Below are 111477 nucleotides of genomic sequence, written 5' to 3'. Positions count from 1 at the left end.
CGCGCACCTGCGTGCGGTTGCGCACGATCAGCGCGTCGGCGTTCCCGGCTTCTTTCGCGAGGCGTTCCGGCTGGTCGACGAGGTCGGGGTCATAGACGACTTCGAAAGCGCCGAGATGCTCCGCGATCGCGGCTTCGTCGATGAATTCGCTGATGACGATCTTGGGCAAGGGGACCTCTGCGGAAACGTCAAACGCATCCCTCCCCTGGGACAGGGGAGGGTAAGGGTGGGGTGCGTTTCAGGGCATGGCGAAGAACTCAGGACTGCGCTCTACGCCCAAGACCCCACCCGTCACGTCGCCTGACGGCGACGCGCCACCCTCCCCACGCCTTCGGCGCGAGGAGGGAGAAGCGCGCTCTACGCGCTGCGGTACAGCTTCGTCATCACGAACTCGCGGTGACCGAGCGCCTCCGCGGCGGTGAGGCGGCCGTTGGCGGTGCGGATGATCATGTCGATCAGCGCGTCGCCGGCCTCCGGGATCGTCATCTCGCGACGCAGCACGCCGGAGACGTCGACGTCGACATGCTCGCCCATGGTGCGCACGGTTCGCGGGTTGCCCGTGATCTTGATCACCGGGACGATCGGGTTGCCGATCACGTTGCCCTGGCCGTCGGGAAGGTGTGGACCACGTAGCCCGCCGCCGCCATCAGGGTCACGCATTCGGCGGCCGCCGAGCTCGTGTCCATGAAGTAGAGGCCTGGGCCCTTGGCCGGGGCTTCAGCCGGCTGCAGGGCGTCGATGTATCTGCACTCGTGGCCGATCTTCTCGAGATTCCCGAGCGCCTTCTCCTCGATGGTGGTGAGCCCGCCCTCGATGTTGCCCTTGGTCGGCTGGCTGTCCGAGAGGTCGTCGGTCTTGTGGGCCTCGATGACGTCGTCCTGTAGGACTTCCACATACGGAACCACTTCTCGGAGATCTCGGAGACGCCGCGCGCTCCTTGCAGAGATGCTCGGCTCCGGTGATCTCGGAGGTTTCGCCGAACACGCCGTAGATCCCGTGCGGGATCAGCTTGTCGTACATGTTGCCGACGGTCGGGCAGGAGGAGAGGCCGGTCGTCGTGTCGGACTCGCCGCATTTGGTCGAGATCCAGAGGTCGGTGATGGGGCATTCTTCCTTCGGAAGCTCGGTCGCCCACTGCACGTATTTCTTCGCCACATAGCTCGCGCGGGCGATGGTGGCGATGTCGCCATGCTGCTCGATGCCGAAGCCGACGACCGGCTTGCCGGTCTTGGCGATGCCGTCGACGACGCGCTTGGTCCACTGCTCCTCGATGCCGATGACCACGACCGCCGCGACGTTCGGGTTCGAGCCGACGCCGATCAGCGTGCGAAAGTGGATCTCGAGATCCTCGCCGAACTGCAGCCGCCCATAGGCGTGGGGCAGGGCCATCACGCCCTTGATGTTGTTCGCCACCGCCTCGCAGGCGGCGTTCGACAGGTCGTCGAGCGGCAGGATCACGACGTGGTTGCGCACGCCGACGCGGCCGTTCTCGCGGCGCCAGCCGGTGAAGGTCGCGTTGACGAAGTCCTCAGAGGCGCGCTTCTGCGCGATCTGCGAGGTGAAGTGCTGGTCCGGAGCGCCGCCGACGAAGGGCGTCTCCCCCTGGGGCAGGACGTCAGCCATGGTCGTGTCTCCTCACCAGCGCTTCGTCTTCATGTTCTGCGTATGGACGTGTTCGCCCTTGGCGATGTCCGCGACGATCCTGCCGACGTCCTGGCCGTACTTGATCACCGTGTCGCCGGCCTTGAGATCGGTGAGCGCGACCTTGTGGCCGATCGGGATGTCGTTCTTCACGTAGATCCCGAAGCTCTCGTTGTTCTCGGTCACGACGCCGAAAGCGTCGGTCTCGGCCTTCAGTCCCTCGATCACCGCGACGGCGACATTGTCCTTCGGGCTGTGGGCGAGAACGTGCGGGACGCGGCCGTCCCCGTTGGTCTTGTCGCTCATCGTCAGGCGATCCTCCTCGCGTGATCCGGCGGCGCGTCGTCGGTTCATCCGTGCGCTCTTACTCTTGTATAAGACACAAGACATTTCGTGCGTCAACGGGCCCTCGTCTGATCTTTCCGAGTATCTTGACTCAAGTCGTAGAAAAACTGGAATGTGGCGTCCCAAACCTCTCGATCGGCGCTAGTCTTATATAAGATATGATACCGTATTCGGGTCGCAGCCGATCGGCTGCACGTCGGCGCGAGGGTGAAACGCCCCGCGCCGGGCGGGCAGGCGGACGAGAAAGATCCGCCGCCGCGCCAGAGGAAACGAAACCCGCCGGGAGGCTCCGCATGACGTCGAAGACGCGCTTTCTCGCACTTTTCAGATCCGTGGCCGCCGCGGCCGGCGTCGCGGTCGCGCTCACGGCCGCCGCTTCGCCGGCGCGCGCCGCTTATCCCGACCGCGTGGTCACGCTGATCGTGCCCTTCGCGGCTGGCGGTCCGAGCGACATCATCGCGCGCCTCGTCGGCGACTCGATGTCGAAGACGATCGGCCAGCAGATCGTGATCGAGAACGTGACCGGCGCCGGCGGCACGCTTGCGGCCGCGCGCGTCGCCCGCGCCGAGCCGGACGGCTACACGCTGCTGATCCACCACGTGGCGCTCGCCGCCTCGGCCTCGCTCTACGACAATCTCGGTTACGACGCGGGAACCGCCTTCCAGCCGCTCGGGCTCGTCAACGGCGGCCCGATGATCCTGACGTCCAAGACCGCCTTTCCGGCCGCCGACGCAAAGGCGATGTTCGCGAAGTTGAAGTCCGACGGGCCGTCGGTGTCGGTGGCGCATGCCGGGATCGGGTCGAACTCGCATCTCTGCGCGCTGCTGCTGCAGCGGGCGCTCGGCTCAAAGTTCAATCTCATCAGCTATCGCGGCAACGCGCCGGCGCTGAACGACATGATGGGCGGTCAGGTCGACGTGCTCTGCGACCAGTCGACCACCGGCGTGCCGCCGTTCCTCGCCGGCAAGGTGAAGGCGTATGCGGTTTCGTCCAAGCAGCGCCTCGACGTCGTCAAGGATCTGCCGACCTTCGAGGAGGCGGGCCTGAAGGGATTTGAGTTCCAGATCTGGCACGCGCTCTACGCGCCGAAGGGCGCGCCCGCCGAAGTCGTGACGAAGCTTCATGACGCGCTTCAGGTCGCGCTGAAGGATCCCAAGATCGTCGCCCGCTTCAAGGAGGTGGGCACGTCGGTGTTCCCCGAGGCGGAGCTCAGCGTCGAGGCCCACAAGGCCAAGTTCGAGCGGGAGATCGCGACCTGGAAGAAGGTCTTCGCCGAAAGCGGGGAGCAGAAGGTCCAGAACTGAACCGCGCCGCACCGGCCCTTCGGGGCCGGGCTTTCAGCGGAGCTCCGACAGATAGTGGAAGCGCTCGGTGAGGCACACCGAGACGCGCCATTCGACCGGCTGGCGCTCGATCGACAGCGCCAGCCGGTCGATCTTGAGCGCGGGCGTTCCGGCCGGAACGCCGAGCGTCTCGGCGTCCTGCGCGCATGTCGCGACCGCCTTGATGCGCTCGCGCGTGCTCGCGACGGTCACGCCGAAATGCATGGCGTAGAGCCCATAGAGATTGTTCGGAATCTCCATCGCCGACAGGCCGGGAAAAATCGTCTCCGGCAGAGTCAGCGTCTCGACGATCGCCGGCGTCTCGCCGAAGGAGCGCAGCCGCCGGATGCGCACGACCTTGGCGTCCCGCTCGAGCTTCAGCGCGTCTCGCTCGCCGGCGTTGGCGCGCGCGGCCGAAACCGACAGCACCCGGCTTTGCGGGAAGGTGCGGGCCCCGTCGTCGCCGACCAGCTTGAAGAACTGGAACATGATCCGTTCTTCGTCATGCCGCGCGACGAAGGTGCCGCGCCCCTGCCGGCGCACCACCAGGTTCTCCGCCGCCATGGCGTCCAGCGCCTTGCGCACCGTGCCCTGGCTGACGCCGAGCTCGGCGGCGAGCTGCATCTCGCTCGGCAGGGGCTCGCCGGGCGCCCAGACGCCGTCCACGAGCCGCCGGATCAGCCGATCGCGCACTTGCGCGTAGAGCGGGCGGAAGCCGAGCCCTTCCTCCGCGGCGGCGCCTGTTTCGGTCGTGGCGGGCGCGGTCATGTGGAAAGGCGGTCCTCGAAACGCGGCAGAAGGCGTCCCGGCGCGCGGGACGTCTTCTATTTTATAGCAGTTCGCAGGACCGCAGCGAGCGCCGTCACGTGGGAGGCTTCAGCTTCCTGGGGATTTCAGCACCGCGATCGCGACCACCATCGCGACGAGCGCGATCGCATAGAGCACGATCACGATCCGCAAGGTCGTGGGCGGGTTGCGCAACGCCTCGGCTCCGGCCTTGTCGGCGGGATGAGGAGGATGAGGCTCGATGTTGGTGGACAGGAAGGGTTCGGGCGGAGTCCTGACGTCGCTCATCTCGGGGGTCCTCTCCTCTCGCGGTCGGCCGCGGCGGAGCCGCCTGGCCCGGTTTGTCCCGGGCGCTTGTTCGGCTCCTGAGAACCATGATGGCGCGCAAGGCGCCCGAGCGGAAGGCGCGGAGGGTCGTTTTCCGGGACCGCAGTCGTCAAAGCCGAGATGACAAGCCGCCCCGCTTCGGCGTATCCCTGCCGCGGGGGCCTGTAGCTCAATGGTTAGAGCCGACCGCTCATAACGGTCTGGTTGTCGGTTCAAGTCCGGCCAGGCCTACCAGCCGAAAACCCTCATGCCCGCAAGGCGAGAGGCGCGACTTTCACCCGTCCCCCCATTCGATCCCGGCCCGAAGCCCGCGCGAAGGCGCGGCCGACAGGCGCAGGCGTGCGCCCGTCGAGGCGGCGAGGTCGCGCGTGATCGCAAGCCCGAAACCGGTGCCCGGCGTCGCCTCGTCCCAGCGTCGTCCCCGGTCGATCGCGGCCATCTCAGCCGCGGCCATTCCCGGCCCGTCGTCCTCGACTGAAATCGCCCCGCCGCCGGACTTCGCCACGACGGAGATCGTCACGCTCGTCCGGGCCCATTTGCGCGCGTTGTCCACAAGGTTGCCGAGCATCTCGAGAAGCTCGCCCTCGGATGCTGGGTACAGAGCGTGCCCGGACGTCTCGACGCGCCACGAGATCCGGTCCGAACCGGGCAGGCTCTTCATCGCCGCGACCAGTTGCCCCAGCACCGGCGCGACGGGGGTCGATCTCTTCTGGAGTCCGGCGGCCGTCGCGCTCCGCGCCCGGGCGATCGTTCGCGACACCTGCTCCTGCATGGCGAGCGACTGCTCGTCGATCTCGGCGCTCAGCGCGGGGTGGCGCTCCTCTATCCTGCGCGCGAGAGCGTCGAGCACCGCAAGCGGGGTCTTCAGTCCGTGAGCCATGTCCGCCGCTTGCGTCCGCGCGCGTCCAAGCGCTGACTCCTGTTGGGCCACGAGCCGGTTCAGATCGTCGACCAGCGGCTGGACCTCGCTTGGATAGCTGCCGCGGAGGCGCTCGTCGCGTCCGTCATGCACGCGCTGCAATTCTCCGCGAAGCGTCCTGAACGGGCTGAGCGCGCGGCGCACGAAGGCCGCCATGGCGAGGGCGAGAAGAAGTCCGAGCGCCGCGAGCGAGGCGGGAAGCAGCCAGAGCACCATGCCGCGACTCGCCGCGAGCTGGCCGCGGTCCATAGCGACGGTGATCACGACAAGCGGCTTGTTCGGCGCGGACGCGATCCGGACGGTGCGGAACACCACAATGAGCGGCCTCCCGTCGAAGCCTTCGAGATCGATCGTGGCGTGATGAGCCATGTCGGCGTCGGGCGAACGGGGCAGGGCGATGGTCTGGTCCCACAGCGAGCGCGAGCGCAGCGGCTCCTTTTCTGCGCTTTCGATTTGCCAGTAGAGGCCGCCATAGGGCGTCGCATAGCGTGGGTCTGCAGGCGGCCGGTCGACCGTTATTCCGCCGGAAGCGTCGAAGCCGACGCCGCCGGCGAGGAGCCGGGCGGTGTGGTTCAGTTCGTCAGCGGTGCGCCGGTCGAGCGCCGCTTCGAAGAGCAGGAACAGCCCGACGCCGCCGAGCGCGAGCGCGAGCGCCACAAGCGCCGCGGCCGCGATGCTGAGGCGAAGACGGAGCGAGCCGCGCGTCACCGCGCGTTGGCCGGCACGACATAGCCGTGGCCGCGACGCGTCTTGATCAGCGACGGTCCGAGCTTGCGGCGCAGCCGCGCGATCAGCGCCTCGATGGCGTTGGCCTCTCTGTCCGTTCCGCTCTCATACACATGGTCGAGCAGGTCGCCGGCCGAGACCACGTCGCCGCACCGGTGGAGGAGATAGGCCAGCAGACGATATTCGAGCGGCGTCAGCGACAGCGCCTTGCCTGAGACCGTAACGATCTTCGTGCGCGGGTCGAGCTCGAGTTCGCCGACGCGCATCAGCGGAGAGGCTTGGCCGACCGTCCGCCGCAGCACCGCATGCAGCCGTGCGACGAGTTCCTCCATCCGGAACGGCTTCGTCAGATAGTCGTCGGCCCCGGCGTTGATGCCGTCGACGCGTTCGCGCCAGCCGTCGCGGGCGGTCAGGATGACGATCGGCACGGCGTTGTCGGCGGCGCGGAGCTTTCTGAGGACGCTCAGGCCGTCGAGCTTCGGCAGGCCGAGGTCCAGCACCAGGGCGTCATATGTCTCGACGTCGGCCTGGAACCAGGCGCTTTCGCCGTCGTCCGCGAGGTCGACCGCAAAGCCCGCGCGCTCGAGCCCGCGCTTCACGTCGGCGGCGATCCGAGGCTCGTCTTCGACCACCAGCACACGCATTCCTAGTCAATCTCCAGCACACGCAGCGACTTCGCGTCGATCTCGACTTCGCGCCGCTCGCCGCTGGGCGTCAGGATCTTGATCTCGTAGGTCCAGCGTCCGTCGTCTTCGTCGAGCTCCACCTTGACGACGTCTCCCGGCAGCGCCTTGCGTGCGGCGTCGAGCACCTGGTCGAGCGGGCGGATCTCGCCGCGCTCGAGCGCCCGGCGCGCCCGGTCCTGGTCGCTCTCGTCGCCGAAAGCGGCGTGAGCGGACAGAGAGACGAGCAGGGCGGTCGCGAGCGCAAGAAGAGGTTTCGGCATGGTCGGAGGCTAAGGCGGCGAAGCTGATAAACGGCTGACAAAGCCTATCAGGGAAATATGGGGGCGCGCCGCCAAAAGGGCTCCACAGGTTCACACCAAGGAGCTTTGGACATGACCACCGCCAAGATCGCCCTCGCCGCCGCTCTCGCGCTCGGCTTCATCAGCCCCGCGCTCGCTGACCGTCCTGGCGCGGATTGGATGACCATCGAGCAAGCGACCCAGAAGGCCAGGGACGCCGGCTACGCGCAGGTGACCGAGATCGAGGCCGACGACGGCCGCTGGGAGGCCAAGGGCGTGAAGAACGGCCAGATCTACGAATTCCACATCGACCCGCGCACCGGCTCGATCTCGAACGAGCATCTGGACGACTGAGCGGCGCCAACGGCCCCGTCGCAGCAAGGCGGGGCCGATCGCCGGACGACGCCCGGGATTGGCTGAACGCATTCGCCGCCGCCCGCCGCAGGAAATCGAGGCTCCGGCTGAACGAAGCTCCGGTTGATCGCAACCGACTGGTTTTCGATTATCTTCAGCCATGAACCCGGTTCTGATCCGGGGAGCGGAACCGCGACCGGTCAGCAGGATCAAGACGCGTCGTCGATGACCCGGCGACGCCTTGCGGGCGCGTCGCGTTCGCGGAAAGGCCATCGGATCCTCATGAGCCTTCGCATCGACCGTCGCAGGCTCATTCAGGCGCTGGGAGCGGCGGCGTCTCTGCCCGGCCTCCCTACTCTGGCGCGCGCCGACGACGCTGAGGGGCGGTCTGCTCAACGGGTGGACGTGGCGGATCTGGGCCTGTTCAGGTCCGTGTCGGACGACGATCCGGACCTTCTGGCCAAGGCGAAGAAAAACGCGGCTTTGCTGACAGAGGCCGCGCGCGAGCTTTCGCGACGCGGGGGCGGCGAGATCGTTTTTCCGCGACAGGAGACCTTCAGGGTCGCGGCCTCGCCTTACGAGGGCGGTCAGCGGGGAGGATTTGGGTGGGGGCAGGTCGCCTGGGCGCTCGACGACGTCCACAATGTCGCCATCCGCGGAAACGGATCGACGTTGGAAAGATGCGAGGCCGAAGCGACCGGCGCGGCCGGTGACCCGCGCAATGCCACGGTCGGAGTGTATCGGTCGAGCGCGATCCTGTTCGAACGACTGATCCTGAAGGGCAAGTCGCGCACCGAGGTGCAAAAATACACCACCGGAAACAACTGGGACATCAGCTTCGCGAGCCGCGACGTCACCTTGCGGGAGTGCGAGGGCGGCGAGGGCACAAATGCGCTCGCCGCCCTCGGCCTCAACATCGACAAGCCGCGCCACGCGCGGGGCTACGCGATCGATCAGCCGGTCAGCGGGATAAAGATCGAAAGGTGTCTCGCCTACAACGGAGAGCACGGTCTGCTGCTAAACTGCTGCGAGGACGTCGAGATCGACGGATTCCGGCATCAGGCGCGCGACCACCGTTTCGGAGGGGCCCTGCAGGAGCCGTTCATTCAGCGCGGCCTCTTTTTTCTCGCGTGCCGGAAGGTGTCGGCGCGGAACATCCTGCTTGAAGGCGCGCACAAGACTTCGATCTTCTTCGTCGTCGCCGCGAAGTCGCGGGCGCCGTTCGATCTGACGGACGTTCGGATCTCGAACTTCGAGATCAGGTCGCCGGGCGGCTTAGACGACGACGGGGTCCGACAGGACGAAAATCGATACGAAGCGGTCGTGTTTCACGACCAGACCGGCGCCGACCTGTCGCTGTCTCGAACCGCGTCCCGGATCGCGTTGGTGGACGGGATCATCGAGAATTCGAAGACGGCCGTGCGGTTCCGGGACAGGAAGGCCGACGCCCGCGCTGCGCCGGCTTATTCGGACGTCAGGTTTCGAAACGTCCAAGCCCGCACGCTGGCTCGCGGGGTCTATGCGACCACGTTCAAGCCGCTTGGCGGCGCGTCTTTCGAGAACTGCGGCTTCTCGGTGTTTTCGGATCCGTCCGTCGGCGACGCGGCGCCGGTGGCCGGCTTCAGGGTCACGCGCGCGGATCGGAAGTCCGACGTCCGGCACGCCGATGTCCGGCTGCAGAACGTCATGGTCCGCGCAGGCGCGATCGCGTCGGAGTTCGAGGGCGTAGATGGCCTGGTGCTGCGCGACCTCGACACCGGCTATGTGCGCGACAAGGCCGCGAGCGCCAAGGCGTCCTTTTCGCCCGAGGCCGTCGATCTGCGCATCGTCGCGTGTCGCGCCGCCGAGGCGCCTCGGTTCACTGCGCTGAACCAGAAGGTCGAGATCCGCGACAGCGTCATTCCCTGACGTCGCGACCGACGGCGCCGCCGGTCACGGCTCAGCGTCACAGCCCGTCGATCGGGATCTTCAGGTAACGCCTGCCGTCGCTTTCGGGCTTGGGCAGTTCGCCGGCCTTCATGTTCACCTGCAGCGAGGGGATGATGAGCCGCGGCATGGCGAGCGTCGCGTCGCGCTCGGTGCGCAGCTTCACGAAGTCGTCCTCGCTCACGCCCTCGCGCACATGAATGTTGGCCGCGCGCTCGGCCGCGACGGTCGTCTCGTTGTGGATCACGCGGCCGTTCGGGCCGTAGTCGTGGCACATGAACAGCCTCGTCTCGGGCGGCAGCGCCAGCACGCGCTGCGCCGAGCGGAACAGCGTGCGGGCGCAGCCGCCGGGAAAGTCCGCGCGCGCGGTGCCGCTGTCGGGCATGAACAGCGTGTCGCCCACAAAGGCGGCGTCCCCGATCACATAGGTGACGCAGGCCGGGGTGTGGCCCGGCGTGTGCAGCACGCGCGCCGGGAGGCCGCCGATCGAGAACGCGTCGCCGTCCTCGAACAGGCGGTCGAACTGCGAGCCGTCGCGCTGAAAGTCCGTGCCCTCGTTGAAGACCTTTCCGAAGGTCTCCTGCACCTCGCGGATGCCGGCGCCGATCGCGACACGGCCGCCGAGCGCCTGCTGGATGTAGGGCGCGGCCGACAGATGGTCGGCGTGCACATGGGTCTCGAGCAGCCATTCGACCACGAGGCCGCGCTCGCGCACATGCGCGACGATCAGGTCCGCGGAGCGATGGCTGACGCGTCCCGAGGCGTAGTCGAAGTCCAGCACGCTGTCGACGACGGCGCAGGCCGGCCCGTCCGGGTCCTTCACCACATAGGAGAAGGTGTTGGTGGCGGGATCGAAGAACGTCGAGACGTCGGGCTCGCCGGTCATGCGCGTCACCTCCGGCCGCAGCGGGCGGATCGCCTGTTCGGACGAGAATAGCGCCTCCCCGCAGGAGCGCGATCACGATCGCGGGCGGCGGGTCGTCGCGGCCTCAGGCGACGCCGGTCGTGATCGCCGCAAGAGCGAGGTAGCGGCCGGTTTTGGCGACGGTGACGAGCAGCAGGAACGACCAGAGCGGCTCGCGCAGCGCGCCGGCCACGAGCGTCAGCGGGTCGCCCACGATTGGCGCCCAGCTGAGCAGCAGCGACCAGCGCCCGTAGCGGGCGTACCAGTTCTTGGCGCGTTCGAGGCCGGCTTCGCTCGCCGGAAACCAGCGCCGATCCTTGAACCGGTCGATCTGCCGGCCGATCAGCCAGTTGGTCAGCGACCCCAGCACGTTGCCGAGGCTCGCGACCGCGACCAGCGTCCAGATCGGCTGGGTCTCCGACAGGATCAGCGCGACGAGCAGCGCCTCGGACTGGGCGGGAAGCAGCGTCGCGGCCAGAAAGGCGGCGCTGAACAGGCCGAATGAGGCCGCAGGATCCATGTCGGGGAGGCTGAAAGCGAAAAGCGGGAGCCGGTCGGGCCGGCCCCCGCTTCTTCATCGTTGGCGCAGCGCCCGTCAAGCGATGCGGAAATCGTCCTCGCTGAGGTCGAGGCCGGCGGTGATTTTCGCGAACTCGACAGCCTCGAACTTATCGCCCGAACCGTCGCGGTCGTAGAACAGCGAGCCGGTCGCCGCGTCGTAGATGATGCGGTGGTCGCCGTCGGTCGCCGCGGTCCCGATCGTGAATGCGTCGGCGTCGAGCCCGCCTTCGCCGATCTTGCGGAACACGCCGGCGTCGAGCTCGATCGTGTCGTCGGCGACCGCGAAGTCGAGGATCGCGTCGACGTTCCCGCCGCCAAGCGGGCTTGAGAACGCGAACACGTCCGCGCCCGCGCCGCCGATCATGCTGTCAGCGCCGGAGCCGCCGTTCAGCGTGTCGTCGCCGACGCCGCCGACGAGGAAGTCGTCGGCGTTTCCGCCCACCACCTGTCGTTCCCGGCGCCGGCGTTGATGTAGGTCGCCCGCGACGGGTCGTCGAAGAACATCGTGTTGTCGCCGTCGGTCCCGAGCTTCACCACCTCGAACTCGTTCCCGCGCGCGACGCCCGAGACGAGGTCGCGGACGTCGAAGGTGACGCCGGTCCCGGCCGTGAAGGTGATGCCCTCGTCGTCGACGGGTGATCGGGCCAGTCAGGCCGTCCGCGCCGTCCTCGGCCTGCATGCGCACGGCGAGGCCGCCGTCCTGGTTCGGCATGGTCCCGGAGTCGAAGCCCGAGCCGTTGCCGACTTCGGTGGAGGTGAAGGTCAGGCGCACCTCCGTCGGGGTCGTGGCGTTCACCACCACTTCGTCTCCGCCGCGGTCGAGCTGGATCTGGTCGGCGCCGTCGGTGGTGATGTTGTGGATTACCGTGTCGGCTCCGCGCCCGCCCTTGATGACGTCGTCGCCGCCGCCGCCGATGAAGCTGTCGTCGCCGAGGCGGCCGAGCAGCGTGTCGTTGCCTGCGCCGCCGACCAGGAAGTCGTCGACGTCGCCGCCCACGATCTTGTCGTTCCCCATGCCGCCGTTGATGTAGTAGGCGCGGTCCTTGTCGACTGCGTTCAGGAAGTCGTCGCCCGAGGTGCCGAGCCGCACCACCTCGAACCCGTCGCCGCGCGCGACGCCGGAGACGAGGTCGCGGACGTCGAAGGTCACGCCCTCGCCGGCGATGAAGGTGACGCCCTCGTCGTCGACGCGGGTGATCGGGCCGGTCAGGCCGTCCGAGCCGTCCTCGGCCTGCATGCGGACAGCGAGGCCGCCGTCCTGGTTGGGCATGGTCCCGCTGTCGTTGGCGTTCCCGTTGCCGACCTCGGACGAGGTGAAGGTGAGGCGGACCTGGGTCTCGGCGGCGGCGGTCACGTTCACCGTGTCGTCGTCGGCCCCGAGATTGACCTGGTCGGCGCCGTCCGTGGTGATGTTGTGGAACACGACGTCGTCGCCGCGGCCGCCGAAGATCGAGTCGTCGCCGGAACCGCCGATGAAGCTGTCGGCGCCGAGGCGTCCGTTCAGCACGTCCGCGCCGGCTCCGCCGACCAGAAAGTCGCGCCCGACGCCGCCGAGGATGCCGTCGTCGCCGGCGCCGCCGTTGATGTAGTGGTTGCGCTGGTTGTCGTCGGCGCGCAGCGCGTCGTCTTTCGAGGTTCCGAGCGTGACGACGTCGAATTCGTCGCCGCGCGCCGCGCCGGAGACAAGATCGCGGACGTCGAACTTCACGCCGTCGCCGGCCACGAAGGTGATGCCCTCGTCGTCGGTGCGGGTGATCGGACCGGTGAGGCCGTCGGAGCCGTCCTCGGCCTGAAGCCGCACCGCAAGGCCGCCGTCCTGGTTCGGAAGCGTCCCGCTGTCGTTCGTGTCGCCGTTGCCGACTTCCGCCGAAGTGAAGGTGAGCCGCACCTGCGTCTCGCCGGTCCCGCTTCCCTCGACCTCGACCCGGTCGAAGCCCTGGCCGAGATTGATCTCGTCCGCCCCGTCGGTCAGCACGTTGAGGAAGGCGGCGTCGCCGCCGCGCCCGCCGAAGATGGTGTCGTCGCCAAGGCCCGCGTCGATGCTGTCGCGGCCGTCGGTGGTCTGCGGAATGTCGTTCGCGCCGTCCGGCGGCGTCTTGCCGTCGTCCGCGCGGTGAATGAAGTCGCTGCCGGCCGTTCCCGTGACATTCGCCATGCGTCGTCCTCCCAGTCGTGTCGACTCGCTAAGACGCCCACTCGGGTGCGTCCGAGGGGGCTACCCGCGGCGCGGGAGGCGGGATGCAGATCGGGTGATCACTTAACCGTGTCGTAACCATGCGGGTCGTCGCGCCCATCCGAGGCCGCGGCTTGGTCGTGGCCGACGGCGCGCCATAACGGCAGAGCCGGAAGGGAGGCGGCGAGCCGCGATGGGACGTCTGGGACTGGGATTCATCTGCGTGGCCGGCGCGCTCGCCGCGGGCGTCGCGGGGCTCGTCGCCATGGGGGCCGGCCGCGCCGCGATCCCGCCGGACACGCTCGTCATCGGCCAGCTCGCGGAGCCGAAATCGCTTGATCCGGCGACGGTGACGGCCGTCAACGACTTCCGCATCCTGGTCAACGTCTTCGAGGGGCTGACGCGCTACCGGCCCGGGACGCTCGAGGTCGGCCCGGGCCTCGCGGAGCGCTGGGAAATCCTCGACGGCGGAAAGACCTACGTCTTCCACCTGAAGCCGGGTGTTCGCTTCCATGACGGAACGCCCTTCGACGCCGACGCCGTGAAGTTCAATCTCGACCGGATGCTCGACCCGAAGCATCCGGCGGCCGGAACCGGCCCGTTCCCGCTCTCCTTCTTCTTCAAGCCGGTGCGCGAAGTCATTGTTGTCGATCCGTTAACCATAAAGCTGCGGCTCGAGGCGCCTTACGCCCCGCTGCTTTCGAACCTCGCTTATCCGGCCGGGCTGATGGTCTCGCCGACGGCCGTCACGAAGCTCGGCCGGGGGTTTGCACGCGCGCCGGTCGGCACCGGACCGTTCCGCTTCGCGGGCTGGGAGAGCGAGCGGCAGGTCAGGCTGGAGGCGAACCGCGAGCACCGGGACGGTGCGCCGAAAATCGACGCGCTCGTGTTCCGGCCGATCGCCGACGCCAACGCACGGCTGAGCGAGATGCTCGCCGGCGGCCTCGACGTGATGCCGGAGCTTCCGGCCGACAGCGTCGCGGCCTTTCGCGGCGACCCGCGTTTTCGTCTCGCGGAGGCCGCAGGGCCGCATCTGTGGTTCCTGATCCTCAACGTCCGCGAAGGGCCGACCAAGGACGTCCGGGTGCGCCGGGCGATCAGTCTCGCGATCGACAGGGAAACGCTCGTCCACGACGTGCTGCAGGGAACCGCGACCGCGCCTGCAGGTCCGATCTCCGAGGCGTTCGGCCCCGCGAGCGACCCGGCGGTGACGCCTTATCCGCACGATCCCGAGAAGGCGCGCGCGCTCATTCGCGAGGCCGGAGCCGAGGGCGCGCGCGTCACCCTGCTCGCGGCCGAGGGCGGCTCCGGCATGCTGGAGCCGATCGCGATGGCGACGGCGATCCAGTCGGACCTGCGTCGCGTCGGCCTCGACGCGCGCGTCGAGACCTTCGAGTGGAACGCCTATCTCGCCCGCGTCAACGGCGGCCTGAAGGACGCCGCCATGGCCGAGATGGCGTGGATGACGAACGACCCCGACACGCTGCCCTCGCTCGCGCTCAAGGGTTCGGCGACGCCCGACAAAGGAGGCTTCAACGCCGGATACTACGAGAACCCCGAGCTCGACCGGCTGCTCGACGAGGCCCGCGCCGAGCAGGACCCGAAGGCGCGCGCCGCGCTCTACCGGCGCGTCGACCGGCTCGTCCATGACGACGCGCCTTGGGCGTTCGTGGCGAGCTGGAAGCAGGACGCCGCCGTCTCCGCGAGCGTTCAGGGGTTCGAGCTTCAGCCGTCATTTTTGATGGATCTGCGTATGGTTAACAAGAAGTGAGCATGCGGAGAGGAAAGCACGCAGTCCGCCTCAGCCGCTGCGGCGCCCGATGATCGCCTATGCGCTCCGCCGGATCGCGCTCGCCGTGCCCGTGCTGTTCGGCGTGTCGGTGGTCGTGTTTCTCGTCATGGCGCTGATCCCGGGCGATCCCGCGCTCGCCATTCTCGGCGCCTTCGCGACGCCCGAGACGGTGGCGCGGCTGAACGCCGACCTCGGCCTCGACCAGCCTCTGCCGGTTCGCTACCTGATCTGGCTGAAGGGCGTGCTCACCGGCGATCTCGGCCGCTCCTACGCGCTCGACCGGCCGGTGCTCGACGAGGTGCGCGACCGTATCGGCCCGACGCTGATCCTCGCCTCCGCCGCGCTCTCGCTCAGCGTGTTCTTCGGGCTTGCGGCGGGCGTCGTCTCGGCGGTCCGCCAGAACACCGCCTTCGACGGCGCGGTGCGGCTGCTGCTCCTCGTCGGGATCTCCACCCCGTCGTTCTTCTTCGGCATCCTCGCCGCGCAGTGGCTGGGGGTGGAGCTCGGCTGGTTTCCCACCGGCGGAATGGTCTCGCTGTTCGGCGGGCGGGGGCTTTTCGACCTGCTGCACCACCTCGTCCTGCCGGCCGTCACGCTTGCGGTCGTCGCGACCGCGATCGTCGGCCGGCTCACCCGCGCCGCGATGCTCGACGTGCTGCGGCAGGACCATGTCCGCACCGCCCGCGCCAAGGGCGTCGCCGAGGACCGGGTGATCGGCGTCCATGCCCTGAAGCCCGCGCTTGTCGCGGTGGTCCCGGTCATCGGCCTGCAAGCCGGATACGTGCTGGGCGGCGCTGTCTATGTCGAGACCGTGTTCCAGTGGCCGGGCATCGGCCGGATGCTGGTCGAGGCGATCGGCCGCCGCGACGTGCTGCTCGTGCAGGGCGGCGTGCTGGTCGTGGCGACGCTCTACGTCGCGATCAACGTCGCGACCGACCTGCTGCAGGCCGCGCTTGATCCGAGGATCAAGACGTGACGGCGACGGCGATCGAAGCGCCCCGAAGCCAAGGCCGCGCCGGAGCGCTGTCGCGGCTCGTCCGCCAGCCGCTCGCGGCGGTCGGGCTCGGGATCGTCGGCATGTTCGTCGCGGCCGCGGTCCTGGCGCCGCTCCTTCCGCTCGCTGACCCCGATCTCGCCGAGCCCGCGCGACGCCTCATGCCGCCGCTCTCGGGCCATGGCCTTCTCGGGACCGACCAGCTCGGCCGCGACGTGCTCGCGCGCGTCGTCTGGGGTCTGCGCGTCAGCCTCGCGGTCGGGGCCCTGGCGACGCTCGCGGCGGCGTTCGTCGGCTCGGCGATCGGGCTTCTGGCCGCCTTCTACGGTCGTTTCGTCGACGGCGCGCTGATGCGGCTGGTCGACGTGCTGATGGCGTTTCCCTACCTGCTGCTCGCGCTCGGCGTGGTGGCGACGCTCGGGCCCGGCCTCATGAACGCCGCCATCGCGATCGCGATCGCCAACGTGCCGTTCTTCGCCCGCGCGGTCCGCGGTTCGGCGCTCGTGGTCGTGGGCCGCGACTATGTCGAGGCCGCGCGGATGGCCGGCCTCTCGGACCTGCGCATTCTCCTCGCGGAAGTGCTGCCGAACGTTTTGCCGCTGATCGTGGTGACGGCCGCCACCACCATCGGCTGGATGATCCTGGAGACCGCCGGCCTGTCGTTTCTCGGCCTCGGCGCGCAGCCGCCGCAGGCCGATCTCGGCTCGATGCTCGGCGACGGCCGCAAGACGCTCGCGGTCGCGCCGCATGTCGCGGCGGTCCCGGGCGTCGTCACCTTCCTGCTGGTCGTCGGCTTGAATCTCTTGGGCGACGGCCTGCGGGACCTGCTCGACCCGCGCATGGCCGACGGGCGGGGCGGGGCGCCGGCGGCCGCCACGGCGGTCGAGCGACCCGCCGACCGCTGCCCGTCGACGGCGACGCAGGACGCCGACCCGCTGCTTGCGGTCGAGGCTCTCACCACGGCGTTCGATCTCCCGTCGGGGCGTCACGCGGCGGTCCGCGAGGTCTCCTTCGCGCTCGAACCCGGCGGTTCTCTTGGGATCGTGGGCGAGTCCGGGTCGGGCAAGTCGGTCACGGCGCTGTCGCTCGCCCGGCTCGTCGCCTCGCCGCCGGGCGCGATCGTCGGCGGCCGCGCGGCGCTGCGGGGCGAGGACATTTTCGCGTTGTCTTTCGAAGACTTGCGGGCGGTCCGCGGGGCCCGGATCGCCTATGTGTTCCAGGATCCCTCGACCACGCTGAACCCCGTCATGGCCGTCGGCCGGCAGATCGCCGAGGCGGTCGCGGCGCATGGCGGCGTCGCCGCGAAGGCTGCGGAAGCGCGCGCGCGCGAGCTGATCGTCGAGGTCGAACTTCCTGATCCCGAACGCATTTTCTCGGCCTATCCGCACGAGCTTTCGGGCGGCCAGCGCCAGCGCGTCGGCGTCGCGATGGCGGTGGCGGCTGATCCGGAGGTTCTGATCGCCGACGAGCCGACGACCGCGCTCGACGCCACCACGCAGGCTACGGCGCTGAGATTGTTCAAGAAACTGCGGACGGAACGCGGCGCGGCGCTCGTCTTCGTCAGCCATGATTTCTCGGTGATCGAGGCGCTCTGCGAGCGGGTCGCGGTGATGTACGCCGGCGAGATCGTCGAGGAAGGGCCGACCCGCGAGGTGCTCCAAAGCCCGCGCCATCCCTACAGCGCGAGGCTTCTCGCCTGCGCGCCGAAGCTCGGCAAGCCGGACCGGGCGCTCGAGGCGATCGAGGGCGGGCCGCCGCCGATCGACGGCCGGCCGCAGGGCTGTTCGTTCGCGCCGCGCTGCCGGATCGGCGTGGCCGATTGCGCGGCCGGGCCGATCGCGCTCTCCGACCTCGGCGGCGGCCGAAAAGCCCGTTGCATCCGCGTGTTGGAGGTGGCGGATGGCCGGTATTGAGGTGGCCGCGCTGGCGGCGCAAGACGTGGCGAAGCGCTATGGCGGCCGCGCCGCGCTCGACGGCGTCTCGGTTTCGGTCGCGCGCGGCGAGGCGCTCGGCGTCGTGGGCGAGTCCGGATCCGGGAAATCGACGCTCGCCCGCGTCATGGTCGGGCTGCTGGCGCCCGACGAGGGCGCGGTCGCGGCCTCGGGCGAGACGTTCGATCCGAAGACGGCGCGCGGCCGGGCGGCCTTGCGCCGACGCGCCCAGTTCGTGTTCCAGGACGCCGCGAGCGCCTTCAACCCGCGCCGCACCATCGGCCAGAGCCTCGAGGCGCCGCTGATCGGCCTGACGAGGCTCGGCCGGGCCGACCGGCGCCGGCGGACGGCCGAGACGCTCGAGCTCGTCGGCCTTCGCGCGGAGCACGCCGAGCGTCATCCGCACGAATTTTCGGGCGGCCAGCTCCAGCGCGCCGGGATCGCCCGCGCGCTCATCGCCGAACCCGACGTCGTCGCGCTCGACGAGCCGGTCTCGGCGCTCGACGTCTCCGTGCAGGCGCAGATCCTCGCGCTGCTGAAGCGTCTTCGGGCCGAGCGCGGCCTCACCATGATCTTCGTCAGCCACGACCTCGCGGTGGTCGAAACGCTGTGCGACCGGATCGCGGTCATTAAGGCGGGACGGATCGTGGAGGAGGGCGCCTGCCGCGAGACGCTCGCCCGTCCGCGGGAGGATTACACCCGCGCGCTCGTCGCCGCGGCGGCCGGCGGCCATGGCTGAAGTCGTGGATACGCGGCTCCGCCGGGCATGACGGCGTCTCCCTTCTCGGCGGTCTTCGGCTTATAGGTCCGCCACCAGTCCACAGCACGGGAGACCGCCATGACGGCGTCGAGCGACAAGATCGAACAGGCCGCGGCGTTGCTGGCCTCCGCCCGCCCGCCCGGGGCGGCGCTGGAGATCCTGCCGGCCGAGCTCGCGCCCGCCGACGCGGCCGAGGCCTGGGCGGTCCATCAGGCGTTCGTCGCCAAAAGCGGCCCGGCGGTCGCGTGGAAGGTCGGCGCCTCCTCGCCGCAGGCCGAAATCGGCGTCGGCGAGATCGCGGCCGACACGCTTCATCAGAGCCCGGCCCGCATGCCCGCGGCCGCGCTGCGGCTCTGGGCCGTCGAGGCCGAGATCGCGGTCACGCTCGGCCGCGACCTCTGCCCGCGCGAAACGCCTTACGAGACCGAGGAGGTGCTCGCCGCCGTCGCGACATGGCATGCGGCGATCGAGGTGCTGGACACCGCCTTCGCCGAATGGCGCGGCGCGCCCTCGCTCTGGAAGGTGGCGGACCGCCAGAACCACGGCGCGCTGATCGTCGGTCCGGGAACCGAACGCCGGCCCGAGGGACCGCTCGGCGAACTGCCGGTACGCCTCAAGATCGACGGCGCGCCGGCGTTCGAACATCGCGGCGGCAACAACGCCGGCGACCCGACCTGGCTGCTGGTCGCGCTCGTCAACCGCCTCGCCAAGACCGACCGCTGGCTTAAGGCCGGCGACGTCGTCACCACCGGTTCGGCGACGCCGTTCCTTCAGGCCAAGACCGGTCAGCGCGTCGCGGCGGAGTTCGACGGCCTGGAGGCCGCGGAGCTCGTCGTCGAGGCCTGAGCGGCGCCCGCCTGCGGCCGGGCTGCGCCGCGGCGGCGGATGTCGGGCCTGAGCGAGGAGGCGGCGTCGTCGAAGCCGCCTCCGACCGTTCCCCACTGGTCGCCATAGCTGCGGCGCGTGCGCGGATCGATGATCGCGAGCGGCGTCGAGACGATCGCGCCGGCGGCCGCGCCCGCGCTCGAGGCGACGCCCGTGGTGAGTTGGCCGACGCGCTCGCCGAGGCTCAGGTCGCTGTCGGCGATCTGCTGGCCCTCGACGAGCCGCCCGCCGATCGCCTTCACCACCGCGGCGCTCGCGAACTTGCCGTGCCGCAGCTTGTCGGCGCTTTCGACGTCGGTGAGGTCGAAGGCGTCGATGTTGGCGTCGCGGAACTCCGAGGCGTAGGGCTCGGCCTTCGGGTCGATCGCCCCGAGCCGCGGCACCTTGCCGGCGAGGCGGCTCGAAACCATCAGCGCGCGGTCGTCGGTCGAGGTGAAGATCGTGAAGCGCGGCCGCGCGTTCGCAGGCCCCATCTCTCCGAGCTGCTGCTTGAACACGTCGACGTCGACGTCGGGCGCGGCCAGGATCACGTTGCTGATCTTCGGCGCGATGCGGCCGTTTCGGATCGACATCTGGCGCAGCGATTCAAGCGTCAGGAACGATCCCATCGAATGGGCGAGGATCGAGACGTCCTGGATCTCCGGGGCCTTGGCGAGCGTCTGGAGCGTCTCCTCCAGCGCGTCGCGCGAATAGTTCGTGCTCTCGCGATCGTACTGATAGGCGAAGACCGAGCCGCGCGACGGCCAGGTGAACAGCACCGGCACCGCGTCTGTCCCGCTGTCATGCACGATCTGCGCGAAGCGGTAGACCGCGTCCTCATAGGTGTTGTTGAAGCCGTGGATGAAGAGGAGGACGTGCTTGCGCCCCTTCGCCTCGCGCTTGAACCAGGCGCGGGCGCCGTCGCGCGTCACCTCGTTGGCCGCGAGTGTGGCGAACTCCTTCGACGGGTCGGGCGGCAGCTTCTTGGGCCACTGCACGTCGCCGATCTGGCGCGTCTGGTCCGGCGGGATCGAGATGCGGATGTCGGTGAGCGAGATCTTCGAGGCGCGCTCGCCCGAAAACAGCTTGCCGGGCTCGGCGGTCGCAAGCCGCGTCGTGACCGCCATCAGGTCGACGCTCGAGGCTCCCGGCGTCTGCGCGGTCACGGGCGTCAGCACGCCCTCGGGCCGCCCGCCGCAGGCGGCGAGAAACCCAGTCACGAGCAGAACTGCGCAGCGGCGACCGGTTCCTGGCAACGCCCCGATACTCCCCGACAAGCCGGCCCGCAGGGCGACGCCGACGGGGTTTCATAGCCCGGCGGGGCGGCGGCGTCGACCGTGCGAGGCTTGCGCCGGTATAGAGGTATTTCGCATCGGCAAGACGAAATGTTGCGTCGCAAAAGTCGAAGATGAACGTTAAATGAACGTCTCTACGATTTGCGGAACGAAATGTACCGCTCGCCTCAATAAGACCTGCGCTTCGTCATTGACGGATCAAATTCTGCGAATAGGTAGGATCCGGGGCTGACGAGGCGATCGTGGCTCGTAACCATCGAACTGCCTGAAACGCGACAAGGTTGATCATGAGAAAAACAAGGATCCTGCTGCTGGCGGGCACTGTGCTGCCGGCGTTCGCGATCGCCGCGCCGAGCTTCGCCGCTCCGCTCGCCTCCGATCGGCCGATGGTCGTCGCGCAGGCCGACGAGGGCGGCAAGGAGCAGCGCCGCGAGGAACGGCAGCAGCAGCGCCAGGAGCGTCAGGAGCAGCGCCAGCAGGAGCGCCAGGAGCGTCAGCAGACCCGCGAGGAGCGCCCGAGCCGCGAGGAGCGCCAGCAGGAGCGTCAGCAGACTCGCGAAGAGCGCCCGAGCCGCGAAGAACGCCAGCAGACCCGCGAGGATCGGCCGAGCCGCGAAGAGCGTCAGCAGGCCCAGGAGCGTCCGAGCCGCGAGGAGCGGCAGCAGGAGCGCCAGCAACAGCGCGAGGAGCGTCAGCAGACCCGCGAGGATCGGCCGAACCGCGAAGAACGTCAGCAGACCCGCGACGCCGAGCGCGAGCAGCGCAAGCGCGACCAGGCGGCGTCTCCCGACAAGCCCGCGTCTTCCGACAAGCCCGCGGCCGGCGGATCGCCGAGCGCGACCGGCGGCGGAGCCGGTTCGGGATCCGACGCCCGGTCCGAGGATCGCAAGGACCGCGCGCAGCAGATGCGTGAGGACCGCCAGCGCGACCGCGCCAACGACGCCAATCGCCCCAACGCCACGGGCGGCGGCGCCGGCTCCGGTCCTGGCTCCGACACGCGTTCGGAGGATCGCAAGGATCGCGCGCAGATGCGCGAGGACCGCGAGCGCGAGCGCGCCAATGACGGCGGCCGCCCGGGCGCTGACCGGCCGAGCAACGACCGTCCGGCCGCCGGCGACGACCGCCGCGAAGACGCGCGCGATCGTCGCGACGACCGTCAGGAGCGCCGCGAGGACGCTCGTCAGGACAACCGCGAGGAGCGCCTGCGCGAGCGTCTGCGCGACGAGCGCCGCGACAACGAGCGTCTCGAGGACCGCGTCGACCGCCTGAAGGACCAGCGCCGCGAGACCCGCGACGGCTCCCGCATCATCATCACGGAGCCGGGCGGGCGCCGGATCATCCGCGACGGCGACCGCGTCATCATCCGCCGCGACGAGGCCGCGCGCTTCCGCTTCGGCGTGAACCCGCGCGACATCCGCGAGGAGCGCCGCGGCGGCGAGATCCGCACGGTCGTCACCCGGCCGGACGGCTCGCGCGTCGTCACCGTGACGGACGAGGACGGCCGCCTGATCCGCCGCGTCCGCGAGTATCGCGGGCAGGAATACGTGCTGATCGACAACCGCCCGCGCGGCGGCCGCGACGGGCTGTTCATCAATCTCGACATCGCCCCGCCGCGGATCTCGGTGCCGCGCGAGCGCTACATCGTGGACGCCGACGTCGCGTCCGAGCGCGACATCTCCGAGGCCTTCGACGCTCCGCCGGTCGAGCGGCTGGAGCGCAGCTACTCGCTCGACGAGATCCGTCAGAGCGCGCCGCTGCGCCAGTACGTCCGCTCGGTCGATCTCGACTCGGTGACCTTCGACACAGGCTCCTGGTACGTCCGCGACGACCAGATCTCGAAGCTCGAGAAGGTCGGCCAGGCGATGGAGGCCGCGGTCAAGAAGAACCCGCGCACGGTCTTCATGGTCGAGGGCCACACCGACGCGGTCGGCTCGGACGAGGACAACCTGTCGCTCTCCGACCGGCGCGCCGAGGCGGTCGCCGAAGTGCTCACCAAGTACTTCGACATTCCGGCCGAGAACCTGACCACGCAGGGCTATGGCGAGCAGTATCTCAAGGTCCAGACCGACGGGGCCGAAGAGCGCAACCGCCGCGTGACGGTGCGCAACATCACGACGCTGCTCTCCAGCGAGAAATAAGCCTTCCGGGCCTGTCCCCGGAACCACGACAGACGGCGCGCGGCGCTACCGCGCGCCGTTTCTTTTTGAACGAATGGCGCCCAACCGGTTGGCGCGCCTCATTTTCGCCCTAACCTCCCTAGGGGGGCCGGTCATCGGTCCGTCACATGGAAAGAGGGGACAGGCGGATGACCGACGCGACAGGCGAACCTAAACTCGAACGGTCCGTCACTCTCTGGCAGATCACGCTCTACGGCCTCGGCTCGATGCTGGGGGCCGGCATCTACGGCCTCATCGGCCAGGCGGCCGGCCAGCTCGGCTCCGCGGTCTGGATGGCGTTCATCGTCTCGATGATCGCCGCGATGCTGACGGGCCTCTCCTACGCCAACATCGTCTCGCGCTATCCCAAGGCCGGCGGCGCGGCCTACGTCACCCAGCGCGCCTACATGATCCCGCTGCTGTCCTACGTGGTCGGCCTCACGGTCGTCTGCTCGGGCCTCACCTCGATCGCGACGCAGTCGAACGTGGTGGCGGAGTCGATCGCCAAGCTCCTCGGGCTCCAGATCCCGATCTGGATGCTGGCCATCGGCTTCCTGATCTTCATCGGCGGCATCCTGCTGCGCGGCATCAGGGAATGCATGTGGTTCAACGCGCTCTGCACGGTCATCGAGGCCTCGGGGCTTCTGATCGTGATCGCGTCGGGCGTCTCCTACTGGGGCTCGCAGAACCTGCTCGAATTCCCGCCCGAGGCCAGCCACAACGGCGAGCTCGGCACGATAGCGATCCTCATCATGCAGGGCGCGGTGCTGACCTTCTTCTCCTTCATCGGCTTCGAGGACATGCTCAACGTCGCCGAGGAGGTGAAGAACCCGAAGCGCAACATGCCGCTCGCCATCATCATCGCGATGGTGGCCGCGACCGTGATCTACATGGCGGTGGCGATCACCGCGGTCTCGGTGATGCATTATTCGGAGCTGCCGAAGGCGCTCGCGCTCGTCGCGGTCGTCGAGAAGGCCTGGCCCTGGTTCCCGCCGATCATCCTCAGCGTCATCACCATCTTCGCGGTCTCCAACACCGCTCTCGTCAACTGGGTGATGGGCTCGCGGCTGCTCTACGGCATGTCGCGCCAGGGCCTGATGCCGGAGGCGCTCGGCAAGGTGAACGCGTCGCGCAAGACGCCGCATGTCGCCATCGTCACGATCTTCGGCATCGTGGTGGTGCTGTCGCTCATCGGCGACATCAAGGCGCTCGCGGCCTCGACCGTGCTGTTGCTGCTCACCGTGTTCACCGTGGTGAACGTCGCGCTCGTGATCCTCAAACAGCGCGAGCCTGCGCCCGAAGGCACCTTCGAGGTTCCGGTGTTCATCCCGATGCTCGGCGCGCTCGTGTGCTCGGCGCTCATCGTGGTGCGGCTGTTCCAGGGCGGCGACTTCACCGCGCCCGCGATCGCCATCGGCCTTATCCTGCTCATCACCGCGCTCTATTTCGTCACGGGCGCCGGACGGGACCAGGCGCGGCTGCAGCGCTTCATCGAGCAGGAGGACGCGGCGGCGGAGGCCTGACCTGCTCTCTTCGAAAGGCGTGTGAAGCTTGAAGGTCGCTCTTGTCGTCAACTCCTCGTCCGGCTCGCTTCTCGGCAAGCCGGACGCGGCCGCCGAGCTCGAGGCCAAGCTCCGCGGAGCCGGCCTCGAGGTCGTCGCCGTGCTCGACGGCGACGCGTCCGACCTCGTTTCGCGGATGGCGCAGGCCCGCGACCTGTCCGTCGACGCGATCGTGACCGCGGGCGGCGACGGCACCATCGCCACCGCCGCCGAAGCGCTGCTCGGCTCCGACAAGGCGCTCGCGCCGCTGCCGCTCGGCACCATGAACCTTCTGGCGAAGGATCTCGGGATCCCGGTCGATCTCGACGCCGCGATCGCGGTCTTCGCGGACGCCGAGACGACCGAGATCGACGTCGGCGACGTCAACGGCCACAAGTTCCTGTGCAACTCGATGCTGGGCGTGCCGGCGCGCCTTGCGGAGCGCCGCGAGCGCAATCGACTTCACATGGGCGTCGTCGGCTGGTGGCGACATGTGATCGCCGGACTAAATCGATGTATCGCTATCCGGCGATGCGGATCGGCCTCGACCTCGGCGACGGGCCGGTGACGATCCGCTCCAAGGCCGTCGTGGTGGCCGACAACGCCTATGACGAAGGGTTCGGACACGTGCTGACCCGCTCGCGCCTCGACCGGGGCGAACTGACCCTCTACGCGACGCGTCGCCTCAGCGCCTGGCCGCTGGTGCGCCTGTCGATCCGCATGGCGCTCGGCCGCTGGACCGACGACGTCGATCTCGAGACCCACCCACGTGAAGGAGCTGACGGTGACGAGCCGCAGGCGACTGCTCAGGGTGATGAACGACGGCGAGACGCGCCTCATCGCACCGCCGCTGAAATATAGAATTCTCCCCAAGGCGCTGAAGGTGCTGCGGCCGAAATCCGCCGCGCCCGCGCCGGAGCTGGGAGAGCGCGGCGTGAGCGGGACGGAACATCCGGGGAGGGGAGCGCACGCCTCCTCCACCATCGCTGTCGCGATGGTCCCCCTTCTCCGCTCCGCGAAGGAGGATCAAGAGGGCGAGACGCGGCTCCAGCGGATCCTCCCCTGCCGCAGGCGGGGGAGGGGCGCCGCGAAGCGGCGAAGGGGGCCGGCGCCGCGCCTTTCCGATCGCGCGTCGATCGCCGGGGTTTCGGCGTGACCCGCCTCGTCCACCTCTCCGACCTGCATTTCGACCGCGTCGATCCCGTCATCGTCGAGGCGCTGAAGCAGGAGATCAACGACGATCCGCCGGATCTCGTGGTGGTCTCGGGCGATCTCACTCAGCGCGCCCATCGCAACGAATACCGACGCGGCGCGGAGTTCCTGCAGAGCCTCCACGCGCCGGTGCTCGCGGTGCCGGGCAATCACGACATCTCCTACATCCACCTGCTGCAGCGCTTCGTCGATCCGTTCCGGCGCTGGCGGCGCTATGTCAGCCGCGACCTCGAGCCGACCTGGACCGACGACACCGTGGCGGTGCTCGGCCTCAACACCGCGCGGCGCATGGCGTTCTCGCTCGACTGGTCGAACGGGCGTTCAGCCTGCCGCAGCTGATGCGCTTCAAGCGCCGCGTCGAGGCGCTGCCCAAGAACCTGTTCCGGATCGTGGTCGCGCATCACGCGCTGCATCCGCCCGACGCCGAGCCCGAGCTCGACATCGTGGGGCGCGCCACTCACGCGCTCGAGACCTTTCGCGGCCTCGGCGTCGGCCTCGTGCTCGCCGGCCATCACCACCGCGGCTACCTCACCAACCACGAGCCGCTGGGCGAGGACATGCCGGTGCTCACCGTGGCGCAGGTCTCCACCGCGACCTCGACGCGGCTTCGCGGCGAGCCCAACGCCTATCACCGCATCGAGGTCGACCGGTCGGGCCTCGTCGACATCCTGGTGCGGGCCTGGGACGGCCATGGCTGGCGCGACGTTCCGGCCCGCGAGCAGGGCTGCGCGCGCCGCAAGCCGCCGCTGCCCGAGCCGACGCTCGTGCGCGAGGCCTTCGTGCAGCCGCGCGTCGCCGAGCTCGCCCGCCGCAGCAACGCGCCCGCGGGGCTCGGCTGAACGGCCTGCGCCGTCAAAGAGGAGAACCGCCGCCCGTGATCTCGCGCCGAGCCGCCACGGTCCGCATCGCCGCCGCGGCGACGCTGGCGTTCCCCGCCACGAAGCTCGCCGCCGCGCCGGCGCCGATCCCGGTGCTCGAAGGCGCTGTGTCGGCGAAGAACGCTCAAGGCGTCTTCGAGCGGGTCGCAGGCTTTTCCGACAAGATCATCGGGCTGAAGGCGACGCTCGATCCCGCCGCCGGCCTCGTAGCCGACAGGCTGCCGGACGAGGCGCTCGTCGTGTTTCTGTCGAGCACGGCGACAGGCCGCTCGGACGCGCAGAAATACCAGCTGTCCTTTGCGGGCGGCTTCGTCGAGGGCCGCGGCTTCGTCCGGCTCAACGGGTTCTTTCTCGTCAAATACGCCGGCATGGGGCAGGGGATTCTGGCCTACCAGCTGGAGCCGGTGAAGGAGAGCGAGGTCCTGCTCTCCGGCGCCAGGCTGAAGACGGTCCGGCTGCGCTGAGGCCGTTGTCTCCGGTAGCAATCTTTCCTACTTTTCAGGAAGGAGGCCTCACCGATGGCGAATGTCGAGAAGCTCGTCGCTCTCACGCCCGAGATGGCCGCGATGCTGCGCGAGGCGGTGGCGTCTGGGGAATATGCGTCAGCCAGCGAGGTGATGCGGGAGGCGCTGCGAGACTGGAAGGCCCAGCGGGCTGAGCGCGAGAAGGCGATCGAAGAGATCGGCCGCCTGTGGGACGTCGGCGTTTCGAGCGGACCCACGACGGACGGCGACGAGGCTTTCGACCGTGTCAGACGCGCTTTGACCTTGAAGGCGTAGGACGCAGCCGCGCGATGACGCTTCGCCTTCGACCTGAGGCCGAGGCCGACATCCTGAGGATCGCTCGCCACATCGCCGCCGACGATCCGAGGGCCGCGCTGAACTGGATCGACGCGGTCCAGCACCGATGCCGGGCGCTCAGCCAAAATCCCGGGATGGGCGTCTCCAGGCCGGACGTGCGGCCTGAGCTGCGCATGTTTCCGTTGGGAAACTACCTGATCCTCTATCGCGGGATCGAGGGCGGCGCGGAGATCGTCCGCGTCGTCCATGGGGCGCGGCGATGGCAGGATCTGCTCTAACGGCTCAGCCGATCTTCGACATGCAGACTGCCGACGCCGCCCATGCCGATCGAGCGCGCCGCGCCCTTGGAGAGATCGAGGAACCGTCCGCGGATGAACGGGCCGCGGTCGTTGATGCGCACCACCACGCTCTTGCCGGTCCTCGAATTGCTGACGCGGATCTTGGTGCCGAACGGCAAGCTGCGATGGGCGGCGGTCAGCGCGTAGGGCTGCATGCGCTCGCCGCTCGCGGTCTTGGAATGCAGCGCGTACCAGGAGGCCTTGCCGCACTGGGCGGAGGCGGGCGCTGCGGCCGAAACGCAGGCGAGCGCGGTCACGCCGGCGAGCGCCAGCATGGCGGATTTACTCATAGGATCTAATTCCCCGTTGGAAAGTCTATGTCCGGAGGAGTAGCGGTCGAATGTGAGCCTCGCGTGAGCACTATGAGGCCATTGTGCGGCGCAGCGATTGGTTCCGCTCAGGCGAGATTTTTTGATCAGCCGCCGGAAGGCCGTTGTTCTGAGATGTCTGTCTTTATTGCTTGACCGTATACGAAATATTCATATTTCAGTCTCCGCAGGACGAAGGTCCGCAGTTCCGCGACGCGACAAAGCTTTCGGCGCCTGACGGCCGCAAGCCGTCCCGGCGTCCTGCGCGCCTTTCTGCGCTTCACTCAATGCATTCTATGTATTATGTATACATATTGACGGCGCTCGGGGCGCCGACAGTTCGAACGAGAGAGCCCAGATGCGCCGCGCCGCCGACGTCACCCGCCGTTTTGTCCTGCTGGCGGCGGGGGCCGCCTTCGTGGTTCCGGCGCTTCTTCACGCGCCCGAGGCGTTCGGCGAGGCCCCGAAGACCGTGCGGATCGGGTTTCAGCGCTCGTCGACGCTGATGAGCCTGCTCAAGGCCGACGGCTCGCTCGAAAAGGCGCTGGGCGAGCGCGGCGTCGCGGTCACCTGGCACGAATTCACCAGCGGCCTGCCGATGCTGGAGGCGCTCAACGTCGGCGCGATCGACTTCAGCGCGGACGTCGCCGACACGGTGCCGGTGTTCGCCCAGGCCGCCGGCGCGAAGATCGTCTATGTGGCCGAAGAGGCGGCCTCGCCGTCCGCGCAGGCGATCCTTGTGCCGGCCTCGTCGAGCGTCGCTTCGGTGGCTGACCTCAAGGGCAAGAAGATCGCGGTCACCAAGGGCGCAGGCAGCCATTACCTGCTGCTCGCGGCGCTCGCCAAGGCCGGCCTCTCGATCAAGGACGTGACGCCGGCCTATCTCACCCCCGCCGACGGGCGCGCGGCGCTCGTCGCCGGCAAGGTCGACGCGGTGGTGATCTGGGATCCGTTCATCGCCAGCATCCAGGCGCAGACCGACGCGCGCGTCCTCGCCGACGGGACCGGGCTTTCCGGCTACAAGCGCTATTATCTCGCGACCCGCGACTTCGCCGATCGCGGCGGCGAGGCGCTCGGCCTCATCGTCGGCCGCCTGAAGGCCGCGGGCGAGCAGCTCAAGGCCGATCCGCGCGCAGGCGCCGAGAAGCTCACCGGCCTCTGGGCCATGGACGCGGCCAGCATCGAGAAGGCGAACGGCCGGCGGTCCTACAAGATCGGCGCCGTGACGCGCGAGGGGCTCTCCGAGCAGCAGAAGATCGCCGACGCCTTCTTCGGCGAGGGCCTGTTCCCCCGCAAGGTCGTGACCTCTGAACTGGCGATCTGGACGCCGCCGAGCCAGTAGCTCGATCCTGCCGGCGCTTGCGCCCGGCGACGCGTCGTGCGAGCAACCCCGAACGCCTGACATCCCGCGCCGGCGCGGCCGAACGCGCGCGCAAGCGCGGCTCGGCGCAAGCGTCGCGACGGCCAGCTCTTCCGACGTCTCGCCGGGGCTGCGGAGACGGCGTCCTGAAAGCACGCAAGACCGTCGCCGCTGGCAGATCCCTCAGATGACCGAAGTCGCTTCCCCGTCCGCCCCGTCTCCGCTGTCGCGCGAGGTCGAACGCCGCCGCACCTTCGCGATCATCTCGCATCCTGACGCCGGCAAGACGACGCTGACCGAGAAGCTCCTGATGTTCGGCGGGGCGATCCAGCTCGCCGGCCAGGTGAAGGCCAAGGGCGAGCGCCGCCGCACGCGCTCCGACTGGATGGCGATCGAGCGCGACCGCGGCATCTCGGTCGTCACCTCGGTGATGACCTTCGAGTACCGCGACTGCGTGTTCAACCTGCTCGACACGCCGGGCCACGAGGACTTCTCGGAAGACACCTACCGCACCCTCACCGCGGTCGATTCCGCCGTGATGGTCATCGACGCCGCCAAGGGCATCGAGGAGCGCACCCGAAAGCTGTTCGAGGTCTGCCGCCTGCGCGACATCCCGATCGTGACCTTCGTCAACAAGATGGACCGCGAGAGCCGCGACCCGTTCGAGATTCTGGACGAGATCGAGCAGACGCTCGCGCTCGACGTCGCGCCGCTCACCTGGCCGATCGGCCGCGGCAAGGAGTTCGCCGGCACCTTCGAGCTGAAGACCGGCCGCATCCGCCTCGTCGACGGCGGCGACGAGAGCGCGGGCGAGGGCCTGGGCGCGCTGAAGGGGCTGGTGAACGAGCACCGGCTCGCGGAGGTCACCGACGAGCTCGAACTCGCGCAGGGCGCGCTGAAGGCCTTCGAGATGGCCTCGTTCCGCGAGGGCCACCTGACGCCGGTGCTGTTCGGCTCGGCGCTCCGGAACTTCGGCGTCCGCGACCTGCTGGACGCGCTCGCCGATCTCGCGCCGTCGCCGCAGGGTCTCGACGCCGACAAGCGAGCGGTCGCGCCGGAAGAGCCGCGCATGACCGCCTTCGTGTTCAAGGTCCAGGCCAACATGGACCCTAACCACCGCGACCGCATCGCCTTCGTGCGGCTCATTTCGGGCAAGCTCACGCGCGGCATGAAGGCCAGGCAGACCCGCACCCAGAAGATGATCGGCCTTCATGCGCCGCAGTTCTTCTTCGCGCAGGACCGCCAGCTCGCCGAGGAGGCCTACGCCGGCGACGTGGTCGGCATCCCGAACCACGGCGCGCTTCGCATCGGCGACACGCTGACCGAGGGCGAGGACATCAGCTTCCTCGGCGTGCCGAGCTTCGCGCCCGAGATCCTGCGCCGCGTGCGGCTCGAGGACGCGATGAAGGCCAAGAAGCTCAAGTCCGCGCTGCAGGAGCTCGCGGAGGAGGGGGTGGTGCAGGTGTTCCGCCCGTTCGACGGCTCGCCCGCCCTCGTCGCGTCGTCGGCGCGCTGCAGCTCGACGTGCTGACGGGGCGCCTCCTGGCGGAATACGGCCTCGAGGTCGGCTTCGAGCAGAGCCAGTACTCGATCGCGCGCTGGATTACGGCGCCGGACCGCAAGACGCTCGAGGATTTCCTCGCCGCCAACCGCTCGAGCCTCGCCGAGGACCTCGACGGCGATCCGGTGCTGCTGGCGGGCTCCGCGTTCCAGATGGGACGCGCCAAGGAGCGCTGGGAGACCGTCGAGTTCACCGACGTGAAGGACGTGCGCAAGCAGGCGGCCTGAGGGCGCTCTTTCTCGTCTCAGTCGTCTCGACGGTCCTCATGCTGAGGAACCCTCAAAGCGGGCGTCTCGAAGCACGCAGTCCGTCTCCGTCGCATCGCGGTTGAAGCGAACTGCGTGCTTCGAGACGGCTGCTTCGCAGCCTCCTCAGCATGAGGAAGGCTGGAGTCGGAGTTCTGATCGGTCGCCGCCTTTTCTCTTTCAGCAACAGCCGGTCGGCCTCTTTCCAATCGCCTCGACGGCCCTCATGCTGAGGAGCCCGCAAAGCGGGCGTCTCGAAGCACGCAGTCCGTCTCCGCTCATGGACGCCTGGATCTACATCCTCCGCTGCTCCGACGGCTCCTACTATGTGGGCTCCACCCGCGGCGCGCTTGAGAAGCGTCTCGCCGAGCACCAGAGCGGCGCTTTCGGCGGCTACACCGCCGCGCGGCTGCCGGTGGCGCTGGTCTTCTCCGAGCGTTTCGTCCGCGTCGAGGACGCGATCGCGGCCGAGCGCCAGATCAAGGGATGGTCGCGCGCCAAGAAGGAAGCTTTGATCGCCGGACGTCTGGATCTGTTGCCGAGGCTGGCCGCGCGAACGCGCAGCTGAGGCGCACTGCGCGCTTCGAGACGGTCCTTCGGACCTCCTCAGCATGAGGTTCGTCGAGATGCATTCTGCGACTACGGCCTCTCGACGATCCTCATGCTGAGGAGCCCGCCGCAAGGCGGGCGTCTCGAAGCACGCGATCCGTCTCAGCCCCGCCTCACGCCGGCTCGCGCTCGCGCTCCTTGATCCCCTCGAAGCAGGGGCGCCGCCTCGAGAGCTCCTGGCCGACATGGTCCATGAACGCCCGGATGCGCGCGCTCGAGCGCAGGTCGGGATGGGTGAGGATCCACAGGCCCGGCGGCTGCTGGCCGGGCGGATCGTAGAGCCGCACCCAGGCTCGGGAAGCGGTGGGCGATGTAGCAGGGCAGCGGCCCGACGCCGATGCCGGCCGCGATCGCCTCGGCCATGCCGAGCACCGTGTTCAGGCGGTAGACCATCTTGTGCTCGCCCACCACGTCGCGGAGCCAGCGCTGCAGCGCCGCCAGCATGTCGCCAGGGCCGATCCAGGGCAGGTGGTCGAGCGCCTCGATGCTGTCGACCTCCTTCAGCGGCGCGAGGCCGTAGACCGCCCAGTAGATCGAGGCGAGGCGCCGGCCAACCAGCGTCTCGGGCGGCGAGGAGGTGACGCGCAGCGCGATGTCGGCGTCGCGCTTGGAGAGGTTCAGCACCGCGTTGCCCACCACCACGTCGAGCGTGATCTCGGGATAGGCGCGGCGGAAGCTCGCGAACACGTCGGTCAGGCCGTGGATCAGCAGGCCGTCGTTGGTGGTGACGCGCAGCTCGCCGGTCGGCGCGAGGTCCTGGCCGAGCACCCGGCGCTCGAACGACACGATGTCGTTCGCCATCCGGTCGGCGATCGCCGACATCTCGTCGCCGGCCGGCGTCAGGCCGTAGCCGGCGCGGCCGCGCTCGAACAGGCGCGCGCCGAGCCGTTCCTCGAGCGCCCCGAGGCGCCGGAACACGGTCGAGGCGTTGACGCCGAGCATCTCGGCGGCCCCGGCGAGCGACCTCCGCTCGGAGATCGCCTTCACCAGCCGGAAATCATCCCATTGAAGCATCGAGCAAGCCGTTTTGTGAGAAGTCGTCTTGCGTCCCCGCAAGCCACATAGCCGATTGTTCGGCACAAGTCATGCAGAGGCGGCGGGCTTTGGAAACAACAATCGCTGATAGACGAGGCCGACCCCGATCAGCACGCCGCCGAGGCCGATGAAGGAGACCGCGCGCCAGACGCCGCCGAGGCCCGCGAGGTCGAGCAGGAATACCTTCAGCACGACCAGAACGGCGATGAGCGCCGAGGCGAGCCGCAGCGTCTGCGAGCGCCGCACGACGCCGACCGTCAGAAGCGCGAGCGCGAAGACGAGCCAGACGGCGGAATAGACGTACCATTCGGCGTCGCTCTCGAACGGGCCGTCGAGCTCGGGGCCCGCGAAGGCGCGGCGCACGAAGAGCGTGAGGAACGCGAAGGCGAGCGCGAGCGCCGCGCCGCCGAGCGCCCGCCGCAGCCAGACCGGGCGGCCCTCGCCGGCGAAGCGCGCCGCCGCGAAGGCTGCGAGCGCCGGCAGCAGGTAGCCGGATCAGCGCGTTGAAGACCGCGCCGCCCTCGACCGGCTCTCCGGTGAAGAACGGGTTCGAGACGAGCAGCAGGCCGACGACCGAGATGATGGCGCCGAGACCGCCCGCGATCACCGCGCCCCAGTTCAGCACGGGGGAAGCGCGGCCGAGCGACAGTTTTTCCGGCGGCCGCCGACAGCGCGAAGGCGACGGTCGCGTCGAGGCCCGCCTCCAGGATCCCGACGCCCGGCGTCGCGACCTCGCCGCCGGTGGCGAAATGGCGCGCCTGCATGAAGCTCAAGAGCAGCGCGAACACGAGGCTGAGGCCTTCGAGCGCCTGCGAGGGAAGGGGTTGGCCGGCCTTGGCGAAGGCGCGCGCGCCGATCCAGAACGCGACCATGGGCGCGCCGTAGCCCCAGAGCAGAGCGTTGAACAGCGGCGTCGTCCCCGAGGTCGTCGCCGACGATTCGCGGGTCGACGCCGATGCGGACCAGCACGATCGCGGCCGCGACGATCGCGAGCCAGCCGAGCGCGCGGATGTTCCGGCGCGCCGCCACGAGGCCGAGCGCCATGGCGAGGAACGACAGCGCGACGGTGAGCCCGCCGTCGCGCATCGCCATGGCGAGCGCAAGGCCAAGCGCGGCGGAGGCGCCCGTGGCGTAGGCCGCGGTCGCGGCGGGGCTCGCGGCGCCGGAGGGCTCGCGGCGGGCGGCGTCTTCGGTGAGCGCGGCGAGCGCGGCTGCGACCAGCACCGCGATCGCCGCGAAGCGCAGGTCCGGCGCGAATTCGGCGACACGCCAGTAGGCGCTCGCGATGAGGAGCAGCGGCGCGGCCGCGGCGGCGGCGGCCAGCAGGCCGCTTCGCCACGCCGGGCTTGCGGAGGCGATGCGGGCCGCGAACGCGCCGGCCGCGAGGAACGCCGCGCCGAGGACGCCGCAAAAGGCGAGGAAGCCGCCGAGCCCGTCGCTGCGCGGCGTCTCGCCGGGGCGGGAAGGCTCGTGGCCTCGGCCATGGCGGTGAGCGCGCCGTCGTCGAAGGAGAGCGTGACGAGCGCCGCGAGGACCGCGCCGACGGGGGCGAGCGGCGAAAGGCCCGGCGCCCAGGCCGCGAGGCCCAGCAGCGCCAGCATCACCGCGCCGGTCGCCGCGAGCGTGGCGGCGCCGAAGCCGTCGATCGCGGGCGCTGCGGTCGCGAGCAGCGCGAACAGGGCGATCAGGGGCCCGCTGATCCAGTCCGGCGCCGCGGCTTCGGGCGCCTTGGCGGAAAGGCCCGAATGCATCGCGGCGGCGAGCGCGATGAGCCCCACCACGTAAGCCAGCAGCGGCCCCGAACCGGCGGCGAGGCCGCCGAGAACCGCAAGCGCCCCCAGGCGAAGGCCGCGATCCCCGCCGCGAGCGCGAGCGGCGGCCAGTTCCGCATCCGCGCGACCGCGAAGGCGGCGGCCGTCGGCGCGAGGAGATAGGCGAAAAGCGCGATCGCGTTGGGCTCGTCGGAGGAGACCAGGAGAGGGGTGGCGTAGGCGCCGATGAGGCCCGCCGCGCCGAGCACCGGCCCGTGCAGCACGGCCGCGACGAGCGTCGCGACCGCCACGATCCCGAGCGCGAGGAAGGCGGCGGCCGGCGGCAGGAAGCCGTAGAGCGCATAGGCCGCGTAGACGGTCGCGAAGGCGCTGGTCGCGCCGGCCGAGGTGACGACGGCGGGAATGTCGATGGCCTTGCGGGGGCCGGAGCCTTCCGCGCGGCGAAGCCGTTCGCCAAGCGCCAGCAGCCCGGCCGAGAACAGCGCCCCGAGCGTGATCCGCGCCGCGGGGCCTATCAGCCCCTGTTCGATCGAATAGCGGACGAGGAAGATGCCGCCGAGCGCGAGCGCGAGCCCGCCGACGATCACGCTCCAGCGCGCGCCGACGAGCTCCTCCAGCGAGCGCCCGGGTTTTTGCGGCGCAGGTTTGGGAGGCGCAGGCTTGGGCGCCGGGGGCGTGGGACGGACATGCGCGGCGGCGACGCGGCGGCGGCGGCGCGGGCGGCGCCTGCGCGGTCGCCGGGGCCGGCTGCGGCGCCTGCGACGGGAGGGGTGACGGCTCGGCCGCGGCTTTGCGGGCGAAGGCGCTTTCGAGGGCTGCGAGGCGCCGTTCGAGCGTGTCGATCCGCCGGCGGGCCGAAAGGCCGAGCGTCAGCCCCGCGATCGCCATGACGGGCACGGCGAGCACCAGCAGGATCAGCAGCCCGAATTCGTCCAAAGCCGCCGCCCCCCGATGCCGCGAGGGCGCGACGTTAGGGCGCCGCGTTCGGGAGAGGAAGCCGACGAAGGAGTTGGAGCGGTCGAAAGGAACTGCGTGCTTCGAGACGCGGCCGAAAGGCCGCTCCTCAGCATGAGGACCGTCGTGAAAGTCTGCAAACCTTCCTCATGCTGAGGAGCCCGCCATCGGCGGGCGTCTCGAAGCACGCAGTCGGTCTCAGCCTCGCGGCAGGCGCCGCATGATCCTGTGCTTGGCGCGCTTCATCACGCCGGGCGGGCGCTCGGGATCGACGAAGTCGGTCTCGGCGAGCGCCTCCTCGACCTCGCCGAGCTCGCGCACCTCGAGCTCGATCAGCCGCCGGCCGTTGCGCCCGAGCGCCTCGATGGTCGCGATCAGCGAGCCGGTCTCCTCGAGCTTGGCCGCCACCACCTCCGTCGTGGCGCCGAGATGCTCGGCCAAAAGGTCGTCGCGCACCGCCGCGATCTTCTTCGAGAGCGCCTCGTCGTCGTGCGCGTCGATCGCGAGATCGCACTCGGTGTCGAAGCCCATCGAGCGATTGTTGAGGTTGGAGGAGCCGACGCGCAGCAGCCGGTCGTCCACGATCATCACCTTGGCGTGGACGTAGATCGGCGCGCCCGAGGCGGTGGCGGGATAATAGACGCGGAAGCGCTTCTGCTTGTCGGCGTAGCGCACATGGTCGATGAGCCGCGCCCGGGCCGCGCCCATGGTCGCCTCCTCGAGCCAGCCGTCCTGGCTCTCGGGATTGACGATGACGATCTCGGGCCCGTCCGGCTCGACGAGGCGCGCGATCACGGCCTCGGCGATGCGCCGGCTCGCGAAATACTGGCTCTCGATGTAGAGGCTGCGCTTCGCGGTCGCGATCGCCGCGAGATAGAGCGCCTCGATCTCGGCCACCTGCGGATGGTCGTCATAGGCTGCGACCGTGCGCGAGATCGCGACGTCGACGCCCTCGAAGGTGGGGGCGAGCGGCTCCGGCCACAGATCCTCGCCCGTCGGCCCTTCGGCGAGCTTTTCGCCGGTCGCGCGGAACCAGCGCTCGCGGGCGATTTCGCCGAGCGCCCTGGCGGCAGCTCCGTCCACGCAGGTCGTTGCGTCGTGCCAGGGCTGGAGCGAGCGGCCCCAGGGCGAGCGGCGGTTCGGGTCCTTCTCGCGGTGCTCTCGCGTGTCCCAGCGCCCGAGCGTCATGTCGATGCCGCCGCAGAAGGCGAGCCGGTCGTCGATCGCCACGATCTTCTGGTGGTGGGACGCCATCGGCGGATGCGCGCCGTCGAGCTTCAGGCGGATGTTCTTCTTGGCCATCCACTGCAGCAGGTAGAACGGCGTCTCGCCGCGCGAGAGCGTCTCGACGATGCCGAAGCGCCACTTGAGGAGATAGATCTCCACCTCCGGCCGCCGGTCGGCGATCCAGGTGAGGAACGGGCCGAGCCGGTTGGGGCCTTCGAGCGTCGCGCCTTCGGGCTCGAGCTCGATGCGGCTGTCGAAGTCCCAGCCGATCAGCATCACCGAATGGCGCGCGTTCAGGATCGCCTGCTTTGCGAAGCGGTAATAGTCGTTCGCGTCGACGATGAAGGCGAAGCGCTCCGCCCGCTCGATGCGCCAGCAGGTGTCGCCCGGAACGAGAATGCTATCGGATGTCATGAGGTCGTCCGGGGGAAAATCACGCAGCCCGGCCGGGTTATAGCGCGACTTTCGTCAGGGGCGAGGCGGGGCGAGGGCGTGCGCGGATCCTCGGGGAGGGGGACCATGGCGATAGCCATGGTGGAGGGGGCCGGCGCGCCGAAAAGAGTTCGCGCCTCACCCCCGCCCGAACCGCAGGCCGGGCGCCGGGCGCTCCTCGATCACCTCGCGGCGGAAGCGATAGAGCGCGGCGGGGCGCCCGCCCGTCTGGGTCTCGGACTGGCCCGTCGGCTCGACCAGCGCCGCGGCCTCGACGAGGCGGCGAAAATTCTGCTTGTGGAGCTTTCGGCCCGCTACCGCCTCGACGGCGAGCTGAAGCGCGGTCAGCGTGAAGCGCGGCGGCATCAGCTCGAACACCACGGGGCGATATTTCAGCTTCGATCGCAGCCGCCCCATCGCGGTGGCGAGGATGCGGCGATGGTCGTCGCGCATCGCCTCTCCGAGCCGCGGCGCGTCGGTCCTTGCGAGCGCCGCCGGGCGGCCGTCGCGGCAGGCCTCCTCTACGAGCCCGGCCTCGTAGAGCAGCTCGTAGCGGTCGAGCACCTTCTCCTCGTCCCAGGGCGCCTCGTCGAGGCCGAAACAGAAGCGCGCGCGGGCCAGGCGCGGCAGCGCGCGGCCGGTCTCGGCCTCGGGCGCCTCGGCGATCCAGTCGTTGAGCGCGGGCAGGATAGCGTGGTCGAGCACCTCGGGCCGGCGGCGGCGCCAGTCCTCCCAGGGGAAATAGGCGTACCACGGCCGGAACGCCGCGCCGGCCGCCTCGAGCGCCGCGCGGTCGCGCGGCCGGCGGGTGAGCGCGAGATAGCCGATCGACACCATGTGCCGGGCCTGGGGCACGAGCGCGCGGCCGCGGTCCCCGAAGGTGTAGAGCTGCTCCACATAGCCGACGTCGAGCGCGGTCTGGTCAAAGATCGAGGCGCGCAGCGCGATTTCGAGCGTGCGGTCGCGCGCCGGATCGAAGGCGCCGGAGGGAAGGCCCGCCGGCCCGCCGCCGCCGCGCGTGACGAGAATTTCCGGCGCCTCGTTCTCGACGGCGACCACCGCCGCCGACAGGCCGACGCCGACGGCCGCGGCGGCTTCGTTCATGAGCGGTCGGCGCGGTCGATCGCGAAGGGCGCGCCCTCGAAGGCGTCGCGCCCGCGGCCGATGGCGGCCACCGCCTCGACCATCCGTCCGCCGCGGCCGAGCGCGGCGTCCGCGAGGCTGACGATGAGGCGGTTGGGCGTCGCGGTGGGGCTGAGCTCGCGCATCGTGCGCGCGAGCTCGAATTCGTCGCGCGCCGGCTCGCGCGCGCAGGCGATGGCGAACGCCATGGCGGTGGAGCGGCTGACGCCCGCATAGCAGTGCACGAGGATCGGCCGGTCGTCGGCGGCCGCGAAATCCAGCGCGTCGGCCACGTGGCTTTCGCAGGGCGGCACATAGCCTTCGAGCGGCTCGACGATGTCGTGGAAGTAGAGCGTGAGGTGATCGTCCGGGGCGATCCGGGCCGGGCGCTCGATCTCGGTGCCCTCGGCCACCAGCGACAGCATGCGGTGGACGCCGAAGGCTTCGGCGCTCTCCTTCAGTCGGGTGATGGGGCAGACGGCGATCATCGGTCGAACGATAACAAACTTGAGGGCGTCGCGCATACCTCATACGGGGGATGCGTCATCCGCGCCGACCTCAGACCGCAAGCTCGGCGAAGCGGTCCAGAAACCGGCGCTTGGCGGTCTCGGCCGGCCAGGGCGTGAGGTCGGCGTCGTGCGGCGCGCCGACGGGGCGGCCGAAGACCGTCGTGGCCTCGGCGAGCGAGAAGCCCGCGAGCCGTGTCGCCTCCAGGAAGGCGGCGCTCTGGTCGGCGCGCTTCACGAGCTTGAGGCAGGCGGCGTCGGGCTCCGGCGAGAGGCCGAAGCGCAGGCGCACGGCTGCGGCGAGCCGCGCCTCGACCTCGCGGTAGCTGTCGCCGATCACCGCCTTGAACGGGCTGATCATGTCGCCGACGACATATTCGGGCCCGTCGTGCAGCAGCGCCCAGAGGAGGGACGCGCGCGGCGCCGCCGGTTCGATGCGGCGGGCGATCTGCTCCACCAGCAGCGAGTGCTGGGCGACGGAAAAAATGTGCTCGCCCGTGGTCTGTCCGTTCCAGCGCGCCACCCGGGCGAGGCCGTGGGCGACGTCCTCGATCTCGACGTCGAGCGGGGAGGGGGCGAGCAGGTCGAGCCGCCGTCCAGACAGCATGCGCTGCCACGCGCGCGGACCGGCGGCGCGTTTCGGGGCGCGGATGGGCGTGGTCGGGGGACGGTCGGGCATCGGGGCGCAAGGGCGGGACGGGCAGGGTCGCTTGGCCGCGATTCGGCTTTGACAGAGGCGCGGCGCGGGCCGAACCATGCGGCCCAAACGACAAAAACTCAAAAGGGACGGAAAAACCCCATGACGATCCTCTACGGCCACGAGCACCGCGCGCTTCAGGACGAGCACGATTCGCGCCGGCTCGCGGACCTCTGGCAGCAGATGCTGATCCACGGCGAGCTCGCGCCCGAAGAGCAGGGCTTCATCGCCTCGCGCGACTACTTCTTCCTCTCGACCGTCGACGCCAGCGGCTGGCCGACCGTCTCCTACAAGGGCGGCGCGCCCGGCTTCGTGCGCGTGCTCGACGCCCGGACGCTCGCCTTCCCGGGATACGACGGCAACGGCATGTTCCTGTCGGCCGGTAACATCGCCGAGAACGCCAAGGTCGGGCTGCTGTTCATCGACTTCGAGACGCCGCATCGCCTGCGCGTGCAGGGCGAGGGCGAGATCGTGCGCGAGGGCGAGCTCGTCGAGAGTTTCGTGGGCGCGGCCTATGCGGTGAAGGTCCGGATCACCGACGCCTTCGTCAATTGCGGCCGCTACATCCACAAGATGAGCCGCGTCGAGACGTCCCGCCACGTGCCGACCGAGGACGGCCAGCCGCTCGCCGAATGGAAGCGCATCGACGCCGTCCAGCCGCATCTGCCCGAGCGCGACAAGGCGCCGGCGGCGCAGGCCGGCGAACTCACCATCGAGCAATATGGCGAGAAGGTCGTGGCGGGGACGACCTGACTGCGCGAAGCGCGCAAATTTTCCGAGGCCCCGCTCGATTTGCGCGGGAAAGGACCCCTCGACGGTCACGGCGCCGCTAGCGTTTCGTGATCCACGCCCTATGACGTCTCCACCTCCCTCGGTCCGCCGGGACCGCAAGACCAATCAGGCGGAGACGCGACATGGCATCCACCACGGCCGAGACGGCCCCCGCGCCGACAGCCACGCCCTGGTACAAGATCCTCTATGTCCAGGTGCTGATCGCGGTCGCGATCGGCGTCGCGCTCGGCTACTTCTACCCCGATCTCGGCAAGGCGATGAAGCCGCTCGGCGACGGCTTCATCAAGCTCGTGAAGATGGTGATCGCGCCGATCATCTTCCTCACCGTGGTGCACGGCATCGCGTCGATGTCGGACATGAAGAAGGTCGGCCGCGTCGGCGTGAAGGCGCTCGTCTACTTCGAGCTCATGACCACGGTGGCGCTGATCATCGGCCTCGTGATCGTCAACCTGCTGCAGCCCGGCGCCGGCATGAACGTCGACCCGTCGAAGCTCGACGCCGGTTCGGTCGCCAAATACCAGAAGGCCGCCGAAGGCCAGACCATCACCGACTTCTTCCTGCACATCATTCCCGACCAGGTGGTCGGCGCCTTCGCGCAGGGCGAGATCATCCAGGTGCTGTTCTTCGCGATCCTGTTCGCCTTCGCGCTGCACATGATCGGCGACAAGGGCAAGCCGGTCATGGACCTGATCGACGCCTCGATGGAGATCTTCTTCAAGATCGTCGGCATCGTGATGCGCGCGGCCCCCATCGGCGCCTTCGGCGCGATGGCCTACACGATCGGCAGCCAGGGCGTCGGCGCGCTCGCCTCGCTCGCCTATCTCATGCTCGGCTTCTACCTCACCTGCCTGATCTTCGTGTTCGGCGTGCTGGGGATCGTGGGCTGGCTCACCGGCTTCTCGATCTTCAAGTTCGTCCGCTACATCGGCGAGGAGCTGCTGATCGTGCTCGGCACGTCCTCGTCGGAAAGCGTGCTGCCGCGCATGCTCGACAAGATGAAAAGGGCGGGCGCGGAGGAGAGCGTCGTCGGGCTCGTCATCCCGTCGGGCTATTCGTTCAATCTCGACGGCACCTGCATCTATCTGACGATGGCCGCGATCTTCCTCGCCCAGGCCACCAACACCGAGCAGACGCTCTGGCAGCAGATCGTCATCCTGCTGATCCTGCTGCTCACCTCGAAGGGGGCGGCGGGCGTCACGGGCTCCGGCTTCATCGTGCTCGCCGCGACGCTCCAGTCGGTGGAGCACATTCCCACCGCCGCGATCGCCCTCATCCTGGGCATCGACCGCTTCATGTCGGAGGCGCGCGCGCTCACCAACCTCGTCGGCAACGGCGTCGCGACCATCGTGGTGGCGAAGTGGGAGGGCGCGCTCGATGAGGAGAAGCTGCACGCCGAGCTCAACGGCAAGACCTCGGTACCGTCCGGCGAGAGCAGGGGTGCGGCGAATGGATAAAATGCAGCCGATAGTAAGAGTCGTCCCGCTTTCGGCAACCTTGGGTTAAGGTCTCGGGACCATCACCTTGGTCCCATGGGAAGTTCTCGCTCAAAGCCGATCCCCCAGGGATCGCCTGGCGGCGTCTCGATCAAGGTCTCCGAGGCGCTCGCCGATCATGCGGGCGTCGCCGCGATCGGGACCGACGATCCGATCGGCCGCGCGCTCGAAAGCGTGCGGCGACATCTGCGGATGGACGTCGCGTCCATTTCCGAGTTCGCAGGCGCGGCCAAGACCTTCCGCTACGTCCGCTCGCGCGCCGGCCGCGCGCCGATCTGGGCCGGGCTCTCGGTCCCGATCGCGGACGGCTACTGCAAGAAGGTGGTGGACGGGCTGCTGCCCGGCCTCATCGTCGACGCCTCGCGGCATCCGGCGGCGCGCGAGATCCCCGCGACGCGCGCCGTGCCGATCGGCTCGCACCTGTCGGTTCCGCTCGTGCTCGCGGACGGGCGCGTCTACGGCACGCTGTGCTGCTTCAGCTTCGCGCCGGACGTCACGCTGAACGAGCGCGACCTCGCGCTGCTCGCCGCCTTCGCCGACGTGCTCGCCTGCCAGATCGAGACGCAGCTCGTGGCGCTGCGCTCGCGCGACGAGCTCATCGATCGGCTCGCGGCCGCGATGCTCCGGCAGGAGCCTGCGATCGTCTACCAGCCGATCTTCAAGATGTTCGACATGAGCATCGCGGGCGCCGAGGCGCTCGCCCGCTTCGGGCTCGAGCCGAGGCGCGCGCCGGACGTGTGGTTCGCCGAAGCCGGCGCGCTCGACATGCGGACCGCGCTCGAGAAACAGGCGATCCGCAACGCGATCGACGGCTGCCGCGAGATCTGGACGGCGAGCCCCATCGATCTCAGCGTCAACTGCTCGCCGCAGACGATTGTCGAGGGCGACCTCGCGGCCTTCTTCCGCCACGACCCGTGCGAGCGGCTGATCCTGGAGATCACCGAGCACGACCACGTCGCCGAATACGGCCCTCTGCTGGCCGCGCTCGAGCCGCTGCGGCGCATGGGCGTGCGCGTGGCGGTCGACGACGCGGGGTCGGGCTACGCCAGCATGCGCCACATCGTTCATGTCGCGCCCGACTACATCAAGCTCGACCTCACTCTGACGCGCGGCATCGAGGAAGACCGGACGCGGCAGGCGCTCGCAAGCTCGCTGATCGAGTTCGGCCACCAGACGAACTGCAAGATCGTGGCCGAGGGCGTCGAGACGGCCGCCGAGCTGCTGACCCTCAGGAACCTCGGCGTCGACAAGGCGCAAGGCTATTTTCTCTCGCGGCCGATCCAGGCCGAGCACGTCGTGGACTTCGCCAGAGGCGCGGTCTCGACGCTCGCCGGGCGCGTGGCGTGGGAAGGCGCCGATCTCGGCACGCCGCCGACCGCGCTGCGCGCCTGAGCGTTATCGCCGGTTCCCGGGATTTGCGGGAGATCCGCAGCCGTCAGTCCCGCCTCGGCCGGAATGACGCCGGCGGTTCGGGCGCTTTTTTCTGCGGTCAGCGGCCGCCGGCGCGCCAGCACTCGTGCATGTGGTCGTCCACCATGCCGACCGCCTCCATGAAGGCGTAGACGATCACCGGACCGCAGAACACGAAGCCGCGTTTCTTCAGGTCCTTCGAGAGCTTTTCGGAGAGCGGCGTCGAAGTCGGCACCTCGGCGAAGGCGCGCGGGGCGTTGACCTTGGGCGCGCCGTCCACGAAGCCCCAGAGATAGTCGGAAAAATCCTCGCCCTTCTCGGCCATCGCGAGATAGGCGCGGGCGGATTTCACCGCGCCCTCGATCTTGGAGCGCGAGCGCACGATGCCGGGATTGGCCATCAGGCGCGCGACGTCGGCCTCGCCGTAAGCCGCCACGATCTCGGGCCGGAACCCCTCGAAGGCGGCGCGGAAGGCCTCGCGCTTCCGCAGGATCGTGATCCAGGCGAGACCCGCCTGGAAGCCGTCGAGCACCAGCTTTTCATAGAGCGCGCGGGCGTCGCGCTCCGGGCGGCCCCAGTCGGTGTCGTGATAGTGGACATAGAGCGGGTCGGTCCCGCACCAGGCGCAGCGCGTCTTCCCGTCCGGATGGACAAGGACCGAGGGTTTCGCCGAGGCTTGGCTCAAGCCGCGGTCTCGCCCGGCGCCGGGAAGCGCGTCCAGCCGGCCTTCTCGACGGTGAGCATGGCCGCGCCCGCGATCAGCGGCTGGCCCGCCTCTCGCGCTTCGGCCGCGCGGTCGAGACGAATCAGCGCGAGGCCGCGTCCTTCCACCGAGGAGCCCATGCGGCCGACCGTCTTCTCGCCGGCCAGCACCGCCGCGCCGACTTCCGGCGGCAGGCCGTCGATCCGCACCGGCGTCACCCGCGTGCGCGCCGTGCCGCGATGCTCCATGCGGCTCACGACCTCCTGGCCGACATAGCATCCCTTCTTGAAGTCGATGCCGTTCAGCTGGTCGAGGCAGGCCTCGTGCGGAAACGCGTCGCCATAGACGAAGTCGAGCCCGCCCATCGGCACGCCGAGCGCGATGCGGTGCTCGCGGTAGCGCTCGAGGCCGACGTCGGCGACGCCGTCGGGCATCGCCGAGCCCGGCGCGACATAGGCGCGCGCGCCGAGCCCGGGCAGGCGCGGGTCGATCACGAAGTCGGGCCCGCCGCGCGGCAGCAGCTGGCCGTCGCCCCAGACGACGAGCGTGCGGAACCGGTCGCTCGCGTCCTCGATCTCGACCTTCGAGCGCAGCTTGTAGAGCGTGAGCCGCCGCGCGATGTCGGCGGCGAGATGTCCGGCCAGGTCGAGGCGGAAGCCGCCCTCGATTCGCGAGGCCAGCATGTCGGCGATGATCTTGCCCTGCGGCGTCAGCAACGCCGCATAGGCCGCCCGTCCCGCCGCGAGCTTGCCCACGTCGTTGGTCAGGAGATTATCGAGAAACCGGCCGGCGTCCGACCCCGTCACGTGGAGGACGCCGCGACCGTCTAGGAAAGCGCCGCGCATCCGGCTTCTCCTGTCCGTGTTGCTTTCAGCCCCGCGCAAAGGTAGCTGGCCGGGGGAGCGGCCTCAAGCGGGTCCTTCGACGAGGAGGGAACACATGCCCGAGACCTTCGACCTCGTGATGACCCGGGCGTCGTCGCGAACCATGACGGCGAACGCCGCGCCGATATCGGCGTGCGCGACGGCCGCATCGCCGAGATCGGCGATCTGTCCGGCGCCTCGGCCGGAGAGACGATCGACTGCGCGGGCCTTCATTTGCTGCCCGGCGTCATCGACACGCAGGTGCATTTTCGCGAGCCGGGCGCCGAGCACAAGGAAGACCTCGAATCAGGCTCGCGCGCGGCCGTGCTCGGCGGCGTGACGGCGGTGTTCGAGATGCCCAACACCAATCCGCTCACCGTCACGCCCGAGGCGCTCGCCGACAAGCTGGCGCGGGCCAAGGGCCGCATGCATTGCGACCACGCCTTCTTCGTCGGCGGCACGCATGAGAACGCCAAGCACGTCGCCGAGCTGGAGCGCCTTCCGGGGGCCGCCGGCATCAAGATCTTCATGGGCTCGTCGACCGGCTCGCTGCTCGTTCAGGACGACGACGGCGTGTCCGAGATCCTCAGGCGCACCCGCCGGCGCGTGTCGTTCCATTCCGAGGACGAGCCGCGGCTCGTCGAGCGCAAGGGCGAGCGCATCCCCGGCGACCCGCAGAGCCACCCGGTGTGGCGCGACGTCGAGGTCGCGATGAAATGCACGCGCCGCCTCACGGCGATCGCCCGCCGGCACGGCGCCAAGATCCATGTGCTGCACATTTCGACGGCCGAGGAGATGCGCTTCCTCGCCGACTACAAGGACGTGGCGACGGTCGAATGCACGCCGCACCACCTCACGCTCGGCTCCGACGCCTACGCAAGGCTCGGCGCGAAGGCGCAGATGAACCCGCCGGTGCGCGACGACGCCCATCGCGAGGGCATCTGGTGGGGGCTCCGTCAGGGCGTCGTCGACGTGCTCGGCTCCGACCACGCGCCCCATCAGCTCGAGGAGAAGGCCAAGCCCTATCCCGACAGCCCCTCGGGGATGACGGGCGTGCAGACGCTTGTGCCGATCATGCTCGACCACGTCGCGGCCGGGCGCCTCAGCCTCGCCCGCTTCGTCGACCTGTCGAGCCACGGGCCCTCGCGCATCTTCGGCATCGCGCGCAAGGGCCGGATCGCGGTCGGCTATGACGCCGACGTCACGGTGGTGGACCTGAAGCGCCGCGAGACGATCACCAATGCGTGGATCGGCTCAAAAAGCCGCTGGACGCCCTATGACGGGGTCGGTCACCGGGTGGCCGGTCGGGACGGTCATTCGGGGGCGGCGCGTGATGTGGGACGGGGAGATCGTGACGCCGGGATCCGGCGAGCCGGTGCGCTTCATCGACACGCTCGCCGCGTGAGCGGCGCGGCGGGACGATCTGGCCGGGCCTGCGGCCCGCGGCTTGCTTCGCAGGCGGCGGACGCCACTTCGACCCTGCGCCCCGCCCGACTCTCCAGCGAAAGCCGAACCATCGTGCCGAGGAGACGCCCGTCGTGATGGACCTGTCGCTGATCGCGACCGGCATGGCCATCGGCGTGGGCGTCAACGCGCCCGTCGGTCCGGTGAACGTCATGTGCATCCACCGGGCGATCCGGAACGGACCGACCTCGGCGATGGCGGCGGGCTTCGGGGCGTGGGTGGCGGACGTGATCTTCGCCGCCGCCGCCGCCTTCGGCGTCACGGCGATCTCGGCCTTCGTCGAGGGCCATCTGCCGGTGATCAAGGTGGTGGGCGGCGCGGTGATGATCGCCTTCGCGATGAAGCTGCTCTATGCGCCGTCTTCGATGAGCTCGGCGCCCGCCAACGACACCAAGCTGTCGCTGTTCCACGCCGCGCTCACCTCGCTGGTGCTGACCGCGACCAACCCGGCCGTGCTGCTCGGCTTCTTCGCGATCTTCGGCGGGCTCGCCGGCATCGGCGACGATCCGGGCTACGGCACGGCGGCGCAGCTCACCATCGGGGTCGCGATCGGAAGCGCGGCCTGGTGGGCGCTGCTCTCGACCGGCGCCAGCCGGCTGCGCGAGCGAATCGCGGAGAAATGGCTCGGGCGCATCAACACGATCTCGGGCGGCGCGCTCGCGATCTTCGGCTTCATCGTGCTGATCGGCGTCGCGCTCGGCTATTGAGGACGCGGCGGCTCGGGAGCCGCCGCGCCGCCTCGTCAGGTCAGCCGCAGATCACGATGAGCGTGAAGGGAGCGTCCTGCTCCTTGCGGCTCTTGCCGTTGAAGGTCTCGACATAGAGCGTGTCGGTGGTGCCGAAGAGGCCGCTGACGGTGATGAAGTTCGGCGGGAAGAAGCCCCGGAAGCGGCCGTAGCCGATCGAGCCCGTCCACACGCAGCCGGTCAGGTCGCGCTTGAACTTGACGGCCCACTGGCCGTCCTTGGCCCCGCCATTGGCGCGAACGACCGAGTCGACGCCGATGCCGTTGATGAGCGCGCCGTCGAGGTCGACCGCCGCCGCCGAGCTGGGCGCGCCGAGCGCGGAGCCGGCGACGCTCGGGCCGACCATCAGGAGGCTCGCCGAAACCGCGAGCGCTGCGAAAAGCTTAGACATGCGTATTCCCCCACAAACGACGTTTGCAGGAGTGCTGTAGTACAGCTTCAAGTTTCGGGCAATTGACGCAAAGTTATCGTCGGGCGATCAATGCTTCTGATCGCTCGACGATGACCAATGTTGCTTGGCGCTCGGGCGTGTCGGAAAGCTGCGGTCGCACGCCCGGCGAAGTCCAGAGCGCGCGCCGACCGATCAGTGCGGCAGGCGCGGCAGCGTGTAGCCGCCGGTCCGGATGCGTTCGGGCAGCTTCTCGGCGAAGCGGGCGGTGGCCTCCTCGCCGAAGGACAGCACCAGCTCCTTCAGCGCCGCGAACAGGGCCGCATGCGCGACGCAGTCGGGCGAGATGCCGTCGAGCAGGGCCTCTTCCCAGGCCTCGTCGAGATAAGCGAGCGCGGCGCGGCGGCCGTCGACAGGGGTGTCGTCCGTAGTCGTATCGTCGTGACTCATACTCGGTCCCTGCTCCCAGACTCAGGACCGTATCGGGTTTCAGGCCCGGGCGAAGCCGATTCTCGAAGAAAGGGTTAACGCGCTTCGGAAAACTCGGGGGTGGCCGTTTACGGTCCGTAACGAGATTTCACGTCCGTCGCGATCTTCGAGGTCTCGGCCAGGAACAGCCGGCTCGCCGCGCGCGCGGCCGGCGTGCAGGCGCGGTAGCTGCGCGCCCAGGTGCGGAAGCTCGCATTGAACGCGCCGGCCAGGCGATCCCGGCGGTCGGGCGCCGGTTGCTCCGCCTCGATGAGCGCCGCCATCCGGTCGCGCCACTGGTTGGCGTCGCTCTCCTGGCAGACCGTCCGCAGGTGGTGGAGCGCGCCGAGCAGCTCGGCGAGCCGCATCATCTGCGGCTCATAGGGCGGCGGCGCGTTGGGATCGGGCGCGGCCGGCCGCGCCGGGGGAGGGGGCGCGGCGGTCGGCGTCGGGGGCGAATGGCGCTGCCGGCCGGCGTCGCCCGGCTGCGCGGCGAGCGGCGCGGCGCCGAGCGCGAGCGCCGCAAGTAGGACGACGGCGCGCCTCACGATCCCGCCTCCTTCGCAAGCGCCGCCGCGCGCTCGATCACGCGGGCGAGCCCCTCGGTGGTCTCGTAGCCGCCGATCTCGTCCGGGCCGACCCAGGCGATCGCGTCGGCCTCGTCGCCGACGCTCGCTTCGCCCGCCGTCCAGCGGCCGCAATAGGCGAAGATCACGGCGTGGCTGAGCGCGTCTCCGCCGTCGTTCCGCCGGATCGCCTCGACGACCTCGGCGAGGCCCAGGATTTCGGCCGAGACGCCGGTCTCCTCCATGAGCTCCCGGCGCGCCGCCTCCATGGCGGTCTCGCCGAACTCGATTCGCCCTCCCGGCAACGACCAGAGCCCCCGTCCGGGCTCGCGGACGCGGCGCGCGATCAGCACCTTGCCGTCGCGGAAACAGGCGAGGCTCGCGGCGAGGATCGGCCGGGGCGCCTGGCCGCCGGTCACGCGGCGCCTCCCGATTCCGCTTGATCGGACCCGTTGAGCCGTGCGAGCACGCCGGGCGCCGGAAGGCGGGGCGCCGAAGAGACTCGGTCGCCGCGATGCAGGACATCGATCATGTGCGGACGCTTCGCCCTGACTTCGCCGAGAGCCGCCGTCGAGGCGCTGACGGGCGCCGTCTCGGCCGCGGAGTTCGAGCCGCGCTATAACATCTCGCCGTCGCAAATGGTGAAGGCCGTCGCCGAAGACGGCGATAAGCGGTTGATTTCGGACTATCGCTTCGGGCTCTCGCCGGGCTTCGCCACCGAGGGGGGGGCGCGCCGCAGCTCGTCGTCAACGCCCGCGCCGAGACCGCGGCGCAGCGCCCGGCCTTCCGCTCCGCGCTGCATGGGCGCCGCTGCCTCGTGCCCGCCGACGCCTGGTATGAGTGGAAGACGCTCGGGCGCTTCAAGCAGCCCTATCTCATCCGCCGCGCCGACCGCGCGCTCGTGACCTTCGCGGCTGTGGGACGTCGCGACCCTGGCCGACGGCCAGAAGTGAGGGCGCTCGCCATCGTCACCACGGCGGCCGGCGCCGACGTCTCGGGGATCCACGACCGCATGCCGGCGGTCGTCGCGCCCGAGCATCGCGACGCCTGGCTCGACGCGCCGGGTCGACGGGCGGCCTCGCGCTGCGGTGCCTGGAGCCTGCGTCGGCCGGAACCTTCGAGACGATCGCGATCGGCGCGCTGATCAACCGGCCGTCGAACGACGGTCCCGAGGTCCAGCAGCCGGCGCCGGAGCGCGGCGAGGGCGACCCGGCGCAGCCGCGCCTGATCTGACGGTCTCAGCCGCGCGGCGCGACGCGGGAGTAGGGCGGGAACACGCCGCGTTCGGTCGGACGGGCGCGCTCGGCGGTGTCGACCGGCTCGCAGACGCCCGCGCTCTCGACGCCGCATGTTCGCGCTCGGACCCAGCGGCAGGCCGCATAGCCGCCCGCGCCTTTCTGGCAGACCTGCTCCTTGTAGCGACGACGTCGACGCGCGGCGCGCGCAGGCGTCGACCGTCACCCTGACGCCTCCGCCCATCGGGCGGTCGCGGCCTTGGCCGAGAACGAGAGGACGAGCGCCGCCATCAAGGCGACGAAGAGGCGGCCGGCGACGCGGGACATGCGGCTCCACAGGACTTCTGGAGCCGCATCATGGAGACCGTGGTTAAGCGCGGTTTCCGGCGCGAGCAGCACGCCCGGATTGAACAGGCCCTTCGGATCGAGCGCGAGCTTCACGGTGCGGAACAGGTCGAGCTCGACCTGCGACTTCACGCCTGGCAGCAGGTCGCGCTTCAGCCGGCCGACGCCGTGCTCGGCCGCGATCGAGCCGCCATAGGCCGCCACGATGTCGTGCACCACGCGGTTCATCGCGTCCCAGCCTTCGAGATAGGTCTTCTTGTCGGCTCCGACCGGCTGGCTGACGTTGAAGTGGATGTTGCCGTCGCCGAGATGGCCGAAGGCGACGACGCGCGCGCCGTCGAGATGCTGCTCGACCGCGGCCGTGGCCTCGACGATGAAGTCCGCGACCTTGGAGAGCGGCGTCGAGACGTCGTGCTTGATCGAGCCGCCGGCATGGCCCTGGGCCTCGGACAGCCCGAGCCGATGCGCCAGAAGGCTTCGGCCTGCTCGCCGGACGCCGCGATCGCGGCGTCCGTGACGGTCCCGTCCTCGAAGCGGCCTCGAGGATCTGCTCCATGGTCCTGCGCGAGCCCGACCTCGAGCGGCGACGACAGCTCCAAGAGCACGTACCAGGGCGAGGGCTCGGCGAGCGGGTCGCGCGTGCCGGGCACATGGGCGAAGGTCATTTCGAGGCCGATGCGCGGCATCAGCTCGCAGCGGTGAGCGCCTGTCCGGCGCTCGCCCGCGCCGCGCGGAACAGCGCGAGCGCGGCGTGCGGCGAGGGCACGGCCACGAAGGCCGTCGCGGTCTCGCGCGCGGCGGGAAACAGCTTGATCACCGCCGCGGTGACGACGCCGAGCGTGCCCTCCGAGCCGATGAAGAGATGCTTGAGGTCATAGCCGGTGTTGTCCTTGCGCAGGCGTCTCAGCCCGTTCCAGATCCGCCCGTCGGGCAGCACCGCCTCGACGCCGAGCACGAGGTCGCGAGTGTTGCCGTAGGCCACGACGCCGACGCCGCCGGCGTTCGACGCGATGTTGCCGCCGATCGTGCAGGTGCCCTCCGAGCCGAGGCCAAGGGGAACAGCCGCCCGGCCTCGGAGGCCGCCTCCTCGCGACGCGCTGGAGCGTGACGCCGGCCTCCACCACCATCAGGTTCTCGTCGGCGTCGACCTCGCGGATGCGGTCGAGCTTGGCGGTCGAGACGAGGATCTGCGCCGCTGAGATCCGGCGTCTGGCCGCCCACGAGCCCGGTGTTGCCGCCCTGGGGCACGACCGCGACGCCGGCCTCATGCGCGAGCGCGACGATCGCCGAGACCTCCTCGACGGTCCGGGGCGTCAGAACGAGCGCGGCCTTGCCCTTGTAGAGTCCGCGCGGCTCGGCGAGCTTCGGCGCGGCCGCGTCGTCGTCGAGCCGGTCGCGGTCGGCGACGAGGGCCGCGAAACGGGCGATGAGGTCTGGCGACAGGGGGGCGGCGGCTGCGGTCTCGGTCATGGCGGCGCGAGGTTAGCATTCTCGTGTGGCGGGGTCCGCACGCAATGTTCTGAACGCCGCTCCGGCGCCTTGACGAGCGGGCGCGCCAAGCTTCTAGCTCCACGCGAATGTGGGGAACCGAGATGAGCGTGAAACAGGGGCCGATGGGCCGGCGCAAGAGCGCCTCCGAGGGCAAGCGCGTTCGGCGCGAGATGCTCATCGCCGGGCTTGCGAAGTTCGGTCTTCAGAAGATCGAGAAGCGCCTGCCGGAATGGCGCAAGCGCGACTACTTCGCCTCCGCGCGCGGCCACGCCATCGAGGGCATCCCCGACGAGCGCTGCTTCGTGCTGCAGAACGTCATCCGCGCGCTGAAGGACGTGCCCGGCGACGTCGCCGAATGCGGGCTGCGCTTCGGCAAGAGCACCGCCTTCATGCTGGAGGCCGACCCGCGCAAGGACCGCTCCTGGCGCCTGTTCGACAGCTTCGAGGGCCTCTCCGAGCCGGAAGCCGCGGACGCGCTCGCCGACACCGGCAAGGCCCATTGGGGCAAGTCCGACCTCGACGTGCCCGAGGAGATCGTGCGGCGGGATCTCCAGGGCTTCGGCCAGGACCTGCACTTCTACAAGGGCTGGATCCCGACGCGCTTCCCGGAGGTCGCGGACCGGACCTTCGCGCTGCTGCATGTCGACGTCGACCTCTATCGGCCGACGGTCGATTCGCTCGAGTTCTTCTGGCCGCGCATGGTCCCGGGGGCGGTGGTGGTCTGCGACGACTACGGCTCGCGCAAGTGCCCCGGCGCCAAGCAGGCCTTCGACGAGTTCTTCGCCGACAAGGACGCGCGGCTGATCGAGCTGCCGACCGTGCAGGCGCTGGTGTTCAAGCCGGGCTGAGGGCGCGGGAGCGGCCTTCGGCGCACGCTCTCTCTCTCTCTCTCTCTCTCTCTCTCAACGGTCCTCATGCTGAGGAGCTCGCCGGAGGCGAGCGTCTCGAAGCACGCAGTACGCTTCAGCTGCGGAGAGACTGCGTGCTTCGAGACGGCCCTTCGGGCCTCCTCAGCATGAGGACCGTTGACGGAGCGAGCGCGGGAAGTGAGGACCGGCGGAGGTTCGGGCGCTCACCCGCGCGGGCGGCGGCCCGCTCCAGCCGGTCGCGGATCGCCTCGCCGAGGCCGGTCGCCGGGATCGGCGCGACCGCGATGCGGGCGGCGCCGGAAGCGTCGAGGCGGCGCAGCGCCGCGAACAGGCGCGCGGCCGCCTCGCGCAGGTCGCCCGACGGGCTCAGGTTCTCGTAAGCCGCCGCCTGCGCGCCGAGGCCATGGTCCGGCCCGAACCCCAGAAGGGCTTCGCCTGCGGAGAGCTCCGTCGCGTCGAGCCGCACAGCGGCGTTCGGGGCGTAATGCGAGGTGAGGCGGCCGGGCGCGAGCGGCGCGGCCTCGTCGGAGACGGCCTCCGCCAGAGAGCGCCCGAGCACGGCTTCGATCGCCTCGCGCGGCAGGCCTCCGGGCCGCAGCAGCCGCGGCTCTGCGTCGAGGCACGCGACGATCGTGGATTCGACCCCGACCGCCGTTTCGCCCCCGTCGAGGACCGCGTCGATGCGGCCGTCGAGATCGGCGAGAACATGGTCGGCGGTCGTCGGGCTCACGCGGCCTGAGCGGTTGGCCGAGGGCGCGACGACAGGGCGGCCGGCGGCCTCCAGAAGGGCGCGGGCGAGCGGATGGTCGGGCGCGCGCAGCGCGACGCTCGGAAGGCCGGCGCGAGCCAGATCGCAGACCGGGGAGGTCTCCTCGCAGGGAACCACGAGCGTCAGCGGACCCGGCCAGAACGCTGCGGCGAGCATTCGCGCGGTCGCGTCGAACCGCCCGAGCGCCAAGGCGGCTTCAAGCGAAAGCACATGGGCGATCAGCGGGTTGAACGAGGGCCTTCCCTTGGCGGCGTAGAGCGAGGCGACCGCCATCGGGTCGGTGGCGTCCGCGCCGAGGCCGTAGACGGTCTCCGTCGGGAAGGCCACGAGACCTCCCTTCGCGATCAGCCGGCCGGCCGCCGCGACGTCGGCGGCGGTGAGGCGGCGGGTGGCGCGGCTCGCAGGATGATCGGCGGCGGGGGCGGTCACTTCGGTCTCGGCGTTGGGTGGACCCCGCGCCGCGGCGCGGCGGTTGCGGGGCGGCGCGCGATGGCGGATAGACGCGTTGGAGCGGCGGCCGTCAAGCCGCGAGAAAAAAGCCGCCCGGAGGACGACCCATGACCTACCGCGCCCCCGTCGCCGACATGCTGTTCGCGCTCGAAAACGCAGGAGGGCTCTGGGCCGCGCGGGACGAGGGCCTCTACGCCGAACTCGACAGCGAGACGATCGCGGCGATCCTCGAGGAGGCCGGCGCCTTCGCGAGCGGGGAGCTCGCGCCGCTGAACCTCGCCGGCGACCGCGAGGGCTGCCGGCTCGAAGGCGGCGCGGTCACGACCCCGGCCGGCTGGGCCGGCGCCTATCAGCGCTGGGCGGCCGCCGGCTGGAACGGAGTGCTGGCCGGCGAAGCGCATGGCGGACAGGGCCTGCCCACCGCGGTCTGGGCGCTCACCAGCGAGCTCTGGTCGCAGGGCTCCATGGCGTTCGGCCTCTGTCCGCTCCTGACCCAGGGCGCGATCGAGGCGCTCGAACGCCACGCCTCCGACGAGCTCAAGGCCGCCTATCTCGACAAGCTGGTGGCCGGGACCTGGACCGCCACCATGAACCTCACCGAGCCGCAGGCGGGCTCCGACCTCGCGCTGCTGCGCGCGCGCGCCGATCGGGCGGGCGACGGGAGCTACCGGATCTTCGGATCGAAGATCTTCATCACCTATGGCGAGCACGACATGGCCGAGAACATCGTCCATCTCGTCCTTGCGCGGCTGCCGGACGCGCCCGAGGGCACGCGCGGCATCTCGCTGTTCCTCGTGCCGAAGTTCCTGCCGAACGCGGACGGGACGCCGGGCGAGCGCAACGACGTCGTCTGCGCGGGGCTCGAGGAGAAGCTCGGCATCCACGGTTCGCCGACCTGCACGATGGCCTATGGCGAGGGCGGCGGCGCGGTCGGCTTTCTGGTCGGCGAGGAGCACCGGGGCCTGGCCTGCATGTTCACGATGATGAACAACGCGCGGCTTGCGGTCGGCCTGCAGGGCGTCGCGGTCGCCGAGCGCGCGACCCAGCACGCGCTGGCCTACGCCCATGAGCGCCGGCAGGGGAAAGCCGCCGACGAGCCGGGCCCGGCGCCGATCGTTGCCCATCCGGACGTGCGGCGGATGCTGCTGACCATGAAGGCGCTGACGGCCGCGTCGCGCGGGATCTGCTACCGCGCCGCAGTCGAGCTCGATCGCGGACGCTTCCTTGAAAACACAGGAGAGGCCAAGGCCGCGCAGGAGCGCGCAAGCCTGCTGATCCCGATCGCCAAGGCGTTCGGCACCGACGTCGGCTGCGAGGTCGCCTCGCTCGGCGTGCAGGTGTTCGGCGGCATGGGCTTCGTCGAGGAGACCGGCGCGGCCCAGTTCCTGCGCGACGCGCGCATCGCGCCGATCTACGAGGGCACGAACGGCATCCAGGCGATCGACCTCGTCACCCGCAAGCTGCCGCTTTCCGGCGGCGAGACCGTGCGGGGCGTGATCGCCGACCTCCGCGGCGTCGCAAGCCGCGCCGCCGAGGCGAACGCGCCCGGCTTCGGCGCGGCCGCCCACCGGCTCGACGACGCGCTCGACGCGCTCGAGGACGCGACAGCATGGCTTTCGGCGCCGGACCGTTCGTCCGCCCATGCGCTCGCCGGCGCGACGCCTTACCTGCGGCTGTTCGGCCTTGCGGCGGGCGGGGCGGCGCTGGTCGAGGAGGCGCTCGCCGCCCGCCGGTCCGGAGACGCGCGAGCCGAGGCGCGCGCCGCGCTCGCCCGCTTCTTCGCCGAGAACCTCGCTGTGGCGGCGCGGGGTCTCGCGACGAGCGTCATGGAAGGCGCCGACGCGCTTTCCGGGGCCGACGTCGAGGCCGCGCTCGCGCTCTGAGCTCTGGCATGCCTCGACGGCGCGGGTCCTGCGCGCCATCTTGATCGCCGAAAGCGCAAGCGCCGACACAAGACCGCCGACGAAGGCCGCCCGAGGGAGGGCTCCCGCCGTGAGCACGCTGCTGATCTCGCATCCGTCCTACGCCGAGCACCTCGTGCCGCCCGGCCATCCCGAACGGCCCGAGCGCATGCGCGCCGTCGAGCAGGCGTTGGAGGCCGAGGCGTTCCAGGCGCTGCTGCGCGAGGCCGCGCCGCTCGCCGAGCCCGAGGTCGCCAAGCTCGCCCATCCCGCGCGCTTCGTCGACGCGCTCGAAGAGGCGCGGCCGCGCGAAGGCATGGTGCGGATCGACGGCGACACCGTCATGAGCCCCGGCACCTGGGAGGCGGTGCTGCGCGCGCTCGGCGCCTCGATCCACGCCGTCGACGAGGTCGTCGAGGGCCGCGTCAAGAACGCCTTCTGCGCGCAGCGTCCGCCCGGACATCACGCCGAGGCCGAGGTCGCGATGGGCTTCTGCCTGTTCAATTTCGCGGTGGTGGCGGCCAAGCACGCGCAGAAGAAGCACGGCCTCGAGAAGATCGCGATCGTCGACTTCGACGTCCATCACGGCAACGGCACGCAAGCCCTTGTCTGGTCCGACAAATCGATCTTCTACGGCTCGACCCACCAGATGCCGCTGTTCCCCGGCACCGGCGCGCGGTCCGAGATCGGCGTCGGCAACGTCGTGAACTGCCCGATGCGCGCCGGCGACGGCGGCTCGCGGTTCCACGAGGCCTTCGACCAGTCGATCCTGCCCTCGCTCAGGACGTTCTCGCCCGACCTCATCATCATCTCGGCGGGCTTCGACGCCCATGCGCGCGACCCGCTCGGCAGCCTGGAGCTCACCGCCGAGGACTATGGCTGGATGACGCGCGCGCTGCTCGACGTCGCGGAGGAAACAGCCGGGGGGCGGGTGGTGTCGGTGCTCGAAGGCGGCTACGACCTGAAGGGCCTCGCCGACTCGACGGCCGCCCATGTCCGAGCCCTGATGGGCTCCTGAGCGCAGGAAGACCGCCCCCGTGACCGAGCCGCTTGCCGATCCGAAGACCATGGCGTTCGAGGCCGCGCTCGCCGAACTCGAGAAGATCGTGGCGCGGCTCGAGCAGGGCCAGGCGCCGCTCGAGGAGTCGATCGACCTCTACCGTCGCGGCGAGACGCTGAAAGTCCGCTGCGACGAGCTGCTGAAGCGCGCCGAGGCGCGGGTCGAGACCATCGCGGTGGGGGCCGACGGCGGGGCGAGCGGCCTCAAGCCGATCCCGAATAGGCTCCGCGCGCGCTTGGGCTGCTGTCAGGGGACGAAGATCCCGACAGGCTCAGATTGTGGACGTAGCAATAGGTTCCCTCGTCCATCCGGTTCTTGACGAACCGGTACTCGAACGACACCGGGCCCTTGTTGATCTTGAACACGCGCGTGTTCGACAGATTGACGGCGACGCTCTCGCCGAGCGGCGTCGACGTCGTGACCGGGGGCATCCGCATGGCGAAGCGGGTGACGCCGTCTCCCGTAGCGCTGAACGGTTCGTCGGGGGTGTTGATGCGCGCCGACAGGTCGATCACGCCGTAATTTCCAACCCGGGTCTCAGTGTTCAAGCACTGCATCGCCCCGGTCGCGGTGACGATGACCTTGCCGGAGTTCGGCGCGCGGAAGCTGAGCTTGTTGATCGGCCCGAACTCGCTGTAGGTGCCAAATTCCGTACAGTACCCGCCCTGGTAGACGCAGGGACCTGATCCGACCACGACAGGGTCTGCGGCCGCGGGGCCGCGGCTGTCATGACGGAGAAAAACGCAACAAGCACAATCGCGAAGCGGTTCGTCATCGGGGACTCCGGAACCACGAGGGGCGAGGATTGGATCGACTAAATCTTGCTGCAATGCGGTGGATTAAGTATCGCGCTACCTGATTTCTCTGTCCAGTCGCCCGTCCGCTTGATCTGCGGAGCGGAGGCGAGACATCCCCTCCCGTTATCGTCCAACGGAGCCCCAGCGGTGCTGATCGCCTACGCCCATCGCCCCGGCGGGCTGGAACGCGTCGCGTCCGAAGTCGGGCGGCCGCTGCCGGAGGGCGTCGTCTGGATCGATCTGCTGGAGCCGACCGCGGAGGAGGACCGCTTCGTCGAACAGACGATCGGCGCGAGCGTGCCGACGCGCGAGGAGATGGTCGAGATCGAGCCGTCGAGCCGGCTCTATGTCGACGGCGTCGGCCGTTACATGACGGCGTCTCTCATCTGCAACGTCGACGCGCTGTCTCCCAACTTGTCCGCCGTCACCTTCATCCTGACGCCCAAGGCGTTGGTGACGGTGCGCTACGACACACCGAAGTTCGAGCTGTTCGCCTCCCGGGCCTGCAAGGCGCAGAGCTCGCCGAGCCTGACATCTCCGGAGGGCGTCCTGCTCGGCCTGTTCGACGCCGTCATCGACCGCACGGCCGACATTCTCGAGATCGTGGGGTCGGAGGTCGACCAGCTGTCCGCCACCATTTTCCGAAGGGTGGGCGCGCAGGCCTACCGCAAGCCCTACACCGATCTCCTGAAGCAGATCGGCCGCAAGGGCGACCTCAACTCCAAGGCCCGCGAGAGCCTCGTCACGTTGCAACGCGTCCTGCTCTATCTTGCGGCCGAGATCGACGGGCGCGCGCCTTCGAAGGAGACGCAGAAGCAGCTGAAGCCGATGCAGCGCGACGTCGCCTCGCTGATGGAGCACGCCAATTTCCTGAACGACAAGATCACGTTCCTGCTCGACGCCATGCTCGGAATGGTGGGCCTCGCGCAGAACGACATCGTCAAGCTGTTCTCGGTGATGGCGGTGGTGTTCCTGCCGCCGACGCTGGTGGCGTCCATCTACGGAATGAACTTCGAGAACATGCCCGAGCTCAAATGGGCCCACGGCTATCCGATGGCGCTCGGGTTCATGGTGCTGAGCGCCATCTTGCCCTACCTCTTCTTCAAGTGGCGTCGGTGGCTCTGACGCTCCCGGCCGCTTACCAATTGTTATCGGGGCGTCGGTAACTATCGCAGGGGAAGATTTCTCCCTGCGGGGTTCCATGCCCTTCTCTGCGCCTGCCTTCGCACATGAACTTGCGCCGTTCGCCTTCGCGGCGGTCGCGTCGCTGTGCCTGATCGGCGGGGCGCTCGCCGTCTATTATCTCGGTCGCCTCACCGATCCGCAGGATCGGGCGAGCCGGACGAGCGCGGCCGTCATCGCCGCGGTCACCGTCGCCGCGACCATCTGGTGCGCGCATGTCGTCGCGATCCTGGGCGTCGACGGCTCCGCCCTCGTGGGCTACGACCCGCGGATGACGGCTGCGGCCGCTGTCGTGGCGCTCGTCACGGCGGCGCTCGCGATGACGCTCTACGGGGCGAACGGCGGCTCCGCCGCCTCGGCCGGCGTCGCGCTCGGCGCGGGCGTCGCGGCGGTGCATTACGTCGGCGTCGCCGCGATGCGCGGGCCCGGCCGCTTCGCGCTCGAAAACGGCGAACTCGCGATCGGCGTCGCGCTCTCGGTCGGCGCCGCGGCGGGCGCGTTCTGGATCGCGGCGAAGATCGAACGACGGGCGGGCTTCGCGCTCGCCACCGCGCTCTTCGCCGCCGGCGTCACCGGTTTCCACGTCATCGCGGCCGACGCCCTGTCGTTCGCCGCCAATCCGCGGCTCGCGCCGAGCGGCCTCATGGTCGGCCAGGAAGCGCTCGAGCTGGTCGCGGCGCTGGTGTTCGCCGCCGTGGTCATCGGGGCGTCCGTCGGCCCGGCTCTGCGCGCCCGGCTCTCCTCGGGCCGCTCCGCCGCGCGCGAACGCGCCTTCGCCGACCTGACGCGCGAGGGCATCGTGATCTGCGAGGACGCGCGCATCGTCGACGTCAATCTCGCGGCCGCGCGCTTCGTCGGGCTCGACCCCTCGGTGATGCGCGCCCGCGCGCTCCGTGACTTCCTCGACGCGCCCGATCCCGACCGCATCCTGTCGGCGAGCCTCGCCAAGCCCCAGGAAGTCGCCGTGAAGGCGATGGGAGGCGAGGCCTCCTGGGTCGAGATCTCGAGCCGCGACGTCGCGATCGAGAACCGCCAGCGCCGGGTCTTCACGCTGCGCGACCTCTCCGAGCAGAAGCGCAACGAGCACCAGATCCGGCATCTGGCCTATCACGACCCGCTGACCGGCCTGGCCAACCGCGCGGCCTTCGGCGAGGCGCTGTCCTCGGCGCTGAAGCGCGGCGGCGAGGTGGCGCTGTTCTGCGTCGACCTCGACAAGTTCAAGGAAGTGAACGACGTCTTCGGCCATTCGGCCGGCGACGACATCCTCCGCACGGCCGCCCGCCGCCTCACCGCGGCCGCGCCGGACTGCATGGCGTTCCGCCTCGGCGGCGACGAGTTCGTGATGATCGGCACCGGCGCCGACGCCGGCGACGCCGACAAGGTCGCGTTGCGCGTCACCGAGCGCCTCAACACCGACACGGTGGTGGCCGGCCGCACGATCCGCTGCGGCGCGAGCGTCGGCTATGCGGTCTATCCCCATCACGGCGGCGACGTCGACACGCTGTTCTCCAACGCCGACGCCGCGCTCTACCGCGCCAAGGCGGACGGGCGCGGCCTCGCGCGCGGCTTCGAGCCCGAGATGGACCTCGCGCTTCGCGAGCGCCGGGCGCTGCAGCAGGACCTCACCACCGCCATCACCCGCGGCGAGATGTTCCTGCACTGGATGCCGCAGGCCAACGCCAAGACCGGCGAGATCGTCGGCTTCGAGGCGCTGATCCGCTGGAAGCATCCGACCCGCGGCGTGGTGCCGCCGGTGCAGTTCGTGCCGGTCGCCGAGGAGACCGCCGCGATCGTGCCGATCGGCGAGTGGGTGCTGCGCACCGCCTGCCGCGAAGGCATGAAATGGGCGAAGCCCGGCAAGGTCGCGGTCAACCTGTCGCCGGTGCAGTTCCAGCACGGCGACATCGTGGAGCTCGTCCATTCGATCCTGATCGAGACCGGTCTGCCGGCCGCCCGCCTCGAGCTCGAGATCACCGAAGGCGTGCTGCTCGACAACCTCACCGGCGCGCTCAACACGCTGCGGCGTTTGAAGGCGCTCGGCGTGCAGATCGCCATGGACGACTTCGGCACCGGCTACTCGTCGCTCAGCTACCTGCAGGCCTTTCCGTTCGACCGGATCAAGACGCCTCGTTCATCCGCACGCTCTCGACCAGCCCGCAGGCCAAGGCCATCGTGCGCGCGGTGATCGCGCTCGGCGAAAGCCTCGAAATGCCGATCACGGCCGAGGGCGTCGAGACGCCGGAGCAGCGCGCCTTCCTCGCCGAGCTCAACTGCGAGGAGATCCAGGGCTATCTGGTCGGCCGTCCGAGCCCGGTGGTCTCGTTCGAATCGCCGTTCTCGCGCCAGCGGATGCTCGCGGCCGGCTGAGGCTTCAGCCGCCGCCCGCCTCAGAAGGGCGGCGACCTGCGATCGCGCGGAAAACGCGCGCGAAATGGCTCTGGCTCTCAAAGCCCACCTTCGCCGCGACCTCGCCGACCGAGGCCTCGCCCGTCCGCAGCAGCCGCGCGGCGAGCTCGACGCGCCGCTCCTGGATGAAGCGCAGCGGCGTCGCGCCGGTCGCCTCGCGAAAGGCTCGGTGGAAGTGGCCCGCCGACATGCCGGCGACCTCCGCGAGCTCCGCGATCGAGATCTGCCGGTCGAGATGCGCCTCGACATGGTCGCGCACCCGCTTCAGCTTCCACCGCGGCAGCGCGGGCGTCCGTCCGGCCCGTTCGGCCGAAACGCCCGCGCGGCGGGCGACGTGGCGCGCGAGCGCGAACGCCATGGTCTCGGCGTAGGCGGCGTCGACCGCGCCGTCGGCGCGATGCATGCGGTCGATCTCGCCGACGATCGCGAACACCACCGGATCCTCGACATTGCTGAAGGGCGCGAGCCGCGCGGCGGTCTCGAGCGGCCCGAAGGACGCGCGCGACAGCGAGATCGAGGCCCATTCGGCCTCGACATGGTCGAGCGTCAGGCGCCGCTCGCAAAAGGCCGGCAGGAACGAGACGGCGCCGGCGCGGTCGGGCCCGTCATAGCGGTGGCCGTCGTCGGCGACGACGGTGAGCCGCTTCGCGCCGCCCGAAAGCGTCACCAGCAGAAGGTGGTCGTCGCTGCGCGTCACGCCCTCGACGCGGCGCGTCATGGGCCGTCGTCCGGCGTCGAAGCGGCCGCCCCCAGATCGCCGATCGACGATCCTGCGCTTCGGGCTCGTGCACGCGGCGAAACATCTGCGGTCCATCCGGAAAGATCAGGATCGCGTCCCGCGGATCAGGATCGCGCGCGCGCCGAGCTTCGCCGAAAGGCTTAGGCGATGGCAAGGACATCACGCCCCGGAGCGAGCCATGCCGTTGACGACCCCGACACTCAGCCGCCGCGGCGTGCTTAGCGGAGCCGCAAGCCTCGGCGCGGCCTCCGCTGTCCTGGCCGCCGGCCCCGCGACGTCGCCCGCCGCGGCCCAGACGCCCGCCGCCGGGCCGGCGCCCGTTCCGGCCGGCGACGTGATCTCCCGCGCGATCCCGCGCAGCGGCGAGGTCCTGCCCGCGGTCGGGCTCGGCACCTTCCTCACCTTCGACGTCGTTCCGGGCCAGAAACGCGGCCACCTCATCGAGGTCGTGCGCCGCTTCCGCGCCGCGGGCGGCCGGGTGATCGACACGTCGCCGCTCTACGGCTCCGGCGAGATCACCGTGGGGGCGGCGCTCGCCTCGATCGAGGGGACCGACGACGTCTTCGTCACCAACAAGATCTGGTCGACGGGCGAGTATCTCGCCGACGACAGCCATGCGCGCCGCAGCCTCGACCAGAGCCTCGGGCGGCTCTGGCGCGAGAAGATCGACGTCATGCAGTGCCACAGCCTCGTCAATGTCGACGTCGTGGTCCCGCTGATGAAGGCCTGGAAAAAGGAGGGGCGGGTGCGCTTCGTCGGCGCCTCGCACCACGAGAACGCCTATCAGAGCGTGCTCGCGGGCTGGATCGGGCGCGGCGGGCTCGACTTCGTGCAGGTCAACTACTCGATCGCCAACCGCGCCGCGAGCGTGCTGAAGGAGGCGGCCGCCAAGGGCTGCGGCGTGCTAATCAACATGCCGTTCGAGAAGGCGCGCCTGTTCAAGCTCGTGGAGGGCCGTCCGCTGCCGGACTTCGCGGCCGACATCGGCGCGAAGAGCTGGGCGGCGTTCTTCCTGAAGTTCGTGCTCGGCCATCCGGCCGTGACCTGCGCGCTGCCTTCGACCTCGAACCCCGACCATCTCGTCGAGAACATGGAGGCGCTGCGCGGCCCGCTGCCCGACGAGGCGATGCGGGCCCGCATGATCGGCCACATGGAGAGCCTGCCGGGCTTTGCGGAGCTCATGTCCACGCCCTGGTATCCGGGCAAGCGCTATCCGGGCCTCATCGCCCGCGCGCAGGCCGAGCTCCGCGCCCGCGCCTGAGTGCAGCCTCAGACGTGCTGGCCGCCGTTGATGTGGATTTCCGATCCCGTCACGTAGGACGAGTTCTCGGTGCACAGGAAGTAGATCGTCTTCGCCACCTCGTCGGGCGTGCCGAGGCGGCGGAGCGGGATCTGCGCCACCAGCTTGTCGGTGCCGGGCGACAGGATCGCGGTGTCGATCTCGCCCGGCGCGATCGCGTTCACGCGCACGCCGAGCGGCCCGAAATCCGCCGCCATCTCGCGGGTGAGGGCCGCAAGCGCCGCCTTCGAGGTGGCGTAGGCCGCGCCGGCGAAGGGATGCACCCGCCCGCCGGCGATCGAGGTGACGTTGACGATCGAGCCGCGGGCTGCGGTGAGCTCGGCGGCGAGGCCGCGCCAGCATGATGGGCGCGAAGAAATTGACCTGGAACACCGTCTTCCAGTCGTCGAGCCCGGTGTCGATCGCGTTCATGCGCTCGCGGTTGGGGCCCTTCGGCTGATGCCGGCGTTGTTAACGAGCGCATGCAGCGCGCCGCCTTCGAGGCGCTCGCGGACGTCGGCGATCGCCTCCACGGTGTTGTCGACGTCGGCGAGATCGACCTGGATGTGGTCCTCGGGCCCCGCGCCCCAGGGGCATTCTTCCGGAAAGGCGTGGCGCGAGCAGGTGATGACCCGCCAGCCGGCGGCCGAGAAGCGCTTCACCGTCGCATGGCCGATGCCCCGGCTCGCGCCGGTGAGCAGCAGCGTCTTGCGCGGCTCGTTGGAGCCGGCGCGCCGCGGCATGGCGGACGGCGCGGGGTCGGCGCGTGCGGAGCCGCCACCGCGCCGGCGCTTGCGGCCGACAGCGAGCCCATCTGCTGCGGGCCGGCGTCGCCCGCGCGCTGGCCGGTGAACGGGCACAGCGCGCCGTCCTTCGTTTTGTCCGCGCCTTCGGGGCCGGACCGCTTGTCGTCGGTCATGGATAGAGCCTCGTGCGGACCCAGGGCGCGGCCGCCCCGGCGCGCGTGAAGACCGCGCGATCGTGCAGACGGTAGGGCATGTCGAGCCAGAACTCGACCGATGTGGGGACGATGCGCCAGCCCGTCCCATGCCGGGCGCGGCGGCTCGCGGTCCTCGAACTCGGCCTCGCGGGTCGCCACCGCCTGCTCGAGCTCGGAGCGCGAGGCGAGCGGGCGGGACTGGATCGAGGCCCATGCGCCAATGCGGGAAAGCCGCGGGCGGCTCGCGTAATAGGCGTCGGCCTCGTCGGCCGAGACCTCCTCGACGGGGCCGCGCACGCGCACCTGCCGGCGCAGCGACTTCCAGTGGAACACGGCGGAGGCCTTGGGCTGGCCCTGCAACTCCCGCCCCTTCGCGCTGCCGCGGTTGGAGTAGAAGACGAAGCCGCGGGCATCGAGTCCGTTCAGCAAACACCATCCGGACATCCGGCAGCCCTTCGGCGTCGACGGTCGCGAGCGCCATGGCGTTCGGATCGTTGATCTCGCTATCCTTGGCTTCGGCGAACCAGGCCTCGAACAGGGGATAGGGATCCTCGGCCTCGTGGAGGGCGACGGAGGCCGCCGGAAGGTCACGCGACATTAACTGCTCCTCGCCTTTACTCGCCGGGCGATCCTGGAGTTTTCGAGTACCGATGCGTAGCCACGATCCGCACGCGACGCTTGCGACCAGATCTACACGAGCGCCCCGCCCGCCGCGAGGCCGGCTGTCGGCCGTCGCCGCCGCGGCCGCGCTGTCGCTCGGCCTTGGCGCCTGCAGCGTCTCCTATCCGATCTACGGCTCCGACGACATCAAGACCGGCAGCGTCGACGCGTCGCGCGCGGCCGTGACGCCCCGCTCCGAAGGACGCGGTCGCCTCGAGCCCGCTCGCCCCGCCGCCGGGCGCGAGCGCCGCCGCGCCGGCCGCGCAGGCCAGGCCCGTGGCCTACGCGCCCGCGTCCAAGAAGGACGACGACCCCGCCATCACCCCCTCGGACTGGGCCTACGCCCGCGGAGCGCTGAGCCTTGCGATGGGCGCGGACGCGGTGAACGCCTCGGTGCCGTGGGCGAACCCCGACACCGGCGCCTACGGCTCGTTCTCGGCCTCGGCCGGCGCGACCACGGAAAACGGCGACCCTGCCGCTCCTTCGCCGCGAGCCATTCGGGCGGCGGCCACGAGCAGCCGAAGGCACGGCTTGCCGCACGGCGGCCGGCTACTGGGAAGCCGTGGCGCTCAAGACGACGGCGAGCCGCACGCTCTGAGCGCGTGTTTGCGGACGCCGGATCGGATCCAAGCACGCCGTTCGCTTGCGCGACGCTCCAGTTTCGCTCTTCCTGCGTCGGCACGACTGTTGCATTCGGGTGACAGGCGCCCACATTGAGGGAGACGGCGTCCGCGGGTTAAGTCTGCGCGACGACGCCCCCTCGAACCGACGGATTCCATAGACCGCGATGCGCGACCCCTACGCCGTGCTCGGCGTCGCCAAGACTGCGAGCGAAGCCGACGTCAAGAAGGCTTACCGCAAGCTCGCCAAGACCTGGCACCCCGACCAGAAGCCCGACGACCCGAACGCCAAGGAGAAGTTCGCGGAGATCGGCTCGGCCTATGAGCTGCTCTCCGACAAGGACAAGCGCGGGCAGTACGACCGCGGCGAGATCGACGCCGACGGAAAGCCGCGCTTCCAGGGCTTTGGGGCGGAGGCGGCCCTTGGGCGCAGCGCGCCGGCGGCCAGCGCCACGAGTTCGATTTCGGCGGCGGCGGTCCGTTCGGCGGCGGCCGGCGCGGCCAGCCGGGCGGCAACGACGACATCATCGACGAGATCCTCGGGGCTTTTGGCGGTCGGCGCTCGCGCGCCGAGAGCGCGTTCGGCGGCGGCGGCCAGGCCCCGAAGGGCGAGGATCTGCGCGCCGAGGTCACCGTGCCGTTCCGCGACTGGGCGCTCGGCGCGAAGACGCGCGTGCGCCTGCCGAACGGGCGCGAGCTCGAGGTCTCGGTGCCGGCCGGCGTCGAGGACGGCAAGACCATCCGCCTGAAAGGGCAGGGCGGCCAGTCCGGCTTCGGCGGCGAGGCCGGCGACGTGCTTATCGTCGTCCATGTGGGCAAGGATCCCGCCTTCAAGGCGGAGGGCAAGGACGTGCGCGTCGAGGTGCCGATCACGCTCTATGAGGCGGTGCTCGGCGGCAAGGTGCGGGTGCCGACGCTCGACGGACAGGTGGAGATGAAGGTGCCGCCCGGCTCCGACGGGGCGCGCACGCTGCGCCTGCGGGGCAAGGGGTGCAGGCGAAGTCCGGCGCCGGCGACCTGCTGGTCGAGCTTCGCATCGCGCTGCCCAAGGGCGGCGACGCGCGCCTCACCGAATACGCCGAGGCGATGCGCGACAACGCGCCCTACGACCCGCGAGGGTAACCCGATCACCATCCCGTGGGTCGCCGCCCGCATGACTGGCCTCGGCTGCGACCGGTTCTAGAACCGGTTGCAGACAACCGGGGAGAACGGCTTGGCGAGTTTCGCGGACGAGGTGGCGGCGTCGCTGCCCGAGGGCTTCGAGCTTCCGGACGCGTTCCGGAAGATGTTTCGACTGGATGGAGCCGAGAGGGCACGTCGAGACGGTCGAGGAGATCGGGCTCAGCTATGTGGGCTTGTTTCCGAAAAAGGCGACCCGGGCGGTCTGAAGTCCTGCATCGCCTTCAGCACCAACGAGTCCGACTGGTTCGGCGGATGGCTCGCCAATGACGAGCCGGACGTCGCCGATCGCGTCGCCGTCATCATGCAGACCGGCGGCGACGGCTCCCGCGCGGGTCTCTGGCTCGACGACGAGGGGCGCCAGCGCATCGTGCATATGGGGTCGGCTCCGGCTCCACGATGGTGTGCGTGCTGCCCGACGACCCCGTCGAGATCCTGCGGCTGTGCGCCATCGGCTACGACGAGCTCTGCTGGCCGGAGGACTACGGGCTGACGCCGTCCGAGATTAGGGAGCGGAGGGCCGTCAGGGATGACGACGGCGAGCTGGTCGTTCCCGACCCGAACGAGGTCGAACCGGTCGCGTTCCGCGCCTGGGTCGAGACGACGTTCGGCGTCACGGTTCCGGCGACGGCGTCCGAAATCGTCGCGACCACCGCGGACATGGACGACGAGACGTCCGACGATCCGTTCTGTCGCTGGACGCGCGAATACTCGGGCTGAAGGGCCGTCGCCCATCGCAGGCGCGAATGGGCCTCATGAGGATCATTGGTTGGACCGGCGGCGGGCGCGGGCGCATCTTTTTCGGATCGCCCGCCCACAGCCGGAGATCCGCCATGCCCGAACCCACGACCCTTCTCGCCTTCGCGGCGGTGGCGCTCGGCATGGTGCTGACGCCCGGGCCGAACATGATCTACCTGATCTCGCGCTCGATCTCTCAGGGCGTGCGCGCGGGTCTGATCTCGCTCGGCGGGGTGGCGCTCGGCTTCGTGTTCTGGGCGATGTCGGCGGCCTTTGGCCTCACGGCGCTGCTGCTTCTCGTGCCCTACGCCTATGACGCGCTCCGCATCGCCGGCGCGCTCTATCTCGCATGGCTCGCCTGGGAGGCGATCCGCCCCGGCGGGCGCTCGCCGTTTCAGGTGAGCAAGCTTCCGGCCGCGAGCGGCAGGCGGCTGTTCGTGATGGGCTTCGTGACGAACCTGCTGAACCCCAAGATCGCGATGGTCTATCTCGCGCTGCTGCCGCAGTTCGTGGATCCAGCCGCGGGTTCGGTGCTGACCCAGACGCTCGCGCTCGGCGCGGCGCAGATCCTGGTGAGCGTCTCGATCAACGCCCTGATCGCGATGACCGCGGGAACGATCGCGGCCTTTCTCGCCGGCCGCCCGTTCTGGGCGGTGGTCCAGCGCTGGCTGATGGCGACGGTGCTGGGCGCGCTCGCGGTCAGGATGGCGCTCGACGCGGCGCTGAGCGCGGACGACGCGCCGCCGTCATCCGGCCGAAGAGCCGGGATCCATGAACGCCGAACGGCGGAAAGTTTCGAGCCGTCAGCGGCGATGGATCCCGGGTCAAGCCCGGGATGACGGTCTCAGGTTCCAGAGCGCGTCGTCGGACGATGGCGCCCTCGCCCTACCCCCCGCTCACCGCCGTCAGGATGACCACCTCCGCGCCAGGCAGCAGCTTGGCGTCGAGCCTGGCGCGCTTGCCGTCGACGAAGACGTTCATGTGCCGACGGATCGCGGGGCGGGAGTCGCAGATGCGGTCGCGCATGCCCGGCCAGCGGGCGTCGAGCGCGTCGACCATCTCCTTGACCGACGCCGGCAGATCCACCTCGCGGTCGGCCTCGGGAAACAGGCGAACCAAGCGGCGACAGCCGCACGGTGACGGGCGGGGCTTTGCTTTCCTGCGAGACGCCGCTCATCGCTCCACCACCAGCGTCTCGACGGACGAGATCGACGGCAGGTGGCGGGCGACGCAGTCCCAGGTCTCGCCCTCGTCGCGGCTGGCGTAGAGCTCGCCGGAGCCGGCCGAAATAGACGCCCGCCGGCTCCAGCCGGTCGACGGCGAGCGCCTGCCGCAGCACGTTGAGATAGGCGTTCTTCTGCGGAAGCCCCGCGCGCTTGTCGGCCCATGTCGCGCCGCCGTCGCGCGTCTTCCAGGCGGCGGCCTTGGCGTCGGGCATGTAGCGGCCGTGGATGTCGCCGTTGAGCGGCAGCAAGTAGAGCGTCTCGGGATCGCGCGGGTGGACGGCCGCCGGGAAGCCGAAGCTCGACGGCAGGCCGTTCTCGATCGAGGCCCAGTTTTTCCCGCCGTCGTCGGAGCGGTACATGCCGCAATGGTTCTGCTGGTAGAGCCGGCCCGAGCCGCCCGGCGCCATGACGATGCAGTGCACGCACTGGCCGAACTCGGGATATTTTTGGCCTTCGGGCAGGAAATCGCAGCGCGTGCCGGAATTGCGCGGCTCCCAGGTCTCGCCGCCGTCGCCCGTGTGGAACACGCCGACCGACGACATGCCGACCCAGATCTGCTTCTCGTCGTCCGGGTCCGGCACGATCGAATGCAGGATCAGCCCCGCGCCGCCCGCCTGCCATTCGGGCCGGGTCGGATGACGCTGCAGACCCTCGATCGGGCTCCAGGAGGCCGCCGTCGTCGCTCGAAAACAGCCCGGCGGGCGAGACGCCCGCGTAGAGCCGGCCATGGCCGGCGGCGAGACTCCAGACCGCGGTGATCGGGTCGTGGCCTTCCGGATAGGCGAGGCCCTGGCTCGAATGCGACCAGGTCTCGCCGAGATCCTCGGACTTCCAGACCGCCGGCCCGAACCACTCATTGCCGCCGCCGGCGTAGATCGTGCCGGTTCGGGGAACGCCGACCACATGGTTCTCGGCCATGTCTCGCAGAACGGACCGGACAGCTCCCAGTCCTTCCGCGCGGCGTCGCTCTTCAGGATGAACGCGCCCTTCTTGGTTCCGAGCAGAACAAGCACCATCGCGCCCATCTCGGCCTCCCTTTCGTGTCGTCACACGAGGCAAGGACGTTCTGAGCATCGCCGATCCGACAGGCGAGGGCGATTCTTTTCGGGCTTCAGAGACCGAGTTCGGTCAGTCCCGGAAAATCCTCCGGCCGCGGGCCCTTGGGCCACAGGAACTTGCGCTCGCTCTCCTTGATCGAAACGTCGTTGATCGAGGCCTCGCGGCGGCGCATCAGGCCGTTCTCAGCGAACTCCCACTGCTCGTTGCCGTAGGAGCGGAACCAGTCGCCCGCAGCGTCATGCCATTCGTACTGGAAGCGCACCGCGATGCGGTTCTCGTGGAAGGCCCAGAGCTCCTTGATCAGCCGGTACTCCTGCTCCTTCCGCCACTTGCGCGTCAGGAACTCGACGATCGCCGGACGCCCGGCGAAGAACTCCGAGCGGTTCCGCCAGGTCGAATCCTCGGTGTAGGCGAGCGAGACCTTTTCCGGGTCGTGGGTGTTTCCAGGCGTCCTCGGCCTTGCGGGCCTTCAAGGCCGCCGAATCGCGGTCGAAGGGGGGAAATGGCGGGCGGGCTTCGGACATCGCGGATCTCGCCTGTTGATCATTTGGATAAATCGCGCGCAAGACGATCATGGCGCGGCGTCCGCGGTCAATGCGGGATCGTCCGCCGGCGCTCGATTTAGAGGAGGCGGGCGGTATCGCGATGCGAAACGCGGCGTGACCTCGTCGGACCTCGGACGGCTTGATGCGGGTCGACGGCCTGTGTCATAGCCAGCCCGTCCAAACGACGTGTCGAAGCAGCGCCGAGGCTCGTTCCCCGGCGCCCGCGCAAGAGGTGGGTTCATGACCGATGTCCGTGGCCTGATGGCCGGCAAGCGCGGCCTCGTCATGGGCGTGGCGAACAATCGGTCGATCGCCTGGGGCATCGCCAAGGCCTGCGCGAACGCCGGCGCGAAGCTCGCCTTCACCTACCAGGGCGACGCCTTGAAGAAGCGCGTCGAGCCGCTGGCCGCCGAACTCGGCGCGGAGGTGGTCGGCCATTGCGACGTCACCGACGCCGCCTCCATCGACGCGGTGTTCGACAAGACCGGCGAGGTTCTGGGCGGGCTCGACTTCCTGGTCCACTGCGTCGCGTTTCCGACAAGGACCAGCTCGACGGCCGCTATCTCGAGACCACGGCCGACAACTTCAACAAGACGATGTTCATCTCCTGCTACTCGCTGACCGCGGTGGCGCAGCGGGCCGAGAAGCTGATGGGCGGCGGCGGCTCGATCCTGACGCTGACCTATTACGGCGCGGAGAAGTGGATGCCGCACTACAACGTCATGGGCGTCGCCAAGGCCGCGCTCGAGGCCAGCGTGCGCTATCTCGCGGCCGATCTCGGCCAGCAGAACATCCGCGTCAACGCGATCTCGGCCGGTCCGATCAAGACGCTGGCGGCGTCGGGCATCGGCGACTTCCGCTACATTCTCAAGTGGAACGAATACAACGCCCCGCTCCGCCGCACCGTCACCATCGACGAGGTGGGCGACTCGGCGCTCTACCTGCTCTCCGACATGGGCCGCGGCGTCACCGGCGAGGTCCACCACGTCGACGCCGGCTACCACATCGTCGGCATGAAGAACCCGGAAGCGCCCGACATCTCCGTGGTCTGACGCGCTCGATGGCGCCGCTGATCTTCGTCCGCCACGGCGAGACCGACTGGAACGTCGCCGGCCGCCTGCAGGGCCGCACCGACACGCCGCTCTCAATCCGAAGGGCCGCGACCAGGCGGACTCCGTCGGCCGCGCGCTGAGGGACGTTCCGGACATCTCCGATCGCGTCTTCCTCGCGAGCCCGCTCACCCGCGCCGTCGACACCATGCGCCGCATGCGCGCGGCCATGGGGCTCGATCCGGACGGCTTCTCCACCGACGAGCGGCTCGCCGAGATGTCGTTCGGGCGCTGGGAGGGGCTGACGTTCCGCGAGATTGGCGAGCGCGAGCCCGCGGCCATGAAGGCGCGCGAGGCCGACAAGTGGTCCCACGTGCCGCCGGACGGCGAGAGCTACGTGCAGGTCTGCGAACGCGTCGGCGCGCTGCTCGGCGGGCTCGACCGGCCGGCCGTGCTGGTGAGCCATGGCGGCGTGGCGCGCGCGGTGCTGGCGCTTTGCGGCGCCGACCGGACGAAACTCGCCGACATCCGCATCCAGCAGGGCAGGGCGCTCGCGATCGAAGACGGCCGGTGGCGCTGGATTTGATCTGCTCCTTGTCCCGGCCTTGAGCCGGGACCCAGAACCGTTGTCGTTTCAAGAAAAGGCCTTCGCCAGGGAGCCTCATCCGGCGCGCGAACCGCTTCTGGGTCCTGGCTCAAGGCCGGGACATGGGAGGCGCTTCACCTCCTGAACGTCGCCACCGTCTCGACATGCGCCGAGTGCCGGAACTGGTCGATCGGCACGGCCCGCTCCAGCCGGTAGCCGCCCGCGATCAGGATCGCGGCGTCGCGGGCGAGCGTCACGGCGTTGCACGAGACCGCGACCACCGTCCGGACCTTCGAGGCCGCGAGCTGGCGCGCCTGGGCTTCGGCGCCGGCCCGCGGCGGGTCGAACACGACGGCGTCGAAGCGCGACAGCTCCGACGAGGTGAGCGGCCGGCGGAACAGGTCGCGGGCCTCGGCGGTGACGCGCTTCAGCCCCTGCGCGCCCCTCGCGGCGGCGTCGAGGGCGGCGATCGCGGGCTTTTCCGTATCGGCCGCATAGACTTCGGCGCGCTCGGCGAGACGCAGCGCGAAGGCGCCCGATCCGCAGAAAAGATCCGCGACGCGCTTGGCCTTGCCGACGCCCTCGAGCGCAAGTTCCGCGAGGGTCCGCTCGCCGAGCTCGGTCGCCTGCAGAAACCCGCCGGGCGGCGGCGCGAGACTTGCGCGGCCGACGGCGAGCGTCGGCTTGCGCCGCGCCACCACCGCCTCGCCATGGATCGAGAGGCGGGAAAGGTCGAGCTCTTCGGCGAGCCGGACGAGCTTCAGCCGCATCGGCTCGGGCAGGGGGCCGAGGCCGCGGACGTCGAGATCGAGCCCGGTGTCGGTCGCGGTCACCGCGAGGTCGAGCGGCTTGCCCTTGCCGAGCAGCACGGCGGCGACGGCGCGCGCGGCCGGCAGCGCCCGGGCCATGGAGGGCGCGAGCAGCGGGCAGTCTGAGAGCGCGATCACCGAATGGCTGCGCGCCTCCGAGAAACCGACCACGGACCGCCCGTCGGGTCCGCGCCGTGCGTGGAAGGTCGCGCGGCGGCGGCCGGCGCCGTGGGCGTCGACGCAGGGTCCGACCAGCCCCTCGCAGGCGACGCCCTCGCGCGACAACGCCTCCATGAGGAGATCCCGCTTCCAGGCGAGCGCGGGACTCTGCGCGAATTCCTGCGTGGCGCAGCCGCCGCAGCGGCCGACTTCGGGACAGTAGGCCGCAACGCGGTCCGGCGAGGGCCCACCACGTCGAAGGGCGGCGCGTTCGCCGTTCCGCTCGACCGACACCAGTTCGCCGGCGAGCGCGCGGGCGACGAACAGCGGTCCGTCGGCCGTCGAGGCGACGCCGTCGCCGCGCGCGAGGCGTTCGATCCGCACGAGCTCAGCCACGCGGGCCCCTCCGTCTTGCTGCGAGAAGATATTCGACGTTGCCGTCGCCGCCTGAGATCGGCGAGGGCGCGTGGCCGAGAACCGTCAGTCCGAGGCTCTCGACCAGCGCGACCGCGCCTTCGAGCGCGCAGCCGCGCGCCTCGTCCTTCACGATCCCGCCCTTGCCGATCTCCTTGCGGCCGACCTCGAACTGCGGCTTCACGAGCGCGACGAGCGTCGCCTCCGGCGCTGCGAGCGCGAGCGCCGCCGGCAGCACCGCGGAGAGCGGCGCGAAGCTGACGTCGACGACGACGACGCCCGGCGGCTCGGGCAGGTCGGCGGCGGCGAGCGCGCGAATGTCGGTCTCCTCGCGGCTCGTCACGCGCGGATCGGCGGCGACCTTCGGATGAAGCTGGCCCCGGCCGACGTCGACGGCCGTGACGTGCGCCGCGCCTCGTTCAAGCAGAACCTCGGTGAAGCCGCCGGTCGAGGAGCCGACGTCGAGCGCATGGAGGCCCTTTGGCGACAGCCCGAACAGGTCGAGCGCGGCGCTGAGCTTCACGCCGCCGCGCGAGACGTAAGGGTGCGCCGGCTCGGCTTCGATCGCAGCGTCGGCGGCGAGCATGTCGGAGGCGCGGCGCACGGTCTCGCCGCCTGCGCGCACGAGGCCCGCGGCGATCGCGGCCTGCGCCTTGGCGCGGCTTTCGAACAGGCCGAGCTCGACGAGCAGCACGTCGGCGCGGCGGCGGGGCGGGGGCTGGGCGTCATGGTTCGGCGCACCCTTAGCAGACCGGAGGCCCCCGCGCTCAAGCGCCTGCGATTTCCCGAAAGCGCGGCGGCCGCATAGGATCGCCCCGTCCCGCAGTCGCCGGGGCCCGGGGGATGCCGCGTGGACCGTTCCGTCGCCGTCGAGATCGACGCGCTTCGCCGCCGCCTGCTGCTCGGCGCAGGCGCGCTCGCGGCGCTGTCGGCGGCCCCGACTTACGCCCAGGCTCTGCCGGGCGCGCTCGACGCGGCCTCGATGGGCGTGAAGCCGGGCGACGCCGACCAGAGCCGCGGCCTCCAGCGGGCGCTCGACCGCGCCGCGCGCGACGGGCGCCCGCTCGCGCTCGCGCCCGGCCTCTACCGCGCCGCAGGCCTCACGCTGCCGGACGGAACCGTTCTGGTCGGCGCGCCGGAGCTCACCCGGATCGAGCTCGTCGGCTCCGGGCCGCTGATGACGGCGCAGGGCGCGCGGCGGGTCTCGCTGCGCGGCGTCGCGCTCGACGGCGCCAATGTCCCGGCCGGGCAGGAGATCGGCGTGCTGGCGGCCGACGACGTGCAGACGCTGACGCTCGACGAGGTCGCCGTGACGGGGCGGGCGGCAGCGCCATCGTGCTGAACCGCGTCGGCGGGGCCGTCCGTCAATGCCGCATCGAGGGCGCCCGCCACGCGGGGCTGTTCGCGCTCGACGGCCGCGGGCTCTCGGTCGCGGACTGCGTCGTCCGGAACTGCCGCAACAACGGCGTGGGATCCGCCGCTCGATCAAGGGGCCGGACGGCTCCGTGGTCTCCCGCAACCGCATCGAGGACATCGGCGCGCTCGACGGCGGCCTCGGCTGGAACGGCAACGCCGTCAACGTGTCGAAGGCCGCCGGCGTGATGGTGGCCAACAATTCGATCCGCCGCGCGGCCTTCAGCGCGGTGCGCGCCCACGAGGCGGACGACGCCGTGATCACCGACAATCTCTGCCTCGACAGCGGCGAGACCGGGATCTACGCCGAATACGGCTTCTCGGGCGCGGTGATCTCCGCGAACCTCGTGGACGGGGCCGCGAACGGCGTCTCGGTCGTCAACTTCAACGAGGGCGGCCGGCTCGCGACCGTCTCGGCGAACCTTGTCCGCAACCTGTTCCGCCGCAAGAACCTCGACGAGCCGGGCGAAGGCTATGGCGGCGGCATCGGCGTCGAGGCCGACACCGCGGTGACCGGAAACGTCGTCGAGAACGCCCCGGAGATCGGGATCCTGGCGGGCTTCGGACCGTATCTTCGCGACGTGACGGTGTCGGGCAACGTCGTGCGCGCCTGCGGCGTCGGGATCGGGGTTTCGGTCGTAGAAGGCGTCGGCGCGGCCTCGGTCGTCGGCAACACTATCTCTGGTTGTCGTCTCGGGGCGGTTCTTGGATACCGCTGGCGCGAGGTTGTGACCCAGGATCTGACTCTCGCGGGCGGCGACAGGCGATCGGGGCTCCTGGTGTCCCAGAACGCGGTTCGTTAAGGCCTCATTTACAGTTTCACGACGCTCTCGAAGCGGGCGTCCTGCAACCAATTGGATTTCTTATAGTTTGCCCAATTCTCGGGCGCCGACTGCCCTCAAAGCCCGGCGTTTCTTGGCTGCCACAGTTGCGACATTTCAGAGACAGTTTGGGGCGGAACGGCGTCGCGAAGACGTGAATCCGGTAGCAAACGCCGCCTAAAAAATGTCCTCTGAGGAAGGCGGCGCCGAGTCGGGGGCGCACGTTGAGCCTATCGGTTGTGGTCCGACAGTTCGAATTCGGGACGGACGACACCGCACCGGAAGGCGAAGACGAAACAAAGCAATGCTCGGAGAGGCGGCGTTCCCGGCAGGGCGCCGATCGGAGGAAAAAGGCAACATGAAGAAGTTTCTGAAAATCGCGGCCGCGGGCGTGTTCGCCCTCGCCGCCACCACCTCGGCGGCCTTCGCCGGCGCGACTGCGCAGCCCGGCAGACCGTCGGTCTGGCCAGCGGCGCGCCGCTCCCGGAAGGCGTCTACTTCGTGAACACCCTCGACTGGGGTGTCCGCAAGCTCCCGGGTCAGGACGCCAAGTCCCTGGTCACCATTCCGATCATCGCCTGGTCGACCCCGTGGTCGATCTTCGGTGGCAACCTGCAGCTGATCGGCGCGACCCCGGCGATCCACGCCGACGGTCCCGGCGCGGCTGACAACTACGGCTTCTACAACCCGATCCTCGCGGCCCGTATCGCTTGGGATCTCGGCGGCGGCTTCGGGCTTCAGCTACCTGTCGGGCAACTACTTCAACGTCGGCGAGCGCGGCATCCGCGTCCCCGCCAACACCTGGCGTCAGGACTTCGCGATCTCGTACACCGGCGACGGCTGGAACCTGACCGCGAACCTGCTCTGGGGCATCACCTGGGACACGTCGAAGTTCGCCGGCAACAAGACCGCTAACGGCTTCAACCTCGACCTGACCGCCACGAAGACCTTCGGCAAGTGGGAAATCGGCGCCGTCGGCTTCGGCTCGACCGAGTACGATCGTCCGAACAACGCGCTCGGCGGCAAGATGAAGCAGTTCGCCGTCGGCCCGCTCGTCGGCTACAACTTCGGCCCGGTCATCCTCCAGGCCTACCTGACGCGCGACGTCTACCAGCGCAACATGGGCGGCAAGGACACCCGTGGCTGGACCCGCGTGATCATCCCGCTGTGGACGCCTGAGACCCCGGCCGCCCCGCTCGTCACCAAGTACTGAGACGAGCGGAACGGCTGATCCTCAGGGATCAATGAGACGGGGGCGCCTTGTGCGCCCCCGTTTTCGTTCGCGCTGCGGCCTGGTCCCGGAAGACGGCGCGCCGCTCGTAGCCCCGCGGCGAGGCGCTATCGCAGCAGCGCGTCCGCGGCGCGGACCTCGCCGACCTCCTTGCCCGCGACGTTGCGGAGCGGGCGCCGGACTCGGTCCGCGAGCCAGTCGCCGGCGTCGCCGGTCGGCGCGAGCAATCGGGCGAGCACCGCCGCCATCGCGGTCTCCGAGGCGCGGGCCGCGCCGTCGTCGATCTTGATCGCGATCCCGAGCCCGAGCGCTGGAAGCGCCGCCGCATGGACGCCCTCGGCCCCGACCTTGACGAACACCGCGTCGCCGAGCGCCTGGATCGCCTGCGTGTCGAAGCGCCCGGTCCCGGAGACCTGGTTGGGCGCCGACCACACGGCCGCCATCAGCCGCCGCGCCGCGGCCGCGCGCGCCGGCGTCAGCCCCTGGCCCGATCCGAAGCGCGCAAAGCCCCGGGCGATCGCGACGAGCGGCATAGCGTAGGTCGGGACGCCGCATCCGTCCGTGCCGACCGGCGCGCTGGCGAGGCTCGCCCCGGTCGTCGCCTCGATCGCGGCCGTCACCTCGCGCTGGACCGGATGGGCGGCCTCGACATAGCCCGCAGGCGCGACATCCATGGCGCAGGCGAGGCACAGAAAGCCCGCATGCTTGCCCGAGCAGTTGTTGTGCAGCGGGCTCGGCCCCACGCCGCTCGCGGCGAGCGCCCGCGCCGCCGTGTCGCTCAATGGCCAGTGAGCGCCGCATTCGAGCGCCGCGTCGTCGAGGCCGAGCCGCGCCAGCGCCCCGGCCGCGGTCGCCACATGCTCGGGCTCGCCGGCATGGGAGGCGCAGGCGAGCGCGAGCTCGGGCTCGGCGAAGCCGAAGCGGTCCGCCGCCCCGCTCTCGACGAGGGGCAGCGCCTGGAGCGCCTTGACGGACGAGCGCGCAAACACGGGCCGCTCGACGTCGCCGAGCGCCAGCACGGTCGCGCCGTCGGCGTCCACGACCGCGACGGCGCCGCAGTGCCGGCTTTCGACCGCGAGCCCGCGGGTGACTTCGACGAGCGTGGGGGAGGGGGCGATGGCGGCGTCCTCGGTCAGGGGATGGCGTCGCGCAATCTAGCGCGCGTCGTTCGAAAGGCGCGGGAACGGAGTCTCCCGCGCCCGAGTTGAGGTCTCGTCGACTTCGCGAGGGAGGCGAAAGATGGCGGCGACGAAGGCGTCCAAAAAATCTCCGAAAGACAATCCGTCGATCAAGAATCCGGAGGTCTATGAGGCGCTGCGCGAACAGGGCGCGAGCCCCGAAAAGGCCGCGCGCATCTCGAACGCGCAGGCGAAGTACGGAACCAAGGGCAAGAACGCGCCCTCGACCAAGGGCGGCAAATCGCCGGACTACGAAGAGTGGCGGCGCGACGACCTCTACGCCAAGGCCCGCGAGATCGGCCTCGCCGGTCTTTCGCGCGCGAGCAAAGGCGACATCATCCACGCGCTGAGGACGCATTGATGGCGGGGCCGGACGACGATGCGGCCTCGGTCGAAGAAATCGCGCGCGAGGCCGGGCTGAAGATCGCCTCGGCCGAAGACCTCGACATCACGCGTCGCCGGTCGGGCAAGGGCTTCTTCTACATCGACGGGAACGGCAAGCGGATTTCCGACGCCAAGGTCGTGGCCCGCATCAAGTCGCTGGCGATCCCGCCCGCCTATGAGGACGTCCGGATCGCGGCCGATCCTGCGCTCCATCTGCAGGCCGTCGGCAAGGACGAGGCGGGGCGGACGCAATACCGCTACCATCCCGACTGGGACGCGGTGCGCGAGACCCGCAAGGTCGAGCGGCTCGACCGGGTGATCGAGGCGCTGCCGAAGCTCCGCCGCGCCCTCGAGCGCGACATGGCGAGCCCGAAGCTTTCGAAGACCAAGGCGCTTGCGGCCGCCGTCGCGCTCATCGACGAGACCCACATCCGCGTCGGCTCCGAATCCTACGTCCGCACCAACAAGGCGCACGGCGCCTCGACGCTGCTCAAGCGCCACGTGAAGGTGCGCGGCGAGGCCGTCGAGCTCGCCTTTCGCGGCAAGGGCGGCAAGGACGTTCGCCTGCGGATGCGTTCGCCGCGGCTCGCTCGGGCGCTGGGGCGCGTCGGCTCGCTGCCGGGACGCCGCCTGTTCCAGTACAAGGATCCGGACGGCAAGGTGCGCCGCATCACCTCGGTGGACGTCAACGCGTATATCCGCGAGATCACCGGCCTGCCGGTGACCGCCAAGGATCTTCGCCAGCTCGGCGCGAGCGCGAGCGCGGCCGAAGAGCTCGTGGAGCTCGACCCCGCGACGAGCGAGACCGGCCGGCGCCGTCAGCTCGCGACCGTGATGCGCGCAATCTCCGACAAGCTCGCCAACACGCCTGCGGTGGTTCGCAAGTCCTATGTCCACGCGGTGGTGGTCGAGGGCTTCGCGTCCGGCGCGCTCAAGAAGGCGCATGAGGGCGCGCGCGGGCGGCCGGGCCTGCGACGGGCGGAGAAGACGGTGGCGCGGCTGGTCGAGCGGATGAAGCGGGGGCGCTGAAGCGCCTCAATTCACGCCGATCCGCGCCAGAATGACGTTTCGCCTTGTCTTCGCCGATATTCTCGCGCGAATGAAACGGCGGTCGCCGTCGCGGCGCCGCATTCGTTTCTGTCCGGGATGCTTGGATGACGCCTTTCGTCCGTCGCGCAGCGCTCGCTTTCGTGTTCGCGCTTCCGGCCGCCTCCGCCATGGCCGCCCCTCCGCCCGCCGACGTGACGGCCGCGCCCTGCGGCGGGGACTTCGACGGTTGGCTCGAGGGCGTGAAGAGCGAGGCGCGCGCCGCAGGCGTTTCGGACCAGGCGATTGCGCAGGCGCTCGAAGGCGTGCGGATCGAGCCGAAAGTGCTGGCCGCCGACCGCGGCCAGTCGGTGTTCAGCAGACCTTCCTGCAGTTCGCCGGCCGCATGGCCGCCGCCCCGCGGCTGCCCAACGCATCAAGCAGGTGAAGGCCAAGCGCGACATCTTCGATCAGGTCGAGAAGACCTATGGGGTCCCGGCCGAGGTGATCGCGGCGTTCTGGGGCCTCGAGACGATTTCGGCGGCAATCTCGGCAGTTCGACACCCGCAAACGCGCTGGCGACGCTGGCCCATGACTGCCGGCGGCCAGCCTTCTTCCGGCCTCAGCTCATCGCCGTCATGAAGATCGTCGACCGCGGCGACCTCGCGCCCGCCGACATGCGCGGCGCCTGGGCCGGCGAACTCGGCCAGACCCAGATGATGCCGGTCGACTATGTCCGCTCCGGCGTCGACGCCGACGGCGACGGCCGCGTCGATCTCATGAAAAGCCTGCCCGACGCGCTGAACTCGGCGGGCAAGTATCTCGCCGACCTCGGCTGGCGGCGCGGCGAGCCCTGGCTGCAGGAGGTGGTCGCGCCCGCCGACATGCCGTGGAAGGAGGCCGACATCGACATCAAGCACCCGGTCTCGCAGTGGGAAAGCCTGGGGCGTGAAGCCGCGCAACGGGCGCGCTCGCGCCCGACGGCGCGCCCGCCGCGCTGCTGCTGCCGATGGGCAAGAACGGGCCGGCGTTCCTCGCCTACCAGAACTTCGACGTCTACAAGACCTGGAACCAGTCCTTCATCTATTCGACGACCGCGGCCTATCTCGCGACCCGCATCGCCGGCGCGCCGCAGATCTCGGAAGGCAACGCCCCGGTTCGTCCGCTCGGAAGCGACGAGCTCAAGGAGCTCCAGCGCCATTACGTGCGCGGACGGCTGGCTGCCGGAGGACGAGGTCGACGGCAAGCTCGGCGGCGACACGCGCCGCGCGACCCGCAAGGCGCAGGAGAAGCTCGGCCTGCCGGCCGACGGCTATCCGACCGTCGAGCTCCTGCAGGCCCTCAACGCCTCTCGCGGCTGACCTCAGCCCGCCACGAACCGCGAAGACTGCGCCGATCTGGGGGCGGTTTCGCATCTTCTGCGCTAGTTTTCTTGACGGCGAAGAGTTCTGGTTGCGCGAACGCCGCGCAGCTCCAGAAAAGTTTTATCGGATACGTGCAACTACGCTCTTGTCGATGCGCTTGTCTGCGGAGGACCCTAGATCAGCAAGTGGTTCGAGGGGCTTTGGGCGGAATGAGCGCTTCGACGTTTCTTAACGACTGCGATTTCGACGCGCTGGTCGATACGCTTCACGCGTTGACCAACGCCATGCGCGACCGCGGCGACATCGATCGCTGGCAGATCCGGCTGGCGCTCGGCGAGCACGGCGTCGCGCCGGCGGGCGCGGCCGGCGATTTCGACGAGCGCCTCGCGCAGAGCCTTGGGGCCGCGCGGCGCGGCTGGAGCGGGCGCGACGCCGCCTGAGCCGTCTCTCCGCGAAGGCTGTGCGTAGCGCGCATGGCCCGTCTTCTTGGCTTGCATGGCGAGGCTGCGCGGCCGATTGTGCCTGAATGCTTCGGGCATGGGCCTGACGGACGGGGACGCCGACGACGAGACGCGCTGTCTCGGCGTCGCGGAGGCCGTCGCCGACCGCGTCGAGCGCCGCCATGTCGCGCCGCGCGCGCCCTGGCGCTGGCTCGCCCCCTTCGGTCCTATCGATCCGCGTGACGCGCCGACCGCGCCGCCGGCCCGATCGCGCCGCGCCGCGGCTGGCCGGACGTCGTGGTCGCGAGCGGGCGGCGGGCCGCTCCCTATCTCGCAGCCGTCAAGCGCGCGTCGCGATCGCGCGTGGTCACCGTTTTCCTCGGAGACAGCGCGCTCGGCGCGCGCGCGGCCGACATCGTCGCGGTGGGCGAAGGATCGCGGCTGAGCGGCCTCAACGTGGTGCGCACGGTTTCGGGCCCGCACCGGATCGACGCCGTGCGCCTCGCCGCGGCGCGCGGGGGCGACGCGCTGGGACCCTCCGACGCCCGCGCGCGCGTCGCGGTGCTGCTCGGCGGGCGGTCGGGCCGCGCGTGGCAGGAGGAGGGACGCGCGGCGCCTCGCGGCCGGCCTCGCACGGCTTGCGGCCGACGGCGCGACGGTGCTCGCGGCGGCCCGGCGGGAGGCTCCGGCGGCGCTCGATCTGGCGGCGCGCGAGGCGGCCGCCTATCTGTGGGACCGCGCGGTCCCGATCCCCGCGTCGCGCTTCTCGCCCATGCCGACGCCGTCGTCGTCGCGGGCGACGACGCGCTCGCGGTCGACGAGGCGGTGGCGACCGGCCGGCCGGTCTTCGCCTTCCGGCCGACCGGACTGAAACGGGCCGCGGCCGCCCATCTCGACAGGCTCGCGGCGCATGGCGTCGTGCGGCCCTTCGCGGGGCGGCTCGAGGCCTATGGCTACGCGCCGCTCCACGCCGCAAGCGAGATCGGCCGCGCGGGGCGGCGCTCGCCGCGACGCGCGAGGCGCTGCGGCCAAGAAACGAACGGCGCGCGGCGCCGCTCAAGCGTGAAACGAACGGACCGACGACCCGATGAGCTCTGAAAAGATCACCCACGCCCGCCTCGTCATCATCGGTTCGGGCCCGGCCGGCTGGACCGCCGCGCTCTACGCCGCGCGCGCCATGCTGGAGCCGGTCGTGATCTCCGGCCTCCAGCCCGGAGGCCAGCTCACCATCACGACCGAGGTCGAGAAACTATCCGGGCTTCGCCGAGCCGATCCAGGGGCCGTGGCTCATGGAGCAGATGCAGACCCAGGCCGAGCGCATGGGAACCCGCACGCTGCAGGACCACGTCGCCAAGGTCGACTTCTCGCGCCGCCCCTTCGTGATCGAGACCGAGAGTTCGGGCCGCATCACCGCGGACGCCGTGGTGGTGTCGACCGGGGCCCAAGCCAGATGGCTCGGGCTGGACAGCGAGGAGACCCTTCAAGGGCTACGGCGTGTCGGCCTGCGCGACCTGCGACGGCTTCTTCTTCCGCGGCAAGGAGGTCGTGGTCGTGGGCGGCGGCAACACCGCGCTCGAGGAGGCGCTGTTCCTGACGAACTTCGCCTCGAAGGTGACGCTCGTGCATCGCGCGAGAGCTTCCGCGGCGAACGCATCCTTCAGGACCGCGTCTTCGCCAATCCGAAGATCGAGGTGGTGTGGAACGCGACCGTAAGCGAGATCCTCGGCAACGCCGGCATGCCGCCGAAGGTCACCGGCGTGAAGCTCGTCGACGCGCGTACCGGCCAGCCGACGGTGAGGTCCGCCGACGGCGTGTTCGTCGCGATCGGGCACCAGCCGGCGACAGAGCTGTTCCGCGGCCAGCTCGACATGAAGCCCTCGGGCTATCTCAAGGTGACGCCGGGAACCTCGCTCACCAACGTGCCGGGCGGTTCGCCGCAGGCGACGTCGCCGACGAGCATTACCGCCAGGCCGTCACGGCGGCGGGCATGGGCTGCATGCGGCGCTCGACGCCGAAACGCTTCCTCGCAGCCGAGGAGGCCGCCCGCACCGCCGCGTGACGGCGCGGGTTTTCCAATCGGGTCACGGTTTTTTCAGCCTCGCGAAAGGGGCCTGAAAGGACCGAGATCCTAGAATGGCGTAAACGCCCTCCGCTTGAGGGACATGTGCGAGCCCTTGCGGGGACAGGAATGGACTGGGACAAGCTGAGGATCTTCCACGCGGCGGCCGACGCCGGCAGCTTCACCAAGGCGGGCGAGACGCTTGCGCTCAGCCAATCCGCGGTGAGCCGTCAAGTCTCGGCGCTCGAGCACGACCTCAAGGCGCCGCTGTTCCATCGCCACGCCCGCGGGCTGATGCTGACCGAGCAGGGCGAGCTGCTGTTCCGCACCACGCAGGACGTGTTCTCCAAGCTCGAGCAGGCGCGCTCGATCCTCACCGACAGCCGCGAGCGGCCGCACGGGGTCCTGAAGCTCACCACGACGGTCGGCTTCGGCGGCGCCTGGCTCGCGCCGCGTCTCGGCCAGTCATGGAGCGCTACCCGGACATCCAGGTGCAGCTCATCCTCACCGACGACGAGCTCGACCTCGGCATGCGCGAGGCCGACGTCGCCATTCGCCTGCGCGCGCCCACCCAGCCGGACCTGATCCAGCGCCGGCTGTTCACGGTGCACTATCACGCCTACGCCTCGCCCGAATATCTGAACTCCCACGGCCAGCCAGGCGGTCTCGACGAGCTCGACCAGCACCGCATCATCGAGTTCGGCGGGCCCATCCCGTTCTTCCTGCAGTCGATCAACTGGCTGAAGACCGCGAACCGCGCGCCCAAGAACCCGCGGCTCGCCAGCCTCACGATCAATTCGGTCGCGGCCATCAAGCAGGCGTGCGAGCGCGGCGTCGGCCTCGCGGTCCTGCCAGATTATCTCCTCGACGAGACCTCGAACCTCACGCGCATCTTCACCTCGATGGAGATGCCGGCGCTCGAGGCCTATTTCGTCTATCCCGAGGAGCTCAAGAACGTCGCGCGCGTGAACGTGTTCCGCGACTTCCTGCTCGAGAAGGCGCAGAAGTGGTCGTACTGAGAGGCGCGGCCGGACGCGTCACGTGACCGGGATCACGACGAAAAACCGACTGCCGCCGGCAGACCGAAGTCGATCGCATTCTCGAAGCTCATGCAAAAGCACCAGCGGTAGCGCTCGCTGACGAAATAATGGTGCTGCGGGAGCTCAGGACGATCGGCATGATCTCGATCATGTCGTCCATGTCGGCCTGAACGGCGAGCGTGGTGACGCCGTCGCCAGCGTAGATCACGCGTCCCGAAAGGCCGTGAACGTCGCGCTGTTCCCGGAAGAACGACACGAACCGGCTGGTCCAGTCCGGCTCGTCGCCGCTCCCGCCCTGCACGCGCAGCTCCAGCTTTCGCCAGTCGATCCGGCTGTCGGCGAGCGGGTAAAGCCGGGCCAACATCTTGAAGACCTCGCCGTCCGGGCCGATCGACACGGCGCCGCGGGCGAGGCGATCACGCAGTTCGTTTCTCAGCTCGTCGTCATGCCATGTCATGGTTCGTCGGCTTTTTAGCGTTCTCAGCGATCGGAACAGCTGCGCGGGCGGCGCTCAAAAGTAATTTTATAACATCTGAAAAATCATGGTTCTAGTGTAACATCGGACGATTGGGGTATTGCTTGTCCGTTGCAAGGAGAGACGCCATGAGCGCTGGTTGCTGCGGACATAACGCCAAGTTCGACGGGCTGTCGGCGGACTACAAGCGTCGCCTCTGGGCCGTGATCGCGATCAACGGCGCCATGTTCGTCGTCGAGATGGCGGCGGGCGCGCTGTCGGGCTCGCAGGCGCTCAAGGCCGACGCGCTCGATTTCGCGGCCGACGCCACGACCTACGGCATCAGCCTCGCGGTCATCGGCGCCTCGCTTGCGACCCGCGCCAGGGCCGCGCTCCTGAAGGGGCTCAGCCTCGCCGCGATGGCCGTCTGGGTGCTCGGCATGACGGCCTACAACACGCTGGTGCTGGGCGTTCCCACCGCCGAGGTGATGGGAGTGGTCGGCCTGCTGGCGCTCGCCGCCAATCTCGCGAGCGTCCTTATCCTCGTCCGCTACAAGGACGGCGACGCCAATGTGCGCTCGGTGTGGCTCTGCTCGCGCAACGACGCGATCGGCAACGTCGCGGTGATGTTCGCGGCCGCCGGCGTGTTCGCGAGCGGCACCGCCTGGCCGGACCTCATCGTCGCGGCGCTGATGGCCGGCCTGTTCCTGACTTCCTCGGTCCAGATCCTGCGGCAGTCCTTCGCCGAGGTCGCCGAGGCGAAGCGGACAGGGCAGGGGAGCGGCGAGGCCCATGCGCACGAGGCCCACGCGCCGGACGCGCATGCGCACGGCGCCCACGGGCACGGGCATTCGCACTGAACGTTTCCGGCGCACGCGCAGGCGTGAGGGATCGGTTCGCGCCTTAGATCGTTACCCCCTTGAGACGTCCGGGCGACGACGCCCGGCGAAAGCAGGGAGGTTTCCCATGAGCGACGCCCACACCATCCATCAGAGCGAAGCCCCGAGCCGCCGGCCGCCGGCCGGCGAGACCACGACCGCCAAGCACGAGGTTCAAGCCAAGCAGGCACCGACAAGCCGCGCGGAATGCCCGTGGTGCTGCTCGTCAGCACCGTCGGCGCGGCGGTGGCGCTGTGGGTGATCTGGTCGGTGTTCTTCGCGGCGGGCTGAGCGAAAGACGCGCTTAATCCGCATCCGCCATTCGGGCCAGGCCCGGGATGACGGATGAGACGACGCGGAAAACAAAAAGCGCCCGGAGCCATGGCTTCGGGCGCTTTGCTTTGGCTGAACGCTTGCGGTTTACGCGAAGCGGATGTTCAGGATCTCGTAGCTCTTGCCGCCGCCGGGCGTCGCGACCTCGACGGTGTCGCCGACCTTTTTGCCGACGAGCGCGCGCGCGATCGGCGAGCCGATCGAGACGCGGCCGGCCTTCACGTCGGACTCGGCCTCGCCGACGATCTGGTAGGCCTTCTCCTCGTCGGTGTCTTCGTCGACGAGGGTGACGGTCGCCCCGAACGTGATGGTGTCGCCGGTGAGCTTGGAGACGTCGATGATCTCGGCGCGCGCGATCATGCTCTCGAGCTCGGCGATGCGTCCCTCGTTCAGGCTCTGCTGCTCCTTGGCCGCGTGATACTCGGCGTTCTCGGACAGGTCGCCATGCGAACGCGCTTCGGAGATCGCGGCGATGATGCGCGGCCGTTCGGTGGAAGCGCGGTGTTTCAGCTCCGCCTCCAGCGCCGTATGGCCTGCGGCGGTCATCGGGATCTTGTCCATTTCACTTCTCTCTCGACACAAAAACGTCGCGCCCGCCGTGTGCCGACAGCGAGCGCGCATAAGATCAGAAACGTCGGAAGCCCGTTCGACGTTCCGGTCGGTTCGGCGAGCCGGGCCGCTCAGCCGAAATAGGACTGCAGCGACCGCACTTCCAGATCGTCGCCCAGATAGGCCTTGATCCCTTGCGCCGCCGCCACCGCGCCGGACAGCGTCGTATAGTACGGCACTTTGTGCAAGAGGGCCGCGCGGCGGAGAGACCGGCTGTCGGCGAGCGCCTGAGCGCCGTCGGTCGTGTTGAAGACGAGCTGCACCCCGCCGTTCTTGATGGCGTCCACGACGTGCGGACGGCCCTCCAGCACCTTGTTGATCTTATGCGCCTTAACGCCGTTGGCGACGAGGTGCTTCTGGGTGCCCGACGTCGCGATCACCTTGAAGCCGAGCTCGGCCAGCATCTTCACCGGCGCGAGGATCCGGTCCTTGTCGGCCTCCTTCACGGAGACGAACAGCACGCCCTCGCGCGGGACCCGCGTGCCGCCGCCGAGCTGGCTCTTGGCGAAGGCGACGCCGTAGTCGCGGTCGAGGCCCATGACCTCGCCGGTCGAGCGCATCTCGGGCCCGAGCACAGTGTCGACGCCGGGGAAGCGGGCGAAGGGGAACACCGCCTCCTTCACGCCGATATGGCCGAGCGGCTCTTCCTTCAGGCCGAAGGACGCGAGGCTTTCGCCCGCCATCACGCGCGAGGCGATCTTGGCGAAGGGCTTTCCGACCACCTTCGCGACGAAGGGCACCGTGCGCGAGGCGCGGGGATTCACTTCCAGAACGTAGATGACGCCGTCCTTGATGGCGTACTGCACGTTCATGAGGCCGCCGACCTCGAGCGCGAGCGCGAGCGCGCGGGTCTGGCTCTTCAGCGTCTCGATCAGCTCTTCGGAGAGCGAATGCGGCGGCAGCGAGCAGGCGCTGTCGCCCGAATGCACGCCGGCTTCCTCGATATGCTCCATGATGCCGCAGACGAACACGTCCTTGCGGTCGCAGAGCGCGTCGACGTCGACCTCGATGGCGTCGGACAGATAGCGGTCGAACAGCAGCGGGTTACGCGACAGCACCGTGTTGATCTGGCCGGTCTTGTCGTTCGGATAGCGCTGCTTGACGTCTTCCGGCACGAGGTCCGGCAGGGTGCCGAGCAGGTAGTCCGACAGCATCTTCTCGTCGTGCAGGATCGATCGCCCGGCCGCCGAGCACGTAGGACGGGCGCACGACCAGCGGGAAGCCGAGGTCGGAGGCCACGATCCGCGACTGTTCGACCGAATAGGCGATCCCATTCATCGGCTGCACGAGGCCGAGCTTGTCGAGCAGGCGCTTGAAGCGGTCGCGGTCTTCGGCGAGGTCGATCGCGTCGGGCGTGGTGCCGAGGATCGGGATCCCGGCCTTTTCGAGCGCGGTGGCGAGTTTCAGCGGAGTCTGGCCGCCGAACTGCACGATGACGCCGTGGAGCGTGCCGTTCTGGCGCTCGGTCTCGAGGATCTCGAGCACGTCCTCGGCGGTCAGCGGCTCGAAATAGAGTCGGTCGGAGGTGTCGTAGTCGGTCGAGACCGTCTCGGGATTGCAGTTGACCATGATGGTCTCGTAGCCGGCCTCGGTCAGCGCGAAGCAGGCGTGGCAGCAGCAGTAGTCGAACTCGATGCCCTGGCCGATCCGGTTCGGTCCGCCGCCCAGGATCACGACCTTCTTGCGGTCGGAGGGCTGCGCCTCGTCCTGGGGCTCGCCGCCGGCGAAGGGCGGCGCGTAGGTCGAGTACATGTAGGCGGTCGGCGAGGCGAACTCGGCCGCGCAGGTGTCGATGCGCTTGTAGACCGGCCGCACGCCGAGCGAGCGGCGGCGCGCCTGGACCTGCTCGGCCGAGAGCTTGGAGAGCGTGCCGAGGCGGGCGTCCGAGAACCCTTGCGCCTTCAGGCGCCGGAACGACTTCTCGGTCGTCGGCAGGCCGTGGCGGCGAACCTTCTCCTCGGTCTCCACCAGCGTCTTGATCTGCGAGATGAACCACGGGTCGAAAGCGCAGGCCTCGTGGATCTCCTCGATGGTGAAGCCGTGGCGCAGCGCCTGCGCGACCTTCAGCAGCCGGTCCGGCGTCGGCTTGCCGAGCGCGGCGCGGATGGCGTTCTTGTCGTCGCCCTGGCCGATGCCGTCGATCTCGATCTCGTCGAGGCCTGTGAGGCCGTCTCGAGCGAGCGCAGCGCCTTCTGGAGGCTCTCGGCGAAGGAGCGGCCGATCGCCATCGCCTCGCCGACCGACTTCATCGAGGTGGTGAGCGTGGGCTCGGCGCCCGGGAACTTTTCGAAGGCGAAGCGCGGGATCTTCGTGACGACGTAGTCGATCGTCGGCTCGAACGAGGCAGGCGTCGCGCCGCCCGTGATGTCGTTCTCGATTTCGTCGAGCGTGTAGCCGACGGCGAGCTTGGCCGCGACCTTGGCGATCGGGAAGCCGGTGGCCTTGGAGGCGAGCGCGGAGGAGCGCGACACGCGCGGGTTCATCTCGATCACGATCATGCGGCCCGTCTTCGGGTCGATCGCGAACTGGACGTTGGAGCCGCCGGTCTCGACGCCGATCTCGCGCAGCGTCGCGAGCGAGGCGTCGCGCATGCGCTGATATTCCTTGTCGGTCAGCGTGAGCGCCGGCGCGATGGTGATCGAGTCGCCGGTGTGGATGCCCATCGGGTCGACGTTCTCGATCGAGCAGACGATGATGCAGTTGTCCGCCTTGTCGCGGACGACCTCCATCTCGTACTCCTTCCAGCCGAGCACGCTTTCCTCGATCAGAACCTCGTCGGTCGGCGAGGCGTCGACGCCGCGCTCGACGATCTCGAGGAACTCCTCGCGATTGTACGCGATGCCGCCGCCGGTGCCGCCCATGGTGAAGCTCGGGCGGATGATCGCGGGAAGGCCGATCTCCTCGAAGGCGACGAGCGCCTCGGAGAGGTTATGGGCCAGCATCGAGCGCGGGGTCTCGAGGCCGATCCTGGTCATGGCCTCGCGAAAGAGCTCGCGGTCCTCGGCCATGTCGATGGCTTCGGCGGTCGCGCCGATCATCTCGACGTCGTGGCGCTCGAGCGCGCCCATCTTCTTCAGCGACAGCGCGCAGTTGAGCGCGGTCTGGCCGCCCATCGTCGGCAGGAGCGCGAAGCCGCCCGGAACGACGTTGCGCTCCTTGGCGATGATCTTCTCGACGATCTCGGGCGTGATCGGCTCGACGTAGGTTGCGTCCGCCATGTCCGGGTCGGTCATGATGGTGGCGGGGTTCGAGTTCACCAGCACGATCCGGTAGCCCTCTTCCTTCAGGGCCTTCACCGCTTGCGTGCCGGAATAGTCGAATTCGCAGGCCTGCCCGATGACGATCGGTCCCGCGCCGATGATGAGGATCGTCGCGATGTCGGTGCGTTTGGGCATCGGGTCTTTCCATCGGGCGCCGGCAGGCGGCGCGGCGCCGCCGCTCGAAGAAGAGCGGAGCGCGGAGGAGTCATGCGTGGCTGAGCGCGTTCCTTACACAGTCGCGCGCTGGCAGGGAAGCCGGGCTTTGGGCTTTCCCCGACGCCGGGGCCGCGCGCGTGCGCGCCGTCACAGCGCGAAAGGAATGTCGGGCTTGCGAGAGGGCGTGCCGGGCGGCGGCGCCTCGCGCCAGCCGGGCTCGTGATAGAGCCCGAGACCGTAGCCGAGAAAGGCGTACATCCGATCCCACATCGGCGAGCGGACGCCCGCCACATAGCCTTCGTACTCGCACAGGGCCTTGTCGCGCCAGCGCTCGGCGATCTCGGGGGCGACGAAGGCGAAGAACACTGTGTCGCCGTCGGTCGCGTCGATCGACAGCAGGGCGTCGCCTTTCCCGGCGAGCGCGGCATCGAGCTCCGCCGCCGCCTCCGCGAACGTCGCGCAGAAAGTCTCCACGTAGCGCGAAAGAGCGTCGGGCGCGTCCCACAGGCCGCTGAAGTCGTCGGCCAGCATCGGGCCGAACACGGCCTTGGCGGCGGGCGGGAGATCGTCCGGAGAGAACCGCCCTTCGTCGCGCCAGCGGTGAAGCAGCTCGATGACGTATTTGTCCTCGACGTCCTGGACGTGGCCCTCGTTGTTGAGGTGCGAGACCGTCGCGAGATAGGCGCGGGCCTGCGGCCCATAGTCCTCGGAGCCGTAGAAGCCCATCTGCTCGGGCACAGTCGGCGGCGCGGCCGCGAACGCCTGCGCCCGGGCGACGGCGTCCGGATCGCCCTTTGAGAAATCGCGCGCGAAGCGGACGAGGACGGGGTCTGCGGTCATGGCGTCTTCGGTCATGGCCGCGCACCTAAGGCGGCGCGCCTGCGGCTCAATGTTCCGCGAGCGGGCAAGAGCGAGAATTGCGCGGGGCGTCGCCCTAACTGCACAGTCGGACCCGAGGCCGAGCGCCGTCTCCCATCCCATTCCGACCCGCCGAGAGAGATCCATGTCGCTTTTCGAGAACAACCGCACGGTGCTGATCACCGGGGCTTCGTCGGGCATCGGCGTGGAGCTCGCGCGGCTGTTCGCGGCCAACGGCGACAAGATCATCCTGACCGCGCGGCGCGCGGACCGGCTGAAGGCGCTCGCCAAGGAGTTCTGGGACAAGCACGCCATCGAGGCGGCGGTCGCGCCGGCGGATCTGGCGAAGCCCGACGGCGCGAAGGAGCTCGCGATCGCGATCGGCCGCAAGGGCCTCGTCGTCGACGTGCTGGTCAACAACGCAGGCTTCGGCCTGCGCGGCGACTTCGCCAAGCTGCCGCTCGACCGCCAGCTCGCCATGGTCCAGGTCAACGTGACCGCGCCGACCGCGCTCGCCGGCCTCTTCCTTCCCGGCATGCTGGCGCGCGGCAAGGGCGGCATCCTGAACGTCGCCTCGCTCGCGGCCTTCCAGGCGGGCCCCGAGATGGCGGTCTACTACGCCAGCAAGGCCTATCTGCTGTCGCTTTCCGAAGCGCTGCACGAAGAGGCCAAGAGCAAGAACGTGACCGTCACCGCGCTCTGTCCCGGGCCGGTGCCGACCGAATTCGGCGAAGTCGCCAAGATGGGCGACGCGGCGCTGTTCAAGACCGGCGTGGTCTCGGCCGAAGACGTCGCCAAAGCGGGGTTCGAGGGTTTTCAGGCGGGCGAGGCGATCGTCATCCCCGGCGCGCTGCCGAAGCTCGGCGCGTTCGGCACGCGCTTCATCCCGCGCGGCGTCTCGCGCCGTCTCGCCCACGAGCTCCAGCGCGTGAAGGAGTGAGGCGCCCGCCGCCCCCGGCGGCGAGGCGCCGCGAGGACCTCAGTCCTCGGCGTCGTCGGCGGTCGGCGCCGCGCCGGGATCGACCATGTATTTGGTGATGACCAGCGCCTTCTCGAGGATCAGCGGGTCGGCGATCAGGCCGACGAACAGCGCCACCGCGTGCGGCACCTCGGTCTTCTCGGTCAGCCACTTGTCGACGCGCTTGGCGGGCACGCCATAGAGCGCGGCGAACTGCTCAGGCGTGATGCTCGCTGTCTTGAGCCCGTGCGCGAGATCCGCGCCCGAAATGCGGCGATAGCTCATCGGCATGTCTGTCCGGTTCTCCTGATCAAGCGGACCGGTCCGCCCCCGGGGACGCGCCGTAGCCCATGCGGGGCCGGGTTGGGAAGCCCGCGGCCGGCGCGACAAAAACGAACGGGGCGCTTCTTGCGAAGCGCCCCGCCGGAATTTCAGTGTCGGTCCGACGGGCAAGGCCCGCGCGCCCCGACGGCCCGATCACTCGGCCTTCAGGTTCGCGGCCTTGGTCTTGCCGCGATCCATGACGACTTCGAACGCCACCTTCTGGCCCTCGACGAGGGTGTGAAGGCCCGAACGCTCGACGTCCGAAATGTGAACGAACACGTCCTTCGAGCCGTCGACCGGCTGAATGAAACCGTATCCCTTCTGGGTGTTGAAGAACTTGACGGTGCCGCTGGGCATTCCTGCTTCCCTCAAAGACAAGCGCGTGTGCGCATTTGGCCGATCGATCACACGATCCATCTGCCGGGCACAATCTCAACTTTGGTGCGTGTCGTTCGGGCGAAGCTAAGGCGGGGATACCGCCGATGCGAAGGCCAGACAGGGCGTCCAAAATCCGATTGCAGATGCGACTATGGCGCATAGGCGCCGGGCTCAGTCAAGCCGGCCGATGGGAAGCTTTCCCGGAACGAGCAGGGCCCGTCGCCGTTCCCGCCTAGGATGCGGCTGTCCCCGGCCGCCAAAAACAAGGCTCCTAAGTTGTCGAACGACGATATGAGGACGCTCGCGCTCCGCTTTTCCGATGACGGCGCGACGCCCAACCACCCACGCTTCGAACTTCTGCTTCACCGCGGCGCGCTAAAGGCGTCGGCCGGCGGCGACAGCGCGGCGGCGATCGAGGCGCTGTTCGCGGCCAATGGCTGGGGCGGCTTCTGGCGCGACGGCGTCTATCCCTTCCACCACTACCATTCGACCTGCCACGAGGCGCTTGGCGTCGCCCATGGCTGGGCGGAGGTTCGATTCGGCGGCGAGGCCGGCGAGACGCTGAGGCTGGAGACGGGCGACGTCGCGGTCCTGCCCGCCGGAACGGGCCACAAGCGGATCGACGCCAGCCCGGACTTCCTCGTCGTCGGCGCCTATCCGGCCGACGAGCCCTACGACATGATCCGCTCCGACGACGTCGCGGCCCATGAGGCCGCCGTCGCGCGAATCGCAGAGACGCCGGTTCCGGCGACCGACCCGGTTCGGCCCTGCGGGCGGGCTCAGGGAGCGTTGGGGACGCTCCTAGCGCGCGCTCGCCTTCAGGCCGATCGCGGCCGCGAGAGCGCCGCCGGCGAGCGCGAGCGACAGCCAGAGCGCGGCCTCGCTGCCCCACCGCTCGATCACGAGCGCATAGGCGACCGGCGCGCCGGCCGACAGCAGGAAGCTCGGCGCGATCAGCCGGCCGACCAGCGACCCATAGGTCGCCGGATCGAACAGCGCGAGCGGCAGCGTGCCGCGCGTGATGGTCGAGAGCCCGTTGCCCGCCCCGAACAAGAGCGCGAAGGCTGCGGCCGCCCCCATGAGCGGCGCGCCGAACGCCGCGGCGAAGCCCAACGGCAGCATGAGGGCTGCGAGGAGGTTGAGGTCGACGGCGCTCAGCCGCGCGCCGAACAGAACCTCGCAGCCGCGCGCGCCCGTCTGCCCGAAGCCGCGCAGCGCCGCGATCCAGACCGCCGCCTGGAGCGGAAGACCGAGCGCCGCCAGGATTCCGATCATATGCGCGGACATCGCCGAGTTGAGCGCGCTCACCAGCGCGACCGCGATCGCGTAGAGCACGGCCGCGCGGCGCGAGCCGCGGCGCACGGGCTCGGGCGCATCAGCTTTCGGATCGGGCGCGGGCGCGGCGTGGCGGCCGTTCGGGATCCCGATATGCAGCAGCGCCGAGGCCGCGCAGATCAGCGCATAGGCCGTCACCGCGCCGCGCCAGCCGAAGGCGTCGGCGAGCGCGTCGCCGAGCGGCCAGAACACGGTGGAGGCGAGCCCGCCGAGCAAGGTGATCTGCGCCATCGCGGCCTTGGCGTCGCGCCCGCCGATCCGCGCCAGCGCCGCGAAGGCGGCGTCGTAGAGCATCAAGCGCATCGCGACGCCGATCACGACCCAGGCGGCGCAGTAGCTCCAGGGTCCGTGCGCGAGCGCGAGGCCCGCGCAGCCCGCCGCGCCGACGAGCGAACCGGCGGTCATCACCGCCCGGCCGCCATGGCGGTCGATCGCGCGGCCGACGGCGGGCGAGGCGAGCGCCATGGCGAGCAGGCCGACCGAGAAGCCGCCCTGCACGGCCGACAGGCTCCAGCCGAGGTCGGCCGCGATGCGCGGCGCGAAGACGCCGACGAGATAGTAAGTGGCGCCCCAGCCGATCAGCTGCCCGAGCCCGAGCCGCAGGACCAGGCTGCGGCTTATCAATCCCTTTGGTCCGGGAGCGTCTCGCCGCCCCGGCCGAGCGGCAGCTGCATCATCACGCTGTCGACCCAGCGGCCGAACTTGAAGCCGACGTCGGAAAACGTCCCCACGTCGCGGAACCCGAGCGAGGCGTGGAGCGCGATCGAGCCGGCGTTGGCGCTGTCGCCGATCACCGCGATCATCTGGCGGAAACCCGCGGCCTCGCAGCGTGCGATGGTCTCGGCCAGCAGCGCCTTGCCGACGCCGCGCCCGAGCGCGTCGGGGGCGACATAGACCGAGTCCTCGACCGTGTGGCGATAGGCCGGGCGCGCGCGGTAGCTGCCGGCGTAGGCGTAGCCGGCGACGCGGCCGTCGAGTTCGGCGACGAGGTAGGGCGCGCCGAGCGCGAGCACGACCAGTCGCCGCGCGGCCATCTCGGCGGGGGAGGGCGGGACCTCCTCGAAGCTCGCGCAGCCGGTCAGGACGTGATGCGCGTAGATCTCGGCGACCGCGTCCATGTCGGCGTCGGTCGCGTCGCGGACGAGAAGATCAGATCGTGCAGGGGGATCAAACACGGCGGATCGCATCATGGCTGCGAGGAAGGCAGCTTTACCTCCCAGTACCGGATGCTTCCATAGATGTCGCCCGCAGCTTCGAGCCGGCCAGCCTCGACGAGCGCGCATAGGCGGACGGCGAGCGGTAGGTCGCCGACGGGCCAGCCGTCGCGCTCGTCCATGTCCGCCAAAACTTCGCCGATGACGCGTGCGGCTTTCCGCAGCGTCGTCGACGTTTTTGAGAGAAGCTGCTGGTCGAAGGCTTCGATCGGCAGGGAGACGGGCGCCCCGGCATGGACGGCCCGGAACGCGCCGTTCTCGGCTACGAGGCGCGAAACCTCGTCCCGCCCTCGGCGCGCTCCTTCGCCGTGACGGGGCGGGCGAGTTCGATTAGGCGCTGCTCGACAATTTGATAAGGCGCTATGCGCGCGACGGGCCGACGACGAAGACTCGTAGGATCGCGCCAATCCGGAAAAAGCACGTCCGAGATGTCGATCACTTCCGCCAGAGCCTCGCTCAGTCGCGCGGCCCAAAACAGGAAGCCGATCCAGTCCTGAGCCCCGTGCCGCGTCGTCCATGCGATGAGGCGGCGGTCGGGGGCGAGCGCTTTCGGCCAGAAGTCCGTGTGGCGCTGCCCGATCAGGCCACGTTCGTAATCGACGCCCAGGACCTCGTCGAACCAGCGCTCGCGCGCGGGCAGATCGCCCAGGTCGAGCGGCCCACAGCGCAAGTCGTCGAAGAGCGCGACGACCTCGTCCGGACGGCCGAGGCTCTTCAGCGCCTCGACGAGTGACGCGCGTGCAGAAGGATTAAAGACGACGTGACGGATCGGCCGATCGTCGACGTCGCCCATCCGTCAGCCTCGCTTGCCGTCCATCAGCTCCACGAACCGCTTGAACAGGTAGTGGCTGTCCTGCGGGCCGGGCGAGGCCTCCGGGTGGTGCTGCACCGAAAAGGCCGGCCGGTCGGTGAGCTCGATGCCGGAGTTCGAGCCGTCGAACAGCGACACATGGGTCTCGCGCGCATTGGCGGGCAGACTCTCGCGATCGACCGAAAAACCGTGGTTCATCGAGACGATCTCGACCTTGCCGGTCGTCAGGTCCTTCACCGGATGGTTCGCGCCATGATGGCCCTGATGCATCTTCTCGGTCTTCGCGCCGACGGCGAGCGCCAGCATCTGGTGCCCGAGGCAGATGCCGAAGGTCGGCACGCTCTTCTCCAGAACGCCTTGGATCATCGGCACGGCGTATGCGCCCGTCGCGGCCGGTCGCCCGGACCGTTCGACAGGAACACGCCGTCGGGCGAGAGCGCCAGAACCTCGTCGGCGGTCGCGGTCGCGGGGAGCACCGTGACCTCGCAGCCGGCCGCGGTCAGCAGGCGCAGGATGTTGCGCTTGAGGCCGTAGTCGATCGCCACGACCTTCTTGGCCGCGCCTTCCGGGCGCGCGCCATAGACGCCCGGCGCCTCGTGGCCGGGCCAGCCCCAGGCGCCTTCGTCCCAGCCGTAGCGCTGGGTCGCGCCGACCATCGGCACGAGGTCCTGGCCCTCGAGGCCGGGGAAGGCGGCGAGTTCGGCCTTGAGCTTCGCGTCGTCGATCTCGCCGTCGGGCGCATGGGCGATGACGGCGTTCGGCATGCCCTTCTCGCGCACGAGCGCGGTGAGAGCGCGGGTGTCGACGCCGGTGATCGCGACAATGCCGTGGGCCTTCAGCCAGGCGTCGAGGCTGCGGGTCGCGCGCCAGTTCGACGGGTCGGTGACGTCGGCCGAGAACACCGCGCCGCGCACGCCCGAGGCGGCCGCCGCCTTGATGGTCTCGAGGTCGTCCTCGTTCACGCCGACATTGCCGATGTGGGGGAACGTGAAGGTGATGATCTGGCCGGCGTAGGAGGGGTCCGTCAGGATCTCCTGATAGCCTGTCATCGCGGTGTTGAAGCAGAGCTCCCCGGCCGCGACGCCTTCGGCGCCGAAGCCTTCGCCCTCGATCACGGTCCCGTCCGCCAGCAGCAGGCGGGCGGTGGGGCGCGTTTCTTCCCAGCCGCGGTCGGCCGTGTTCGTCGCAAGCGTCATGATTGTCTTGACCCAAGAGCCGGCGGCCAATAGGGCGGTCGGCGTCGGCCGGAACCTAGGCGCCGACCCCGGCGCCGTCAACAAAGCGGCGCGACAGACGACGTAAAGGACTGGAAACCCCATGCGCGAGGCGATCTCGGCGGCCCTGAAAGAGTCCATGAAAGCCCGCGACGCCGACCGTACGGGCACGCTGCGCCTCGTCGTGGCCGCGTTCAAGGACCGTGACATCGAGGCCCGCGGCGCCGGCAAGGAGACCGCGACCGACGACGAGCTGAAGCAGCTGCTCGCCAAGATGGTGAAGCAGCGCCAGGAGTCGGCCGCGATCTACGAGGAGAACGCCCGGCCCGAACTCGCCGCCAAGGAGAAGGCCGAGATCGCAGTCATCCAGGAGTTTCTGCCCAAGCAGCTGTCGGACGAGGAGGTGTCGGCCGCGATCGACGCCGCCATCGCCGAGACGGGCGCGGCCTCCATGAAGGACATGGGCAAGGTCATGGGCGCGCTGAAGGCCAAGTACACCGGCATGATCGACTTCGCGGCCGCCAACGGCGCGATCAAGGCGAAGCTGCAGGGCTGAGAGCCTGGCGGCGCCGTTTCCGGCTCCTCCGTCATGCCCAGAGTTGACTTGATCCGGGCGTCTATCCGTCGGCCGCGTCTGCGGCCGATGGATCCTCAAGCCCGAGGATGGCGACCTGCATTCACCGCAGCACGCCGGCGGCCAGCGCCCTCTGGATCCCCGCCACGTCGACGCCGCGTGCGAGCGTCCGCTCCAGCGGCGCGCTCTGGCCCGAAACCCAGATCCGCATCTCGGCCTCCATGTCGAAGGTGCCGGCGGTCTCGATCGAGAACTGGGTGATGGCCCGGTAGGGGATCGAGTGATGCTCGACCTTGCGGCCGGTGATCCCCTGCTTGTCGATCAGGATCAGGCGCTTGTCGGTGAACACGTACATGTCGCGCACGAGCTTGAACGCGAGCCCCACCACCTCGCCCGGAGCCAGGATCGGCGCGAGGTCGCGCTGAACGGTCTCCGTCGAGGCGCTGGAGGCGTGCCCGAGCAGGCCGTCGAAAATGCCCATCGCGTCGTCTCCCGTCCTTCGTCGCCAGCCTATTTCGACAACCCCTCGGCGTCCTTCACCACCACGGCGAAGAGGTCCGCGAGGCCCGCCAGCGCGCCGTCATGCACCTCCTGCGCCGAGCGCGAGGCCTTGCCGACAGCGCCGGGAAGCGGGCGGCTCGCGGTCGCGTTCTCGACGATGGTGACGCCGTAGCCGAGATCCACCGCCGCGCGGGCGGTCGAGTCGACGCACATATGCGTCATGAAGCCCGTCAGGATCAGGTTCTTGCGCCCGAGCTTCTCGAGCGCCGGCTTGAACTCGGGATTGGTGAAGCCGTTCGGCAGCTCCTTCTTGAACACCGGCTCGCCGTCCTTGGGCGCGGCCTGCGGGGCGATCTCGGCGCCTTGCGTGCCCTCGACGAAGACGCCGGCCGGCGCGCGGTGCGCGAGATGGACGATCGGCGTCCCGGCGGCGCGCGCGGCGGCGAGCAGATCGGCGATCGCGCCGAGCGCCGGGCCGACGCCGGGGAGCGCGATCGGGCCGTCGACATATTCGTTCTGCGCGTCGATCACCACGAGCGTCGCGTCCTTAAGGGAGGCCGGCTGCGGGTCCGCTCCAGCGAGTTCGATCAGGGTCTTGGGCGCGTCGGTCATGGTCGTCTCCTCATGGTCGGGCGGACCTTGGCGCACACACCTAGGGCGCAGAAGCCGCCGCGTCGTCAGACTTTCCGACGAGGTCGGCGGCGTTGATCGGACGTTAACCGGAAGGCTCTCATTTTAGAGGGCATGAAGGCCCGTGTTGCGTATGGTCTCATCGCCGTCTGTCTGATCGGCGCGCTTGCGGCCTGCGGCTCCTTCAAGAGGGAGCAGCGGGCCGCCTGGCGCGGCGAGGCCGAGCGCGTGTGCCTCGCGCGCGGCCTCATCGTGCCGACCTCCTTCTCGCGGCCCGTGAAGGAGATCGACGGTCCGGGCGTCTGCGGGCTCGAACATCCGTTCTCGATCACCGCCGTCCAGGAAGGCGACACCGCGATCGATCCGTCGGCGCGGCTCGGCTGCCCGATGAACGCCGCCGTCAACGACTGGATGCGCGACGTCGTGCAGCCGGCGGCGCAGGCGCGCTTCGGCATGCGCGTCGCCTCGCTGAACAACATGGCGTCCTACGGCTGCCGCACCCGCAACAACCGAAAGGGCGCCAAGCTCTCCGAGCATTCCTTCGGCAACGCGCTCGACGTCGGCGCCTTCACGCTGACGGACGGGACGCAGATCTCGGTGCTGCGCGACTGGCGGAACGGCGCGCCGGAGGCGCAGGCCTTCCTGCGCGACGTCCACGGCGGCGCCTGCGGCCTGTTCAAGACGGTGCTCGGCCCCGGAAGCGACCGGTTCCACGAGAACCACTTCCACTTCGACCTTGCGCGCCACAACGCCAAGGGCTCGGCCTATTGCCGCCCGCGCCCCGTGCGCGTGGATCCGGCGCCGCAGCAGCCAGAGATCTATGCGCCCTCCCGCGAGGACGTCGAGGACATGCCGATGAGCTACGCCCCGGCGCCCGCCTGGCCGAAGTTCATGAAGCGCGACGACGCGTTGGCCACGGGAAGCCTGCGCGGCCGCCCGAAGCTCGACCTGCTCGACGTCGCGCCGGAGGACTACGGCGACGACGAGTGAGGATTTCGGGGCGTCTTTGACAGTCGGGCGCCCCGAGCGCGATGCTATGTCCGCTTAGAAGGAGCGGGTCATGTCGGCGGTCACCATCAACCTGACGGGCGAACTCGCGGCCTTCGTGGAGGATCGCGTCGCGCGGGGATATTCCCACTCAGCGAACGAGGCCGTCGCCGAAGGGTTGCGGTTGCTTCGGGAAGAGCAGAACCGGAAACTCGAAGCGCTGAAAGCGGCGATCAACGAGGGCGTAGCCGACATCGAGGCGGGACAAATTTATGAAGGTACGATCGACGATATCCTGAACGACGTTCTGAACCGCAAACGTTCGTGAAGGTCGCTTATTCGGAACGCGCCAGACGCGACATCGACGATATCCTTGATCAAAGCCTCGGTCTTTTTGGCGACGCTCAAGCGCGCATCTACGCGGATCTTTTGAAGAAAGCGGTTGCGCTGGCTGCGGAAGATCCGGCCGGCCATCTTCGATCGATAGATCGGAGTTTCGTCCGGGCCTTCGGTCCATACACGTCAAGCTCGCAGCCGGTGCTCGGCGAAGAGCTTCTCATCAGATTTTCTATCGCGTCGGGAGGACGGCGAGCGGTTTCAGCCAACTCGAAATCCTTCGCGTGCTCCCACCAAAGCATGGACGCCGGCGCCCATATCGCCGCAGGCGTAAGCGGACTTCCTCCAGAGTAAGCTATCCCGCCGCGATCTTCGGCCCGGTCGCGCCGTAGAGGTGCTCTTCCGCCGGGAAGCGCCTTGCGCGCACGTCCTCCGCATAGGCTTCCGCCGCGGCCTTGACGGCGGCGCCGACGTCGGCGTAGCGGCGCACGAATTTCGGCACATGGCCGAACGTCATGCCCATCATGTCGTCGGTGACGAGAATCTGGCCGTCGCATTCGGCCGATGCGCCGATCCCGATCGTCGGAACCCGGATCGTCGAGGTGATGCGGGCGGCGAGCGGCGCGACGACGCCCTCTACCACCACCGCGAAGGCGCCGGCGTCGGCGACCGCGCGGGCGTCGGCGACGATCGCCTCGGCCTCGGCCGCCTGCTTGCCGCGCGCCGCATAGCCGCCGAGCGCGTTCACCGATTGCGGCTGCAGGCCGATATGGGCGAGCACCGGCACGCCGCGCGCGGTCAGGAACTCGATGGTCTCGGCCATCACCGCGCCGCCCTCGAGCTTGACGGCGTCGCAGCCCGTTTCGGCCAGGATGCGCGCGGCGGAGCGGAACGCCTGCGCCGGGCTCTCCTGATAAGAGCCGAACGGCAGGTCGACGACGACGAGCGCGTGCTTCGCGCCGCGCGACACCGCCGCGCCGTGCGCGATCATCATCTCGAGGGTGACCGGAATGGTGCTTTCGAGCCCGTACACCACCATGCCGAGGCTGTCGCCGACGAGCAGCAGGTCGCACGACTGGTCGAGCGCCTGGGCGATCGGCGTCGTGTAGGCGGTGAGGCAGACCAGGGGCTCCTTGCCCTTGGCCGCGCGGATTTTCGAGACGGTGACGGGCTTCAGCGTGCCCCCGCTCGATCGGGATCGGTCGACGTGCGCTCATGATGGGCGTCAGGCTCCCTCGGCGCGGCCCCAGCCGCCTCCGGTCGGCGTTTCTATGACGATCGCGTCGCCCGGGTCGACCTTGATTTGGTCGCAAGCGGCGACTTCTTCCACCCCGCCATTGGTCCGGCGCACGGAATTTCGGCCCGGCTGGCCCTCGTGGCCGCCCTCCATGCCGAAGGCCGCCACGCGTCGGCGCCCCGACAGGATCGCGCAGTCCATCGGCTCGAGGGAAGCGGATGACCCGGCGAACCCCGTCGCCCGCCGACCATCGTCCGCGCCCGCCCGAGCCTTGCCGGATCGAGAACTCGTCGAGCACGACCGGGTAGCGCTGTTCGAGGATCTCCGGGTCGGTGAGCCGCGAATTCGTCATGTGGACATGGACTGCGTCGGCGCCGTCGAAGCCGGGGCCGGCGGCCGAACCCGAGCAGATCGTCTCGTAATACTGCCGCTTGTCGTCGCCAAAGGTGAGGTTGTTCATCGTGCCTTGGCTGGAGCCCATCACCTTCATGGCGCCGAACAGGCAGTCGACCACCGCCTGGCTGGTCTCGACATTGCCGGCGACGACCGCCGCGGGCGGCCGCGGATTGAGCAGAGAGCCCTCCGGCGCGACGATCTCGATCGGCCGCAGGCATCCGGCGTTCATCGGGATGTCGTCTTCGACCATCACGCGGAAACAGTAGAGCACGGCCGCGCGCGTCACTGGCTCGGGCGCGTTGAAGTTGTCGCCGCGCTGGTCGGAGGTCCCGGTGAAGTCCACTTTGGCGGTGCGGGCTTCGCGGTCGATCGTGATCTTCATGCGGATCGTCGCGCCCTGATCCATCTCGACGGCGAATTCGGCGTCGTCGAGCGTCGTCAGCGCGCGCGCGACGCTCTCGGCCGCGTTGTCCTGCACGTGGCCCATATAGGCCTGCACCACGTCGAGTCCGAAGCTCGCGATCATTTTCCTCAGCTCCGCCACGCCCTTGGCGTTGGCGGCGACCTGGGCCTTCAGATCCGCGACGTTCTGGTCCGGATTGCGGGCCGGAAAGCGCGCGCCGGCCAGTACCTCGCGGATCTCGCTTTCGAGGAACCGGCCGCCCTCGACCAGCGGCATGACGTCGATGGTGACGCCTTCCTCCTCGATGGTGGTGGCGCGCGGAGACATGGAGCCGGGCGCGACCCCGCCGATGTCGGCGTGATGGCCGCGGCTCGCGACGAGGAACAGCAGTCTTGACCCCGCCTCGTCGAACACGGGCGTCACCACGGTGACGTCCGGCAGATGCGTGCCGCCGTCGTAAGGGGCGTTGAGCACATAGACGCATCCGGCGTCAGCCGGTCGCCGGCGCGGCGCAGCACCGCCTCGACCGAGCGGTCCATCGAGCCGAGATGCACCGGCATGTGGGCGTGGCCACCAGCGCGCCGTCGGGCGCGAAGACGGCGCAGGAGAAGTCGAGCCGCTCCTTGATGTTGACGGAAGCCGCCGTGTTCTGGAGCACGAGCCCCATCTGCTCGGCGATCGACATGAAGAGGTTGTTGAAGATCTCGAGCATCACCGGATCCGCCTCGGCTCCGACGGCCTTGCGGGTCTCGCGGGGTTTTGCGCGGGAGAGCACGAGATGGTCGCGGGGCGAAACCTCGGCGCGCCAGCCGTCCTCGACCACCACTGTCTGGTTCGGCTCGACGATGAGCGCGGGACCATCGACCCGATGCCCGACGCCAAGCGCTTCGCGGCGGAACACGGCTGCCTCGTGGGCCTGACCGCCTGAGAAAATGTCTGCGGTCCGCTCCGGTGCGGGCAGGGGCCTTTCGGCCGGGTCACGCTCCGGCTCGTCGAGCCCGGAGCCCCCGCCGAAACATTCGACCTCGACCGCCTCGACGATGAGCCCGCGCGCCTCGTCCACGAAGCCGAAGCGCGCGCGGTGGAGGTCGGCGAAGTCGGCCGCGATCCGATCGAGGTCGATGGGTTGTCCCCCCTCCCCCTTGCGGTGAGGGGCAGGGGGTGGGGGTGGCTCCGAAGGAGGCCCAGAGGGTGACGCTGCTCCACGCGCAACGGCGCCGCTCTGTTCGGAACCACCCCCACCCGTACCCTCCCCACAAGGGGGAGGGGGCGGAGACGCCGCGCCAAGTCCGAGGACCGGAACCTCAATCGTCGAATCCGTGCCGTCGTAGCGGACATGGAGGCGGACCTCCGTCACGCCGTCCTCGACGCCTTGCGCCTGAAGCTCGCCCATCGCTTCACCGCCGAGCTTTTCCATCGTCTCAGCAATGGCTTCCCCGGCTTCATGAAGCCTTAACCGCAAACTCGCCGTCCGTTCCGCGCGAATGTCGGCGAGGCCCATGCCATAGGCCGAGAGCAGGCCCGACAGCGGGTGGATCAGCACCGTGTCGATCCCGAGCGCGTCGGCGACCAGACAGGCGTGCTGGCCGCCGGCGCCGCCGAAGCAGTTGAGCGCGTATTTTCGTGACGTCGTAGCCGCGCGCGACCGAGATGGTCTTGATCGCCTCCGCCATGCTGGCGACCGCGACCGCGACGAAGCCGTCGGCCGCCTGTTCGGCGGACCGCCCGTCGCCGATCTCGGCCGCGAGAGCCCCGAATTTTTCGCGCACGACTGCGGCGTCGAGCGGCTGGTCGCGGCCGGGCCCGAAGATCTTCGGAAAGAGGTCGGGCGCGAGCTTGCCCAGCATGACGTTGGCGTCGGTGACGGTGAGCGGCCCGCCGTTGCGATAGGCGGCGGGGCCGGGCGCCGCGCCGGCGGAGTCGGGGCCGACGCGGAACCGGCCCTTGTCGAAATGCAGGATCGAGCCGCCGCCGGCCGCGACCGTGTGGATGCGCATCATCGGCGCGCGCATGCGCGTTCCCGCCACCACGGTCTCGAACGAGCGCTCGAACGCGCCGTCGAAATGGGCGACGTCGGTCGAGGTGCCGCCCATGTCGAAGCCGATGACCTTGTCGAAGCCGGCCGCCTTCGCCGTCGCGGCCATCGCCACCACGCCGCCCGCGGGGCCCGAAAGAATCGCGTCCTTGCCCTGGAACAGGCTTGCGGAGGTGAGGCCGCCGGCCGAGGTCATGAACATCAGGCGGCGCGCGTCGTCCTCGGAGAGGTTCAGCTCGTCGCGGACGCGCGCCACATAGGCTGCGAGCACGGGCGTCAGATAGGCGTCCACCACCGTGGTGTCGCCGCGCCCGACGATCTTGGGCAGCCCCGACACCTCATGGCTGACCGAGACCTGGGCGAACCCCATGTCGCGCGCGATTCTGGCCGCCGCCTGCTCATGGGCGGGATGGGCGTAAGCGTGCATGAACACGATGGCGAGCGCCTCGTATCCGTCCGCCTTCAACTCCTCCAGCGAAGCGCGGAACGCGGCGTCGTCGAAGGCGCGCTCGATCGTTCCGTCGGCCCGCACGCGCTCGTCGACCTCCACGACGCGTTCATAAAGCGGCTCCGGCCGCTCGATCTGCTTGGCGAACAGTTTTGGCCGCGCCTGATAGCCGATGCGAAGCTGGTCCTTCAGCCCCTTGGTGATGAGCAGCGCGGTCCGTTCGCCCTTGCGCTCCAGCAGCGCGTTGGTGGCGACGGTCGTGCCCATCTTCACCGCGTCGATCTTCTCGGCCGGCACGGCGTCCTTGGGCCCGAGGCCGAGCAACTCCCGCACGCCCGCGACCGCCGCATCGCGATAGGCCTCCGGGTTCTCCGACAGCATCTTCTTCACATGCAGCGAGCCGTCCGGCGCGCGGCCGACGACGTCGGTGAAGGTGCCGCCCCGGTCGATCCAGAACTGCCAGCGATCGGATGAGGTCATGGAACTCGGCTGCGTGCTTCGAGACGGCCGCTGACGCGACCTCCTCGAGCCATGAGGAAGGTGGGAGGGTGATAGAAGCGGCGAGAAGCCTACTCAACCTCTCTCATGCTGAGGAGCCGGCAAAAGGGCCGGCGTCTCGAAGCACGCAGTTGGCCTCCGCGGCGTTGCGCCAGTCGCAATGCACACTCCGGCTGCGCTAACTTGGCGCCAAGCGAATCCGGGAGCGGAAGACCAATGGCGTTCTGGGGAAAGCTCGGAGGAGCTGCGGGCGGCTTCATGCTGGGCGGGCCGCTCGGCGCGATCGCGGGCGTGATCGCCGGCCATCTGCTCGTCGACCGTGAGACCGACCCCGGCAGTCGCGGAGGCCGAGGACCGCGACGCGAGAAGCCTCGCCTTCACCATCGGCGTCATCGCGCTCTCGGCCAAGATGGCGAAGTCCGACGGCGTCGTCGCGCCGGTCGAGGTCGAAGCGTTCCGAAAGGTGTTCGAGATCAAGCCTGACGACCTGGCGGAGGTCCAGGAGGTCTTTGACCGCGCGACCTACGATGTCGCCGGGTTCGAGTCCTACGCCAAACAATTGCACGATCTGTTCGAGGGCGAGCCCGCCACGCTCGAAGACGTGCTGCACAGCCTCGCCACATCGCCGCCGCCGACGGGGCGATCCATGAGGCCGAGGTCAACTACCTGATGCAGGTCGCCGAGATCTTTTCGCTCGATCGCGCCAGCGTGCGGCGCGCGTTCGGACGCTATGTGCGGTTGCCCGAGGACGACCCTTACGAAATCCTCGGCGCGGAGCCTTCGGCGTCCGACGACGAGCTCAAGCGTCGCCACCGCGCGCTCGTGGCCGAAAATCACCCGGACCGGGCGCTCGCCCGCGGCCTGCCGCCGGAGGCGATCCGCGTCGCGACCTCGAAGCTCGCGGCCATCAACGCCGCCTGGGACGCGATCCGCGCCGAGCGGGCTCTGACATGAGGCCGGACAGCGCGCTGGTCTCGAAGATCATCCCCGCCGCCAATCACGACGAGCGGCGCGACGGGCGCGAGGCCGACATCCTGCTCCTGCACTACACGGGCATGACGTCCGCCGAAGCCGCGGTCGAGCAGCTGACCGAGGCGAGGTTTCCTGCCTTACGTCGTCCTCGAGGACGGGGAGATCCTCCAGCTTGTCCCCGAAGAGCGCCGCGCCTGGCACGCGGGCCTGTCGAGCTGGGACGGCGAGACCGACGTGAATTCCGGCTCGATCGGCGTCGAGATCGTCAATCCGGGCCACGAACACGGCTACCGCGATTTTCCCGACGCGCAGGTCGCGGCGGTGATCGCGCTCTCCCGCGACATTTGCGCACGACGAGGTATTCAACCTCAGCGGGTGCTCGCTCATTCCGACGTCGCGCCGCGCCGCAAACAGGACCCGGGCGAGAAATTTCCGTGGTACCGGCTTGCCGCCGAAAACGTCGGCCACTGGGTCGCGCCGACGCCGATCGGGAGGGCGCGCGCCTGGCTCCCGGCGAGGAGGGCGAACCGGTCGAGCATCTGCAGACGCTGCTCAGCCTCTACGGTTACGGGATCGAGATCGACGGCCGCTACAGCGCCGCGACCGAGGATGTGGTGCGGGCGTTCCAGCGGCATTTCCGTCAGGAACTCGTCGACGGCGTCGCCGACTTCTCGACCGTCGACACGTTGCGCAACCTGCTGGCGGCCTCGCCGTCCGTCTGAGGGGCCGCCGCCGAAGTCTCGCCATATGACGGCCTGACGACAGCCTGATCATGGTCGATCGGAGGTCTTTTTTCTCACGCCTAAGACCTGCCGTTGCGTAACGCATCGGGAGTGTGGACATGCGTAAATCGACGATCGTCGTCGCTCTGCTAGCGGCGACCGTCGCCTCGGCGGAAGCTTCGCCGAACTCAAGACATCTTGCCGGGGTTCTCAGTTCTCCGGAAAATCTCAAGCCCGCGTCGCCTCGACTGCGGCCCAGACGAAAAGTCTGAACGGCAGGTTAACGCGGCCAACGCCGCCGCCGTTCCATCCGCCGCTTCGCGCGGCGCCGCCGCCTTCACCTCGGCCCGCAACGCAGGCTCTGCGCCTGCCCAGCCGCAGGCCCCGGCTCCCAAGGCCGTCGCTTCGAAGACGGCCGGCGCGCAGCCGCGCCTCGTGAGCCGGACGAAGCAGGCGCGCGCCGAGGCCCGCGCCCGAGTCCGCGAAGCGTCGGCCCGCCGGCTTGCGCGCAAAACCAACACGGTCGCGCTCACCCGCGAGGTGCCGGTCGAGCAGATCGAGAAGCCTGCCGGCGATCTCGCGACCAATGCGCCCACGGGCTCGATCCAGGGAATGGTGACGGCCGCGGCGAAGACCGCCGGGGTGAGCCGGCGCTCGGCCATGCGGTGGTGAAGGTCGAGTCGATGTACCAGCCGCGCGCCACCGGCAAGGGCGGTTACATCGGCCTGATGCAGCTCAGCTACCAGACGGCGCGCGGCATGGGCTTCCGCGGCAGCCGGCAGGCGCTCTACGAGCCGTCCGCCAACCTTCGATACGGCATGCGCTATCTCGCCGAAGCCGTTCGCAAGGCCGGCGGAAACACCTGCGCGGCGGTCTCGAAGTATCAGGGCGGACACGCCGTGAAGGGCGTGACGCGCGCCGGCGCGGTCTACTGCGCGAAGGTGCGCCGCTACATGGCGTCGGCGAGCTGATCGCAAGCTGCTTTCCCTTCGCCGCTTGACGCGCTCCGGCCGGCCGTCCCACAAGGGCCGGCCAGTCGGCCGGACGGCCGCTTCGCTCCTTCATCGGAGCGGAGAGGAAAGTCCGGGCTCCACGGAAACACGGCGCCGGATAACGTCCGGCGGGGGCGACCCCAGGGAAAGTGCCACAGAGAGCAAACCGCCTCCGGCTATGGCCGGCGGTAAGGGTGAAAGGGTGCGGTAAGAGCGCACCGCGCGACCGGTAACGGGAGCGGCACGGCAAACCCCGCCGGGAGCAAGACCGAATAGGGGCGACGCGCAGGCGGCGAAAGCCGTCGGCAGGCCTGCTTCCGGGCCGTCGCCCGGGTTGGTTGCTTGAGGCGTCCGGCGACGGACGTCCCAGAGGAATGGTCGTCACGCGCGCGCCGGTCCGCCGACGCGCGCCATACAGAACCCGGCTTACAGGCCGGCTGGCCCCAGATTTTTTCAAGCGCGCCGTCATGGCCGGGTTGTCCACAGGCTCTTGTGGACAACCCGTCGCCGCGCCGCCGCCTATGGGGCCGCGTCGGGGCGCCGTCGACGGCGTCGGAAACGCCTTCTTAACCCTAATAAAGCTCTAGTTGGTCGTCGCGCGCCGGTCGCGACCCGGCCCTTGAACAGGTCTCGCGTCCTGGGCCGAGCCGCGCCGGCCCGACTGGCCATTTCGTTGACGCCCATAGGGGCCCATGATATCCCAAGCTATCCCGTCGAAACGGCGTGCGGACGCTCCCTTCAGGGAAGCGTCGGCTGTTTCGTCCGCGGCCGTGGAGGCTGCGGACGCGCGGTCGTGCGCGCGGTGCGGGCGGTTCAACGCTGGGGATCGGTCGATCGGCGGTTTGACGCCGTCGCCATGGGGAAACGGGCCGTCGGGGCATGGATCGCTTCCTGTCCAACCTGTCGACGAAGATCGACGCGAAGGGGCGGGTGTCGATCCCGGCGCCGTTCCGGGCGATCCTGACGCAGGACGCCATTCCGGGGCTTTACGTCCATCCGTCGCTGGACCTCGAGGCGCTCGACGCCGGGGGCGAGGCGCTCCTGTCGGAGATCGACAGGCTGCTGGACGCCCTGCCGCCTTATTCGACCGAGCGCGACAGCCTGTCGACGGCGCTGCTCGGCGTCAGCGAAATCCTCAAGATCGATTCCGAGGGCAGAGTCATCCTCACCGAGAGCCTCAAGGCCTATGCGGGCATTTCGGACGCCGTGACCTTCGTCGGCCAGGGCTCGAAGTTCCAGATCTGGGAGCCGGAGCGCTTCCGGGCGCATCTTGCGACCGCGCGCGCGGACGCGAGGGCGCTGAAGTCGCGGCTCGCGCGCCCCGGCGCTCCGGAGGCCTCGACATGAGCGCCGACGCCCGTCACCTGCCGGTCATGCTCGAGGAGGTGATCGCCGCGCTCGATCCCAAGCCCGGAGAGATCATTCTCGACGGCACGTTCGGGGCCGGCGGCTACACGCGCGCGATCCTCGAGGACGGGCGCGGGACGTCGTCGCGCTCGACCGCGACCCGACCGCGATCGCCGGCGGCTACGACCTCGTCGCGGCCTCGAAGGGGCGCCTCACGCTCGTCGAGGAGCGCTTCTCGAACCTCTCCGCAGCCCTCGACCAGCTCGGCGTCGAGGCGCTCGACGGTCTCGTGCTCGACGTCGGCGTCTCGTCCATGCAGCTCGACCAGGCTGCGCGCGGCTTCTCGTTCCGCTTCGAGGGCCCGCTCGACATGCGCATGGGCGGCGAAGGCCCGAGCGCCGCCGATCTTGTCGCCGATCTCGAAGAGAAGGAGCTCGCCGCGGTGCTCCGCACGCTCGGCGAGGAGCGCCGCGCCGGCGCGATCGCCCGCGCGATCGTGGCCGAGCGCGAGAAGGCGCCGATCGAGACCACGGCCCAGCTCGCCGCGATCTGCGAACGCGTGCTCGGAAGCTGGAACGACGGCATCTCGCCGGCGACGCGCACCTTCCAGGCGCTGCGCATCGCGGTGAACGACGAGCTCGGCGAGCTCGGCCGTGCGCTTTTCGCCGCCGAGAAGCGCCTGAAGCCGGGCGGGCGCCTTGTCGTCGTGTCGTTCCATTCGCTCGAGGACCGGATCGTGAAAACGTTCCTCGCCGACCGCACCCGCACCCAGGCGGGCGGGTCGCGCCACATGCCGCAGGCGATCGTGCCGCCCGCGACCTTCGAGGCGATTTCACGCGGGGCCGCCAAGCCCGGCGACGCCGAAACCAAGACCAACGCCCGCGCCCGTTCCGCGCGCCTGCGCGCCGCCCGCCGCACCGAGGCGCCCGCCCGCGGCGGCGATCCGTTCGCGTTCGGCGTGCCGCGCCTGCCGCTGCAAGGCCTTCCCGGAGGCGCGTCGTGAAGATCGCCCGCATCGTCAATGTCGTTGCCGTGCTGTCGCTGGTCGGCTCGGCGGTCTACGTCTACCGCATCAAATATGAGGCGACGCGCCACTCCGAAGAGGTCGCCAAGCTCAAGCGCCAGATCACCCAGGAGGTCGACTCCGTCGCGGTGCTGAAGGCCGAATGGGCGTTCCTCGCGCGGCTCGACCGCGTCCAGGCGCTGACCGAACAGCATCTCGATCTGAAGCCGCTGACGCGCGAGCAGACCTTGCATCTCGCCTCGTTGCCCGGGCGGCCTGCCGGTCGACGAGATCGGCAAGAAGCTCGAGGCGCTCGGCTTGATGGGCCAGGACGCCAGCCTCGTGATCGACAAGGAGCCGTCGACCCCGACCGCCGTGAAGAAACCGGCTCCGCCCGCCAAAAAGGCGACGATCGCCGTGAAGCCCGTGTCCCAGCTCAAGGCGCCGGCGACGCGGCCCGCGCCGCAGCCGATGCAGGTCGCGCCCGCCCCGCGGCCCGCGCAGCCTGCGAACCTGACCGATTTCCTCAGAAAGATTGGCGTCGTGCGATGAACGGGCAGGCGGTGATCGACGGCGCCTTCCGCAACGGCGCGATCGCGGGCGCGGCGCTCGGGCGCGGCGCCGGCGCGAGCGCGCGCGGCCTCTGGACCGCGACGAAGTTCGGCTGGCGCATGTTCCGACGCGCCGTGCGGCTGCTGATCGGTTCGGGCGAGGGCCTCGGCCTCACCTCGGGGCGGCTTCGGCTTGCGGCCATCGGCTTCGGCGTGATCTACGCGCTGATCGTCGGCCGCCTCGTCCAGTACGCCGTCGCGCCGAACATCGACGAGATCGAGCGGGTCGCCCAGACCGTCGCCGCCATCCAGCGGCCCGACATCGTCGACCGCAACGGCACCGTGCTCGCGACCGACGTGAAGGTGTCGTCGCTCTACGCCGAGCCGAAGAACATCATCGACGTCGACGAGGCGGTGGACCTGCTCAGCCAGGCGCTCCCCGACCTCAACGCCAAGGATCTTCGCGCCAAGCTCTCCACCAAGAAGGGCTTCGTCTGGCTGAAGCGCGAGATCTCTCCGCGCGACCAGGTGAAAGTGTTCCGCCTCGGCATTCCGGGCGTCGCCTTCGTGCAGGAGAACAAGCGCGTCTATCCGAACGGCACCCAGGTCGCCCATGTGCTCGGCTTCGCCGACATCGACAACAAGGGCATCGCGGGCATCGAGAAGTATCTCGACACGTCCGGCCTCACCCGCGCCGCGGCGCTCGAGGCCGGAAAGGGCGGCCGCATGGCGCCCATCCGCATGGCGCTCGACCTCAAGGTCCAGCACGCGGTGCGCGACGAGCTCGCCGAGGGCATGAAGAAGTTCAAGGCGATCGCGGCGTCGGCCGCCATCGCCGACGTCGACACCGGCGAGATCGTCAGCCTCGTCTCGTTGCCGGACTACGATCCGAACATTCCCTCCGACGCGCTGAAGCCGGAAGCCATCAACCGCGTCAACACCGGCGTGTTCGAGATGGGCTCGACTATGAAGGCGCTGACCATCGCCATGGGGCTGGACAGCGGCAAGGTCAGCCTCCAGAGCCGCTTCGACGCCCGCGCGCCGCTGCAGTACGGCCGGTTCAAGATCCACGACTTCCATCCGCAGCGTCGGGTGCTGACGGTGCCGGAGGTGTTCATCCACTCGTCCAACATCGGCACGGCGCGCATCGCGCTGACCATGGGCGTCGAGGCGCACAAGGCGTTTCTGAAGAAGATGGGCCAGCTCGACCGTCTCCAGACGGAGCTGCCGGAAAGCGCCCGTCCGCTGGTGCCGGCCCGCTGGGGCGAGCTCAACACCATCACCATCTCGTTCGGCCATGGCGTCGCGATCGCGCCGATCCAGTCGGTGATGGGCGTCTCGGCGCTCGTCAACGGCGGCTGGCTGATGAA

General features: G+C 69.7%; 102 protein-coding genes, 1 tRNA gene, 1 other RNA gene and 23 pseudogenes (2 of these 127 cut by a window edge). 71 read left to right on the top strand and 56 right to left on the bottom strand.

Translation table 11 applies throughout. The annotated features are described in order from the left end of the window. From K6K41_RS05075 to K6K41_RS05065, 3 genes and pseudogenes are all read right to left on the bottom strand, one after another. A protein-coding gene (locus K6K41_RS05075; RefSeq protein ID WP_261404161.1) for a hydroxyacid dehydrogenase crosses the window boundary here: on the bottom strand, positions 1-169 show its start. The gene continues 764 nt to the left of window position 1, outside the view; 169 of the gene's 933 nt are visible here — the first part of the coding sequence; its start codon is at positions 167-169; its stop codon lies beyond the left edge, outside the window. A gap of 188 nt (positions 170-357) precedes the next feature. Continuing rightward, a pseudogene (locus K6K41_RS05070) lies at positions 358-1623 on the bottom strand (UxaA family hydrolase). A 12-nt stretch (positions 1624-1635) separates the two neighbouring features. Beyond that, positions 1636-1947 (bottom strand): UxaA family hydrolase, encoded by a 312-nt coding sequence (locus K6K41_RS05065; RefSeq protein ID WP_261404160.1) that lies wholly within the window; start codon positions 1945-1947, stop codon positions 1636-1638. A gap of 332 nt (positions 1948-2279) precedes the next feature. On the opposite strand from K6K41_RS05065, the gene K6K41_RS05060 reads away from it, so the two are divergent. Beyond that, entirely contained in the window at positions 2280-3290 is a 1011-nt protein-coding gene (locus tag K6K41_RS05060) for a tripartite tricarboxylate transporter substrate-binding protein (RefSeq protein ID WP_261404159.1), read from the top strand. Between the two features lie 33 nt (positions 3291-3323). Here K6K41_RS05060 and K6K41_RS05055 read toward each other — a convergent pair whose 3' ends face one another. Together K6K41_RS05055 and K6K41_RS05050 are read right to left on the bottom strand one after the other, a co-directional pair. After that, positions 3324-4076 carry a GntR family transcriptional regulator gene (locus K6K41_RS05055; RefSeq protein ID WP_261404158.1) on the bottom strand — a complete coding sequence of 251 codons (753 nt, stop codon included), beginning with the start codon at positions 4074-4076 and terminating at the stop codon, positions 3324-3326. 108 nt (positions 4077-4184) lie between these two features. Beyond that, complete coding sequence (locus K6K41_RS05050) at positions 4185-4382, bottom strand: hypothetical protein (RefSeq protein ID WP_261404157.1); 198 nt, start codon at positions 4380-4382, stop codon at positions 4185-4187. A 197-nt stretch (positions 4383-4579) separates the two neighbouring features. On the opposite strand from K6K41_RS05050, the gene K6K41_RS05045 reads away from it, so the two are divergent. After that, positions 4580-4655, top strand: a tRNA-Ile gene (locus tag K6K41_RS05045). A gap of 40 nt (positions 4656-4695) precedes the next feature. Here K6K41_RS05045 and K6K41_RS05040 read toward each other — a convergent pair. The 3 genes from K6K41_RS05040 to K6K41_RS05030 are packed head-to-tail and all read right to left on the bottom strand — an operon-like array spanning position 4696 to position 7012. Continuing rightward, complete coding sequence (locus tag K6K41_RS05040; RefSeq protein ID WP_261404156.1) at positions 4696-6048, bottom strand: sensor histidine kinase; 1353 nt, start codon at positions 6046-6048, stop codon at positions 4696-4698. After that, positions 6045-6710 carry a response regulator transcription factor gene (locus K6K41_RS05035; protein ID WP_261404155.1) on the bottom strand — a complete coding sequence of 222 codons (666 nt, stop codon included), beginning with the start codon at positions 6708-6710 and terminating at the stop codon, positions 6045-6047. Before K6K41_RS05035 ends, K6K41_RS05040 begins: the two co-directional genes overlap by 4 nt. Before the next feature lie 2 nt (positions 6711-6712). Beyond that, positions 6713-7012 (bottom strand): PepSY domain-containing protein, encoded by a 300-nt coding sequence (locus K6K41_RS05030; RefSeq protein ID WP_261404154.1) that lies wholly within the window; start codon positions 7010-7012, stop codon positions 6713-6715. A gap of 111 nt (positions 7013-7123) precedes the next feature. Here K6K41_RS05030 and K6K41_RS05025 point away from each other — a divergent pair, with 111 nt between their 5' ends. Next, entirely contained in the window at positions 7124-7384 is a 261-nt protein-coding gene (locus tag K6K41_RS05025; protein WP_261404153.1) for a PepSY domain-containing protein, read from the top strand. Between the two features lie 282 nt (positions 7385-7666). Further along, complete coding sequence (locus K6K41_RS05020) at positions 7667-9292, top strand: hypothetical protein (protein WP_261404152.1); 1626 nt, start codon at positions 7667-7669, stop codon at positions 9290-9292. Between the two features lie 37 nt (positions 9293-9329). On the opposite strand, the gene K6K41_RS05015 is transcribed toward K6K41_RS05020, so the two are convergent. The 3 genes from K6K41_RS05015 to K6K41_RS05005 all read right to left on the bottom strand — a co-directional run bounded on the left by K6K41_RS05015 (position 9330) and on the right by K6K41_RS05005 (position 12930). Then, positions 9330-10196: an MBL fold metallo-hydrolase gene (locus K6K41_RS05015; protein ID WP_261404151.1), complete on the bottom strand. Its 867-nt coding sequence runs from the start codon at positions 10194-10196 to the stop codon at positions 9330-9332. A gap of 103 nt (positions 10197-10299) precedes the next feature. Then, a complete protein-coding gene (locus K6K41_RS05010; RefSeq protein ID WP_261404150.1) occupies positions 10300-10734 on the bottom strand; it encodes a YqaA family protein in 435 nt (144 codons plus the stop codon). Positions 10735-10809: 75 nt separating this feature from the next. After that, positions 10810-12930 carry a calcium-binding protein gene (locus tag K6K41_RS05005; RefSeq protein WP_261404149.1) on the bottom strand — a complete coding sequence of 707 codons (2121 nt, stop codon included), beginning with the start codon at positions 12928-12930 and terminating at the stop codon, positions 10810-10812. Positions 12931-13141: 211 nt separating this feature from the next. Here K6K41_RS05005 and K6K41_RS05000 point away from each other — a divergent pair, with 211 nt between their 5' ends. From K6K41_RS05000 to K6K41_RS04980, 5 genes are all read left to right on the top strand, one after another. After that, on the top strand, positions 13142-14719 hold the full coding sequence (locus tag K6K41_RS05000) for an ABC transporter substrate-binding protein (RefSeq protein WP_261404148.1): 1578 nt from the start codon (positions 13142-13144) through the stop codon (positions 14717-14719). Positions 14720-14768: 49 nt separating this feature from the next. Next, a complete protein-coding gene (locus K6K41_RS04995; RefSeq protein ID WP_261404147.1) occupies positions 14769-15716 on the top strand; it encodes an ABC transporter permease in 948 nt (315 codons plus the stop codon). Beyond that, positions 15713-17647 carry a dipeptide/oligopeptide/nickel ABC transporter permease/ATP-binding protein gene (locus tag K6K41_RS04990; protein ID WP_261404146.1) on the top strand — a complete coding sequence of 645 codons (1935 nt, stop codon included), beginning with the start codon at positions 15713-15715 and terminating at the stop codon, positions 17645-17647. The genes K6K41_RS04995 and K6K41_RS04990 overlap by 4 nt, the downstream gene beginning before the upstream one ends. Then, the gene (locus tag K6K41_RS04985) at positions 17634-18404 is read left to right on the top strand and encodes an ABC transporter ATP-binding protein (RefSeq protein ID WP_261404145.1); all 771 of its coding nucleotides are present in this window, start codon (positions 17634-17636) and stop codon (positions 18402-18404) included. Before K6K41_RS04990 ends, K6K41_RS04985 begins: the two co-directional genes overlap by 14 nt. A 99-nt stretch (positions 18405-18503) precedes the next feature. Further along, complete coding sequence (locus K6K41_RS04980) at positions 18504-19271, top strand: 2-keto-4-pentenoate hydratase (RefSeq protein ID WP_261404144.1); 768 nt, start codon at positions 18504-18506, stop codon at positions 19269-19271. On the opposite strand, the gene K6K41_RS04975 is transcribed toward K6K41_RS04980, so the two are convergent. After that, positions 19211-20509 (bottom strand): alpha/beta hydrolase, encoded by a 1299-nt coding sequence (locus K6K41_RS04975; protein ID WP_261404143.1) that lies wholly within the window; start codon positions 20507-20509, stop codon positions 19211-19213. The genes K6K41_RS04980 and K6K41_RS04975 overlap by 61 nt on opposite strands. 362 nt (positions 20510-20871) lie before the next feature. Here K6K41_RS04975 and K6K41_RS04970 point away from each other — a divergent pair, with 362 nt between their 5' ends. The 10 genes from K6K41_RS04970 (at position 20872) to K6K41_RS04925 (ending at position 27449) form a co-directional block, all read left to right on the top strand. Beyond that, positions 20872-22722 carry an OmpA family protein gene (locus K6K41_RS04970; RefSeq protein WP_261404142.1) on the top strand — a complete coding sequence of 617 codons (1851 nt, stop codon included), beginning with the start codon at positions 20872-20874 and terminating at the stop codon, positions 22720-22722. Positions 22723-22889: 167 nt separating this feature from the next. Next, entirely contained in the window at positions 22890-24263 is a 1374-nt protein-coding gene (locus K6K41_RS04965) for an APC family permease (protein WP_261404141.1), read from the top strand. A gap of 28 nt (positions 24264-24291) precedes the next feature. Continuing rightward, on the top strand, positions 24292-24849 hold the full coding sequence (locus K6K41_RS04960) for a diacylglycerol/lipid kinase family protein (protein ID WP_261404140.1): 558 nt from the start codon (positions 24292-24294) through the stop codon (positions 24847-24849). Continuing rightward, positions 24813-25142 (top strand): diacylglycerol kinase family protein, encoded by a 330-nt coding sequence (locus K6K41_RS04955; protein WP_261404139.1) that lies wholly within the window; start codon positions 24813-24815, stop codon positions 25140-25142. The genes K6K41_RS04960 and K6K41_RS04955 overlap by 37 nt, the downstream gene beginning before the upstream one ends. Then, positions 25096-25437 carry a hypothetical protein gene (locus K6K41_RS04950; RefSeq protein WP_261404138.1) on the top strand — a complete coding sequence of 114 codons (342 nt, stop codon included), beginning with the start codon at positions 25096-25098 and terminating at the stop codon, positions 25435-25437. The genes K6K41_RS04955 and K6K41_RS04950 overlap by 47 nt, the downstream gene beginning before the upstream one ends. Continuing rightward, positions 25434-25832: a metallophosphoesterase family protein gene (locus tag K6K41_RS04945; RefSeq protein WP_261404137.1), complete on the top strand. Its 399-nt coding sequence runs from the start codon at positions 25434-25436 to the stop codon at positions 25830-25832. The genes K6K41_RS04950 and K6K41_RS04945 overlap by 4 nt, the downstream gene beginning before the upstream one ends. Continuing rightward, the gene (locus K6K41_RS04940) at positions 25832-26332 is read left to right on the top strand and encodes a metallophosphoesterase family protein (RefSeq protein WP_261404136.1); all 501 of its coding nucleotides are present in this window, start codon (positions 25832-25834) and stop codon (positions 26330-26332) included. The genes K6K41_RS04945 and K6K41_RS04940 overlap by 1 nt, the downstream gene beginning before the upstream one ends. 35 nt (positions 26333-26367) lie before the next feature. Further along, positions 26368-26835, top strand: coding sequence for a hypothetical protein (locus K6K41_RS04935; RefSeq protein WP_261404135.1), 468 nt, complete (start codon positions 26368-26370; stop codon positions 26833-26835). 54 nt (positions 26836-26889) lie between these two features. After that, complete coding sequence (locus K6K41_RS04930) at positions 26890-27150, top strand: ribbon-helix-helix domain-containing protein (RefSeq protein WP_261404134.1); 261 nt, start codon at positions 26890-26892, stop codon at positions 27148-27150. Positions 27151-27164: 14 nt separating this feature from the next. Then, complete coding sequence (locus K6K41_RS04925) at positions 27165-27449, top strand: type II toxin-antitoxin system RelE/ParE family toxin (RefSeq protein ID WP_261404133.1); 285 nt, start codon at positions 27165-27167, stop codon at positions 27447-27449. Here K6K41_RS04925 and K6K41_RS04920 read toward each other — a convergent pair. After that, the gene (locus K6K41_RS04920) at positions 27446-27799 is read right to left on the bottom strand and encodes a septal ring lytic transglycosylase RlpA family protein (RefSeq protein ID WP_261404132.1); all 354 of its coding nucleotides are present in this window, start codon (positions 27797-27799) and stop codon (positions 27446-27448) included. The genes K6K41_RS04925 and K6K41_RS04920 overlap by 4 nt on opposite strands. A gap of 376 nt (positions 27800-28175) precedes the next feature. Here K6K41_RS04920 and K6K41_RS04915 point away from each other — a divergent pair, with 376 nt between their 5' ends. The 3 genes and pseudogenes from K6K41_RS04915 to K6K41_RS04905 all read left to right on the top strand — a co-directional run bounded on the left by K6K41_RS04915 (position 28176) and on the right by K6K41_RS04905 (position 31551). Further along, positions 28176-29159 (top strand): aliphatic sulfonate ABC transporter substrate-binding protein, encoded by a 984-nt coding sequence (locus K6K41_RS04915; protein WP_261404131.1) that lies wholly within the window; start codon positions 28176-28178, stop codon positions 29157-29159. A gap of 205 nt (positions 29160-29364) precedes the next feature. Beyond that, positions 29365-30965: pseudogene (locus K6K41_RS04910) on the top strand (peptide chain release factor 3). Between the two features lie 298 nt (positions 30966-31263). Beyond that, on the top strand, positions 31264-31551 hold the full coding sequence (locus K6K41_RS04905) for a GIY-YIG nuclease family protein (RefSeq protein ID WP_261404130.1): 288 nt from the start codon (positions 31264-31266) through the stop codon (positions 31549-31551). Positions 31552-31694: 143 nt separating this feature from the next. Here the strand turns inward: K6K41_RS04905 and K6K41_RS04900 are convergent, their stop codons facing one another. The 8 genes from K6K41_RS04900 to K6K41_RS04865 all read right to left on the bottom strand — a co-directional run bounded on the left by K6K41_RS04900 (position 31695) and on the right by K6K41_RS04865 (position 39319). Further along, positions 31695-32606: a LysR family transcriptional regulator gene (locus K6K41_RS04900; RefSeq protein ID WP_261404129.1), complete on the bottom strand. Its 912-nt coding sequence runs from the start codon at positions 32604-32606 to the stop codon at positions 31695-31697. Positions 32607-32675: 69 nt separating this feature from the next. Beyond that, the gene (locus K6K41_RS04895; RefSeq protein WP_261405649.1) at positions 32676-33110 is read right to left on the bottom strand and encodes a DUF2339 domain-containing protein; all 435 of its coding nucleotides are present in this window, start codon (positions 33108-33110) and stop codon (positions 32676-32678) included. Between the two features lie 135 nt (positions 33111-33245). Further along, on the bottom strand, positions 33246-33986 hold the full coding sequence (locus tag K6K41_RS04890; RefSeq protein WP_261405648.1) for a DUF2339 domain-containing protein: 741 nt from the start codon (positions 33984-33986) through the stop codon (positions 33246-33248). A gap of 325 nt (positions 33987-34311) precedes the next feature. Continuing rightward, positions 34312-34986, bottom strand: coding sequence for a DUF2339 domain-containing protein (locus tag K6K41_RS04885; protein ID WP_261404128.1), 675 nt, complete (start codon positions 34984-34986; stop codon positions 34312-34314). 565 nt (positions 34987-35551) lie between these two features. Next, positions 35552-36994 (bottom strand): phospholipase D-like domain-containing protein, encoded by a 1443-nt coding sequence (locus K6K41_RS04880; protein ID WP_261404127.1) that lies wholly within the window; start codon positions 36992-36994, stop codon positions 35552-35554. Positions 36995-37150: 156 nt separating this feature from the next. Then, positions 37151-38116 (bottom strand): NUDIX hydrolase, encoded by a 966-nt coding sequence (locus tag K6K41_RS04875; protein ID WP_261404126.1) that lies wholly within the window; start codon positions 38114-38116, stop codon positions 37151-37153. Further along, positions 38113-38622, bottom strand: coding sequence for a tyrosine phosphatase family protein (locus K6K41_RS04870; RefSeq protein WP_261404125.1), 510 nt, complete (start codon positions 38620-38622; stop codon positions 38113-38115). The genes K6K41_RS04875 and K6K41_RS04870 overlap by 4 nt, the downstream gene beginning before the upstream one ends. Before the next feature lie 70 nt (positions 38623-38692). Beyond that, positions 38693-39319: a YfbR-like 5'-deoxynucleotidase gene (locus K6K41_RS04865; RefSeq protein WP_261404124.1), complete on the bottom strand. Its 627-nt coding sequence runs from the start codon at positions 39317-39319 to the stop codon at positions 38693-38695. A gap of 120 nt (positions 39320-39439) precedes the next feature. On the opposite strand from K6K41_RS04865, the gene K6K41_RS04860 reads away from it, so the two are divergent. The 3 genes from K6K41_RS04860 to K6K41_RS04850 all read left to right on the top strand — a co-directional run bounded on the left by K6K41_RS04860 (position 39440) and on the right by K6K41_RS04850 (position 43014). Then, complete coding sequence (locus tag K6K41_RS04860; protein ID WP_261404123.1) at positions 39440-40090, top strand: pyridoxamine 5'-phosphate oxidase family protein; 651 nt, start codon at positions 39440-39442, stop codon at positions 40088-40090. Between the two features lie 161 nt (positions 40091-40251). Beyond that, the gene (locus tag K6K41_RS04855; RefSeq protein ID WP_261404122.1) at positions 40252-41583 is read left to right on the top strand and encodes a dicarboxylate/amino acid:cation symporter; all 1332 of its coding nucleotides are present in this window, start codon (positions 40252-40254) and stop codon (positions 41581-41583) included. 75 nt (positions 41584-41658) lie between these two features. Beyond that, entirely contained in the window at positions 41659-43014 is a 1356-nt protein-coding gene (locus tag K6K41_RS04850) for a sensor domain-containing phosphodiesterase (protein WP_261404121.1), read from the top strand. 97 nt (positions 43015-43111) lie between these two features. On the opposite strand, the gene K6K41_RS04845 is transcribed toward K6K41_RS04850, so the two are convergent. Continuing rightward, positions 43112-43717 carry a DNA-3-methyladenine glycosylase I gene (locus K6K41_RS04845; protein ID WP_261404120.1) on the bottom strand — a complete coding sequence of 202 codons (606 nt, stop codon included), beginning with the start codon at positions 43715-43717 and terminating at the stop codon, positions 43112-43114. Beyond that, positions 43714-44580, bottom strand: a complete 867-nt coding sequence (gene ygfZ / locus K6K41_RS04840) for a CAF17-like 4Fe-4S cluster assembly/insertion protein YgfZ (RefSeq protein WP_261404119.1) — start codon at positions 44578-44580, stop codon at positions 43714-43716. The genes K6K41_RS04845 and ygfZ overlap by 4 nt, the downstream gene beginning before the upstream one ends. A 94-nt stretch (positions 44581-44674) precedes the next feature. Between ygfZ and K6K41_RS04835 the strand changes: the two are divergent. Next, a pseudogene (locus tag K6K41_RS04835) lies at positions 44675-46003 on the top strand (dihydroorotase). 136 nt (positions 46004-46139) lie between these two features. Continuing rightward, positions 46140-46769 (top strand): LysE family translocator, encoded by a 630-nt coding sequence (locus K6K41_RS04830; protein ID WP_261404118.1) that lies wholly within the window; start codon positions 46140-46142, stop codon positions 46767-46769. A gap of 40 nt (positions 46770-46809) precedes the next feature. Here the strand turns inward: K6K41_RS04830 and K6K41_RS04825 are convergent, their stop codons facing one another. The 4 genes from K6K41_RS04825 to K6K41_RS04810 form a co-directional block, all read right to left on the bottom strand. Further along, complete coding sequence (locus K6K41_RS04825; protein WP_261404117.1) at positions 46810-47199, bottom strand: hypothetical protein; 390 nt, start codon at positions 47197-47199, stop codon at positions 46810-46812. Between the two features lie 192 nt (positions 47200-47391). Continuing rightward, positions 47392-47646 (bottom strand): hypothetical protein, encoded by a 255-nt coding sequence (locus K6K41_RS04820; protein ID WP_261404116.1) that lies wholly within the window; start codon positions 47644-47646, stop codon positions 47392-47394. Between the two features lie 107 nt (positions 47647-47753). Then, the gene (locus K6K41_RS04815) at positions 47754-48212 is read right to left on the bottom strand and encodes a TIGR02301 family protein (RefSeq protein WP_261404115.1); all 459 of its coding nucleotides are present in this window, start codon (positions 48210-48212) and stop codon (positions 47754-47756) included. After that, a complete protein-coding gene (locus K6K41_RS04810) occupies positions 48209-48649 on the bottom strand; it encodes an NUDIX hydrolase (protein WP_261404114.1) in 441 nt (146 codons plus the stop codon). Before K6K41_RS04810 ends, K6K41_RS04815 begins: the two co-directional genes overlap by 4 nt. Before the next feature lie 111 nt (positions 48650-48760). Here K6K41_RS04810 and K6K41_RS30195 point away from each other — a divergent pair, with 111 nt between their 5' ends. Next, positions 48761-49135 (top strand): SOS response-associated peptidase family protein, encoded by a 375-nt coding sequence (locus tag K6K41_RS30195; protein WP_428978570.1) that lies wholly within the window; start codon positions 48761-48763, stop codon positions 49133-49135. Then, positions 49027-49374, top strand: coding sequence for an SOS response-associated peptidase (locus K6K41_RS04805; RefSeq protein ID WP_261405647.1), 348 nt, complete (start codon positions 49027-49029; stop codon positions 49372-49374). Before K6K41_RS30195 ends, K6K41_RS04805 begins: the two co-directional genes overlap by 109 nt. Positions 49375-49855: 481 nt before the next feature. Here the strand turns inward: K6K41_RS04805 and K6K41_RS04800 are convergent. Further along, a pseudogene (locus tag K6K41_RS04800) lies at positions 49856-51280 on the bottom strand (FAD-binding oxidoreductase); the annotation flags it as partial. A 122-nt stretch (positions 51281-51402) separates the two neighbouring features. On the opposite strand from K6K41_RS04800, the gene K6K41_RS04795 reads away from it, so the two are divergent. Further along, a complete protein-coding gene (locus K6K41_RS04795; RefSeq protein ID WP_261404113.1) occupies positions 51403-52149 on the top strand; it encodes a TylF/MycF/NovP-related O-methyltransferase in 747 nt (248 codons plus the stop codon). Between the two features lie 115 nt (positions 52150-52264). Here K6K41_RS04795 and K6K41_RS04790 read toward each other — a convergent pair whose 3' ends face one another. Continuing rightward, positions 52265-53368, bottom strand: a complete 1104-nt coding sequence (locus tag K6K41_RS04790; RefSeq protein ID WP_261404112.1) for an L-threonylcarbamoyladenylate synthase — start codon at positions 53366-53368, stop codon at positions 52265-52267. A 128-nt stretch (positions 53369-53496) separates the two neighbouring features. Between K6K41_RS04790 and K6K41_RS04785 the strand changes: the two genes are divergently transcribed. The 3 genes and pseudogenes from K6K41_RS04785 to K6K41_RS04775 form a co-directional block, all read left to right on the top strand. Further along, positions 53497-55272 (top strand): acyl-CoA dehydrogenase family protein, encoded by a 1776-nt coding sequence (locus K6K41_RS04785; RefSeq protein ID WP_261404111.1) that lies wholly within the window; start codon positions 53497-53499, stop codon positions 55270-55272. A 109-nt stretch (positions 55273-55381) separates the two neighbouring features. After that, the gene (locus K6K41_RS04780) at positions 55382-56308 is read left to right on the top strand and encodes a histone deacetylase family protein (protein WP_261404110.1); all 927 of its coding nucleotides are present in this window, start codon (positions 55382-55384) and stop codon (positions 56306-56308) included. Positions 56309-56357: 49 nt separating this feature from the next. Beyond that, positions 56358-56573, top strand: a pseudogene (locus K6K41_RS04775) (exodeoxyribonuclease VII small subunit); the annotation flags it as partial. Here the strand turns inward: K6K41_RS04775 and K6K41_RS04770 are convergent. Continuing rightward, positions 56554-57045 carry a hypothetical protein gene (locus K6K41_RS04770; protein WP_261405907.1) on the bottom strand — a complete coding sequence of 164 codons (492 nt, stop codon included), beginning with the start codon at positions 57043-57045 and terminating at the stop codon, positions 56554-56556. The pseudogene K6K41_RS04775 and the gene K6K41_RS04770 sit on opposite strands and share 20 nt — an antisense overlap. Before the next feature lie 249 nt (positions 57046-57294). Here K6K41_RS04770 and K6K41_RS04765 point away from each other — a divergent pair, with 249 nt between their 5' ends. Both K6K41_RS04765 and K6K41_RS04760 read left to right on the top strand, forming a co-directional pair. Then, complete coding sequence (locus tag K6K41_RS04765; RefSeq protein WP_261404109.1) at positions 57295-58272, top strand: magnesium transporter CorA family protein; 978 nt, start codon at positions 57295-57297, stop codon at positions 58270-58272. Between the two features lie 76 nt (positions 58273-58348). After that, a pseudogene (locus K6K41_RS04760) lies at positions 58349-60696 on the top strand (putative bifunctional diguanylate cyclase/phosphodiesterase). Positions 60697-60700: 4 nt separating this feature from the next. On the opposite strand, the gene K6K41_RS04750 reads toward K6K41_RS04760, so the two are convergent. Continuing rightward, positions 60701-61453 (bottom strand): helix-turn-helix domain-containing protein, encoded by a 753-nt coding sequence (locus K6K41_RS04750; RefSeq protein ID WP_261404106.1) that lies wholly within the window; start codon positions 61451-61453, stop codon positions 60701-60703. Positions 61454-61652: 199 nt separating this feature from the next. On the opposite strand from K6K41_RS04750, the gene K6K41_RS04745 reads away from it, so the two are divergent. Further along, complete coding sequence (locus tag K6K41_RS04745; protein WP_261404105.1) at positions 61653-62735, top strand: aldo/keto reductase; 1083 nt, start codon at positions 61653-61655, stop codon at positions 62733-62735. An 8-nt stretch (positions 62736-62743) separates the two neighbouring features. Here K6K41_RS04745 and K6K41_RS04740 read toward each other — a convergent pair. Beyond that, positions 62744-63415: pseudogene (locus K6K41_RS04740) on the bottom strand (SDR family NAD(P)-dependent oxidoreductase). A gap of 253 nt (positions 63416-63668) precedes the next feature. Beyond that, positions 63669-64291 (bottom strand): annotated as a pseudogene (gene pdxH, locus K6K41_RS04735) (pyridoxamine 5'-phosphate oxidase). Between the two features lie 849 nt (positions 64292-65140). On the opposite strand from pdxH, the pseudogene K6K41_RS04730 reads away from it, so the two are divergent. Further along, positions 65141-66095, top strand: a pseudogene (locus tag K6K41_RS04730) (DnaJ C-terminal domain-containing protein). A 223-nt stretch (positions 66096-66318) separates the two neighbouring features. Here the strand turns inward: K6K41_RS04730 and K6K41_RS04725 are convergent. Next, entirely contained in the window at positions 66319-66528 is a 210-nt protein-coding gene (locus tag K6K41_RS04725; protein WP_261404104.1) for a hypothetical protein, read from the bottom strand. 23 nt (positions 66529-66551) lie between these two features. Between K6K41_RS04725 and K6K41_RS04720 the strand changes: the two genes are divergently transcribed. Further along, entirely contained in the window at positions 66552-66872 is a 321-nt protein-coding gene (locus K6K41_RS04720) for a hypothetical protein (RefSeq protein ID WP_261404103.1), read from the top strand. 113 nt (positions 66873-66985) lie between these two features. Then, a pseudogene (locus K6K41_RS04715) lies at positions 66986-67609 on the top strand (LysE family translocator); the annotation flags it as partial. 166 nt (positions 67610-67775) lie between these two features. On the opposite strand, the gene K6K41_RS04710 reads toward K6K41_RS04715, so the two are convergent. The 3 genes and pseudogenes from K6K41_RS04710 to K6K41_RS04700 form a co-directional block, all read right to left on the bottom strand. Beyond that, complete coding sequence (locus K6K41_RS04710) at positions 67776-68009, bottom strand: MoaD/ThiS family protein (protein WP_428978569.1); 234 nt, start codon at positions 68007-68009, stop codon at positions 67776-67778. Positions 68010-68063: 54 nt separating this feature from the next. Beyond that, positions 68064-69141 (bottom strand): annotated as a pseudogene (locus tag K6K41_RS04705) (WD40/YVTN/BNR-like repeat-containing protein). 86 nt (positions 69142-69227) lie between these two features. Then, a pseudogene (locus K6K41_RS04700) lies at positions 69228-69699 on the bottom strand (nuclear transport factor 2 family protein). Between the two features lie 261 nt (positions 69700-69960). On the opposite strand from K6K41_RS04700, the pseudogene fabI reads away from it, so the two are divergent. From fabI to K6K41_RS04685, 3 genes and pseudogenes are all read left to right on the top strand, one after another. Next, positions 69961-70772 (top strand): annotated as a pseudogene (gene fabI / locus K6K41_RS04695) (enoyl-ACP reductase FabI). Between the two features lie 8 nt (positions 70773-70780). Next, positions 70781-70912 carry a histidine phosphatase family protein gene (locus K6K41_RS30190; RefSeq protein WP_428978568.1) on the top strand — a complete coding sequence of 44 codons (132 nt, stop codon included), beginning with the start codon at positions 70781-70783 and terminating at the stop codon, positions 70910-70912. Continuing rightward, a complete protein-coding gene (locus tag K6K41_RS04685; protein ID WP_428978591.1) occupies positions 70909-71355 on the top strand; it encodes a histidine phosphatase family protein in 447 nt (148 codons plus the stop codon). Before K6K41_RS30190 ends, K6K41_RS04685 begins: the two co-directional genes overlap by 4 nt. Before the next feature lie 134 nt (positions 71356-71489). Here the strand turns inward: K6K41_RS04685 and K6K41_RS04680 are convergent, their stop codons facing one another. Together K6K41_RS04680 and K6K41_RS04675 are read right to left on the bottom strand one after the other, a co-directional pair. After that, the gene (locus K6K41_RS04680; protein ID WP_261404102.1) at positions 71490-72719 is read right to left on the bottom strand and encodes a class I SAM-dependent RNA methyltransferase; all 1230 of its coding nucleotides are present in this window, start codon (positions 72717-72719) and stop codon (positions 71490-71492) included. Then, the gene (locus tag K6K41_RS04675) at positions 72712-73431 is read right to left on the bottom strand and encodes a TlyA family RNA methyltransferase (protein WP_261404101.1); all 720 of its coding nucleotides are present in this window, start codon (positions 73429-73431) and stop codon (positions 72712-72714) included. Before K6K41_RS04675 ends, K6K41_RS04680 begins: the two co-directional genes overlap by 8 nt. Positions 73432-73587: 156 nt before the next feature. On the opposite strand from K6K41_RS04675, the gene K6K41_RS04670 reads away from it, so the two are divergent. The 5 genes from K6K41_RS04670 (at position 73588) to K6K41_RS04650 (ending at position 76184) form a co-directional block, all read left to right on the top strand. Then, entirely contained in the window at positions 73588-74079 is a 492-nt protein-coding gene (locus K6K41_RS04670) for a hypothetical protein (protein ID WP_261404100.1), read from the top strand. A 163-nt stretch (positions 74080-74242) separates the two neighbouring features. Beyond that, positions 74243-74953 (top strand): TIGR03808 family TAT-translocated repetitive protein, encoded by a 711-nt coding sequence (locus K6K41_RS04665; RefSeq protein WP_261404099.1) that lies wholly within the window; start codon positions 74243-74245, stop codon positions 74951-74953. Between the two features lie 376 nt (positions 74954-75329). After that, positions 75330-75476 carry a hypothetical protein gene (locus tag K6K41_RS04660; protein WP_261404098.1) on the top strand — a complete coding sequence of 49 codons (147 nt, stop codon included), beginning with the start codon at positions 75330-75332 and terminating at the stop codon, positions 75474-75476. Then, on the top strand, positions 75473-75886 hold the full coding sequence (locus tag K6K41_RS29925; protein ID WP_346433441.1) for a transporter family protein: 414 nt from the start codon (positions 75473-75475) through the stop codon (positions 75884-75886). Before K6K41_RS04660 ends, K6K41_RS29925 begins: the two co-directional genes overlap by 4 nt. Beyond that, complete coding sequence (locus K6K41_RS04650; protein ID WP_346433450.1) at positions 75792-76184, top strand: transporter; 393 nt, start codon at positions 75792-75794, stop codon at positions 76182-76184. Before K6K41_RS29925 ends, K6K41_RS04650 begins: the two co-directional genes overlap by 95 nt. Before the next feature lie 125 nt (positions 76185-76309). Here the strand turns inward: K6K41_RS04650 and K6K41_RS04645 are convergent, their stop codons facing one another. Next, entirely contained in the window at positions 76310-77320 is a 1011-nt protein-coding gene (locus tag K6K41_RS04645) for an asparaginase (RefSeq protein ID WP_378146888.1), read from the bottom strand. 121 nt (positions 77321-77441) lie between these two features. Between K6K41_RS04645 and K6K41_RS04640 the strand changes: the two genes are divergently transcribed. The 8 genes and pseudogenes from K6K41_RS04640 to K6K41_RS04595 all read left to right on the top strand — a co-directional run bounded on the left by K6K41_RS04640 (position 77442) and on the right by K6K41_RS04595 (position 83672). Next, positions 77442-77741: a DUF7218 family protein gene (locus K6K41_RS04640; protein WP_261404096.1), complete on the top strand. Its 300-nt coding sequence runs from the start codon at positions 77442-77444 to the stop codon at positions 77739-77741. Further along, positions 77741-78793 (top strand): DNA topoisomerase IB, encoded by a 1053-nt coding sequence (locus K6K41_RS04635; RefSeq protein ID WP_261404095.1) that lies wholly within the window; start codon positions 77741-77743, stop codon positions 78791-78793. Before K6K41_RS04640 ends, K6K41_RS04635 begins: the two co-directional genes overlap by 1 nt. 125 nt (positions 78794-78918) lie before the next feature. Beyond that, positions 78919-79701: pseudogene (locus K6K41_RS30185) on the top strand (lytic murein transglycosylase); the annotation flags it as partial. Between the two features lie 174 nt (positions 79702-79875). After that, positions 79876-80151 (top strand): peptidoglycan-binding domain-containing protein, encoded by a 276-nt coding sequence (locus K6K41_RS04625; RefSeq protein WP_261405643.1) that lies wholly within the window; start codon positions 79876-79878, stop codon positions 80149-80151. A 212-nt stretch (positions 80152-80363) separates the two neighbouring features. Further along, positions 80364-80594 carry a hypothetical protein gene (locus K6K41_RS04620; protein WP_261405906.1) on the top strand — a complete coding sequence of 77 codons (231 nt, stop codon included), beginning with the start codon at positions 80364-80366 and terminating at the stop codon, positions 80592-80594. Between the two features lie 297 nt (positions 80595-80891). After that, positions 80892-81692, top strand: a complete 801-nt coding sequence (locus K6K41_RS04615; protein ID WP_261404094.1) for a mitochondrial fission ELM1 family protein — start codon at positions 80892-80894, stop codon at positions 81690-81692. Beyond that, positions 81682-82653 (top strand): annotated as a pseudogene (gene trxB / locus K6K41_RS30180) (thioredoxin-disulfide reductase). The gene K6K41_RS04615 and the pseudogene trxB overlap by 11 nt, the downstream one beginning before the upstream one ends. 129 nt (positions 82654-82782) lie before the next feature. Further along, positions 82783-83672: pseudogene (locus K6K41_RS04595) on the top strand (LysR family transcriptional regulator). Positions 83673-83760: 88 nt separating this feature from the next. Here K6K41_RS04595 and K6K41_RS04590 read toward each other — a convergent pair. Next, positions 83761-84090, bottom strand: coding sequence for a hypothetical protein (locus tag K6K41_RS04590; RefSeq protein ID WP_261404093.1), 330 nt, complete (start codon positions 84088-84090; stop codon positions 83761-83763). Between the two features lie 206 nt (positions 84091-84296). On the opposite strand from K6K41_RS04590, the gene K6K41_RS04585 reads away from it, so the two are divergent. Next, on the top strand, positions 84297-85007 hold the full coding sequence (locus tag K6K41_RS04585) for a cation efflux transmembrane domain-containing protein (protein ID WP_261404092.1): 711 nt from the start codon (positions 84297-84299) through the stop codon (positions 85005-85007). A gap of 106 nt (positions 85008-85113) precedes the next feature. Next, positions 85114-85287, top strand: coding sequence for a hypothetical protein (locus tag K6K41_RS04580; protein ID WP_261404091.1), 174 nt, complete (start codon positions 85114-85116; stop codon positions 85285-85287). A gap of 158 nt (positions 85288-85445) precedes the next feature. Here K6K41_RS04580 and greA read toward each other — a convergent pair whose 3' ends face one another. The 3 genes and pseudogenes from greA to K6K41_RS04565 all read right to left on the bottom strand — a co-directional run bounded on the left by greA (position 85446) and on the right by K6K41_RS04565 (position 90223). Further along, positions 85446-85919 (bottom strand): transcription elongation factor GreA, encoded by a 474-nt coding sequence (gene greA / locus K6K41_RS04575; protein ID WP_261404090.1) that lies wholly within the window; start codon positions 85917-85919, stop codon positions 85446-85448. 119 nt (positions 85920-86038) lie between these two features. After that, a pseudogene (carB, locus tag K6K41_RS04570) lies at positions 86039-89362 on the bottom strand (carbamoyl-phosphate synthase large subunit). A gap of 168 nt (positions 89363-89530) precedes the next feature. Next, positions 89531-90223: a hypothetical protein gene (locus K6K41_RS04565; RefSeq protein WP_261404089.1), complete on the bottom strand. Its 693-nt coding sequence runs from the start codon at positions 90221-90223 to the stop codon at positions 89531-89533. Positions 90224-90386: 163 nt separating this feature from the next. Here K6K41_RS04565 and K6K41_RS04560 point away from each other — a divergent pair, with 163 nt between their 5' ends. After that, the gene (locus tag K6K41_RS04560) at positions 90387-91181 is read left to right on the top strand and encodes an SDR family NAD(P)-dependent oxidoreductase (RefSeq protein WP_261404088.1); all 795 of its coding nucleotides are present in this window, start codon (positions 90387-90389) and stop codon (positions 91179-91181) included. Positions 91182-91220: 39 nt separating this feature from the next. On the opposite strand, the gene K6K41_RS04555 is transcribed toward K6K41_RS04560, so the two are convergent. The 8 genes and pseudogenes from K6K41_RS04555 to carA form a co-directional block, all read right to left on the bottom strand. Then, on the bottom strand, positions 91221-91484 hold the full coding sequence (locus tag K6K41_RS04555; RefSeq protein ID WP_261404087.1) for a helix-turn-helix domain-containing protein: 264 nt from the start codon (positions 91482-91484) through the stop codon (positions 91221-91223). 192 nt (positions 91485-91676) lie between these two features. Next, the gene (locus K6K41_RS04550; RefSeq protein WP_261404086.1) at positions 91677-91880 is read right to left on the bottom strand and encodes a cold-shock protein; all 204 of its coding nucleotides are present in this window, start codon (positions 91878-91880) and stop codon (positions 91677-91679) included. A gap of 396 nt (positions 91881-92276) precedes the next feature. After that, positions 92277-92609 (bottom strand): hypothetical protein, encoded by a 333-nt coding sequence (locus K6K41_RS04545; protein ID WP_261404085.1) that lies wholly within the window; start codon positions 92607-92609, stop codon positions 92277-92279. Between the two features lie 93 nt (positions 92610-92702). Beyond that, on the bottom strand, positions 92703-93860 hold the full coding sequence (locus K6K41_RS04540; RefSeq protein WP_261404084.1) for an MFS transporter: 1158 nt from the start codon (positions 93858-93860) through the stop codon (positions 92703-92705). Further along, positions 93857-94423, bottom strand: coding sequence for a GNAT family N-acetyltransferase (locus tag K6K41_RS04535; RefSeq protein ID WP_378146890.1), 567 nt, complete (start codon positions 94421-94423; stop codon positions 93857-93859). Before K6K41_RS04535 ends, K6K41_RS04540 begins: the two co-directional genes overlap by 4 nt. After that, entirely contained in the window at positions 94423-94665 is a 243-nt protein-coding gene (locus K6K41_RS04530) for a DUF3658 domain-containing protein (protein WP_428978590.1), read from the bottom strand. Before K6K41_RS04530 ends, K6K41_RS04535 begins: the two co-directional genes overlap by 1 nt. A gap of 47 nt (positions 94666-94712) precedes the next feature. Beyond that, the gene (locus K6K41_RS04525) at positions 94713-95243 is read right to left on the bottom strand and encodes a DUF1835 domain-containing protein (RefSeq protein ID WP_261404082.1); all 531 of its coding nucleotides are present in this window, start codon (positions 95241-95243) and stop codon (positions 94713-94715) included. Between the two features lie 3 nt (positions 95244-95246). Further along, positions 95247-96457 (bottom strand): annotated as a pseudogene (carA, locus tag K6K41_RS04520) (glutamine-hydrolyzing carbamoyl-phosphate synthase small subunit). Between the two features lie 121 nt (positions 96458-96578). Between carA and K6K41_RS04515 the strand changes: the two are divergent. After that, on the top strand, positions 96579-97031 hold the full coding sequence (locus tag K6K41_RS04515; RefSeq protein WP_261404081.1) for a GatB/YqeY domain-containing protein: 453 nt from the start codon (positions 96579-96581) through the stop codon (positions 97029-97031). 121 nt (positions 97032-97152) lie between these two features. Here K6K41_RS04515 and K6K41_RS04510 read toward each other — a convergent pair whose 3' ends face one another. Further along, positions 97153-97530: a PH domain-containing protein gene (locus K6K41_RS04510; RefSeq protein ID WP_261404080.1), complete on the bottom strand. Its 378-nt coding sequence runs from the start codon at positions 97528-97530 to the stop codon at positions 97153-97155. A gap of 29 nt (positions 97531-97559) precedes the next feature. Then, entirely contained in the window at positions 97560-98162 is a 603-nt protein-coding gene (locus K6K41_RS04505) for an isochorismatase family protein (protein ID WP_261404079.1), read from the bottom strand. A 132-nt stretch (positions 98163-98294) separates the two neighbouring features. On the opposite strand from K6K41_RS04505, the gene K6K41_RS04500 reads away from it, so the two are divergent. The 3 genes from K6K41_RS04500 to K6K41_RS04490 all read left to right on the top strand — a co-directional run bounded on the left by K6K41_RS04500 (position 98295) and on the right by K6K41_RS04490 (position 99857). Continuing rightward, complete coding sequence (locus K6K41_RS04500; RefSeq protein ID WP_261404078.1) at positions 98295-99170, top strand: extensin-like domain-containing protein; 876 nt, start codon at positions 98295-98297, stop codon at positions 99168-99170. 70 nt (positions 99171-99240) lie between these two features. After that, positions 99241-99495, top strand: a complete 255-nt coding sequence (locus tag K6K41_RS04495; protein WP_261404077.1) for a type II toxin-antitoxin system ParD family antitoxin — start codon at positions 99241-99243, stop codon at positions 99493-99495. Further along, a complete protein-coding gene (locus K6K41_RS04490; protein ID WP_261404076.1) occupies positions 99492-99857 on the top strand; it encodes a type II toxin-antitoxin system RelE/ParE family toxin in 366 nt (121 codons plus the stop codon). Before K6K41_RS04495 ends, K6K41_RS04490 begins: the two co-directional genes overlap by 4 nt. A gap of 1 nt (position 99858) precedes the next feature. Here the strand turns inward: K6K41_RS04490 and panB are convergent, their stop codons facing one another. Together panB and K6K41_RS04480 are read right to left on the bottom strand one after the other, a co-directional pair. Further along, the gene (panB, locus tag K6K41_RS04485) at positions 99859-100680 is read right to left on the bottom strand and encodes a 3-methyl-2-oxobutanoate hydroxymethyltransferase (RefSeq protein ID WP_261405640.1); all 822 of its coding nucleotides are present in this window, start codon (positions 100678-100680) and stop codon (positions 99859-99861) included. A 48-nt stretch (positions 100681-100728) separates the two neighbouring features. Next, positions 100729-104502: pseudogene (locus K6K41_RS04480) on the bottom strand (hydantoinase B/oxoprolinase family protein). A 234-nt stretch (positions 104503-104736) separates the two neighbouring features. Here K6K41_RS04480 and K6K41_RS04475 point away from each other — a divergent pair. From K6K41_RS04475 to K6K41_RS04440, 9 genes and pseudogenes are all read left to right on the top strand, one after another. After that, positions 104737-105474: pseudogene (locus K6K41_RS04475) on the top strand (TerB family tellurite resistance protein). Beyond that, positions 105471-106214 (top strand): annotated as a pseudogene (locus K6K41_RS04470) (N-acetylmuramoyl-L-alanine amidase). Before K6K41_RS04475 ends, K6K41_RS04470 begins: the two co-directional pseudogenes overlap by 4 nt. 435 nt (positions 106215-106649) lie before the next feature. Continuing rightward, positions 106650-106886 (top strand): hypothetical protein, encoded by a 237-nt coding sequence (locus tag K6K41_RS04465; RefSeq protein ID WP_261404075.1) that lies wholly within the window; start codon positions 106650-106652, stop codon positions 106884-106886. Further along, complete coding sequence (locus K6K41_RS04460) at positions 106880-107185, top strand: lytic transglycosylase domain-containing protein (protein WP_261404074.1); 306 nt, start codon at positions 106880-106882, stop codon at positions 107183-107185. The genes K6K41_RS04465 and K6K41_RS04460 overlap by 7 nt, the downstream gene beginning before the upstream one ends. 61 nt (positions 107186-107246) lie before the next feature. After that, an RNA gene (gene rnpB, locus K6K41_RS04455) (RNase P RNA component class A) lies at positions 107247-107651 on the top strand. Between the two features lie 434 nt (positions 107652-108085). Further along, positions 108086-108553 carry a division/cell wall cluster transcriptional repressor MraZ gene (locus K6K41_RS04450; protein ID WP_261404073.1) on the top strand — a complete coding sequence of 156 codons (468 nt, stop codon included), beginning with the start codon at positions 108086-108088 and terminating at the stop codon, positions 108551-108553. Next, positions 108550-109556 (top strand): annotated as a pseudogene (rsmH, locus tag K6K41_RS04445) (16S rRNA (cytosine(1402)-N(4))-methyltransferase RsmH). The gene K6K41_RS04450 and the pseudogene rsmH overlap by 4 nt, the downstream one beginning before the upstream one ends. Further along, positions 109553-109735: pseudogene (gene ftsL / locus K6K41_RS30175) on the top strand (cell division protein FtsL); the annotation flags it as partial. The pseudogenes rsmH and ftsL, both read left to right, overlap by 4 nt. Positions 109736-110227: 492 nt before the next feature. Then, positions 110228-111477, top strand: the 5' portion of a protein-coding gene (locus tag K6K41_RS04440) for a peptidoglycan D,D-transpeptidase FtsI family protein (RefSeq protein ID WP_261405639.1). The gene runs 454 nt beyond the window's last position; 1250 of the gene's 1704 nt are visible here — the first part of the coding sequence; it begins with the start codon at positions 110228-110230; the stop codon falls past the right edge of the window.

Origin of the sequence: Chenggangzhangella methanolivorans, assembly GCF_019797865.1 — a bacterium.
Classification (GTDB): Bacteria; Pseudomonadota; Alphaproteobacteria; order Rhizobiales; family Methylopilaceae; genus Methylopila; species Methylopila methanolivorans.
The sequence above is the reverse complement of the archived record's forward strand: the minus strand, read 5'-3'. Positions and strand labels throughout refer to the sequence as shown.

Coding starts and splice junctions, on each gene's coding strand:
- K6K41_RS05065 (WP_261404160.1), bottom strand. CDS start 1,947: ATGAGCGACAAGACCAACGGGGACGGCCGCGTCCCGCACGTTCTCGCC.
- K6K41_RS05060 (WP_261404159.1), top strand. CDS start 2,280: ATGACGTCGAAGACGCGCTTTCTCGCACTTTTCAGATCCGTGGCCGCC.
- K6K41_RS05055 (WP_261404158.1), bottom strand. CDS start 4,076: ATGACCGCGCCCGCCACGACCGAAACAGGCGCCGCCGCGGAGGAAGGG.
- K6K41_RS05050 (WP_261404157.1), bottom strand. CDS start 4,382: ATGAGCGACGTCAGGACTCCGCCCGAACCCTTCCTGTCCACCAACATC.
- K6K41_RS05035 (WP_261404155.1), bottom strand. CDS start 6,710: ATGCGTGTGCTGGTGGTCGAAGACGAGCCTCGGATCGCCGCCGACGTG.
- K6K41_RS05030 (WP_261404154.1), bottom strand. CDS start 7,012: ATGCCGAAACCTCTTCTTGCGCTCGCGACCGCCCTGCTCGTCTCTCTG.
- K6K41_RS05025 (WP_261404153.1), top strand. CDS start 7,124: ATGACCACCGCCAAGATCGCCCTCGCCGCCGCTCTCGCGCTCGGCTTC.
- K6K41_RS05020 (WP_261404152.1), top strand. CDS start 7,667: ATGAGCCTTCGCATCGACCGTCGCAGGCTCATTCAGGCGCTGGGAGCG.
- K6K41_RS05015 (WP_261404151.1), bottom strand. CDS start 10,196: ATGACCGGCGAGCCCGACGTCTCGACGTTCTTCGATCCCGCCACCAAC.
- K6K41_RS05010 (WP_261404150.1), bottom strand. CDS start 10,734: ATGGATCCTGCGGCCTCATTCGGCCTGTTCAGCGCCGCCTTTCTGGCC.
- K6K41_RS05005 (WP_261404149.1), bottom strand. CDS start 12,930: ATGGCGAATGTCACGGGAACGGCCGGCAGCGACTTCATTCACCGCGCG.
- K6K41_RS05000 (WP_261404148.1), top strand. CDS start 13,142: ATGGGACGTCTGGGACTGGGATTCATCTGCGTGGCCGGCGCGCTCGCC.
- K6K41_RS04995 (WP_261404147.1), top strand. CDS start 14,769: ATGATCGCCTATGCGCTCCGCCGGATCGCGCTCGCCGTGCCCGTGCTG.
- K6K41_RS04985 (WP_261404145.1), top strand. CDS start 17,634: ATGGCCGGTATTGAGGTGGCCGCGCTGGCGGCGCAAGACGTGGCGAAG.
- K6K41_RS04980 (WP_261404144.1), top strand. CDS start 18,504: ATGACGGCGTCGAGCGACAAGATCGAACAGGCCGCGGCGTTGCTGGCC.
- K6K41_RS04970 (WP_261404142.1), top strand. CDS start 20,872: ATGAGAAAAACAAGGATCCTGCTGCTGGCGGGCACTGTGCTGCCGGCG.
- K6K41_RS04965 (WP_261404141.1), top strand. CDS start 22,890: ATGACCGACGCGACAGGCGAACCTAAACTCGAACGGTCCGTCACTCTC.
- K6K41_RS04955 (WP_261404139.1), top strand. CDS start 24,813: ATGCGGATCGGCCTCGACCTCGGCGACGGGCCGGTGACGATCCGCTCC.
- K6K41_RS04950 (WP_261404138.1), top strand. CDS start 25,096: ATGAACGACGGCGAGACGCGCCTCATCGCACCGCCGCTGAAATATAGA.
- K6K41_RS04940 (WP_261404136.1), top strand. CDS start 25,832: ATGCGCTTCAAGCGCCGCGTCGAGGCGCTGCCCAAGAACCTGTTCCGG.
- K6K41_RS04930 (WP_261404134.1), top strand. CDS start 26,890: ATGGCGAATGTCGAGAAGCTCGTCGCTCTCACGCCCGAGATGGCCGCG.
- K6K41_RS04925 (WP_261404133.1), top strand. CDS start 27,165: ATGACGCTTCGCCTTCGACCTGAGGCCGAGGCCGACATCCTGAGGATC.
- K6K41_RS04920 (WP_261404132.1), bottom strand. CDS start 27,799: ATGAGTAAATCCGCCATGCTGGCGCTCGCCGGCGTGACCGCGCTCGCC.
- K6K41_RS04915 (WP_261404131.1), top strand. CDS start 28,176: ATGCGCCGCGCCGCCGACGTCACCCGCCGTTTTGTCCTGCTGGCGGCG.
- K6K41_RS04905 (WP_261404130.1), top strand. CDS start 31,264: ATGGACGCCTGGATCTACATCCTCCGCTGCTCCGACGGCTCCTACTAT.
- K6K41_RS04900 (WP_261404129.1), bottom strand. CDS start 32,606: ATGCTTCAATGGGATGATTTCCGGCTGGTGAAGGCGATCTCCGAGCGG.
- K6K41_RS04880 (WP_261404127.1), bottom strand. CDS start 36,994: ATGACATCCGATAGCATTCTCGTTCCGGGCGACACCTGCTGGCGCATC.
- K6K41_RS04875 (WP_261404126.1), bottom strand. CDS start 38,116: ATGAACGAAGCCGCCGCGGCCGTCGGCGTCGGCCTGTCGGCGGCGGTG.
- K6K41_RS04870 (WP_261404125.1), bottom strand. CDS start 38,622: ATGATCGCCGTCTGCCCCATCACCCGACTGAAGGAGAGCGCCGAAGCC.
- K6K41_RS04865 (WP_261404124.1), bottom strand. CDS start 39,319: ATGCCCGACCGTCCCCCGACCACGCCCATCCGCGCCCCGAAACGCGCC.
- K6K41_RS04860 (WP_261404123.1), top strand. CDS start 39,440: ATGACGATCCTCTACGGCCACGAGCACCGCGCGCTTCAGGACGAGCAC.
- K6K41_RS04855 (WP_261404122.1), top strand. CDS start 40,252: ATGGCATCCACCACGGCCGAGACGGCCCCCGCGCCGACAGCCACGCCC.
- K6K41_RS04850 (WP_261404121.1), top strand. CDS start 41,659: ATGGGAAGTTCTCGCTCAAAGCCGATCCCCCAGGGATCGCCTGGCGGC.
- ygfZ (WP_261404119.1), bottom strand. CDS start 44,580: ATGCGCGGCGCTTTCCTAGACGGTCGCGGCGTCCTCCACGTGACGGGG.
- K6K41_RS04830 (WP_261404118.1), top strand. CDS start 46,140: ATGGACCTGTCGCTGATCGCGACCGGCATGGCCATCGGCGTGGGCGTC.
- K6K41_RS04825 (WP_261404117.1), bottom strand. CDS start 47,199: ATGTCTAAGCTTTTCGCAGCGCTCGCGGTTTCGGCGAGCCTCCTGATG.
- K6K41_RS04820 (WP_261404116.1), bottom strand. CDS start 47,646: ATGAGTCACGACGATACGACTACGGACGACACCCCTGTCGACGGCCGC.
- K6K41_RS30195 (WP_428978570.1), top strand. CDS start 48,761: ATGTGCGGACGCTTCGCCCTGACTTCGCCGAGAGCCGCCGTCGAGGCG.
- K6K41_RS04795 (WP_261404113.1), top strand. CDS start 51,403: ATGAGCGTGAAACAGGGGCCGATGGGCCGGCGCAAGAGCGCCTCCGAG.
- K6K41_RS04785 (WP_261404111.1), top strand. CDS start 53,497: ATGACCTACCGCGCCCCCGTCGCCGACATGCTGTTCGCGCTCGAAAAC.
- K6K41_RS04750 (WP_261404106.1), bottom strand. CDS start 61,453: ATGACGCGCCGCGTCGAGGGCGTGACGCGCAGCGACGACCACCTTCTG.
- K6K41_RS04745 (WP_261404105.1), top strand. CDS start 61,653: ATGCCGTTGACGACCCCGACACTCAGCCGCCGCGGCGTGCTTAGCGGA.
- K6K41_RS04725 (WP_261404104.1), bottom strand. CDS start 66,528: ATGCACGATGCGCTGGCGCCCCTCGTCGTCGAGCCAGAGACCCGCGCG.
- K6K41_RS04720 (WP_261404103.1), top strand. CDS start 66,552: ATGGTGTGCGTGCTGCCCGACGACCCCGTCGAGATCCTGCGGCTGTGC.
- K6K41_RS30190 (WP_428978568.1), top strand. CDS start 70,781: ATGGCGCCGCTGATCTTCGTCCGCCACGGCGAGACCGACTGGAACGTC.
- K6K41_RS04660 (WP_261404098.1), top strand. CDS start 75,330: ATGAAGAAGTTTCTGAAAATCGCGGCCGCGGGCGTGTTCGCCCTCGCC.
- K6K41_RS04640 (WP_261404096.1), top strand. CDS start 77,442: ATGGCGGCGACGAAGGCGTCCAAAAAATCTCCGAAAGACAATCCGTCG.
- K6K41_RS04635 (WP_261404095.1), top strand. CDS start 77,741: ATGGCGGGGCCGGACGACGATGCGGCCTCGGTCGAAGAAATCGCGCGC.
- K6K41_RS04620 (WP_261405906.1), top strand. CDS start 80,364: ATGAGCGCTTCGACGTTTCTTAACGACTGCGATTTCGACGCGCTGGTC.
- K6K41_RS04585 (WP_261404092.1), top strand. CDS start 84,297: ATGAGCGCTGGTTGCTGCGGACATAACGCCAAGTTCGACGGGCTGTCG.
- K6K41_RS04580 (WP_261404091.1), top strand. CDS start 85,114: ATGAGCGACGCCCACACCATCCATCAGAGCGAAGCCCCGAGCCGCCGG.
- greA (WP_261404090.1), bottom strand. CDS start 85,919: ATGGACAAGATCCCGATGACCGCCGCAGGCCATACGGCGCTGGAGGCG.
- K6K41_RS04565 (WP_261404089.1), bottom strand. CDS start 90,223: ATGACCGCAGACCCCGTCCTCGTCCGCTTCGCGCGCGATTTCTCAAAG.
- K6K41_RS04560 (WP_261404088.1), top strand. CDS start 90,387: ATGTCGCTTTTCGAGAACAACCGCACGGTGCTGATCACCGGGGCTTCG.
- K6K41_RS04555 (WP_261404087.1), bottom strand. CDS start 91,484: ATGAGCTATCGCCGCATTTCGGGCGCGGATCTCGCGCACGGGCTCAAG.
- K6K41_RS04550 (WP_261404086.1), bottom strand. CDS start 91,880: ATGCCCAGCGGCACCGTCAAGTTCTTCAACACCCAGAAGGGATACGGT.
- K6K41_RS04545 (WP_261404085.1), bottom strand. CDS start 92,609: ATGGGCCGCGACGTCGTCGGAGCGGATCATGTCGTAGGGCTCGTCGGC.
- K6K41_RS04535 (WP_378146890.1), bottom strand. CDS start 94,423: ATGCGATCCGCCGTGTTTGATCCCCCTGCACGATCTGATCTTCTCGTC.
- K6K41_RS04525 (WP_261404082.1), bottom strand. CDS start 95,243: ATGGGCGACGTCGACGATCGGCCGATCCGTCACGTCGTCTTTAATCCT.
- K6K41_RS04515 (WP_261404081.1), top strand. CDS start 96,579: ATGCGCGAGGCGATCTCGGCGGCCCTGAAAGAGTCCATGAAAGCCCGC.
- K6K41_RS04510 (WP_261404080.1), bottom strand. CDS start 97,530: ATGGGCATTTTCGACGGCCTGCTCGGGCACGCCTCCAGCGCCTCGACG.
- K6K41_RS04505 (WP_261404079.1), bottom strand. CDS start 98,162: ATGACCGACGCGCCCAAGACCCTGATCGAACTCGCTGGAGCGGACCCG.
- K6K41_RS04500 (WP_261404078.1), top strand. CDS start 98,295: ATGAAGGCCCGTGTTGCGTATGGTCTCATCGCCGTCTGTCTGATCGGC.
- K6K41_RS04495 (WP_261404077.1), top strand. CDS start 99,241: ATGTCGGCGGTCACCATCAACCTGACGGGCGAACTCGCGGCCTTCGTG.
- K6K41_RS04450 (WP_261404073.1), top strand. CDS start 108,086: ATGGATCGCTTCCTGTCCAACCTGTCGACGAAGATCGACGCGAAGGGG.